The 113,859-nt window shown below is 73.5% G+C and carries 101 protein-coding genes, 2 tRNA genes, 1 pseudogene and 1 riboswitch (2 of these 105 cut by a window edge); of the genes and pseudogenes, 55 read left to right on the top strand and 49 right to left on the bottom strand.

Features of this window, described 5'->3' with window-relative positions; genetic code table 11:
- The 4 genes from RND61_RS01760 to RND61_RS01750 form a co-directional block, all read left to right on the top strand.
- Positions 1-12 carry the 3' end of a spherulation-specific family 4 protein gene (locus RND61_RS01760; protein WP_315875809.1) on the top strand. Its footprint begins 741 nt before the window's first position, so 12 of the gene's 753 nt are visible here — the last part of the coding sequence; its start codon lies off the left edge, out of view; its stop codon occupies positions 10-12.
- An 85-nt stretch (positions 13-97) separates the two neighbouring features.
- A complete protein-coding gene (gene moeZ / locus RND61_RS01755) occupies positions 98-1,276 on the top strand; it encodes an adenylyltransferase/sulfurtransferase MoeZ (protein ID WP_315875808.1) in 1,179 nt (392 codons plus the stop codon).
- Between the two features lie 56 nt (positions 1,277-1,332).
- Positions 1,333-1,656 (top strand): DUF6928 family protein, encoded by a 324-nt coding sequence (locus tag RND61_RS32585; protein WP_391652661.1) that lies wholly within the window; start codon positions 1,333-1,335, stop codon positions 1,654-1,656.
- 295 nt (positions 1,657-1,951) lie between these two features.
- Positions 1,952-2,353, top strand: a complete 402-nt coding sequence (locus tag RND61_RS01750) for an SgcJ/EcaC family oxidoreductase (RefSeq protein WP_315875806.1) — start codon at positions 1,952-1,954, stop codon at positions 2,351-2,353.
- A gap of 521 nt (positions 2,354-2,874) precedes the next feature.
- Here RND61_RS01750 and RND61_RS01745 read toward each other — a convergent pair.
- The 6 genes from RND61_RS01745 to RND61_RS01720 all read right to left on the bottom strand — a co-directional run bounded on the left by RND61_RS01745 (position 2,875) and on the right by RND61_RS01720 (position 12,372).
- Positions 2,875-4,446 (bottom strand): alpha/beta hydrolase, encoded by a 1,572-nt coding sequence (locus tag RND61_RS01745; protein ID WP_315875805.1) that lies wholly within the window; start codon positions 4,444-4,446, stop codon positions 2,875-2,877.
- A gap of 99 nt (positions 4,447-4,545) precedes the next feature.
- Positions 4,546-6,132, bottom strand: a complete 1,587-nt coding sequence (locus RND61_RS01740) for an alpha/beta hydrolase (protein ID WP_315875804.1) — start codon at positions 6,130-6,132, stop codon at positions 4,546-4,548.
- A 177-nt stretch (positions 6,133-6,309) separates the two neighbouring features.
- Positions 6,310-8,265 (bottom strand): ABC transporter permease, encoded by a 1,956-nt coding sequence (locus tag RND61_RS01735; protein ID WP_315875803.1) that lies wholly within the window; start codon positions 8,263-8,265, stop codon positions 6,310-6,312.
- Positions 8,262-9,053 carry a molybdate ABC transporter substrate-binding protein gene (gene modA, locus RND61_RS01730; protein WP_315875802.1) on the bottom strand — a complete coding sequence of 264 codons (792 nt, stop codon included), beginning with the start codon at positions 9,051-9,053 and terminating at the stop codon, positions 8,262-8,264. The genes RND61_RS01735 and modA overlap by 4 nt, the downstream gene beginning before the upstream one ends.
- Before the next feature lie 77 nt (positions 9,054-9,130).
- Positions 9,131-9,526 (bottom strand): TOBE domain-containing protein, encoded by a 396-nt coding sequence (locus RND61_RS01725; protein WP_315875801.1) that lies wholly within the window; start codon positions 9,524-9,526, stop codon positions 9,131-9,133.
- A gap of 134 nt (positions 9,527-9,660) precedes the next feature.
- Positions 9,661-12,372, bottom strand: coding sequence for a lysylphosphatidylglycerol synthase domain-containing protein (locus RND61_RS01720; RefSeq protein ID WP_315875800.1), 2,712 nt, complete (start codon positions 12,370-12,372; stop codon positions 9,661-9,663).
- A gap of 143 nt (positions 12,373-12,515) precedes the next feature.
- On the opposite strand from RND61_RS01720, the gene RND61_RS01715 reads away from it, so the two are divergent.
- The 5 genes from RND61_RS01715 to nudC all read left to right on the top strand — a co-directional run bounded on the left by RND61_RS01715 (position 12,516) and on the right by nudC (position 22,536).
- Positions 12,516-12,917 (top strand): MGMT family protein, encoded by a 402-nt coding sequence (locus RND61_RS01715; protein WP_315875799.1) that lies wholly within the window; start codon positions 12,516-12,518, stop codon positions 12,915-12,917.
- Positions 12,918-12,999: 82 nt separating this feature from the next.
- Positions 13,000-16,491 (top strand): ATP-dependent helicase, encoded by a 3,492-nt coding sequence (locus tag RND61_RS01710; RefSeq protein ID WP_315875798.1) that lies wholly within the window; start codon positions 13,000-13,002, stop codon positions 16,489-16,491.
- An 82-nt stretch (positions 16,492-16,573) separates the two neighbouring features.
- A complete protein-coding gene (locus RND61_RS01705; protein ID WP_315875797.1) occupies positions 16,574-20,122 on the top strand; it encodes a UvrD-helicase domain-containing protein in 3,549 nt (1,182 codons plus the stop codon).
- A 10-nt stretch (positions 20,123-20,132) separates the two neighbouring features.
- On the top strand, positions 20,133-21,539 hold the full coding sequence (locus RND61_RS01700) for a dipeptidase (RefSeq protein WP_315875796.1): 1,407 nt from the start codon (positions 20,133-20,135) through the stop codon (positions 21,537-21,539).
- A gap of 49 nt (positions 21,540-21,588) precedes the next feature.
- On the top strand, positions 21,589-22,536 hold the full coding sequence (gene nudC / locus RND61_RS01695; RefSeq protein WP_315875795.1) for an NAD(+) diphosphatase: 948 nt from the start codon (positions 21,589-21,591) through the stop codon (positions 22,534-22,536).
- 81 nt (positions 22,537-22,617) lie between these two features.
- Here nudC and RND61_RS01690 read toward each other — a convergent pair whose 3' ends face one another.
- Entirely contained in the window at positions 22,618-22,875 is a 258-nt protein-coding gene (locus RND61_RS01690) for a mycoredoxin (protein ID WP_315875794.1), read from the bottom strand.
- Positions 22,876-23,028: 153 nt separating this feature from the next.
- Between RND61_RS01690 and RND61_RS01685 the strand changes: the two genes are divergently transcribed.
- From RND61_RS01685 to RND61_RS01670, 4 genes are all read left to right on the top strand, one after another.
- Positions 23,029-25,209 carry an ATP-dependent DNA helicase UvrD2 gene (locus tag RND61_RS01685; protein ID WP_315875793.1) on the top strand — a complete coding sequence of 727 codons (2,181 nt, stop codon included), beginning with the start codon at positions 23,029-23,031 and terminating at the stop codon, positions 25,207-25,209.
- A gap of 168 nt (positions 25,210-25,377) precedes the next feature.
- A complete protein-coding gene (locus RND61_RS01680) occupies positions 25,378-25,716 on the top strand; it encodes a hypothetical protein (protein WP_315875792.1) in 339 nt (112 codons plus the stop codon).
- Between the two features lie 169 nt (positions 25,717-25,885).
- Complete coding sequence (locus tag RND61_RS01675) at positions 25,886-26,254, top strand: WhiB family transcriptional regulator (RefSeq protein WP_168439505.1); 369 nt, start codon at positions 25,886-25,888, stop codon at positions 26,252-26,254.
- On the top strand, positions 26,251-26,577 hold the full coding sequence (locus RND61_RS01670; RefSeq protein ID WP_315875791.1) for a hypothetical protein: 327 nt from the start codon (positions 26,251-26,253) through the stop codon (positions 26,575-26,577). The genes RND61_RS01675 and RND61_RS01670 overlap by 4 nt, the downstream gene beginning before the upstream one ends.
- Before the next feature lie 436 nt (positions 26,578-27,013).
- Here RND61_RS01670 and RND61_RS01665 read toward each other — a convergent pair whose 3' ends face one another.
- Positions 27,014-28,363 carry an ABC1 kinase family protein gene (locus RND61_RS01665; protein WP_315875790.1) on the bottom strand — a complete coding sequence of 450 codons (1,350 nt, stop codon included), beginning with the start codon at positions 28,361-28,363 and terminating at the stop codon, positions 27,014-27,016.
- Between the two features lie 60 nt (positions 28,364-28,423).
- A complete protein-coding gene (locus RND61_RS01660; protein ID WP_315875789.1) occupies positions 28,424-29,662 on the bottom strand; it encodes a ThiF family adenylyltransferase in 1,239 nt (412 codons plus the stop codon).
- A 185-nt stretch (positions 29,663-29,847) separates the two neighbouring features.
- Here RND61_RS01660 and RND61_RS01655 point away from each other — a divergent pair, with 185 nt between their 5' ends.
- The 4 genes from RND61_RS01655 (at position 29,848) to RND61_RS01640 (ending at position 33,711) form a co-directional block, all read left to right on the top strand.
- Positions 29,848-30,423 (top strand): M48 metallopeptidase family protein, encoded by a 576-nt coding sequence (locus RND61_RS01655; RefSeq protein WP_315875788.1) that lies wholly within the window; start codon positions 29,848-29,850, stop codon positions 30,421-30,423.
- Between the two features lie 119 nt (positions 30,424-30,542).
- Positions 30,543-32,240: a TerD family protein gene (locus tag RND61_RS01650; RefSeq protein ID WP_315875787.1), complete on the top strand. Its 1,698-nt coding sequence runs from the start codon at positions 30,543-30,545 to the stop codon at positions 32,238-32,240.
- Positions 32,241-32,253: 13 nt separating this feature from the next.
- Positions 32,254-32,934, top strand: coding sequence for an AIM24 family protein (locus tag RND61_RS01645; protein ID WP_315875786.1), 681 nt, complete (start codon positions 32,254-32,256; stop codon positions 32,932-32,934).
- A 21-nt stretch (positions 32,935-32,955) separates the two neighbouring features.
- Entirely contained in the window at positions 32,956-33,711 is a 756-nt protein-coding gene (locus RND61_RS01640; RefSeq protein WP_315875785.1) for an AIM24 family protein, read from the top strand.
- 69 nt (positions 33,712-33,780) lie between these two features.
- On the opposite strand, the gene RND61_RS01635 is transcribed toward RND61_RS01640, so the two are convergent.
- Together RND61_RS01635 and RND61_RS01630 are read right to left on the bottom strand one after the other, a co-directional pair.
- Positions 33,781-34,296, bottom strand: a complete 516-nt coding sequence (locus RND61_RS01635; protein WP_315875784.1) for an NUDIX hydrolase — start codon at positions 34,294-34,296, stop codon at positions 33,781-33,783.
- The gene (locus RND61_RS01630) at positions 34,293-35,678 is read right to left on the bottom strand and encodes a zinc-dependent metalloprotease (RefSeq protein WP_315875783.1); all 1,386 of its coding nucleotides are present in this window, start codon (positions 35,676-35,678) and stop codon (positions 34,293-34,295) included. The genes RND61_RS01635 and RND61_RS01630 overlap by 4 nt, the downstream gene beginning before the upstream one ends.
- Positions 35,679-35,869: 191 nt before the next feature.
- On the opposite strand from RND61_RS01630, the gene RND61_RS01625 reads away from it, so the two are divergent.
- The 4 genes from RND61_RS01625 to RND61_RS01610 all read left to right on the top strand — a co-directional run bounded on the left by RND61_RS01625 (position 35,870) and on the right by RND61_RS01610 (position 39,007).
- A complete protein-coding gene (locus tag RND61_RS01625) occupies positions 35,870-36,979 on the top strand; it encodes an SDR family oxidoreductase (protein ID WP_315875781.1) in 1,110 nt (369 codons plus the stop codon).
- Between the two features lie 125 nt (positions 36,980-37,104).
- Positions 37,105-37,566 carry a molybdenum cofactor biosynthesis protein MoaE gene (locus RND61_RS01620; RefSeq protein ID WP_315875780.1) on the top strand — a complete coding sequence of 154 codons (462 nt, stop codon included), beginning with the start codon at positions 37,105-37,107 and terminating at the stop codon, positions 37,564-37,566.
- A 120-nt stretch (positions 37,567-37,686) separates the two neighbouring features.
- Positions 37,687-37,848 (top strand): hypothetical protein, encoded by a 162-nt coding sequence (locus RND61_RS01615; RefSeq protein WP_315875779.1) that lies wholly within the window; start codon positions 37,687-37,689, stop codon positions 37,846-37,848.
- A gap of 70 nt (positions 37,849-37,918) precedes the next feature.
- On the top strand, positions 37,919-39,007 hold the full coding sequence (locus tag RND61_RS01610) for a YlbL family protein (RefSeq protein ID WP_315875778.1): 1,089 nt from the start codon (positions 37,919-37,921) through the stop codon (positions 39,005-39,007).
- Between the two features lie 151 nt (positions 39,008-39,158).
- Here the strand turns inward: RND61_RS01610 and RND61_RS01605 are convergent, their stop codons facing one another.
- Positions 39,159-39,716 carry a PPA1309 family protein gene (locus tag RND61_RS01605; protein WP_315875777.1) on the bottom strand — a complete coding sequence of 186 codons (558 nt, stop codon included), beginning with the start codon at positions 39,714-39,716 and terminating at the stop codon, positions 39,159-39,161.
- Between the two features lie 150 nt (positions 39,717-39,866).
- Here RND61_RS01605 and RND61_RS01600 point away from each other — a divergent pair, with 150 nt between their 5' ends.
- From RND61_RS01600 to RND61_RS01585, 4 genes are all read left to right on the top strand, one after another.
- The gene (locus RND61_RS01600) at positions 39,867-42,836 is read left to right on the top strand and encodes a UPF0182 family membrane protein (RefSeq protein WP_315875883.1); all 2,970 of its coding nucleotides are present in this window, start codon (positions 39,867-39,869) and stop codon (positions 42,834-42,836) included.
- Positions 42,837-42,908: 72 nt separating this feature from the next.
- A tRNA-Met gene (locus tag RND61_RS01595) sits at positions 42,909-42,982 on the top strand.
- Between the two features lie 191 nt (positions 42,983-43,173).
- Complete coding sequence (locus tag RND61_RS01590) at positions 43,174-45,081, top strand: tetratricopeptide repeat protein (RefSeq protein WP_315875776.1); 1,908 nt, start codon at positions 43,174-43,176, stop codon at positions 45,079-45,081.
- 49 nt (positions 45,082-45,130) lie between these two features.
- Positions 45,131-45,204: transfer RNA gene (locus tag RND61_RS01585), tRNA-Met, on the top strand.
- Positions 45,205-45,347: 143 nt separating this feature from the next.
- Here RND61_RS01585 and RND61_RS01580 read toward each other — a convergent pair.
- Entirely contained in the window at positions 45,348-45,764 is a 417-nt protein-coding gene (locus RND61_RS01580; RefSeq protein ID WP_315875775.1) for a Fur family transcriptional regulator, read from the bottom strand.
- Between the two features lie 143 nt (positions 45,765-45,907).
- Between RND61_RS01580 and RND61_RS01575 the strand changes: the two genes are divergently transcribed.
- Positions 45,908-47,359 (top strand): catalase, encoded by a 1,452-nt coding sequence (locus RND61_RS01575; RefSeq protein WP_315875774.1) that lies wholly within the window; start codon positions 45,908-45,910, stop codon positions 47,357-47,359.
- Positions 47,360-47,448: 89 nt separating this feature from the next.
- Here RND61_RS01575 and RND61_RS01570 read toward each other — a convergent pair whose 3' ends face one another.
- The 6 genes from RND61_RS01570 to RND61_RS01545 all read right to left on the bottom strand — a co-directional run bounded on the left by RND61_RS01570 (position 47,449) and on the right by RND61_RS01545 (position 52,403).
- Positions 47,449-47,856, bottom strand: a complete 408-nt coding sequence (locus RND61_RS01570) for a CBS domain-containing protein (protein WP_315875773.1) — start codon at positions 47,854-47,856, stop codon at positions 47,449-47,451.
- Positions 47,857-48,017: 161 nt separating this feature from the next.
- Complete coding sequence (gene hisN, locus RND61_RS01565; RefSeq protein ID WP_315875772.1) at positions 48,018-48,821, bottom strand: histidinol-phosphatase; 804 nt, start codon at positions 48,819-48,821, stop codon at positions 48,018-48,020.
- A 51-nt stretch (positions 48,822-48,872) separates the two neighbouring features.
- Positions 48,873-49,196, bottom strand: coding sequence for a DMT family transporter (locus RND61_RS01560; protein WP_315875771.1), 324 nt, complete (start codon positions 49,194-49,196; stop codon positions 48,873-48,875).
- A gap of 112 nt (positions 49,197-49,308) precedes the next feature.
- Complete coding sequence (gene rsgA / locus RND61_RS01555; RefSeq protein WP_315875770.1) at positions 49,309-50,319, bottom strand: ribosome small subunit-dependent GTPase A; 1,011 nt, start codon at positions 50,317-50,319, stop codon at positions 49,309-49,311.
- Between the two features lie 5 nt (positions 50,320-50,324).
- Positions 50,325-51,671, bottom strand: coding sequence for a 3-phosphoshikimate 1-carboxyvinyltransferase (gene aroA, locus RND61_RS01550; protein WP_315875769.1), 1,347 nt, complete (start codon positions 51,669-51,671; stop codon positions 50,325-50,327).
- Between the two features lie 27 nt (positions 51,672-51,698).
- Entirely contained in the window at positions 51,699-52,403 is a 705-nt protein-coding gene (locus RND61_RS01545; RefSeq protein WP_315875768.1) for a M50 family metallopeptidase, read from the bottom strand.
- A gap of 49 nt (positions 52,404-52,452) precedes the next feature.
- On the opposite strand from RND61_RS01545, the gene RND61_RS01540 reads away from it, so the two are divergent.
- From RND61_RS01540 to RND61_RS01500, 9 genes are all read left to right on the top strand, one after another.
- On the top strand, positions 52,453-53,268 hold the full coding sequence (locus RND61_RS01540) for an SOS response-associated peptidase (protein ID WP_315875767.1): 816 nt from the start codon (positions 52,453-52,455) through the stop codon (positions 53,266-53,268).
- A 33-nt stretch (positions 53,269-53,301) separates the two neighbouring features.
- On the top strand, positions 53,302-53,976 hold the full coding sequence (locus RND61_RS01535; protein WP_315875766.1) for an alpha/beta hydrolase family protein: 675 nt from the start codon (positions 53,302-53,304) through the stop codon (positions 53,974-53,976).
- A gap of 228 nt (positions 53,977-54,204) precedes the next feature.
- Positions 54,205-54,861 carry a sigma-70 family RNA polymerase sigma factor gene (locus RND61_RS01530; RefSeq protein WP_189529910.1) on the top strand — a complete coding sequence of 219 codons (657 nt, stop codon included), beginning with the start codon at positions 54,205-54,207 and terminating at the stop codon, positions 54,859-54,861.
- Entirely contained in the window at positions 54,858-55,157 is a 300-nt protein-coding gene (gene rsrA / locus RND61_RS01525; RefSeq protein WP_315875764.1) for a mycothiol system anti-sigma-R factor, read from the top strand. Before RND61_RS01530 ends, rsrA begins: the two co-directional genes overlap by 4 nt.
- Before the next feature lie 184 nt (positions 55,158-55,341).
- The gene (locus RND61_RS01520; RefSeq protein ID WP_315875763.1) at positions 55,342-56,808 is read left to right on the top strand and encodes an HD-GYP domain-containing protein; all 1,467 of its coding nucleotides are present in this window, start codon (positions 55,342-55,344) and stop codon (positions 56,806-56,808) included.
- Positions 56,805-58,007: an HD-GYP domain-containing protein gene (locus RND61_RS01515; RefSeq protein ID WP_391652648.1), complete on the top strand. Its 1,203-nt coding sequence runs from the start codon at positions 56,805-56,807 to the stop codon at positions 58,005-58,007. The genes RND61_RS01520 and RND61_RS01515 overlap by 4 nt, the downstream gene beginning before the upstream one ends.
- A 97-nt stretch (positions 58,008-58,104) precedes the next feature.
- A complete protein-coding gene (locus RND61_RS01510; RefSeq protein WP_315875881.1) occupies positions 58,105-59,085 on the top strand; it encodes a tetratricopeptide repeat protein in 981 nt (326 codons plus the stop codon).
- A 74-nt stretch (positions 59,086-59,159) separates the two neighbouring features.
- The gene (gene def / locus RND61_RS01505) at positions 59,160-59,810 is read left to right on the top strand and encodes a peptide deformylase (protein WP_315875762.1); all 651 of its coding nucleotides are present in this window, start codon (positions 59,160-59,162) and stop codon (positions 59,808-59,810) included.
- A 236-nt stretch (positions 59,811-60,046) separates the two neighbouring features.
- On the top strand, positions 60,047-60,784 hold the full coding sequence (locus tag RND61_RS01500) for a D-Ala-D-Ala carboxypeptidase family metallohydrolase (protein ID WP_315875761.1): 738 nt from the start codon (positions 60,047-60,049) through the stop codon (positions 60,782-60,784).
- 73 nt (positions 60,785-60,857) lie between these two features.
- Here RND61_RS01500 and RND61_RS01495 read toward each other — a convergent pair whose 3' ends face one another.
- The 7 genes from RND61_RS01495 to RND61_RS01465 form a co-directional block, all read right to left on the bottom strand.
- A complete protein-coding gene (locus RND61_RS01495; RefSeq protein WP_315875760.1) occupies positions 60,858-61,928 on the bottom strand; it encodes a ribonucleotide-diphosphate reductase subunit beta in 1,071 nt (356 codons plus the stop codon).
- Positions 61,928-64,276 carry a ribonucleoside-diphosphate reductase subunit alpha gene (locus RND61_RS01490; RefSeq protein WP_315875759.1) on the bottom strand — a complete coding sequence of 783 codons (2,349 nt, stop codon included), beginning with the start codon at positions 64,274-64,276 and terminating at the stop codon, positions 61,928-61,930. The genes RND61_RS01495 and RND61_RS01490 overlap by 1 nt, the downstream gene beginning before the upstream one ends.
- 145 nt (positions 64,277-64,421) lie before the next feature.
- A riboswitch (cobalamin riboswitch) is annotated at positions 64,422-64,556 on the bottom strand.
- A 32-nt stretch (positions 64,557-64,588) separates the two neighbouring features.
- Entirely contained in the window at positions 64,589-65,131 is a 543-nt protein-coding gene (locus RND61_RS01485) for a GNAT family N-acetyltransferase (protein ID WP_315875758.1), read from the bottom strand.
- A gap of 19 nt (positions 65,132-65,150) precedes the next feature.
- Positions 65,151-65,768 (bottom strand): hypothetical protein, encoded by a 618-nt coding sequence (locus RND61_RS01480; RefSeq protein ID WP_315875757.1) that lies wholly within the window; start codon positions 65,766-65,768, stop codon positions 65,151-65,153.
- Positions 65,769-65,906: 138 nt separating this feature from the next.
- Positions 65,907-67,529 (bottom strand): monocarboxylate uptake permease MctP, encoded by a 1,623-nt coding sequence (mctP, locus tag RND61_RS01475; RefSeq protein ID WP_315875756.1) that lies wholly within the window; start codon positions 67,527-67,529, stop codon positions 65,907-65,909.
- Positions 67,526-67,789: a DUF3311 domain-containing protein gene (locus tag RND61_RS01470; protein WP_315875880.1), complete on the bottom strand. Its 264-nt coding sequence runs from the start codon at positions 67,787-67,789 to the stop codon at positions 67,526-67,528. Before RND61_RS01470 ends, mctP begins: the two co-directional genes overlap by 4 nt.
- A gap of 339 nt (positions 67,790-68,128) precedes the next feature.
- Entirely contained in the window at positions 68,129-68,914 is a 786-nt protein-coding gene (locus RND61_RS01465; protein WP_315875755.1) for a GntR family transcriptional regulator, read from the bottom strand.
- Positions 68,915-69,209: 295 nt separating this feature from the next.
- Here RND61_RS01465 and RND61_RS01460 point away from each other — a divergent pair, with 295 nt between their 5' ends.
- The 4 genes from RND61_RS01460 to RND61_RS01445 all read left to right on the top strand — a co-directional run bounded on the left by RND61_RS01460 (position 69,210) and on the right by RND61_RS01445 (position 74,019).
- The gene (locus RND61_RS01460; protein WP_315875754.1) at positions 69,210-70,490 is read left to right on the top strand and encodes an extracellular solute-binding protein; all 1,281 of its coding nucleotides are present in this window, start codon (positions 69,210-69,212) and stop codon (positions 70,488-70,490) included.
- A 75-nt stretch (positions 70,491-70,565) separates the two neighbouring features.
- Positions 70,566-71,576, top strand: a complete 1,011-nt coding sequence (locus RND61_RS01455) for a carbohydrate ABC transporter permease (RefSeq protein WP_315875753.1) — start codon at positions 70,566-70,568, stop codon at positions 71,574-71,576.
- 119 nt (positions 71,577-71,695) lie between these two features.
- Positions 71,696-72,487 carry a carbohydrate ABC transporter permease gene (locus RND61_RS01450; RefSeq protein ID WP_315875879.1) on the top strand — a complete coding sequence of 264 codons (792 nt, stop codon included), beginning with the start codon at positions 71,696-71,698 and terminating at the stop codon, positions 72,485-72,487.
- 8 nt (positions 72,488-72,495) lie between these two features.
- Positions 72,496-74,019, top strand: a complete 1,524-nt coding sequence (locus RND61_RS01445) for a glycoside hydrolase family 3 protein (protein WP_315875752.1) — start codon at positions 72,496-72,498, stop codon at positions 74,017-74,019.
- Between the two features lie 77 nt (positions 74,020-74,096).
- On the opposite strand, the gene nagB is transcribed toward RND61_RS01445, so the two are convergent.
- Positions 74,097-74,882 carry a glucosamine-6-phosphate deaminase gene (gene nagB, locus RND61_RS01440; protein WP_315875751.1) on the bottom strand — a complete coding sequence of 262 codons (786 nt, stop codon included), beginning with the start codon at positions 74,880-74,882 and terminating at the stop codon, positions 74,097-74,099.
- Between the two features lie 209 nt (positions 74,883-75,091).
- On the opposite strand from nagB, the gene RND61_RS01435 reads away from it, so the two are divergent.
- A complete protein-coding gene (locus tag RND61_RS01435) occupies positions 75,092-76,138 on the top strand; it encodes an SIS domain-containing protein (RefSeq protein ID WP_315875750.1) in 1,047 nt (348 codons plus the stop codon).
- 329 nt (positions 76,139-76,467) lie between these two features.
- Positions 76,468-77,931: a sensor histidine kinase gene (locus tag RND61_RS01430; RefSeq protein WP_315875878.1), complete on the top strand. Its 1,464-nt coding sequence runs from the start codon at positions 76,468-76,470 to the stop codon at positions 77,929-77,931.
- Between the two features lie 135 nt (positions 77,932-78,066).
- Here RND61_RS01430 and RND61_RS01425 read toward each other — a convergent pair whose 3' ends face one another.
- The gene (locus RND61_RS01425; protein WP_003953983.1) at positions 78,067-78,324 is read right to left on the bottom strand and encodes a WhiB family transcriptional regulator; all 258 of its coding nucleotides are present in this window, start codon (positions 78,322-78,324) and stop codon (positions 78,067-78,069) included.
- 317 nt (positions 78,325-78,641) lie between these two features.
- On the bottom strand, positions 78,642-79,610 hold the full coding sequence (locus tag RND61_RS01420; protein WP_315875744.1) for a diacylglycerol/lipid kinase family protein: 969 nt from the start codon (positions 79,608-79,610) through the stop codon (positions 78,642-78,644).
- A gap of 69 nt (positions 79,611-79,679) precedes the next feature.
- Between RND61_RS01420 and RND61_RS01415 the strand changes: the two genes are divergently transcribed.
- On the top strand, positions 79,680-80,102 hold the full coding sequence (locus tag RND61_RS01415; RefSeq protein ID WP_315875743.1) for a hypothetical protein: 423 nt from the start codon (positions 79,680-79,682) through the stop codon (positions 80,100-80,102).
- A 39-nt stretch (positions 80,103-80,141) separates the two neighbouring features.
- Here RND61_RS01415 and RND61_RS01410 read toward each other — a convergent pair whose 3' ends face one another.
- The 3 genes from RND61_RS01410 to RND61_RS01400 form a co-directional block, all read right to left on the bottom strand.
- The gene (locus RND61_RS01410; RefSeq protein ID WP_315875742.1) at positions 80,142-81,086 is read right to left on the bottom strand and encodes an RNA polymerase sigma factor SigF; all 945 of its coding nucleotides are present in this window, start codon (positions 81,084-81,086) and stop codon (positions 80,142-80,144) included.
- A 17-nt stretch (positions 81,087-81,103) separates the two neighbouring features.
- Positions 81,104-81,517: an ATP-binding protein gene (locus RND61_RS01405; RefSeq protein ID WP_028963827.1), complete on the bottom strand. Its 414-nt coding sequence runs from the start codon at positions 81,515-81,517 to the stop codon at positions 81,104-81,106.
- 262 nt (positions 81,518-81,779) lie between these two features.
- A complete protein-coding gene (locus RND61_RS01400; protein ID WP_315875739.1) occupies positions 81,780-82,697 on the bottom strand; it encodes a 1-aminocyclopropane-1-carboxylate deaminase/D-cysteine desulfhydrase in 918 nt (305 codons plus the stop codon).
- Positions 82,698-82,909: 212 nt separating this feature from the next.
- Here RND61_RS01400 and RND61_RS01395 point away from each other — a divergent pair, with 212 nt between their 5' ends.
- A complete protein-coding gene (locus RND61_RS01395; RefSeq protein ID WP_315875738.1) occupies positions 82,910-84,334 on the top strand; it encodes a family 2B encapsulin nanocompartment shell protein in 1,425 nt (474 codons plus the stop codon).
- Between the two features lie 91 nt (positions 84,335-84,425).
- Complete coding sequence (locus RND61_RS01390; protein WP_391652641.1) at positions 84,426-85,490, top strand: family 2 encapsulin nanocompartment cargo protein polyprenyl transferase; 1,065 nt, start codon at positions 84,426-84,428, stop codon at positions 85,488-85,490.
- 196 nt (positions 85,491-85,686) lie between these two features.
- On the opposite strand, the gene RND61_RS01385 is transcribed toward RND61_RS01390, so the two are convergent.
- On the bottom strand, positions 85,687-86,280 hold the full coding sequence (locus RND61_RS01385) for a TetR/AcrR family transcriptional regulator (RefSeq protein ID WP_315875737.1): 594 nt from the start codon (positions 86,278-86,280) through the stop codon (positions 85,687-85,689).
- Positions 86,281-86,427: 147 nt separating this feature from the next.
- Between RND61_RS01385 and RND61_RS01380 the strand changes: the two genes are divergently transcribed.
- The 3 genes from RND61_RS01380 to RND61_RS01370 all read left to right on the top strand — a co-directional run bounded on the left by RND61_RS01380 (position 86,428) and on the right by RND61_RS01370 (position 87,798).
- The gene (locus RND61_RS01380) at positions 86,428-87,015 is read left to right on the top strand and encodes a dihydrofolate reductase family protein (RefSeq protein ID WP_315875736.1); all 588 of its coding nucleotides are present in this window, start codon (positions 86,428-86,430) and stop codon (positions 87,013-87,015) included.
- A gap of 19 nt (positions 87,016-87,034) precedes the next feature.
- Positions 87,035-87,280 carry a hypothetical protein gene (locus RND61_RS01375; RefSeq protein ID WP_315875735.1) on the top strand — a complete coding sequence of 82 codons (246 nt, stop codon included), beginning with the start codon at positions 87,035-87,037 and terminating at the stop codon, positions 87,278-87,280.
- A gap of 62 nt (positions 87,281-87,342) precedes the next feature.
- On the top strand, positions 87,343-87,798 hold the full coding sequence (locus RND61_RS01370; RefSeq protein ID WP_315875734.1) for a DUF6304 family protein: 456 nt from the start codon (positions 87,343-87,345) through the stop codon (positions 87,796-87,798).
- Between the two features lie 251 nt (positions 87,799-88,049).
- Here RND61_RS01370 and snpA read toward each other — a convergent pair whose 3' ends face one another.
- Complete coding sequence (snpA, locus tag RND61_RS01365; protein WP_315875733.1) at positions 88,050-88,703, bottom strand: snapalysin; 654 nt, start codon at positions 88,701-88,703, stop codon at positions 88,050-88,052.
- A 200-nt stretch (positions 88,704-88,903) separates the two neighbouring features.
- Between snpA and RND61_RS01360 the strand changes: the two genes are divergently transcribed.
- Entirely contained in the window at positions 88,904-89,872 is a 969-nt protein-coding gene (locus RND61_RS01360; RefSeq protein ID WP_315875732.1) for a LysR family transcriptional regulator, read from the top strand.
- Positions 89,873-90,114: 242 nt separating this feature from the next.
- Here RND61_RS01360 and RND61_RS01355 read toward each other — a convergent pair whose 3' ends face one another.
- Together RND61_RS01355 and RND61_RS01350 are read right to left on the bottom strand one after the other, a co-directional pair.
- Positions 90,115-90,498, bottom strand: coding sequence for a hypothetical protein (locus tag RND61_RS01355; protein ID WP_315875731.1), 384 nt, complete (start codon positions 90,496-90,498; stop codon positions 90,115-90,117).
- Between the two features lie 48 nt (positions 90,499-90,546).
- Positions 90,547-90,924 (bottom strand): hypothetical protein, encoded by a 378-nt coding sequence (locus tag RND61_RS01350; protein ID WP_315875730.1) that lies wholly within the window; start codon positions 90,922-90,924, stop codon positions 90,547-90,549.
- A gap of 671 nt (positions 90,925-91,595) precedes the next feature.
- On the opposite strand from RND61_RS01350, the gene RND61_RS01345 reads away from it, so the two are divergent.
- Both RND61_RS01345 and RND61_RS01340 read left to right on the top strand, forming a co-directional pair.
- Positions 91,596-93,062 (top strand): sensor histidine kinase, encoded by a 1,467-nt coding sequence (locus RND61_RS01345; RefSeq protein ID WP_315875729.1) that lies wholly within the window; start codon positions 91,596-91,598, stop codon positions 93,060-93,062.
- Positions 93,063-93,075: 13 nt separating this feature from the next.
- On the top strand, positions 93,076-93,753 hold the full coding sequence (locus tag RND61_RS01340) for a response regulator transcription factor (RefSeq protein WP_315875728.1): 678 nt from the start codon (positions 93,076-93,078) through the stop codon (positions 93,751-93,753).
- Here the strand turns inward: RND61_RS01340 and RND61_RS01335 are convergent.
- From RND61_RS01335 to sodN, 3 genes and pseudogenes are all read right to left on the bottom strand, one after another.
- Positions 93,754-94,461: pseudogene (locus RND61_RS01335) on the bottom strand (phosphatase PAP2 family protein); the annotation flags it as partial. It lies immediately after the preceding gene.
- 294 nt (positions 94,462-94,755) lie between these two features.
- Positions 94,756-95,982, bottom strand: a complete 1,227-nt coding sequence (locus RND61_RS01330) for an NAD(P)/FAD-dependent oxidoreductase (protein WP_315875727.1) — start codon at positions 95,980-95,982, stop codon at positions 94,756-94,758.
- A gap of 334 nt (positions 95,983-96,316) precedes the next feature.
- A complete protein-coding gene (gene sodN, locus RND61_RS01325) occupies positions 96,317-96,712 on the bottom strand; it encodes a superoxide dismutase, Ni (protein WP_023586605.1) in 396 nt (131 codons plus the stop codon).
- Positions 96,713-96,871: 159 nt separating this feature from the next.
- On the opposite strand from sodN, the gene sodX reads away from it, so the two are divergent.
- Positions 96,872-97,297 (top strand): nickel-type superoxide dismutase maturation protease, encoded by a 426-nt coding sequence (sodX, locus tag RND61_RS01320; protein ID WP_315875726.1) that lies wholly within the window; start codon positions 96,872-96,874, stop codon positions 97,295-97,297.
- Here sodX and RND61_RS01315 read toward each other — a convergent pair.
- The 4 genes from RND61_RS01315 to RND61_RS01300 form a co-directional block, all read right to left on the bottom strand.
- Entirely contained in the window at positions 97,201-97,830 is a 630-nt protein-coding gene (locus tag RND61_RS01315) for a CGNR zinc finger domain-containing protein (RefSeq protein ID WP_315875724.1), read from the bottom strand. The genes sodX and RND61_RS01315 overlap by 97 nt on opposite strands.
- Positions 97,831-98,276: 446 nt before the next feature.
- The gene (locus tag RND61_RS01310) at positions 98,277-99,044 is read right to left on the bottom strand and encodes an amino acid ABC transporter ATP-binding protein (RefSeq protein WP_315875723.1); all 768 of its coding nucleotides are present in this window, start codon (positions 99,042-99,044) and stop codon (positions 98,277-98,279) included.
- Positions 99,041-99,979, bottom strand: coding sequence for an amino acid ABC transporter permease (locus tag RND61_RS01305; RefSeq protein ID WP_315875722.1), 939 nt, complete (start codon positions 99,977-99,979; stop codon positions 99,041-99,043). Before RND61_RS01305 ends, RND61_RS01310 begins: the two co-directional genes overlap by 4 nt.
- 43 nt (positions 99,980-100,022) lie before the next feature.
- Positions 100,023-101,012: an ABC transporter substrate-binding protein gene (locus RND61_RS01300; RefSeq protein ID WP_315875721.1), complete on the bottom strand. Its 990-nt coding sequence runs from the start codon at positions 101,010-101,012 to the stop codon at positions 100,023-100,025.
- Positions 101,013-101,668: 656 nt separating this feature from the next.
- Here RND61_RS01300 and RND61_RS01295 point away from each other — a divergent pair.
- The 3 genes from RND61_RS01295 (at position 101,669) to RND61_RS01285 (ending at position 105,803) form a co-directional block, all read left to right on the top strand.
- Positions 101,669-102,892, top strand: a complete 1,224-nt coding sequence (locus RND61_RS01295; RefSeq protein ID WP_315875720.1) for an NAD(P)-dependent malic enzyme — start codon at positions 101,669-101,671, stop codon at positions 102,890-102,892.
- Positions 102,893-103,250: 358 nt separating this feature from the next.
- Entirely contained in the window at positions 103,251-104,219 is a 969-nt protein-coding gene (locus RND61_RS01290; protein WP_315875719.1) for a zinc-binding dehydrogenase, read from the top strand.
- 105 nt (positions 104,220-104,324) lie between these two features.
- Positions 104,325-105,803 (top strand): glycoside hydrolase family 5 protein, encoded by a 1,479-nt coding sequence (locus RND61_RS01285; RefSeq protein ID WP_315875718.1) that lies wholly within the window; start codon positions 104,325-104,327, stop codon positions 105,801-105,803.
- Between the two features lie 10 nt (positions 105,804-105,813).
- Here the strand turns inward: RND61_RS01285 and RND61_RS01280 are convergent, their stop codons facing one another.
- Both RND61_RS01280 and RND61_RS01275 read right to left on the bottom strand, forming a co-directional pair.
- Positions 105,814-106,713 (bottom strand): PadR family transcriptional regulator, encoded by a 900-nt coding sequence (locus RND61_RS01280; protein WP_315875717.1) that lies wholly within the window; start codon positions 106,711-106,713, stop codon positions 105,814-105,816.
- A 1-nt stretch (position 106,714) separates the two neighbouring features.
- A complete protein-coding gene (locus RND61_RS01275; protein ID WP_315875716.1) occupies positions 106,715-106,939 on the bottom strand; it encodes a hypothetical protein in 225 nt (74 codons plus the stop codon).
- Positions 106,940-107,084: 145 nt separating this feature from the next.
- Between RND61_RS01275 and RND61_RS01270 the strand changes: the two genes are divergently transcribed.
- Positions 107,085-107,906: a hypothetical protein gene (locus RND61_RS01270; protein ID WP_315875715.1), complete on the top strand. Its 822-nt coding sequence runs from the start codon at positions 107,085-107,087 to the stop codon at positions 107,904-107,906.
- 3 nt (positions 107,907-107,909) lie between these two features.
- On the opposite strand, the gene RND61_RS01265 is transcribed toward RND61_RS01270, so the two are convergent.
- The 4 genes from RND61_RS01265 to RND61_RS01250 form a co-directional block, all read right to left on the bottom strand.
- Positions 107,910-108,089 (bottom strand): DUF6104 family protein, encoded by a 180-nt coding sequence (locus RND61_RS01265; RefSeq protein ID WP_003992906.1) that lies wholly within the window; start codon positions 108,087-108,089, stop codon positions 107,910-107,912.
- Positions 108,090-108,217: 128 nt separating this feature from the next.
- Complete coding sequence (locus RND61_RS01260; RefSeq protein ID WP_315875713.1) at positions 108,218-112,054, bottom strand: multifunctional oxoglutarate decarboxylase/oxoglutarate dehydrogenase thiamine pyrophosphate-binding subunit/dihydrolipoyllysine-residue succinyltransferase subunit; 3,837 nt, start codon at positions 112,052-112,054, stop codon at positions 108,218-108,220.
- Between the two features lie 291 nt (positions 112,055-112,345).
- Entirely contained in the window at positions 112,346-113,419 is a 1,074-nt protein-coding gene (locus RND61_RS01255; RefSeq protein ID WP_315875876.1) for a HAMP domain-containing sensor histidine kinase, read from the bottom strand.
- Between the two features lie 152 nt (positions 113,420-113,571).
- Positions 113,572-113,859, bottom strand: the final stretch of a protein-coding gene (locus tag RND61_RS01250) for a response regulator transcription factor (protein ID WP_315875712.1). Its footprint extends 450 nt past the window's final position; 288 of the gene's 738 nt are visible here — the last part of the coding sequence; its start codon lies off the right edge, out of view; it ends in the stop codon at positions 113,572-113,574.

Raw genomic sequence — 113,859 nt, 5'->3', positions numbered from 1 at the left:
GTCTCGGAATGAGAAGGGCCGTGGCAGTGTTACGGAACATGTAGTCCCCGCCCGCGCGGGGGTAGTCCCGTACTGACATACGACCAACGGAGTCCCCGTGTCGCTGCCACCCCTGGTCGAGCCGGCTGCCGAGCTCACCGTAGACGAGGTCCGCAGGTACTCCCGCCATCTGATCATCCCGGACGTCGGGATGGACGGACAGAAGCGGCTGAAGAACGCCAAGGTGCTGTGCGTGGGCGCCGGCGGACTCGGCTCCCCGGCCCTGATGTACCTGGCCGCCGCGGGCGTGGGCACGCTCGGCATCGTGGAGTTCGACGAGGTCGACGAGTCGAACCTGCAGCGCCAGATCATCCACAGCCAGGCCGACATCGGCCGCTCCAAGGCGGAGTCCGCCCGCGACTCCGTCAAGGGCATCAACCCGTATGTGAACGTGATCCTTCACGAGGAGCGGCTCGAGGCCGACAACGTGATGGACATCTTCAGCCAGTACGACCTGATCGTCGACGGCACGGACAACTTCGCCACGCGCTACCTGGTCAACGACGCGTGCGTGCTGCTGAACAAGCCGTACGTCTGGGGCTCCATCTACCGGTTCGACGGCCAGGCGTCGGTCTTCTGGTCCGAGTACGGGCCCTGCTACCGCTGCCTCTACCCCGAGCCCCCGCCGCCGGGCATGGTCCCGTCCTGCGCCGAGGGCGGCGTCCTGGGCGTGCTCTGCGCGTCCATCGGCTCCATCCAGGTCACCGAGGCGATCAAGGTCCTGGCCGGCGTGGGCGACCCGCTGGTCGGCCGGCTGATGATCTACGACGCCCTGGAGATGCAGTACCGGCAGGTCAAGGTCCGCAAGGACCCGAACTGCGCCGTCTGCGGCGAGAACCCCACCGTCACCGAGCTCATCGACTACGAGGCCTTCTGCGGCGTCGTGTCGGAGGAGGCCCAGGAGGCGGCGGCCGGCTCCACGATCACTCCCAAGCAGCTCAAGGAGTGGATCGACGACGGCGAGAACATCGACATCATCGACGTCCGCGAGGTCAACGAGTACGAGATCGTCTCGATCCCCGGCGCCCGGCTGATCCCCAAGAACGAGTTCCTGATGGGCAACGCCCTCCAGGACCTCCCGCAGGACAAGAAGATCGTCTTGCATTGCAAGACGGGTGTCCGCAGTGCGGAAGTCCTGGCGGTCCTGAAGTCCGCGGGCTTCGCCGACGCCGTCCACGTCGGCGGCGGCGTCATCGGCTGGGTCAACCAGATCGAGCCCCACAAGCCGGTCTACTGACCACCCCTCCCGCCGACCGGCGGGACTGAAGAAGCCCACGGCTCCGACCAGTTCGGATGCCGTGGGCTTCTGCCGTTGTCGGTCGACTTCGGGTGGCCTCGGACGGCCCGGGGACGGCCCGGCTTGGCAGCCGGGCTTGGTCGGACCTGGGTGAGGACGCCTTGCGCGCGCTCTGCGGCTTCATCCAGGAGGGCCGTCCGCAGCCCGATGACGTCGACGCGGAGGCCATCGCCCTGTACGGATTCCACGTGCGAGACCCACACGGGCCTGATCCTGCCGAGCAGGAAGTCGTGCTACGGAGGGCGGCTGAAGCGATGCCGCCGCCGCGCGTTTACACGCTGGGGCCTGATAGCTCGTCGATCGAGCGCGACGGCCTGTAGCCGAGGTCGGCCACAACTGACCACGGGCGGCCGCGTCCTGCGGCCGCCCTATCGATCAGCGTCCTGACCTGCTGCTGAGCTGTCGGCACCTGTCGACATTGGTCACCATTGAGCGCCCTTCCACAGCCCGAGGGCGACCGGGAGGGTGCTCGTGCGTGAGCACCGCTTGAGGAGTTCGATCAGCGGTCAGTAAGCCCGTGGCACCCCCAGGACGGGACGCCCCGCGAGTGGCCGCCCCTCACATCGACGCTCGGCGCTCGAACCCCTTGACCTCAAGCAAAGTTGAGAATCCAGCATGGTTCACATGGACACCAGGAACACGGACATCAAGGCCATCGAAGAGATCGTGGCCACCGTCGAGCGGACGCAGCGCGCCAAAGACGCCGAGGGCTTCCTCGCCCTCTTCCGCTCCGATGCCATCTGGACGACCGCTCATGGCAAGGTCCTCATCGGCCTCGACGCCATCGGTGAGTTCACCCGCGCCGTACTGCCGAACTCCGACTGGGACGGTGATGTCACCTACGAGGTAGTGCACATCCAGTTCCTGCGGCCCGATGTGGCCGCGGTCAAGATCCGGCAGGTCTACCACTCGGCAGACGGCGACACGGAGGGCGCTCCGCTCTACATCGTGACCAAGCAGAGTGACGGCACCTGGCTGCTGCACGTCGGCCAGAACACCGAGGTCCGAGCTGGCTGAGAGCCTGACGGTTGTGCTCCGCAGGGATCGTGGGGGTGTCGTGGCAGTGCCCGTCGCAGTCTCAGTTCCGCAGGGCTGCGCGGCTTCTCCCGTCCGACTGCCTGAAGCCGGATGCCTGCCTCGACCCACCACTGTACGAACGACCTGGTCGCCCTGGGCCGCGCCCGCTCGGCTCTGTACCAGCTCCCGGCGATGTAGGGAGGAGTGGTCGGCTGTGCGGAGCTGGGGCTCCTTCAAGGTGATCAGCTCATCGGAACGCTGCTGTTGGAAGAGGTCGGCATGTTCTGGACGGACCGCCGTTTCGCGCCCGGCCCGGGACGGGCCGCGCTTCGCCCTCCCTTCGACACCTCGTGCGACGCCTGGGAGCGAGGGGACGCGGAAACGGCTCCGGCTGCGGACGGGTCTACTGACCGCGTCGCCCCTCCGGGCTCGGGGGCCGGGCCGTGGGGTCCGGCCCCCTTCCCGCTTCCCGTGGCGGTGGGTCGCGGAGGTGGTGTCCGGGGCGTGCCGGGAGCGGGGCGCTACGAGCAGGTCGTGCCGTCCTTCGGGACCCTGGCCCGCAGCAGGTAGTCGTCGACCGTCCGCGTCACGCACGCCGACGAGCCGTACGCGCCGTGTCCCTCGCCCTTGTTGGTGATCAGCACGCCGACGCCCTCGCCCAGGCCATCCGCCATCTTCCGCGCGCCCTCGTACGGCGTCGCCGGGTCGCCCGTCGTGCCCACCACCAGGATCGGCCCCGCACCCGGCGCGGACACGTCCTGGGTCGTCGACTCGCCCTTCACCGGCCAGTTCGCGCACCAGCCCGCCGTGTCCCACGCGAGGAACTCCCCGAACACGGGGGATATGCGCCGGAACTCGGGCAGCAGCGCCTTCGCCTCGGCGGCCGTGGGCCGCTGGTCGCTGTCGGCGCAGGAGATCGCCCGCTGTGCGTGGCTGTCCGTGCCGTAGTGGCCGCTCGCGTCACGGTCGTTGTACATGTCGGCGAGCCGCAGCAGCGCGTCGCCCCGGCCGTCCTCCGCCTCCCGCAGCGCCTCCGTCAGCAGCGGCCAACTGCTCTTCGAGTACAGCGGGAGCACGATGCCGGTGAGCGCCAGGCCCTCCGTCAGCTTCCGGCCGCCGGTCGCCTCCAGGGGCTGCCCGTCGAGCCGTGCCAGCAGCCGGGCCACCCGGGCCGTGCCCGCCTTCGCGTCCTCGCCCGTGGACGCGAAGTAGTTGTCCAGCGCCCGCTGGAAGCCCGTCGTCTGGTGCCGCGCGTGGCCCTTGCTGTCGGCGGTCGGGTCGACCACCGCGTCCAGCACCGTCCGGCCCGTGCGCCCCGGGAACAGGTGCGCGTACGCCGCGCCCAGCTGCGTGCCGTACGAGATGCCGAAGTAGTTCAGCTCGGCGTCGCCCAGGACGTGGCGGATCACGTCCATGTCGCGGGCCGTGTTGCTGGTGGTGACGTGGGCGATCAGCTTGCCGGAGCGGCGGGCGCAGCCGGCCCCGAAGTCGGAGCCGTCCTTCAGGTAGGCGGCCTCCTCGGCCGGCGTGTCCGGCGTCGGGTCGATCCGTGCCTCGGCACTCGCCTGCTCCTGGTCCGACCGGCACACGACCGCCGAACTGCCGCCCACCCCGCGCGGGTCGAAACCGACCAGGTCGTAGCGGGCGTTCAGCCCGTCGTACTCCGGCGCGAAACCCGGCAGCATCTCCACGCCCGACGCGCCGGGGCCGCCGAAGTTGAACAGCAGGGAGCCGATCCGGCCCTTCCTGTCGCGGGCCTCCTTGCGGATCAGCGCCACCGGCAGCGTCTCGCCGTCCGGCTCCCGGTAGTCCAGCGGCACCCTCACCGTCGCGCACCGCCAGGCCGCCCCCGGCTTCTCGCCGCCCTCGGGCGCCCCGCACGGCTCCCACCGCGGCTTCTGGCCGGTCAGCGCGGCCGGCAGCCCCGGCATGTCCGGCGTGCTCCCCGGCCGGCCCGGCGCGCCGCTCGCCGTGCTCCCCGCCGACGGTCCGCCGCCCCCGCCGGCCGCCCCGCCGTCCTGGCAGCCCGTGACCACCCCGGCCGCCAGGGCCGTCAGGACCGCCACCGCCACGGCCCGCACCCGCTTGGACATGCACTCCCCCAGAACTCCCCCGGACGTACCGGGCATCCCGCCGCTAAACCGTCATCGTAGGCGCCACCGCCCCCGGCACCGGCGGCCCTGTGGACAACCTCACGGGCAGACGGTCCCCGACGCCGGGACCTTCCCGTCGAGCAGGTAGGCGTTCACCACGCGCCGCACGCAGGCGTCGCCGCCGTTGTAGGCGCCGTGCCCCTCGCCCCGGTACGTCACCTCGACGCCGACGCCCTTGCCCAGCGCCGACGCCATGGCCCTGGCGCCCTCGAACGGCGTGGCCGGGTCGCCCGTCGTCCCGATCACGAGGATCGGGGGCGCGCCGGGGGCGCTCACCTCCGGGTGGTCCGCCCGGCCCGCGACGGGCCACTGGCCGCACCACAGCATCCCCCAGCCGAGGAAGTCACCGAACACGGGCGACGCCTCGCGGAACTCGGGCAGTTTCGCCTTCACCTGCTCCACGGTGAACCGCTGCCTGTCGTCGACGCAGTTGATCGCCGCGTTCGCCGCCTGGAGGTTGTTGTAGTTCCCGTTCTCGTCGCGGCCGTTCATCGAGTCGGACAGCGCCAGCAGCAGCGCGCCGCTGCCGCCGTCCGCCTCGTCGAGGCCCTGCTCCAGGTACTGCCAGTACTCCTTGGAGTACAGGGCCTGCGCGATGCCGTTGAGGGCCTGCGTCTGGGTCAGCTCGCGGTCGCCGATGCCCGGGACGGGGCGCTTGTCGAGCCGTGCCAGCAGATCGGTGACGAACCGCTCGATCTCCTCCGGGGTGTTGCCGGGCAGCGCGCACCCGTCGCCCCGCCGCACGCAGTCGGCGGCGAAGTTCCGCAGGGCCAGTTGGAACCCCCTGGCCTGGCCGAGCGCCCCCTGCTCCGCGGTCCCGCCCGGGTCGACGACGGCGTCGAAGACGGCCCGGCCCACCCGGCGGGGGAACAGGTGCGCGTACACCCCGCCGAGCTCCGTGCCGTACGAGATGCCGAAGTAGTGCAGCTTGTCGTCACCGAGGACCTGCCGCATCAGGTCCATGTCGCGGGCCGCGTTCTCCGTGCCGACGTGCGGCAGCACCTTGCCCGAGTTCTCCTCGCACGCCTCCGCGTACTTCTTCAGCTCCCTCTGGTACGCCTTCTCCTCGGCGGCGTCGTCGGGTGTCGCGTCGCGCGCGAAGAGCGCGTCCAGTTCGCGGCGGCCCAGGCACTCCACGCCGTCGCTCAGCCCCACGCCGCGCGGGTCGAAGCCGACCAGGTCGTAGCGGCCGCGCAGGGTCTCGTAGTCGGGGGCGAAGGACGGCAGGGCGGTGATCCCGGAGCCGCCCGGGCCGCCGAAGTTGAAGACCAGGGAGCCGATCCGCTTCGACCGGTCGCGGGCCTTGGCGCGGATCAGGGCCAGCTCGATCGTGTCGCCGCCGGGGTCGGCGTAGTCGAGCGGGGCGTCCATGAACGCGCACTCCCAGCGGGTGCCGTCCGGGAGCGGGCTCGGCGTCGCGCCGGCCTCCGCCGCGGTGGAGGGCGCGCACGGCTTCCACGACGGCTTCTGCGCGGCCAGTTCGCTCATCGCGTCCCGGCCGGTCCCCTCGCCCTTCTCCCCGTCGCCGCCGCACCCCGCGGTGGCGCCGGTGAGCAGGACGGCGGCGGCGAGGACGGCGGTGCGCCGGCGGGCGGCCGGCCGCCGGGAGGGGCGAGTGATCGGCATGCGTCCATCGTCGGCGCGCCTCCCTCCCCCCGCCCGTGACGCGCGCCCATGCGGGTGGCCGGCCGCCCCGCCGCGTACGGCACCGGAGCCTGGGGGATCGGCGCCCCGGGGCGTGCGGGGGCGGGGGCGGCCGGCCGACCGGCCGGCGCTCCGGGGCGTACGGGGTGGCCGCCGCGCCTACAGCGGTACGACGGTGATCTCGGTCGCCTTCACGCTCACCCACACCGCGGAGCCCTCCGCGAGCCCCAGGTCCGCCGCTGCCGCCGGGGTCACCTCCGCGACCACGTCGGACGGGGCGCCCGGGGCACCCGACACGAGGACCCGCAGCCGCGCCCCGTGCGCGGTCAGCTCCCGTACGGTGCCCCGCCACACGTTGCGGGGACTGCCCGAGGGGCGGGCGCCGTGCAGCGACACCGCCTCGGGCGCCACCACCGCGAGGGCAGCCGCGCCGTCGGCGGGCGCCGGGTCGGCGGCCGTGACCAGCCGGGCGCCGCCCGCCGTGTCCAGGCCGCCGTCCCGTACGGTGCCCGGCCAGGCGTTGCGGCCCAGCATGCGCGCGACCCACGGGGAGCGCGGGTGCCGGGCCACCTCGGCGGGCTCCGCGTACTGCACCGGGCGGCCCTCCTCCAGGACGAGGACGCGGTCGGCCAGCGACACGGCCTCCACCGGGTCGTGCGTGACGATCAGGCACACGCCGGGGAACCCGGCCAGGTGCTGCCGCAGCGCGTGCCGCACGCGCGCGCGGGTCGTCTGGTCCAGGGCGGCCAGCGGCTCGTCGAGCAGCAGGAGCCGGGGCCGCGCGGCCAGGGCCCGGGCGAGCGCCACCCGCTGGGCCTGCCCGCCGGACAGCTCTCCCGGCCTGCGGTCCGCCAGATGGCCCACCCCGAGCCCTTCCAGCCGCTTCCGGGCCTCCACGCGCGCGCGGGAGCGCGGCACGCCCTGCGCGCGCAGTCCGTACGCGGTGTTGGCCAGCGCCGACAGGTGCGGGAACAGCGCCCCGTCCTGCGGCACCCACGCGATGCCGCGCCGGTGCGGCGGCAGCCCGGCCAGCTCCCGCCCGTCGAGGCGCAGGGACGCGGCCGTCGCGCGCGGGGTGAGGCCCAGCAGGGCGCGCAGCAGCGTGCTCTTGCCGGCCCCGTTCGGCCCGACGACGGCGACCGTCGTCCCGGCGGGCACGTCCAGGGTGAGGGCGGTGGCCCCGCGCACCTCGGCCGCGAGCGGCCACGCCGCCCCCGCGGCGTACCCGCCGGCCGGCTCGTCCGCGAGCGGACCGGCGCCGTCCCGCCCCTCCTGCGCCCCCTCCGCCTCCTCCGCGACGGCCGCCGGTCGCGGTGCCTCCCGTACCGCCGCGTGCCCCAGCCAGCGACCGCGCAGGGCGACCAGGACCGCCGCGGCCGTGACGAGGAGCAGCAGCGAGACGGCGACGGCGCCGTCCGGGTCGTTCTGGAGCAGCAGGTACACCTGGAGCGGCAGCGTCTGCGTCGTGCCCGGCAGGTTCCCCGCGAAGGTGATCGTCGCACCGAACTCGCCCAGCGCCCGCGCCCAGCACAGCGCCGCCCCCGCGACGAACCCCGGCCCGACCATCGGCACGGTCACCGTGAAGAACGTCCGCAGCGGGGCGGCCCCCAGCGACGCCGCCGTCTCCTCGTAGCGCGGGTGCAGGCCCGCCAGCGCGCCCTCCAGGCTGATCACCAGGAACGGCATGGACACGAACGCCGCCGCCACCACCGCACCCGCCGTCGAGAACGGCAACGACACCCCGAACCGGTCGGCGAGGACCCCGCCCAGCAGCCCCCGCCGCCCGAACCCCTGCAACAGGGCCACACCCGCCACCGTGGGCGGCAGCACCATCGGCAGCATCACCAGCACCCGCACCAGCGCCTTGCCGCGGAAGTCGACCCGGGCCAGCGTCCAGGCCAGCGGCACACCGAGCAGCAACGACAGGGCGAGCGCCCACGCGGACACCGCCAGCGACAGCCCGAGCGCCTCCCGCACGGCGGGCGCGGTCAGCCGCTCCCCGAGCGTCCCCCACGGGGCGTGCGCCAGCACCCCGGCGAGCGGCAGCAGCAGGAAGACGACCGCGGCCAGCGCGGGCACGGCGAGCGGGACGGGGACCCGCCGGGCGCGGATCACGGCGTCTCGAACCCGGCCGCCGACAGTAGCGCACGCGCGCGCGGCGACCGCAGCCACGCCACGAAGTCGCGCGCCGCCCCGGGGTCGCGCGCGGAGCCGAGGGCGGCGGCCGGATAGGAGGCCACGGCGTTTCGCGCGTCCGGCACGGCCACCGTGTCGACCTCCCCGCGGGCGGCGGTCGCGTCGGTGGCGTACACGAGCCCGGCGTCCGCCTCGCCCAGCCGCACCTTGCCGAGGACGGCGCGGACGTTCGGCTCCTGGGAGACGGCCCGCACGTCCACCCCGGCCCTGTCGAGGACCTGCCGGCTGTAGCGCCCGGCCGGCACCTCGGGTGCGGCCAGCACCACCTTCAGGCCCGGCCGGGACAGGTCCTCCAGGCCGGTGATCCGCTGCGGGTTCCCCGCGGCGGTGACGACGGCGAGCCGGTTGCGGGCGATGACGACGGGCTCGCCGGTCGCCTCGCCCAGGCGGTCCATGGTCGGGGCGTCGGCGGTGACGAGGACGTCGGCCGGCACGCCCTGGCGCACCTGGGAGGCCAGCTCCTGCGACCCGGCGAAGGAGAACACGACGTCGGTGCCGGGGTGCTCCCCCTCGTAGGCGGCGCCGACGTCCTCGAAGACGTCCGTGAGGGACGCGGCGGCCAGCACGGTCAGCCTGCCGCCGCCCGGCCGCGCCGACCCGTCCGCCGGGGCACCGGAGCCGCCGCCGGAGCCCCCGCAGGCCGCCAGCGGCAGCAGCAGGGCCGCGGTCAGCAGGGACGCGACGGCGTGGCGCGCGGTACGGCGCACGGGAACCTCCGGACGGTCGGGCGTACGGGCGTTTGGGTGTGCGGGTCGTGCGGGTCACGCGGATCGCGTGCGGACGGTTAGACGCGGTCGATGTGGACGTTGGTCGACTTCACCCGCGCCACCGCCTCGACGCCCACCTCCAGGCCCAGCTCCTCCACGGCCTCGCGGGTCAGCAGCGACACGAGCCGGTGCGGACCGGCCTGGATCTCCACCTGGGCGGCCACGTCCCCGAGCTTCACGGCCGTGACGATGCCCGGGAACGCGTTGCGCGCGCTGGTGTACGGCACGTCGCCGCCCTCGTCGGACTGCGCGGCCAGCTCGACGGCGAACGCCGCCAGGTCGGGGCCGTCGATCAGCCGTCGGCCCGTCCCGTCCCGGCGCGTGGGGAGCCGGCCGGCGTCGGCCCAGCGGCGTACGGTGTCGGCGCTCACGCCGAGGAGACGCGCCGCCTGCTGCGAGGTGTAGGACCGCATGTGCGGCAATGTAGGCACGGAGGGCCCGCAGCTGCAAGCAGGATCGGTGGATCCTCCCAGCAGTTGCGGGACCTTTCGTACGAACCCGCTACGCGTGCGTAGTCCCCCACAGGGCGTTACGCGCGCGCAGTCCCCTACAGGGCGCCCTTCCGCGTCAGGTGGTTGAACGAGACCCAGCCGGGCAGCACCGGCAGCCACAGCGTCAGCAGCCGGTACAGCAGCACCGCCGGCGCCGCGACCTCCTTCGGCACCCCGGCCAGCACCAGACCGGCCAGCAGGGCGCCCTCGACCGCGCCGACACCGCCCGGTGTGGGCGCCGCCGAACCGAGCGCGTTGCCCGCCAGGAACACCACGGCGAGACTCGCGTACGTCAGCGGCTGGTGGCCGCCGTTGAACGCCCGGATCGACGCGTCGAGGCACAGCACGAACGTCGCCGTCAGCAGCAGCATGCCGCCGATCCCGGTCAGCAGCTTCCCGGGCCGCTGGAGCACGTCCAGCATGCGCGGCACCACCCCCGCGAACAGCGACCGCAGCCGTGTCGAGACGAACTTCCGCAGCGCCGGGACCGCCGTCACCACCAGCAGCAGCACCGCGATCGTCAGCAGTCCCGCGATGACCGTCCTGGACGGGGTGAAGTCGTCCTGCGACCGCTCCGTACCGGTCAGGTAGCCGAACGCCAGCAGCAGCAGGACGTGCGCCCCCAGCCCGAACAGCTGCGACGCCCCGACGCTCGCCACCGCCAGGCCGGGACGCACCCCGGACCGCTGGAGGAACCGCGTGTTCAGCGCGACCCCGCCGACCGCAGCGGGCGCGACGATCTTGACGAAGGACCCGGCGACCTGCGCCACCACGGTCCGCAGGAACGACACCCGCTCCGGTACGAAGCCGAGCAGGCTCATCGCCGCCGCCACGTAGCTCAGCGCCGAGCACGCGACGGCCACCGTGACCCAGCCCCAGGCCGCCTCACTGATCGTCGACAGCGGGATGCTGGCGATCTGCGACAGCAGGAAGTACGCGGCGATGGCGCCCGCGATGAGGCTGATCAGCGTGCGCGGCCTGATCCGCTCCAGCCGCACCGGCTCCACCGGCGCCTGCGGCCTGATCCGCAGCACCTGGCGGCGGATCTGCGCCAGCAGGTCCTCCTCGCGCGCCCCGTGCAGCGCGTCCTCCAGGGCCCGCTTCTCGGCCTGCTTCTCCGCCCGGACCGTCCTGCGCTCCGTCTTCGAGCCCGCCTCGCCGGCCTCCCTGGACGCCTCCAGCCGGGCCTGCTTCGCGGCCTCCGACGCCTTCAGCACCGCCTCCCGCTCCCGCTGCGACCGCTCGCGGGCCAGCTTGCGCAGCGTCGCCCGGCTGGACCGGCTCAGCGCGATCGGCTGGAGCAGCGGCAGGCAGCCCGCGACCTTGTCGGGTCCGAGGACCGCCACGGCCGCCGCGACCGCCCGCTCCGCGCCGACCCGCAGACCGAGCGTGGTGAGAAGCTGCGCGACGTCCATCCGCAGCACCAGGTCGCCCGCGGCGATCTCACCGCCGCGCAGGTCCGTGATCACCACATTGCCGGAACGATCCACCAGCAGGGCGTCGCCCGTCAGCCGGCGGTGCGCGATGCGCCGCGACTGCAGCGCCCGCACCTGCTCCCAGCAGCCGCGCACCACGTCGTCGGTGATCTCCTCGTCGGCCAGCGAGTCGAGGGAGCGCCCGCCCCGGTGCTCGTAGACGAGCATCACGGCGTCCGGGCCGAGCTCGGAGGTGGCGATCAGCTTCGGCGCGTTCGCCCCGGCGGCGATGGCCGCGTACGCGAGGAGCGCCTCCTGCTCCAGGGCCTGCCGCAGCGACTGGATGGAGCGGCGCGTGGTGATCCCGCGCAGCGTCAGCCGGCGCCACACCCGGTAGAAGAACCCCTGCGCCTGCTGTTCCCGGTCGACCACCGTCACGTCGAGGGGCGGGCCCTCCTCCAGGGTGACCAGGTAGCGGCGGCCCCGGTCGCCCTGCTCGGCGGTCTCCGGCAGGCCCTCCGCGCGCATGGCCGACACCGGGCGGAACCCGACGTGGCGCAGGCCCGCCAGGAGCGTCTGGCCCGTGGGGCGGACGTTCGGGGAGCCGACCGTGTAGAGGGTCCCGTACGCGACGGTCCAGCCGATCAGGATCGTCAGCATGATCGAAAGCGGTGTCGTGTAGCCCGCGACCAGCATGGTGAACGCGTCGAGCAGCAGCACCACCCACAGCACGACCCGCCAGCGGGGTCGCCGGGCCATGCCGACCGCCGACATGTACGCGATGACCGGCGCCAGGTAGCCGTGGACCGGGTCCGTGAGCCCGCCGCCGCTCTGCGGCTGCGTGAGCGCGTCCTGGATCGTCGTGGGCGCCGCCCGCGCCACCCACAGGTCCGTCGCGAGGGTCACCCCGTGCGCGAGCACGGCGGCGAGGACCCCGTCCGCGATGCGCAGGCCGTCCCGCTTGATCAGCCGCTCGATCGCGAACGCGACGGGCACGAGCAGCACGGCGATGCTGGAGACGAGCCCGGCCATCTTGACGAACACGTCCGGGGCCTGGCCGGTGCCCTTGTTGATGTCCTGTTCGAGCCCCGAGGTGGTGCCGCTGGCGAAGGCCGCGATGCCGATGACGACGACGATCGCGAGAACGCCGACGAGCAGGCGCAGCAGGTCGGAAGGGCGGTGCACGCGCGCGGCGAGCAGCGGTTCGTCACCGGAGAGGTCGCTGTGCTGCTCGGCGGGGGCGTCGGTCGGCGCGGGCCCGTCCGCCGCTTCGGGGTCCGGCCCGCCGCTCCGCGAGGCGGTGTTCGGGCGCGGCTCGGCGCCAGGAGCGCTCGCCGCGTCGGGAGGCCGCACGTCCTGTTCCTTCGCCTTCTCTGTGTCTTCTTGATCTCGTATCACCAGTCACCGCCCGGAAGATGGTGGCACGACCGGGAGGCGGGGGAGGGCATCAGGGTGTGGTGCCCGCGTTGTCGTACCCGTGGTGCAGGATGGTGCGGATGACTGTTGAGGAGCACCCCGACCGGCTTCCGGAGTACGCGGAGCGCGTGCTGGAGGTCGTCGAGCTCATCCCGCCCGGCCGGGTGCTGACCTACGGGGACGTCGCCGAATGGCTCGGCGAGGGAGGCCCCCGCCAGGTCGGCAGGGTCATGGCGCTGTACGGCGGTGCCGTGCCGTGGTGGCGCGTGGTGCGCGCCGACGGCCGGCTGCTGCCCGGGCACGAGCGGCGCGCCCTGGGGCACTACCGTGAGGAGGCCACCCCGCTGCGGGAGGCCGCGCCGGCGCACGGCGCCGCGACCCCCCTGCCGCGCCTCGACATGAGGCGGGCCCGCTGGGACGGGATCGGCGGTGCCGGCAGCGCTGGCGCGGACGACACCGGGCGTGCGATGGCTCACAATTGACAGCTTCCGCCATACGGCGGGGCCGCGCCCCTTCTCCACCGCACCCTCACCCTCAGCACACCTCCCAGGACCGGCGATCCACGTGAGTTCCTCCTTCACCACCCGGCGCGCGCCGCACCAGGACCCGGTACGGCCGGGGAGCCCCGGCGCGTACCGGCTGGTGCGCACCCCGCCGGACCCGGTGGCCCCTCCTCTCCTGGACGCAGCGCAGCGGGCGGTGGTTGACCACGCGGACGGGCCGCTCCTCGTCCTCGCCGGACCCGGTACCGGCAAGACGACGACGTTGGTCGAGGCGGTGGCGGCGCGCGTCGAGCGGGGTGCCGACCCCGAGAGGATCCTCGTCCTCACCTTCAGCCGCAAGGCCGCCGTCGAGCTGCGCGACCGCATGGCCGCCCGGCTGCCCGGCGCGCGCGCCCCGCAGGCGACGACGTTCCACTCGTACTGCTACGCCCTCGTCCGCGCCCACCAGGACGCCGACCTGTTCGCCGAGCCGCTGCGCCTGCTGTCCGGCCCCGAGCAGGACGTCGCCGTACGCGAGCTGCTCGCCGGCCAGCTGGTCCTGGAGCGCGACGGCCTCGCCCGCGTCCACTGGCCCGACGAGCTGCGCGCCTGCCTCACCACGCGCGGCTTCGCCGACGAGGTGCGCGCCGTGCTGGCCCGCTCCCGCGAGCTGGGCCTCGGCCCGCGCGCCCTCGCCTCGTTCGCCGCGCGCACGGGGCGGCGCGACTGGTCGGCGGCGGCCGAGTTCCTCGCCGAGTACCTGGACGTCCTCGACATGCAGGGCGTCCTCGACTACGCCGAGCTGGTCCACCGCGCGGTGCTCCTCGCCGAGCGCGTGGCGCTCCCCGCGTACGACGCGGTGTTCGTCGACGAGTACCAGGACACCGACCCGGCGCAGGTACGGCTGCTCCAGGCGCTCGCGGGGCGGGGGAGGACCCTGTACGCGTTCGGGGACCCCGACCAGTCGATCTACGCGTTCCGGGGCGCGGACGTCAACGGCGTCCTCGACTTCCCGCACGTGTTCCGGCGCGCGGACGGCGCCCCCGCGCCGGTCGCCGTGCTCCGGACGGCGCGCCGCTCCGCCCCGGCGATCCTGGCCGCGACCCGGCTGCTCACCGCGCGGATGCCGCTGCCGCGCCTGCCCGCCGACACGGTGCGGGCCCACCGCGACCTGACGCCGGTCCGCGAGGGCGGGCGGGTCGAGACGTACACCTTCCCGACCGCGTCCACGGAGCTGGACAACATCGCGGACATCCTGCGCCGCGCGCACCTGGAGGACGGGGTGCCGTGGAGCGACATGGCCGTCCTGGTGCGCGCCGGCGCACGCTCCCTGCCGTCGCTGCGCCGCGCCCTGACCTCGGCGGGCGTGCCGCTGGAGATGGACGGCGCGGACGTCGCGCTGCGCCACGAACCGGCGGTGGCCCCCCTCCTCACGGCCCTGCGCGCCACGGCGACGGCGGCCCTGCGGGGCGCGACGGACGTGGTGGGCGCGTCGGACGTGGCGGACGTGGGGGGCGCGGTGGAGCGGCCCGCCGAGGAGGGCGCCACCGACGCGGGAGCCACCGGCGGAGCCCCCGCCGACGGACCGGCCACCGGCAGGGCCCCGGACGACGGCGCCTCGGGCGACGGCACCCCCGGTGCGGAGGACTCCGGTGCGGAGGACTCCGGTGCGGAGGACCCCAGTGCGGAGGACTCCGTCCCCTGGCTGGACACGGAGACCGCGCTCACCCTGCTCACCTCGCCGCTCGGCGGCATGGACGCCGCCGACCTCCGCCGCCTCGGACGCGCCCTGCGCGACGAGGAGCGCGCGGCGGGCAACAAGGTCCCCCCGCCCTCCGACGCGCTGCTCGCCCGCGCCCTCGCCGAACCCGAACGGCTCGTCGCCCACGACCCCGCCTACGCGCGCGGAGCGCAGCACCTGGGCAGGCTGCTCCGCGAGACGCGCCAGCTCCTCGCCGCCGGCGGAACCGCCGAAGAGGCCCTCTGGCACCTGTGGAACGGCACCGGCTGGCCCCACCGCCTCCACCGGTCCGCCCTGCGCGGCGGGCCCGCCGGCCGCAACGCCGACCGGGACCTCGACGCCGTGTGCGCCCTGTTCGACACCGCGGCCCGCGCCGAGGAGCGCACCGGCGGGCGCGGCGCCCTGAACTTCCTCGCCGAGCTCGAAGCGCAGGACATCGCCGCCGACACCCTCTCCAAGCGGCAGGCGCGCCCCGACGCCGTACGCCTGATGACGGCGCACCGCTCCAAGGGGCTCGAATGGAGCCTGGTCGTCGTCGCCGGCGTACAGGAGGGGCTCTGGCCCGACCTGCGGCGGCGCGGCTCCCTCCTGGAGGCCGACCGGATCGGCCGCGACGGCCTCGCCGAACCGCTCACCCCCGGCGCCCTCCTCGCGGAGGAGCGCCGCCTCTTCTACGTGGCCGCCACGCGCGCGCGCGACCGGCTGGTCGTCACCGCCGTCAAGGCGCCCGCCGAGGACGGTGACCAGCCCTCCCGGTTCCTCGCCGAGCTCGGCGTCGAACCGAGGGACGTCACCGCCCGCCCGCGCCGCCCCCTCGCCGTCGCCGCGCTCGTCGCGGAGCTCCGCGCCACCACCGTCGACCCGGACGCCTCACCCGCCCTGCGCGACGCCGCCGCCCGCCGGCTGGCCCGGCTCGCCGCGCTCACCGACGACGAGGGCCAGCCCCTGGTCCCCGCCGCCCACCCGTACCGCTGGTGGGGCCTGTACGACCCGACGCACGCGCCCGCCCCGCTCCGGGACCGCGACCGGCCCGTCACGCTCTCCGGCAGCGCCCTGGAGCAACTGGTCGACACGTGCGCCCTCCAGTGGTTCCTGGGCCGCGAGGTGAAGGCGGACGCCCCCGCGACCGCCGCGCAGGGCTTCGGCAACGTCGTCCACGTCCTCGCCGACGAGGTCGCCTCCGGCCGCACCCCCGCCGACCTGGCGGTCCTCATGGAACGCCTCGACTCGGTGTGGGACGCGCTGGCGTTCGACGCGCCGTGGAAGTCGGCCCAGGAGAAGGAGCACGCGCGCGTGGCGCTGGAGCGCTTCCTGCGCTGGCACGTGATGGACCGGGGCGGCCGGACCCCCGCCGCCACCGAGCACGGCTTCGACGTGACGCTGGAGGCGGGGGAGTACCAGGTGCGGATCCGGGGCTCCATGGACCGGGTCGAGCGGGACGAGCAGGGCCGCGCCTACGTCGTCGATTTCAAGACCGGCAAACAGGCCCCCACGAAGGACGAGGTCGCCCGCCACGCCCAGCTCGCCGTCTACCAGCTCGCCGTCCGCGAGGGCGCCCTCGACGAGGTCTTCGACGGCCGCCGCCCCGAACCGGGCGGCGCCGAACTGGTCCACCTCCGCCAGCCGGCCCCCCGCAAGGAGGGCGGCGACGCCCTGCCGCGCGTCCAGTCCCAGGAGCCGCCCCCGCGGGAGTGGGTCACCGGCCTGCTCGCCACCGCCGCGGGCCGCGTCCTCGACGAGCGCTTCACGCCCACCACCGGGCAGCACTGCGCCACCTGCGCCTTCCGCGCCTCCTGCAGCGCCCGCCCCGAGGGCCGCCACATCGTGGAGTGAGACGGGGGCGGGCCCCTACCGCCCAGCGGGAGACGCCCCACCGCCCGGCGGGGCTGTCGGCACCCCCGGCTAGCCTTCTCCGGTGACCGCACGCATCACCGACCCCGAGCAGCTCAAGGAGCTGCTCGGCATCCCCTTCACCCCGGAGCAGACGGCCTGCATCACCGCGCCGCCCGCCCCGCAGGCCATCGTGGCCGGAGCCGGTTCCGGGAAGACGACGGTGATGGCCGCCCGCGTGGTGTGGCTGGTCGGCACGGGGCAGGTCGCCCCCGAACAGGTCCTCGGCCTGACCTTCACCAACAAGGCCGCCGGCGAGCTGGCCGAGCGGGTCCGCGCCGCCCTGGTCCGCGCCGGCGTCACCGATCCCGACGTGATCGACCCCGACAACCCGCCGGGCGAGCCCCGCATCTCCACGTACCACGCGTTCGCCGGCCGCCTCCTCACCGACCACGGCCTGCGCATCGGTCTGGAGCCCACGGCCCGCCTCCTCGCGGACGCCACGCGCTACCAGCTCGCCGCCCGCGTCCTGCGCGAGGCCCCCGGCCCGTACCCGGCGCTCACCCGGTCGTTCCCCACGCTCGTCAGCGACCTCCTCGCCCTCGACGCCGAGCTGGCCGAGCACCTCGTCCGCCCCGAGGACCTCCGGGCGTACGACTCCGCGCTGCTCACCGCCCTCGCCCCGGTCCGCCTCGGCAACGCCGACCTCCGCAAGGTCCCCGAAGCCGCCGCCGCCCGCCGCGAACTGCTGGACCTGGTCGTCCGCTACCGCGCCGCCAAGCGCGAGCGGGACCTGCTCGACTTCGGGGACCAGATCGCCCTCTCCGCCGAACTGGCCCTCACCCGCCCCGAGGTCGGCGCGCAGCTGCGCGACGAGTTCCGGGTCGTCCTCCTCGACGAGTACCAGGACACGTCCGTCGCGCAGCGGCGGCTCCTGGCCGGCCTCTTCGGCGGGGACACGGGCCACCCGGTCACCGCCGTGGGCGACCCCTGCCAGGCCATCTACGGCTGGCGCGGCGCGTCCGTCGCCAACCTCGACGACTTCCCCGAGCACTTCCCGCACGCGGACGGCCGCCCCGCCTCCCGGTACGCGCTCAGCGAGAACCGCCGCAGCGGCGGGCGGCTCCTCCAGCTCGCCAACGGCCTCGCGGAGCCCCTGCGCGCCATGCACGCGGGCGTGGAGGCGCTGCGCCCCGCTCCCGGCGCCGAGCGCGACGGCGTCGTACGGATCGCGCTGTTGCCGACGCAGGCCGAGGAGATCGCCTGGCTCGCGGACTCCGTCGCCCACCTGGTCCGCACGGGCGTGGAGCCCGGCCGGATCGCCGTCCTGTGCCGCACGGCGACCGACTTCCCGGAGATCCAGGCGGCCCTCGTCGCGCGCGACGTGCCCGTCGAGGTCGTCGGCCTGTCCGGCCTGCTGCACCTCCCGGAGGTCGCCGACCTGGTCGCCGTGTGCGAGGTCCTCCAGGACCCCGGCGCCAACGCGTCGCTGGTAAGGCTCCTCACCGGGCCGCGCTGGCGGATCGGCGCCCGCGACCTCGCCCTGCTGGGCCGCCGCGCCCGCCTGCTGGTGCACCGCGCCGGCGACGGGGCCGCCGACGCGGACGAGCGCCTGGCGGCCGCCGTGGAGGGGGTGGACCCCGCCGAGGTGATCTCCCTGGCGGACGCGCTGGACACGTTCCTGGAGACGGGCGGGCACGACGACGGGCTGCCCTTCTCGGCGGAGGCCCGCGTCCGGTTCGCGCGCCTCGCCGCCGAGCTGCGCGACCTGCGGCGCTCGCTGGCCGACCCGCTGATGGACGTCCTGCACCGGATCCTGGCCACCACCGGCCTGGAGGTCGAGCTCTCCGCGTCCCCGCACGCCCTGGCCGCCCGCCGCCGCGAGACCCTGTCGAACTTCCTGGACATCGCCGCCCGGTTCGCGTCCCTCGACGGCGAGGCGACGCTCCTGGCGTTCCTCGGGTTCCTGCGCACGGCCGCCCAGTACGAGAAGGGCCTCGACAACGCCCTCCCCGGCGGGGAGAACACCGTGAAGGTCCTCACGGCGCACAAGTCGAAGGGCCTGGAGTGGGACGTGGTCGCCGTCCCCGGGCTCGTGACCGGACAGTTCCCCAGCAGCAGGTCCCGCGAGGCGTGGACGGCCCAGCCGCAGGTCCTGCCGCACGCCCTGCGCGGCGACGCCGAGACCCTGCCCGGGATCGACGCGTGGGACGCGAAGTCGCTGAAGGCGTTCAAGGACGCCCTGCGGGACCACCAGCACACCGAGGAGCTGCGCCTGGGGTACGTGACGTTCACCCGCCCCCGCTCGGTGCTGCTCGGCTCCGGCCACTGGTGGGGGCCCTCCCAGAAGCGCCGCCGCGGCCCCTCCGACTTCCTGCACGCCCTGTACGACCACTGCGCGGCCGGGTACGGGGAGATCGAGGCGTGGGCGGACGAGCCGGAGGAGGACGCCGAGAACCCGGCGCTCCGGGCGTCCGCCGAGGAGCGGGCGTGGCCGCTGCCCCTGGACCCCGACTCCCTGGCCCGCCGCCGCGCCGCCGCCGACACGGTCCTGGCGTACCTGGAGAGCCCGCCCGCCGAGCCCGAGGCCGCCCCGGAAGCCCCCGAAGCCGCCGAGGTCCCGGAGGCCGCCGAGGTCCCGGAAGCCCCCGGCGACCTCCTGTGGCCGGACGACCTGGACGCCCCCTGGCCGGACGACGCCCCGCCCGAGGACGCCTTCGACGACCACGACGCGCCCCCGCCCGACGAGGCCCCCGACCACGGCCCGCACGAGCCCCACGCCACCGCCACCGTCCCCGGCGACGGCACCGACCCGGCCCCGGGGGACCCGCACGCCCCGCCCCCGCGCGCCATCCCCCGCCAGCGCGCCGCCGCCGACGACGGCGACGGCACGGCCCCCGCCGGCCCGCTCGCGCCCGAGGAGGCCCGTACCGTCGCCTCCTGGGACCGCGACCTCGACGCGCTCACCGGCGAGCTGCTGCGCGCCCGCGCCACCACGCGCGAGGTGCCCCTGCCCGCCTCCCTCTCCGCGTCGCAGCTGCTGCGCCTCGCCGCCGACCCGGACGCCTTCGCGGCGGAGCTGGCCCGCCCCATGCCGCGCCCCCCGCAGCCCGCCGCCCGGCGGGGCACGCGGTTCCACGCGTGGGTGGAGTCCCGCTTCGAGGAACTGCCGCTGCCCCTGCTCGGCCCCGACGAGCTGCCCGGCGGCGAGGTGTACGCCGACGAGCCGGAGATCGCCGACGAGCGGGACCTGGCCGTCCTCAAGGAGGCGTTCGAGCACACCCCGTACGCCCACCGCACCCCGTACCGGGTGGAGGCCCCCTTCCAGCTCGTGCTCGCCGGCAGGGTCGTGCGCGGCCGGATCGACGCCGTCTACCACGACCCCGGCTCCGGCACGTACGAGATCGTCGACTGGAAGACCAGCCGCCACCGCACCGGCGACCCTCTCCAGCTGGCGGTCTACCGGCTCGCCTGGGCGGAGTCGCACGGTCTGCCCCTCGACGCGGTCACCGCCGCGTTCGTCTACGTGCGCACCGGCGAGGTCGCCCGCCCGGACGGGCTGCCCGGCCGGGCGGAACTGGAGCGGATCCTGCTCGGTGGGACGGCCGACGGGACACCCGCCGACGCCGGATAGGCTCAGGAGCATGAGCGACACCCCGGACAGCGCCGTCCAGACCGTACGGAAATACGTGGAGCAGCACCGCGCGGCCTTCCTCGACGACCTCGTCGAGTGGCTGCGCATCCCCTCCGTCTCGGCCCGGCCCGAGCACGCCCCCGACGTGCGGCGCAGTGCCGAGTGGCTCGCCGCGAAGCTCGCGCGGACCGGCTTCCCGGTCGCGGAGGTCTGGGAGACGGACGGCGCCCCCGCCGTGTACGCGGAGTGGCCCTCCGCCGACCCCGGCGCCCCCACCGTCCTCGTCTACGGCCACCACGACGTGCAGCCCGCCGCCCGCGAGGACGGCTGGCACACCGACCCGTTCGAGCCCGTCGTCCGCGGCAACCGGCTCTACGCGCGCGGGGCGGCCGACGACAAGGGCCAGGTGTTCTTCCACACCCTCGGCGTCCGCGCCCACCTGGACCTCACCGGTCGCGACACCCCGGCCGTCAACCTGAAGCTGCTCGTGGAGGGCGAGGAGGAGTCCGGCTCCGCCCACTTCCGCGCGCTGGTCGAGGAGCGCGCGGACCGCCTCGCCGCCGACGCCGTGATCGTCTCCGACACCGGCATGTGGTCCGAGACGACCCCCACGGTCTGCACCGGCATGCGCGGCCTCGCGGACTGCGAGATCGAGCTGTACGGCCCCGACCAGGACATCCACTCCGGATCCTTCGGCGGCGCCGTCCCCAACCCGGCCACGGTCGCCGCCCGCCTGGTCGCCGCGCTCCACGACGAGGACGAGCGCGTCACCGTCCCCGGCTTCTACGACGGCGTCGCGGAGCTCACGGACGCGGAGCGGGCGCTCATCGCGGAGCTGCCGTTCGACGAGGCCGCCTGGCTCGCCGCGGCCCGGTCGCACGCCACGCTCGGCGAGGCCGGGTACTCCACCCTGGAGCGCGTCTGGGCCCGGCCGACCGCCGAGGTCAACGGCATCGGCGGCGGCTACCAGGGCCCCGGCGGCAAGACGATCGTCCCGTCGTCCGCGCGGCTGAAGCTCTCCTTCCGGCTCGTCGCGGGCCAGGACCCGGACCGGATCGAGCAGTCCGTACGCGACTGGGTCGCCGCCCGCGTCCCCGACGGCATCCGTCACGAGATCACGTTCGGGGCGGCCACCCGGCCCTGCCTGACGCCGCTCGACCACCCGGCGCTGCGGGCCGTCGCCCGGTCCATGAGCCGCGCCTTCGACGGCGCGAAGATCCGCTACACGCGCGAGGGCGGCTCCGGACCCGCCGCCGACCTCCAGGACGTCCTGGCCGCTCCGGTGCTGTTCCTCGGCATCTCCGTACCGTCCGACGGCTGGCACGCGCCGAACGAGAAGGTCGAGCTCGACCTGCTGCTGAAAGGCGTGGAGGCGACCGCCCACCTGTGGGGCGAACTGGCCGACGCGCTCCGCTGAACACGACGCTGAACAGACACCCAGACACCCGGGGGAGTTGGAAGCACCAGTGAGCACCATCAGCAACGAGGCCGGTCCCCGCCCGATCGGCTTCACCGCCCCGAGCGGCATCGACCGCGCCGCCCACCACCGTCTCGACGAGGCGTGGCTCGCGGCGGCGTGGAGCCACCCCACCACGCGCGTCTTCGTCGTGTCCGGTGGCCAGGTGCTGGTCGACGACACCCCGGACGGGCGCACCGAGCTGGTCATGACGCCGACCTTCGAGGCGCCCGTGACCGAAACGCACCGCTACTTCCTCGGCACGGACGCGGACGGCGTCAGCTACTTCGCGCTCCAGAAGGACGCGCTGCCCGGCCGGATGGACCAGTCGGCGCGCCCCGCCGGGCTGCGCGAGGCCGGTCTGCTGCTGGACGCCCGCGACGCCGCCCTGATGGTCCACGCGGTCGCCCTGGAGAACTGGCAGCGCCTCCACCGCTTCTGCTCCCGCTGCGGGGAGCGCACGGTCATCGCGGCGGCGGGCCACATCCGCCGCTGCCCGGCCTGCGGCGCGGAGCACTACCCGCGCACCGACCCGGCAGTGATCATGCTGGTGACGGACGAGCGCGACCGGGTGCTGCTCGGCCGGCAGGTGCACTGGCCGGAGGGCCGCTTCTCGACCCTCGCCGGGTTCGTCGAGCCGGGCGAGTCCATCGAGCAGTCCGTGGTCCGCGAGGTGTACGAGGAGGCCGGGATCACGATCGGCGAGGTGCGGTACGTCGCCAGCCAGCCGTGGCCGTTTCCGTCCAGCCTGATGCTGGGCTTCATGGCCCGCGCCACGTCGTCCGAGATCGACGTCGACGGGGACGAGATCGAGGAGGCCCGCTGGTTCTCCCGCGAGGAGCTGGCAGCCGCCTTCGAGTCCGGCGAGGTGCTCCCGCCGTACGGCATCTCGATCGCGACGCACCTGATCGAGACGTGGTACGGCAGGCCGCTCCCCAGGCCGGGCACCGCCGCCTGACCCCGCCCGCGCGGAAACACGGGGACGCCCCCGCCGGTGATCCACCGGCGGGGGCGTCCCCGCGAGGCGCCGGCCCGGGTGTCAGCCGGCCAGGGCCTGCTGGACCTGCATCAGGCTCGGGTTGGTCATCACGACGTCCTCGCCGCCGCCGCGCGGCGTGACGAGCACGGTCGGAACGGTCTGGTTGCCGTTGTTGACCTTCTCCACGAAAGCGGCGGACTCCGGGTCCTGCTCGATGTTGATCTCGGTGTACGCGATGCCCTCGCGGTCCAGCTGGCTCTTGAGCCGCCGGCAGTACCCGCACCAGGTCGTGCTGTACATCGTCACAGTTCCCTGCATCGTCTCTTCCGCTCCTCGGATGACTGGAGTGCCTGATCGCACCCGGGAGAACGTACGCGCCCCGTCCCCACATTCCCGGCGGCGGTACGACCGGTCTCCCGCCCCTGTGGACGACCGGCCCGGCCCGCTCCGGGGACCTGGCAGCATGGCAGGGTGACACCAGCGACGCACTCCACCCTCTTCCCGCAGGTCCCCGAATCGGCGGACGCGGTGCTCGACGGGCTCGACCCGGAGCAGCGCGAGGTGGCGACTGCCCTGCACGGCCCGGTGTGCGTCCTGGCGGGCGCGGGCACGGGCAAGACCAGGGCGATCACCCACCGCATCGCCTACGGAGTGCGCGCCGGGATCCTCCAGCCCGCGAGCGTGCTGGCCGTCACGTTCACCCACCGCGCCGCCGGCGAGATGCGCGGCCGGCTACGGCAGCTCGGCGCGGGCGGCGTCCAGGCCCGTACGTTCCACTCCGCGGCGCTCCGGCAGCTCCAGTACTTCTGGCCGAAAGCCGTCGGTGGCGACCTGCCCCGGCTGATCGACCGCAAGGCCCAGCTCGTCGCCGACGCCGCCGCCCGCTGCCGGATCCGGCTCGACCGCACCGAGCTGCGGGACGTCACGTCGGAGATCGAGTGGGCGAAGGTCACGCAGACCGTCCCCGCCGACTACCCGGCCGCCGTCGCCAAGGCCCAGCGCGACGCCCCGCGCGCCCCGGCCGAAACTGGCCAGATCTATGCCATGTACGAGCAGCTGAAGCGGGAGCGCGACGTCCTCGACTTCGAGGACGTGCTGCTACTCACGGTCGGCATCCTCCAGGACCGGCACGACATCGCGGAACAGGTCCGCCGCCAGTACCAGCACTTCGTGGTGGACGAGTACCAGGACGTGTCCCCGCTCCAGCAGCGCCTCCTCGACCTGTGGCTCGGCGACCGCGACAGCCTGTGCGTCGTCGGGGACGCCAGCCAGACGATCTACTCCTTCACCGGAGCCACCCCCGACTACCTGCTGGACTTCCGCACGCGCCACCCGCACGCGACCGTCGTCAGACTGGTCCGCGACTACCGCTCCACGCCGCAGGTCGTCCACCTGGCCAACGGCCTCCTCGCCCAGGCCCGGGGCCGCGCCGCCGACCACCGGCTGGAGCTGGTCTCCCAGCGCGACCCCGGCCCCGAACCCGTCTACACCGAGTACGGCGACGAGCCGACCGAGGCCGAGGGGACGGCCCGCCGCATCCGCGACCTGATCGCCTCCGGCGTCCCGGCCGGCGAGATCGCCGTGCTGTACCGCGTCAACGCCCAGTCCGAGATCTACGAACAGGCCCTCGCGGACGCCGGTGTCCCGTACCAGCTGCGCGGCGCCGAGCGGTTCTTCGAACGCCAGGAGGTGCGCGAGGCGGGCGCCGCCCTGCGCAGTGCCGCCCGCTTCGGCGCGAACGACCCGCTGCTCGACGACGTCGTCGACCTGCCGTCGCAGGTCCGCGCCGTGCTGTCCACCAAGGGCTGGACGACCGAGCCCCCCGCCGGCTCCGGCGCCGTGCGGGACCGCTGGGAGTCCCTGGCCGCGCTGGTCCGCCTCGCCGAGGACCTCGCCCGCGCCCGCCCGGAGGCCGTCCTCGCGGACCTGGTCGCGGAGCTGGACGAGCGGGCCGCCGCCCAGCACGCCCCCACGGTCCAGGGCGTGACGCTGGCCTCCCTCCACGCGGCGAAGGGCCTCGAATGGGACGCCGTGTTCCTCGTCGGCCTCACCGAGGGCACCCTGCCCATCACGTACGCCAGGACCGACAAGCAGATCGAGGAGGAGCGGCGGCTGCTCTACGTCGGCGTCACCCGCGCCCGCCGGCACCTGAACCTGTCGTGGGCGCTGTCCCGCTCGCCCGGCGGTCGCGCCCACCGCGAGCCGTCCCGCTTCCTGAGCGGTCTGCGCCCCGGCAGCGGGAGCCCCGCCGTCCGCGCCGTTCGCACGACCGGCGGTGTCGAGCGCGGCGCGGGGGCGGCCCGTTCCCGGCGCGCCCGGGGCCCGGTGCGCTGCCGGGTGTGCGGCACGACGCTCACGGTCGCCGGCGAGATGAAGCTGATGCGCTGTGAGGACTGCCCCTCGGAGATGGACGAGGGCCTGTACGAGCGGCTCCTCGAATGGCGCGCCGGCCAGGCCCGCCGGCTGGGCCAGCCCGACTACTGCGTCTTCACCGAGAAGACCCTCATCGCCATCGCGGAGACCGTCCCGTCGACCGACGCCGAGCTGGCCGCGATCCCCGGGGTCGGCATCCGCAAGCTCAACCGCTTCGGAGCCGACATCCTCGCCATCTGCGCAGGTGAGGAACGCGGGGACGGCGGCGGCGAAGACTGATCCCAACTCGTCGAAAAAATAGTTTGCGCCCGCCCTACGAAGCGCCATAGGTTCTTAACCACGCGAACAGCGGCTTCCTCGAAGCCCTGCCGTCGTGCTGTACTTATCCGAATACCGCAGGACCAGCCCCGGCCGGTCCTCCCGAGACGCCGAGAGGAGGCGATTCCAGTGATCAGCATCAACACCAGCTTCGTCAGCACCGCCAAAATGACCGATCGCTCGGTCGTCTCCGCCTGCACGCTCGGCCTCTCCGGTTCGGCGTTCCTTGGCAGCGGTCTGTTCGGCTTCCGGGCCGTCCGTCCGTCGTCCTCCCTGTCGGCCCTCCCCGTCGTCGAGGGCTTCGAGGCCAACGAGCGACCGACCGAGGCACTGGAAGCAGGAGTAGCAGCGGCGCAGGCTCCGGCCTATGCCTTTGCGGCGACCGGTGCCGACCACACGAAGCAGACGCAGCAGCACCACACGATGTGGGCCTTCCGTGGGCTCGAACCCTGGAGCGATCCAGCCTGATCCAGGATCAGGCCGGCGCCTTCAGGGCCGCGGAACCCCACCCGGGATCCGCGGCCCTTCTGTTTTGCCCGAACGGGCGGAGCAGAGCGAAGGGGCCCCGGGACCAGCAGAACCCGGTACCAGCCCACCGGCCGACCAGCCGGACCGACCAGACGAGGAAAACACCACCGTGCATCTCGAAGCGCACGCCCCGTCCGTACCGCCTTCCCAGACGCTCCCCCCGCCCGGTCTCACGGAGGACCACGACGTGACCGCCCTCACTGCGCTCACCGCGCTCGACGACGCCATCGAGAACCTCGGCGTACCCGTCCCCTGCCGCTCCTACGACCCGGAGGTCTTCTTCGCCGAGTCGCCGGCGGACGTCGAGTACGCCAAGTCCCTCTGCCGCACCTGTCCCCTCATGGCCGCCTGCCTGGCCGGTGCCAAGGAGCGGCGTGAGCCGTGGGGCGTCTGGGGCGGTGAGCTCTTCGTCCAGGGCGTGGTCGTCGCCCGCAAGCGGCCGCGTGGCCGCCCGCGCAAGAACCCGGTCACGGCATGAACACCATCGCCGGAACCATCGACCGCCCCCTCACGCACGACCCCCAGAAGCAGGCCCCGATGACCTCTTCCGCGAGCGAGCCCATGGGCTCCGCGACCCCTGACGTCACCACCCTCGGCGCGCACGCCTCGCGCCAGAACAGGACCCGAGAAATGCAACTCATCCCAGAAGCCCTGGCCCGTGCCCATATGCACGAGCGCCTCAGGCAAGCCGACGAGCAACGCACGGGCGCGCGTCTGATCGCCGCCCGCCGGATGCAGCGTCGCGCCGAACGCGCCTCGCTGCGTGCCCGCCGCGCGCTGGCCATGGCGGTCATGCAGTAACCAGCCGCGACGCACGGCGATCCCATGCTCTCCCCGCGGGGGCCGGTCCACCCGGACCGGCCCCCGCGGCGCGCTGCCCGGCATCCGCCCCACGGGGAAGCGGCCGTCCGGCGGCAGCCCGGCGCGTTTCCAGCGCTCGCGGGGTCGCGCGCGGAGCGCGGTGTGCTCACGCTGCGGCGCGACCGCCGACAGCCTCCCCGGCCCGGATCTGCCCCGTCGAGAACATCTGACACATCGGACAAGACGGATACGCCAGGCGCATCGGGTGCGTCGGGAACTGCGCCAAGCTCCCCCTGTTCCGTGTGCCCCGTGCCCGCGGCCACCTCCGGACCGTCGAGAGCGGACCCGCCTCCGTCCGGTGGCGACGCCCCGCCCCGTCAGCCGGGCCCCATCGGCCAGGTCCTGCCCGGACAGGTCCCGTCGGGCCGCCCGCCCGTCAGGCCGGCTCCTCCAGCGGCTCTTCCGGCAGGAACCCCGGCAGCCACTCCTCCAGCTCGTCCCGCAGCCGCACCGACGCGTTCAGCTGGCACAGCACCCCGATCGTGCTCAGCGTCACCCGGTGGATCAGCAGATACGCGGGCGGGAGGTTCAGCTGCTTCCCCAACTGGTGGGCGGGGGACCGGGGATCGGCTATTCGCGCCGCCTGCGTACGGATCCACTCCCGCGTGAACAGGAACTCGTCGGCGTCGGCGGGCTCGATGATCGGCAGCAGGTAGTCCAGCACCGCGTCCGGGTCGAGCTCGATCGACTCCTTCACGAACCCCGCGTCGCACAGCAGCTCGTAGACCGTCTCCGCCTCACCCTCCAGGGCCATCCGCAGACAGAGGCCGATCGTCTCCGGCAGCCCGCCGGGCAGCCGGTCCACCGTGCCGAAGTCCAGCACGCCGAGCCGAGGCTCACCGCCGTCCTCACCCGGCAGCAGACGGAAGTTGCCCGGGTGCGGATCGGCGTGCAGCAGCCCCGTCCGCGCCGGCCCCGAGAACAGGAACCGCGCCAGCAACTGGCCCGCCCGGTCCCGCTCCTCCGGCGTGCCGTCCGCTATGACCTCCGACAGCGGCACCCCGTCGATCCACTCCGTCACCAGCACCTGGTCGGACTGGTGCACCACGTCGGGGACCACCACGTCGGGGTCGTCGGCGAACTCGGCGGCGTGCTCCTGCTGCGCCCGCGCCTCCAGCTCGTAGTCCAGCTCCTCCGACACCCGGTCGCGCATCTCGGCGATCAGCGGCTTGATGTCCATCCCCGGTACCAGCGGCCCCAGCAGCCGGGCGAACCGGCTCAGCTGTGTCAGGTCCGACAGCAGCGCCTCACCCGCCCCCGGGTACTGCACCTTCACCGCGACCCGGCGTCCGTCGTGCCACACCGCCCGGTGCACCTGCCCGATCGACGCCGCCGCGGCCGGCTTGTCGTCGAACTCCAGGAACAGCTCCCGCCACTCGGCCCCCAGGCGCTCGGCGAGCACCCCGTGCACCGTGCGCGTCGGCATCGGCGGCGCCGCCTCCTGAAGCTTCGTCAACGCCGCTCGGTACGGCCCGGCGACCTCCTCCGGCAGCGCCGACTCGAAGACGGACAGCGCCTGGCCGAGCTTCATGGCACCGCCCTTCAGCTCGCCCAGCACCTTGAACAACTGGTCCGCCGTGCGCTGTTGCAGCTCGCGTGCCACGATCTCGGCGGACTTTCCCCCGATCCGCTTGCCGAGCCCCCACGTGGCCCGTCCCGCGAAGCCCAGTGGCAGCGCGGCCAACTTGGCGGTACGGGTGACCGCCTTCCGGGGAAGATCAGACATACGCCCCTCCAAAACCCAGATTGCCGTGCCGCGTTGCCTGACACGCGCCGCCGACGGCGGTTACCCCGCCATTGTGTCCTGCCCGGCCCGGACTCCCGAGGCCCGCTCCCGATCCGCCTGATCCTCCTCCCACCCGGCCTGATCCTCCTCCCACCCGGTCCGCTCCTCCGCCCCGCACGGGCACTCCCCGTGCGGCCGCACCCGCAGCGCACGCCACTCCAGCAGCGGTGACGACACCTCCCACCGGACGCCCGCGCTCGCCGGCACGCCCCCGTCGAGGAACGCCAGCGCGTGCGCCGCGGTCAGCCCGGCCACCGCAGCCGTCAGCCCCACGTCACCGGTCGGCACGGCGCCGCTCCGGCGGCCCGACCGCCACTGCGCCATCAACCGGGGCCACGCGGGATCGGCGTCCACCCGACCCAGTTCCACGCACCGCGCGCACGCCGACTCCCCGGGCAGCACCAGCGGGCCCACCACACCCGTGGCCTCCAGCACCCCCGCGAACAGGTGCGGCGTCCCCGTGCCCACCCACGCGTCGGCCGTCACCGGATCCGGGGCGTACGCCGCGAGACCGTCCCGCGGCGCGACGACCACCAGAGACAACGCGGGCTCCGGCCCGCCACCCCCACCGGTCCCGGCAACGCCACCGGCCGCACCGCCCCCACCGACTGCACCGCCCCCACCGGCCGCACGGGCCGGACGGCCGCCCGGTGCCGACCGCGCCACCAGCCGCCGGGCCGCCACGTCTCGCCGCTCCCCGACCGACTCGGGCGGCAGCCCGCCCGGCGCTACGTCCCACGGCTCCACCCGCCCCCCGTCCAGCACGTCCACCCGGCCCACGCCCGCCGCCGACAGCAGCGCCGCGATCGTCGACCCGACCCGGCCCGCGCCCCGGACCTGCACCCGCGTACCGCTGCGCGCCGCCAGCCGCCGCAAGGGCTCGCCCGGTCCCCGGTGCACCACCGACAGCGACCCGAGATCGGCGCGCAGCCGGTCCAGCACCTCCGCCTCCCGTCGCACCGCGTCCGCCGCCCGGCCGCCCGCCGCCGTGTCCTCCAGCAACCCGGCCCGCGCCAGCCGGTTCAGCAGCGCCTCCAGCCAGCCGTCCGGCACCCCGAGCCCGCGGGCCTCCTCCCGCAGCCGCGCGACACCGCGCGTCCCGTCCAGCAGCTCCAGCAGGCTCCCGGTCGTCGTGTCCACCGGGCCCACCACGACCGCGTGCGCGGGCGCCACCCCGAACTGCACGTACTGAAGATCACGCCAGGCGCGCCGCAGCGCCGGCCTCACCATCGGATACACGTCCGCCCCCCATCACCGGTCACGGGGACAGCATCCCGCCGACGCCGCCGCCCTGCGGAGCGCCGTCCACAGGGTCGGGTATCTCGTCATACAAATGGCGCGGCCTGTGGAGGGACGGGAGGGACGGGAGGCACACGAAGCCTTCCGGTGCAGACTTCCCCCGGGCGGGCGGGTACGGTCGGTGCGTGCCCGCCGACCCGCAGCCCAGTCCGACCAGCGAACCGCTCCGCGCCGAGCGGGCGCCCGCCGTCGAGGTGCGCAGGAGCTCCCGGCGCCGCCGAACCGTCTCCGCCCACCGGGAGGGCGACCGGGTCGTCGTGCTGATCCCCGCCCGGATGTCGCAGGCGGAGGAGCGGCGCTGGGTCGACACGATGCTGGACAAGCTCGCCGCCCAGGAGAGCCGGCGCCGCCCCGGCGACTCCGAGCTGGCCGAGCGCGCCGAGCGGCTGTCCGCCCAGTACCTCGGAGGCCGTGCGCGGCCGGCGTCCGTGCGCTGGGTCACCAACCAGAACACCCGCTGGGGCTCCTGCACCCCCGCCGAGGGCAGCATCCGCCTGTCGCACCGGCTCCAGGGCATGCCCGAGTACGTCGTCGACTACGTCCTCCTGCACGAGCTGGCGCATCTGCTCGTCCCCGGGCACGGGCCCCGGTTCTGGCGACTCCTGGAGCCGTACCCCCGCACGGAACGCGCGCGCGGGTACCTGGAGGGCGTGGTCGCCGCCGGCCGGCTGCCCCACCCGCCCCGCCCGTCCGGCGACTGACGTTCACCGATCCTGTACCGAGTCCGTACCGAGCCGGTCGCCGTCGTGGTCCCCTGTCGTACCCAGCCGTTAGCCTGGCGCGACGCACACCAATCCGGGATGGGGGACGGTCGTCACGCATGGCCAGGGAATTCCAACGGGGCCACAAGGCCCGGATCAGCGATCTTACCGCCGGGACCGATCTGTACGTCGGCGTGCAGATCGCGGGCCCCGGACTGACCTTCGACATCAGTTGCTTCGGCCTCGACACCGACGAGCGGCTCTCCGACGACCGGTACTTCGTCTTCTTCAACCAGCCGAAGTCCCCCGAGGAGTCCATCCAGCTGCTCGGCGCGCAGGCCGGTGACACCGAGTCCTTCCGTGTCACGCTCGACCGCGTCCCCGAAGCGATCCACAAGCTGTCCTTCACGGCGACGATCGACGGCGCGGGCCAGATGTCGCAGATCGGTCCCGGGTACATCCGGATCGTCGCGGGCGGCGAGGAGGTCGCGCGCTACGCGTTCGGCGGCGCCGAGTTCAGCACCGAGCGCGCGGTCATGCTGGGGGACTTCTACCGCAAGGACGGCTGGCGCTTCGCCGCGGTCGGCCAGGGCTTCGACGGGGGCCTGGAAGCGCTGCTGAGGAACTTCGGCGGTGAGGTGCTGGAGGAGGAGCAGCCGCAGCAGGCGCCCCAGCCCCAGCAGCAGGCGGTCCCGGGCTTCGCGCCCCCGGTCGCCGGCCCTGCCCCGGCCCGGCCCGCGCCCGCCTTCGCCGCCCCGCCCGCTCCGGCTCCGACCTCGCCGGCCCCGGCACCCGCCTCCACGCAGCAGCAGCCACAGCAGCCGCTGCACGCCGCGCCCACCATGGCGGCTCCCCTGGCCCCGCCGGCCGCCCCCGCCCCGCAGGCTCCTGTCCCGCACGAGCCCGCCCCGCAAGCACCCACGTCGCCCCCGACCCCGTACGGCCACCCGCAGCACCCGCAGCCCCCGGCGCCCTACGGCCACGTACCGGGCCAGACCCCGCCGCACGGCGCACCCGCCCCGTACAGCCAGCCCGCGCCCGCCCCGTACGGCCAGCAGCCACCCGCGGGCACGCCCCCCACGGGCATGCCGCACGGTGTCCCGCAGGGTCCCCCGCACGGTGTCCCGCAGGGTCCCCCGCCCGGCATCCCGCAGGGCGCCGGACTCGCCGCCGCGCTCCAGAAGTACCGCGAGACGCCCACGGGGCAGCGCTGGGCTTCGCAGAACGCGCAGCTCATACGGGTCGACCTGGCCATGGACCAGACCCCGGTGCTCGCCCGCCAGGGCAGCATGGTCATGTACCAGGGCAAGGTCGACTTCAGCTACAAGGGCGCCGGTTTCGCCGGCCGCATCGTCGGCAACGCCACCGGTCAGGAGATGCAGCTGATGCGCTGCACCGGCCGCGGCCAGGTCTTCCTCGCCGAGAACAGCGCCCAGCTGCACCCCATCGAGCTCCAGGGCGACGGGATCTGCGTCTCCGCCGAGCACGTCCTCGCGTTCGACGAGTCGCTGCACCACGAGGTCCGCCGCATCGAGGGCCACGGCATCCCCGGCGGCGCGCTGTTCACGATGCTGTTCCACGGCACCGGCACGGTCGTCGTGAAGACGCGGGGCATCCCGGTCGTCCTGCCGGTCACGCCGACCACGTTCGCCGACTGCAACGCCGTCGTGGCCTGGTCGGCCGCCTCCCAGGTGGTCCTCTCCAGCCAGGTCCGGCTGCGCCGCAACGCCTACCCGGGACACAGCGGCGAGACCGTGAACCTCCAGTTCCGGGGCGCCCCCGGCAACTTCGTCGTCGTCCAGCCCTACGAGGTCTGAGGGAGCCCGAAGAATGAACCAGCAGCTCGCGGGCTACGCCCCGACCGCGACCGCGGCCCGCATGGAGAACCACGGCAACGCCATGCTGAAGGTCGCCATGGCCACCGGCCAGGACCTGTTCGCCCGCACCGGATCCGTCGTCGCGTACGAGGGCTTCATCCAGTACGAGCCGAACCCGCCCGCCGTGCGTCAGATCGCCTCCTCCTGGGTCACCGGCGAGGGCGCGCCCCTGATGAAGTGCTCCGGCGACGGCCTGCTGTACCTTGCCGACTACGGCGCCGACGTGGTCGTCGTCCACCTCGACAACGACGCCCTGTCCGTCAACGGCACCAACGTGCTGGCCTTCGACGCGCACCTCCAGTGGGGCGTCGAGCGGGTCAAGGGCATGGCGAAGTTCGCCGGCCAGGGGCTGTGGAACGTGCGGATCGCCGGCACCGGCTGGGTCGCGCTCACCTCGCGCGGCACGCCGGTCGTCGTCGACTGCGGTCGCGGCGACGACGAGACGTACGTCGACCCGGACGCGCTCGTCGCCTGGTCGCCGGCCCTGAAGGTGAAGGGGAAGCGCAGCTTCAAGGCGTCCTCCCTGATCGGGCGGGGCAGCGGCGAGGCGTACCAGATGGCCTTCTCGGGCCAGGGCATCGTCGTCGTACAGCCGAGCGAGGACAGTACCGACCGCCTGCGGATCCGGAACTGAGCCGGGGGAGCGAAACAGATCATGCATAGCCCGCTTTTCAGCTACGCGGAACAGCAGAGCCAGGACCGGTACACCGTGCAGAACCCGCAGCTCCTGCGGGTCGCCCTCACCGGTCACGACGACGTCCTCGCCCGCAAGGGCGCCATGGTGGCGTACCAGGGGCTGATGGACTTCGACGGGGAGTACCAGAACCAGAACCAGCGCACGGCCCGCGCCAACACCGGCGAGGGGCTCGACCTGATGCGCTGTTCCGGCCAGGGCACCGTCTACCTCGCCAACCTGGCGCAGCACATCCACGTCGTGGAGGTCGACCAGGACGGGCTGACGGTGGACAGCGCCTACGTGCTGGCCCTCGACTCGTCGCTGCACACCGAGGTCATCGCCGTGGACAGCCAGTACGGCATCTCCGGCTCCGGCAAGTACCAGCTGAACGTCTCCGGTCGCGGCCAGGTCGCCCTCATGACCTCCGGCCAGCCGCTGATGCTCCGGGTCACCCCGGACACGTACGTCAACGTCGACGCGGACGCGATCGTCGCCTGGTCGTCGTCGCTGCGCGTGCAGATGCAGGCGCAGACCCACTCGTCGAACATCCGCCGGCGCCGCGGCGACACGGGGGAGGGCTGGGAGCTGAACTTCCTCGGCCAGGGCTTCGCCCTCGTCCAGCCCAGCGAGGTCATGCCGCCGCAGGGCGCCCGGATCGGGCAGGGCGTCGCCGCCCAGTTCGGCGTCGGTCAGCACGGCGCGCACGGGCAGAACCAGAACAACGCCTGGAACTGAACGCGTGGGGGCGGCCCGCCGCGACGGGCCGCCCCCACACCTCCTCCCGCGACGGCGGGCCGCCTCCGGCTACAGGCGCGCCAGGGTCTGCTCCACCAGCCCGGCCACCGACCCGTCGGCCACGCCCGCCACGTCGTCGTACGCGAACCAGCGCAGGTCCAGCGACTCGTCGCTGATCGCCTCCACCGCGCCCGGCGGCGCCACCGCCGCGTACTGCACGTCCAGGTGCCAGGCACAGGGCGTGGAGTGCCGGTCCAGCCGCACCGGGCCGCCCGGCAGCAGCGTCAGGCCCGGGATGCCGGACTCCTCGGTCGCCTCGCGGAGCGCGGCCTCGGCCATCGTGCGGTCGCCGGGCTCGCAGTGGCCGCCCATCTGGAGCCACATGCGCAGCTTCCTGTGCAGGGTCAGCAGCACCCGGCCGCGCTCCGGGTCCACCACCAGCGCGCTGGCCGTGAGGTGCCCGGCCGCGCAGGACCTCCACATCGCGTCCTCGTACGCCGAGAGGTGGTCCAGATACGTGCGGCGCAGTTCTTCCTGGTCCCCGTACTCCTTCAGTACGAGGACGGCGTCAGCGTGCAGGCTCACTTGTCGGTGTCGTCCTTGCCGTCCTCGTCGGAACGGTCGGCGGCCTCACCGAGCATCTTGTCCCAGTCGGAGAAGTCCATCTGCTCGCGGTGGACGAAACCGTCCGGGTCGTCCAGGTCCGTGGCCGTGGGCAGCATGTCCGGGTGCGCCCACAGGGCGTCCCGGCCGTCGACGCCGCGCGCGTCGGTGAGCGAGGCCCACAGCCGCGAGGCGTCCCGCAGGCGGCGGGGCCGCAGCTGCAGACCGATCAGCGTCGCGAAGGTCTGCTCGGCGGGGCCGCCCGAGGCGCGGCGCCGGCGCAGCGTCTCCCGCAGCGCGCCGGCCGAGGTCAGCCGGGAGCCGGCCGCCGCGTGCACCACCGCGTCCACCCAGCCCTCGACCAGCGCGAGCGCCGTCTCCAGCCGGGCCAGGGCCGCCTTCTGCTCGGCCGTCTCCTCCGGCTGGAACATGCCCTGCTGCAGCGCCTCCTGGAGCTGCTCGGGGTTGGCCGGGTCGAGCTGCGCGACCGCGTCCTCCAGCTTGGACGTGTCGACCTTGATCCCGCGCGCGTAGCCCTCGACCGCGCCGAACAGGTGCGAGCGCAGCCACGGCACGTGGGCGAAGAGACGCTGGTGGGCCGCCTCGCGCAGCGCCAGGTACAGCCGCACCTCGTCCAGCGGGACGCTCAGGTCACGGCCGAACGCCGTCACGTTCAGCGGCAGCAGCGCGGCCTTCCCCGAAGGACCGAGCGGCAGCCCGATGTCCGTCGAACCGACCACCTCTCCGGCCAGCGTGCCCACGGCGTGGCCGATCTGCTGGCCGAACATGGCGCCGCCCATGGAGCGCATCATGCCGATCAGCGGGCCCGCCATGGCCTGCATCTCCTGCGGCAGCACGTCGCCCATGGCCGTGCCGACGCGCTCCGCGACCGGGTCGACGAGCTGCTGCCACGCGGGCAGCGTCGCCTCGACCCACTCCGCGCGCGACCAGGCGACCGCGGTGGTCGACCCGGACGGCAGGGACGTCACGTCGTCCAGCCACAGGTCGGCGAGGCGCACGGCGTCCTCGACGGCCTTCCGCTCGGCGGGGCCCACGCTGGCGTCCTTCGTGCCGTCCGGGGTGCCCTGGGAGACGGTCTGGCGGGCGATCTGCTTGGCCATGTCCCAGTTCACGGGACCGCCCTCGTAGCTCAGCATCTGGCCGAGCTGCTGGAAGGCCGCGCCCAGGTCGGCCGGGTTGAAGGACCCGAACATCGCGGCGAACGGGTTGTCCGCGCCGCCCTGGCCGCCGGGCAGCCCGCCGAACCCGAACGGGTTGGCACCACCCTCGGGCTTCTTCTTGCCCTCGTCGCCGTCGTCCGGCTCCTCCGGCGGAAGGCCGAATCCGAATGGGGTGTCGCTCACGGGTTTCCTCGGCTCGTTGGGCCGCCGGCCTCGCGCCGACGGCGGTTGCCCGACATCACACCCAGCGTAGACATCCCGGCCGGGTACGGGGCTCGGTGCTCCGCCCGCGCACCGGCTGCGGCAGGATGGACGCCACCTGGTGCGCACGCCTTGTCCGCGTACGTACTGAAGACAACCGCTGGAGACGCCTGGTGAGTTCCCCAGATCCGCAGGTTCGCGCAGCGCGAAACCGTTCAACCCCCTCCGCCGCCCGGGGCCCCGTCGTCGCGGTCACCGGCGCCGCGTCCGGTGTCGGGGCCCTGCTGACCCGGCGCCTCGCCGCGTCCGAGGAGATCAAGCAGGTCGTCGCGATCGACGAGCGCCGCGGCGAGGTGTCCGAGGCGCTGTGGCACGTCCTGGACGTACGGGACCCGGCCATCGCCGAGAAGCTGCGCGGCGCGGACGTCGTGGTGCACCTGGCGCTCGACCTCGACCTGGAGACCGACCCCGCCGCCCGAACGGCGTACAACGTACGCGGTACGCAGACGGTGCTCACGGCCGCCGCGGCGGCGGGGGTCCGCCGCGTCGTCCTGTGCACTTCCGCCATGGTGTACGGCGCCCTGCCCGACAACGACATCCCGCTCTCCGAGGACGCCGAGCTGCGGGCCACCGCGGAGGCGACCGGGGTGGGCGACCTGCTGGAGATCGAGCGCCTCGCGCGCCGGGCGCCCCGCGCCCACCCGGGGCTCAACGTCACCGTCGTACGCCCCGCCACCCTCGTCGGGGGCACCGACACCGCCCTGACGCGCTACTTCGAGTCGCCGCGGCTGCTGGTCGTCGCCGGGTCGCGGCCGGCCTGGCAGTTCTGCCACGTCGAGGACCTGGTGAGCGCGCTGGAGTACGCGGCGCTGGAGAAGGCCGACGGGGAGTTCGCGGTCGGCTGCGACGGGTGGCTGGAGCAGGAGGAGGTCGAGGAGCTCAGCGGCATCCGGCGGATGGAGCTGCCGTCCGCCGTCGCGCTGGGTGCGGCGGCCCGGCTGCACCGCATCGGCCTCACCCCGTCACCGGCCGGCGACCTGGCGTACACGATGCACCCGTGGGTGGTGAGCGTCGGCCGGCTCCACGACGCCGGCTGGCGGCCCGCCTGGACCAACGAGGAGGTGCTGGCCGCGCTCCTGGAGGAGGTCGCCGGCCGCCGCACCGTCGCCGGCCGCCGCCTCGGCCGCAAGGACGCCACGGCCGCGGGTGCGGCGGGCGCCACGGTGGCCCTCCTCGGCACGGCCGCCCTCGTCCGCCGGGCCCGCCGCCGCCGGGGCCTGTGACCCCGGGCCCGCCGCCGGGGCCCGTGACCCCGGGCAGGGGCCTGTAGGAGGCTCCAAAGCGGCGGGGGTGTCCGCCGGGCGAACGGGCAATTCCGCGGAGCGGGGGCGTGCGGCACGATGGGGGCATGGCTTCCCTCCACGACCACCCCGGTGAGCGCGCCGCCGAAGAACCGATCCGGCTGCTGGCGATCCGTGACACGCCGCTCTCCCTCGACGAGGTGTTCCGGGCCGTCGGCGACGACGCCGCCGGCGGCACCGCCCTCTTCGTCGGGACCGTGCGCGACCACGACGGCGGCGCCGACGTGGACGCGCTCGGCTACTCCAGCCACCCCACGGCCGAGGCCGAGCTGCGGCGGGTGGCGGAGAAGGTGGTCGCGGACTTCCCCGTACGCGCCCTCGCCGCCGTCCACCGGGTGGGTGACCTGGTGGTCGGCGACCTCGCGGTGGTCGTCGCCGTGGCGTGCCCGCACCGCGCGGAGGCGTTCGCGGCGTGCCGGAAGCTGATCGACGACCTCAAGCACGAGGTCCCGATCTGGAAGCACCAGCGCTTCTCCGACGGCACCGAGGAGTGGGTCGGCTCCTGCTGACCGGCCCCCCGACGCCGCCCCACCGCCCGATTTGCGTAACCCCCTCCCCGGCAGCAGCGTTGAAAGGAAAGCTGGTTAATCTGCTGATCATCCAGTCGCTTTCACTTTGGGGAGGTCGCGATGGCAGCACTCGCCTGGTTGCTGATTCCGCTGTCGGCTGCCGTCGGCGCCGCGATATGGGGAGGCTGGGCCGCGCGGAGCCGTACCACCGAGGACATAGCCGAGCTGGACGGCTACGCGCGTTTCCGCGACGCGATGGACAGGGCCCGCTCCCGCGGCTGATCCATCCGACGATCACCCCGGACGGCGGCCCCGAGGGTGCACGGGCGGACGGGTCCCGTACTGTCGTTCCATGCCACGCCGCACCGTGACGATGCTCGCCGCCACCCTCGCCCTCATCGCGCTGCTCTGCGCGGGAGTGCTCATCCCGGTGCCCTACTCCGAAATGAGCCCGGGGCCGACGGTCAACACCCTGGGCGACTCCGGCGGCGAACCGGTGCTCCAGGTCTCCGGCCACGAGACGTACCCCACTTCCGGCCACCTCAACATGACGACCGTCAGGGTCACCGGAGCGGAGTACCGGATGAACCTCGTGGAGGCCGTCGCCGGGTGGCTCGCCCACGACAGCGTCGTCGTCCCGCACGACACGCTCTACCCGGACGGCAAGACCGAGGAGCAGTCGACGCAGGAGAACGCCGAGGAGTTCAGCCAGTCCCAGGAGAGCGCCCGTGTCGCCGCGCTCCGGCAACTGGGCCTCCCCGTGGCGTCCCGCGTGGTCGTCTCGTCCGTCCAGAAGGACAGCCCCGCCGAGGGCAGGCTGCACGCCGGCGACGTGATCAAGGAGGTCGACGGCACGCCCGTACGGGAGCCCAAGGACGTGGCGGCGATCGTCACCAAGCGGCGGCCCGGCAAGCCGGTCGACTTCACCATCGTCCCGGCCAAGGACGCCGCCGCGGCGGAGAAGGCCCGCCGCGAGCCGACCACCACCGAGGAGATCACCGTCACCACCAGGCGGGCGGACGACGCGGACCGGGCCGTCGTCGGCATCCAGGCCGGCACGGACCACACGTTCCCGTTCCAGATCGACATCAAGCTCGAGGACGTGGGCGGGCCGAGCGCCGGCCTGATGTTCGCCCTCGGCATCGTCGACAAGCTGACCCCCGGCGCCCTGACGGGCGGCCGCTTCGTCGCCGGGACGGGAACCATCGACGAGACCGGCAAGGTCGGCCCGATCGGCGGCATCCAGATGAAGCTGGTGGGCGCGCGCGACGCCGGGGCGACGTACTTCCTGACCCCCGCCGCCAACTGCCCGGCCGCCGCGTCGGACGTCCCGGACGGGCTGACGCTGATCAAGGTCGACACGATCGCGGACGCGGTGAAGTCGCTGGAGAAGGTGCGCGAGGGCGACACCGCGGGCCTCCCCGGCTGCTCACGGAGCTGACCGACCGGGGGAAGCCTCCCGCGGCCCCCTTTCCCGGCCCGCGGCCGTACCCCGGCCACCGCTCCCGGCCCGCGCCGGAAGCGGGCCTGACCGGCCCACGCCGGAAGCGGGCCGGGAGCGGTCCGCACCGGAAGCGGGCCGGGCCGGGCGGTCAGCCCTCGAACGTGGCGGACAGCGCCTCCGCCAGCCCCGGCACCAGGTCCGAGCCGGTCAGGACCTCCGTGGGGGAGTCCTTCTCGCGGAGCCGGATCGCCGACTCGCGCGCGCCGCTGCGCAGGACGGCCACGGTCATCCGCACCTCCTGCCGGTCCGGGTGGGCCGCGACCCACTTCGCCAGCGCCGCCTCGTCGAGCCCGTCCGGCACGGACCCCTCGGCGGACGGCGGGAGCATCAGCCGCTCCACGGTCAGCGCGCACCCGGCGACCGCATCGGGCCAGGCGACCGTCGCGAGGAACTCGTCGAGCGGGGCCCCGGTCGGCAGCTCGTCCTGCTCGATCGGGGTGAGCGGCGCGGCGGCCTCGTCGGCGTCGAGCCCCAGCTGGGCGGCCAGCTCCGGCTCGTCGGCGCGCAGCCGCGCCGTGTCGACGAGGGCGAACAGGCGGGCCGGCTGGTCCCAGCCGAGCCCCGAGGCGTACTCGTCGATTTCGAGGACCGCGCGTGTGAGCGGACCGGCGGCCATCGGAGGGCCGGAGGGAGAAACATTGGACATGGTCAATATCCTGCCTCTTCTCGACCCGAAGACGGGAACCAGGTAAAGCTTCAGTAAGTTGCATCAGTGGGGCCCGCGGAAAACCGGGGCCACAGCACCACACAGGCAACACACGACCGCGAACTCGAGGGGCGCACGTTGGCTTTCCAGATGCCGGACCGCGGCGGAGGCCCGACCGGGCCACGGATCAGAGTCGGCCGGCCGTCCCGGCGGGCCCGCACCCTGCTCATGACGCTGGGGGTGCTGGCCGTCCTGGCCATGCTCTTCGTCATGTTCGCCGGGTTCTGGACGGACTGGCTCTGGTACAGGTCCGTCGCGTACTCGTCCGTCTTCACCACCACGCTGTGGACCAAGGTCGGCATGTTCGCCGTCTTCGGTCTGCTGATGGCCCTCGCCGTCGGGCTGAACGTCTGGCTCGCGCACCGGCTGCGGCCGCCGCTGAGCGCGATGTCGCTGGAGCAGCAGAGCCTCGACCGGTACCGCATGGGCGTGGCCCCCTACAAGAAGTGGGTGCTCCTCGGGATCACGGCGCTCGTCGGCCTGATCGCCGGCGCGTCCGCCTCCGGCCAGTGGCGCACCTGGCTCATGTGGGTGAACGGCGTGCGCTTCGGCGAGAAGGACCCGCAGTTCGGCATGGACGTCGCGTTCTACGCGTTCGACCTGCCCTGGTACCGGTTCCTGCTCGGCTTCGGCTTCGCGGCCACGGTGCTGTCCCTGATCGCCGCCACCCTCACGCACTACCTGTACGGCGGGCTGCGCGTCACCAGCCCGGGCGCGCGCGCCACGGCCGCGGCCACGGGCCACCTGTCGGTGCTGCTCGGCGTCTTCGTGTCGCTGAAGGCCGTCGCGTACTGGCTCGACCGGTACGGCCTGGCGGTGAAGTCCAGCGACTTCAAGGCGGCGGGCAACTGGACGGGCCTGCGGTACGTCGACGCCAACGCCTACCTGCCGGCGAAGACGATCCTCTTCTGCATCGCGGTCATCTGCGCCCTGCTCTTCTTCGCGACGCTGTGGCGCCGCACGTGGCAGTTGCCGGTCATCGGCTTCGGCCTGATGGTCCTGTCGGCGATCCTGATCGGCGGCCTCTACCCGGCGATCGTGCAGAAGTTCCAGGTCCAGCCGAACGAGCAGGCCAAGGAAGCGCCGTACATCAAGAAGAACATCGAGGCGACGCGCAAGGCGTACGCGATCGACACGACGGTCCCCGAGAACTACACGGGCAAGGCGACCGTCAAGTCGAAGGAGCAACTGCGCAAGGACTCGGACGCCGCGGCCAGCTATCGGCTCGTCGACCCGAACATCGTCTCGCCGACGTTCCAGCAACTGGAGCAGAAGCGGAAGTACTACCAGTTCCCCGTCACGCTCGACGTCGACCGGTACGAGGGCAAGGACACCGTCGTCGGTCTGCGCGAGCTCAACATCAAGGGCATCCCGAAGCGGAACTGGATCAACGACCACTTCACCTACACCCACGGCTACGGCGCGATCATGGCCACGGGCACGTCGGTGGACACCACGGGCTCCCCGATCTTCACCGAGAGCGGCCTGCCGACCTCCGGCCAGATGCCCAAGTACGAGCAGCGGATCTACTACGGCGAGAAGACCGAGCAGTACTCGATCGTCGGCGGCCCGCAGAAGGAGCTCGACTACGAGGCGAACGGCGAGCGGACCACCAGCTACCGCGGCGACAGCGGCGTCAGCCTGTCCAACGCCTTCAACCGCGCCGCGTACGCCGTGGCCTTCAGCGAGCCGCAGATCCTGTACTCGGGCGCCATCGGCGAGGGCTCGCACATCCTGTACAACCGCACGCCCAAGCAGCGCGTGGAGGCGGTCGCCCCGTGGCTGACCATCGACGGCGACGCCTACCCGGCGGTCGTCGACGGCCGCATCCAGTGGATCGTCGACGCCTACACGACGACCAACGGCTACCCGTACGCGTCGCGCACGACCCTCGGTGACACCACCGCGGACTCGCTGACCGCCGGGAACCAGACCCGCACGGTCGTCGCCCAGCAGAACCAGGTCAACTACATCCGCAACTCGGTGAAGGCCACCGTCGACGCGTACGACGGCTCGGTGAAGCTGTACCAGTGGGACACCAAGGACCCGGTCCTGAAGACCTGGATGAAGGCGTTCCCCGGCACGGTGCTGCCCAAGAGCGCCATCAAGGACGACCTGAAGTCCCACCTGCGGTACCCGCAGGACATGTTCAAGGTCCAGCGCGAACTGCTGACCCGGTACCACGTGCGCGACGCCGCCCAGTTCTACAGCGGCTCCGACGCCTGGCAGGTGCCGGCCGACCCGACGAAGAAGGACGGCAACGCGGTCCCGCCGTACTACCTGAGCCTGAAGATGCCCGGGGACACGCAGCAGCGGTTCTCGCTGACGACGACGTTCACGCCGAACGGGCGACCCAACCTGGGCGCGTTCATGGCCGTCGACGCCGATGCGAACAGCAAGGACTACGGCCGCATAAGGCTGCTGAGGGTCACGTCCGAAGTGCCGGGCCCCGCCCAGGTGCAGAGCAAGCTCAACAGCCTCCCCGACGTGGCGACGTTCGTCCGCGACATGAAGGGCGCCGACTCGGAGATCGAGTACGGCAACCTGCTCACCGTGCCGCTGGACGGCGGGTTCCTGTACGTCGAGCCGGTCTACGCCCAGGGCCGCAGCGCGCTCTACCCGCTGCTGAAGAAGGTGGCGGTGTCGTACATCGACGCGAGCAAGCCGGAGGGCGACGCCACGAAGGACACCACGAGGTTCGAGGACAGCCTCGGGGCCGCGCTCAACGCGGTGTTCGGCGTGGAGGGCGAGACGCCCACCACACCGCCGCCGTCGACGAACCCGCAGCAGCCGCGCCCGCCGGCCACCGGCGAGGCCGCGCTCAAGCAGGCCATCGAGGACGCCCAGAAGGCGTTCACGGACGGCGAGGCGGCGCTCAAGAGGGGCGACTGGGAGGCGTACGGCAAGGCCCAGCAGGAGCTCGCGGAGGCGCTTCGGCGCGCCGCCGACGCCGACGCCCAGCGCAAGGGCACCGACCAGAAGCCGTCCCAGGGCTCGACCGCCCGCGGCGGCACCGCCCAGGGCGCCGCCCGGAGCGGCAGTACCGGCAGTACCGGCTGACCGGCCGCGGCCCCCGCCGAGGGGGCCGCGCAACGCCCCTCCCGCGCCGTGATACGGTGGAACACACAACGGCGCGGGGTGGAGCAGCTCGGTAGCTCGCTGGGCTCATAACCCAGAGGTCGCAGGTTCAAATCCTGTCCCCGCTACTGAAAGCCAGGGCCCGGATCCTTCGAGGATCCGGGCCCTGGTCATGTGTGCGGCCCGAAAGTCGTGTCCGGCGGGGGAGTTGGCGTGTGACGTGTTTGACTTATCTCTCTGTGGGCATGTCGACAAAACGCTGAAGTGACCTCACTGGGTGCGATATACCAGGTGTAGGCGGGTTGCGGGTGGTGCGACGATGGTACGTATGGGGGACAGGGCGGCGCTATTGGAGACTGGGCGGTTCGAGCGACGGCACGCCGGAGGGACCGGGGAGGCGATCGACCACGCCGACGCCGCACCGGAGGCCGCGGGGGGATGGAGCGCCGCCGCGATGGACGCCGCGATGGACTTCGCGGAGGCCACCGCCGACACCGTCGAGTCCGAGGCGCGGCACCGCCGTGCCGCCGACGGCGGGGACACCGCGTCGATGAGCGTCCTCGGTGCCATGCTGCTGCGCCGCGGCGACCTGGACGGCGCCGAGCCCTACCTGCGCGCCGCCACCGCGGCCGGCGACCGCGCCGCCGCCAACAACCTGGGTGTCCTCCTCCACCAGCGCGGCTACCCCGACGAGGCCGCCGGCTGGTGGCGCGTCGCCGCCGTCGCCGGTTCCGCCGCCGCGGCCCACGCCCTCGGCCGCCACCACCGGGAGCGCGGCGACGAGCCCGCCGCCGAGTACTGGCTGCGCCAGTCCGCCGAGCAGGGCCACGCCCTCGGCGCGTACGCCCTGGCCGACCTCATGGAGCACCGCGGCGACGCCGGCTCCGAGCGCTGGCTGCGCGTCGCCGCCGAGCAGGGCCACCGCGAGGCCGCGTACCGGCTCGCCCGCGCCCTGGAGCGGCAGGCCGACCGGCGCGGGACCGACCCCCGTACGGGTGAGGCCGGGGCGGCCGGCGACACCGCCGACAGCGTCGAGCAGTGGTACCGGCAGGCCGCCGCGCGCGGCCACCGCAGGGCCGCGCTGCACCTCGGCGCGATCCTGGAGAAGCGCGGCGAGGTGAAGGAGGCCGGCCGCTGGTACCTGACGGCCGCGAAGGACGGCGAGCCGCGCGCCGCCTGCGCCCTCGGGTTCCTGCTGCGCGACGCGGGCGACGAGGAGAGCGCCGCCGTGTGGTGGCTGCGCGCCGCCCAGGACGGCGACGGCAACGCCGCCAACGCGCTGGGCGCCCTGCACGCCGCCCGCGGCGAGTACCAGACCGCCGAGCGCTGGTACCGCGCCGCCACGGACGCGGGAGACGTGAACGGCGCCTACAACCTCGGGCTGCTGTTCGCCGCCCAGGGCCGCACCGCCCAGGCCGAGCAGTGGTACCGGCGCGCCGCGTACGCCGGCCACCGCGAGGCGGCGAACGCCCTGGCGATCCTCCTGCTCCAGGCGGGCGACCCGCACGGGGCGGAGCCGTGGTTCTCCAAGGCCGCCGAGGCGGGCAGCGTCGACGCCGCGTTCAACCTCGGCATCCTCTACGCCGGCCGCGACGACGACCGTACGGCGCTGAGCTGGTACGAGCGGGCCGCGGCGGCCGGGCACACGGAGGCCGCCCTCCAGGTCGGCATGGCCCGGCTCCGCGACGGCGACGAGCGGGAGGCCGAGCGGCACCTGCGGTGCGCCGCCGGCGGCGGCAGCGCCGAGGCGGCGTTCCGGCTGGCCACCGTCCTCGACGCGCGGCAGCCGCCGCCCGAGCCGCACACGCTCGGCCAGCCCCGGGCGCCGAAGACCGAGTGCGAGGAGTGGTACGAGCGGGCCGCCGAGCAGGGCCACCGCCGCGCCCAGGTGCGGGTCGGGATGCTCGCCGCCGCGCGCGGCGACGTGGTGGAGGCGGCCCGCTGGTACCGGGAGGCCGCCGAGGCCGGCAGCCGCAACGGCGCGTTCAACCTGGGGCTGCTGCTCGCCCGCGACGGCAACGAGCGGGAGGCCGCCCTGTGGTGGAGCCGCGCCGCCCGGGCCGGCCACGGGCGGGCCGCGCTGCGCCTGGCGCTGCTCGCCGCCCGGCGCGGCGAGCTGGCCGAGGGGCGGCGGTGGTGCGCCCGCGCCGTGGACCTCGGACCCGCCGAGGTCGCCGAGCGGGCGGCCCGGCTGAGCGAGGCCCTGCACCAGGAGCTGACGGCGTAGTGATGGATTTGCGCTGGTCCACGGCGTCCCGTAAGGTGGTGTTCACCGACGCGGGGTGGAGCAGCTCGGTAGCTCGCTGGGCTCATAACCCAGAGGTCGCAGGTTCAAATCCTGTCCCCGCTACTGAAACCGAAGGCCGGATCTCTCAGATCCGGCCTTCGGTGTTTTCGCGTTCCCGTACGTGAGGAGGGGGCCCGTGGGGTCCCGGGACGGCAAAGGGCCCCCGGCGCGGCGCGCGCCGGGGGCCCTCGGGCCGTCTTCGCTGGTCAGGCGCCCGCGCAGGGCGGGCACAGGCCGCGGTAGGTGACCTCCACGTCGGAGATCGTGAAGCCGAAGCGCTCCGAGTCCGGGAGGTCCGACAGGGGGTTGCCCGTCGGGTGGACGTCGCGGATGGCGCCGCAGCGCGCGCAGACCAGGTGGTGGTGGGGGCGGTGCGCGTTCGGGTCGTACCGCTTGGCGCGGCGGTCCGTGGACACCTCGAGGATCTCGCCCAGGCTGACCAGCTCGCCCAACGTGTTGTACACGGTCGCGCGGGAGATCTCGGGCAGTCGCTCGGCCGCGCGGGCGTGGACCTCGTCGGCGGTCAGGTGGACGTGATCTCCGTCGAGGACCTCGGCCACGACGCGGCGCTGCGCGGTCATCCGCCAGCCGCGGCCGCGCAGGCGTTCCAACAGGTCACTCATGCAGTTCAGCCTAACAGGCGGGGGACTCAGTCCCGAACGGGTGTTGGTTTGGAAGCGGGCTTGACTTAGACAATGTCCATTGTAGGATCGGGAACGGCTTTGGCCAAGGGACAGGATTTGTTGCTGACACGCAGGAGGCGCACGTGACGCAGGGACCGCTCACCACGGAGGCCGGCGCGCCGGTCGCCGACAACCAGAACAGCGAGACCGCGGGCATCGGCGGCCCGGTTCTGGTCCAGGACCAGCTCCTGCTGGAGAAGCTCGCGCACTTCAACCGCGAGCGCATCCCGGAGCGCGTGGTCCACGCGCGCGGTGCGGGCGCCTACGGCACGTTCACCGTGACCGCCGACGTGACGCCCTACACCCGGGCGAAGTTCCTCTCCGAGATAGGCAAGGAGACCGAGGTCTTCCTGCGCTTCTCGACCGTCGCGGGCAACCTCGGCGCGGCGGACGCGGTGCGCGACCCGCGCGGCTTCGCGCTGAAGTTCTACACCGAGGAGGGCAACTACGACCTCGTCGGCAACAACACCCCGGTGTTCTTCATCAAGGACGCCATCAAGTTCCCCGACTTCATCCACACCCAGAAGCGCGACCCGTACACGGGCTCGCAGGAGGCGGACAACGTCTGGGACTTCTGGAGCCTGTCGCCCGAGTCCACGCACCAGGTGACGTGGCTGTTCGGCGACCGCGGCATCCCGGCCAGCTACCGCCACATGGACGGCTTCGGCTCGCACACGTACCAGTGGAACAACGAGGCCGGCGAGGTCTTCTGGGTCAAGTACCACTTCAAGACCGACCAGGGCATCAAGAACCTCACGCAGGCCGAGGCCAACAAGCTCGCCGGTGAGGACCCCGACTCCCACCAGCGCGACCTGCGCCAGGCGATCGAGCGCGGCGAGTACCCGACGTGGACCGTGGGCGTGCAGATCATGCCGGCCGCCGACGCCGCGACGTACCGCTTCAACCCGTTCGACCTGACCAAGGTGTGGCCGCACGCCGACTACCCGGTCATCGAGTTCGGCAAGCTGGAGCTGAACCGCAACCCGGAGAACATCTTCGCCGAGGTCGAGCAGTCGATCTTCTCCCCGGCGCACTTCGTGCCCGGCATCGGCCCGTCGCCCGACAAGATGCTCCAGGGCCGCCTCTTCGCGTACGGCGACGCCCACCGCTACCGCGTCGGCATCAACGCCGACCACCTGCCGGTGAACCGCCCGCACGCCACCGAGGCGCGCACCAACAGCCGGGACGGCTACCTGTACGACGGCCGCCACAAGGGCGCCAAGAACTACGAGCCGAACAGCTTCGGCGGCCCGCACCAGATCGACCGCCCGCTGTGGCAGCCGGTCCCGGTGACCGGTGTGACCGGCGACCACCCGGCGCCCGTCCACGCCGAGGACAACGACTTCGTCCAGGCCGGCAACCTCTACCGGCTGATGACGGAGGAGGAGAAGAGCCGTCTGATCGAGAACCTGGCCGGCTCGATCTCCCAGGTGTCGCGCGAGGACATCGTCGACCGCGCCATCAACAACTTCCGTCAGGCCGACGGAGACTTCGGCAAGCGGCTGGAGGCCGCGGTCCAGGCCCTGCGCGGCTGACAGCACTGGACCGCTTGTCGTGGGCGGAGGGCCGGTTCCCCGTGGGGGAGCCGGCCCTCCCGCGTGTCCGGCCGCGTGCGGGTCCGCGGTCAGCCCGCCGCCGGCAGCACCGTCGCGCCCCGGCGCCCCGAGGTCCAGCAGCGGAGGACGTCACGGACGGAGACGACCCCGACCGGGCCGTGCCCGTCGAGGACGACCAGGTGCCGGAAGCCGCCGTGGGCCATCGCCTCGGCCGCCTCCTCCAGCGCCCAGCCCGGCGCCGCGAACACGACGTCGGCGGCGGTGTGCGCCCCGGCGGTCTCCAGGTCGGGGTCCTGCCCGGCGCCCAGGGAGTCGAGGATGTCGCGCTCGGTGAGGATGCCGGGGCGGTGGGTGTCGTGGTCGAGGACGACGGCCGAGCCGACGCGGCGCAACGACATCAACGTCGCCGCCTGGCGCAGGGTGTGGTTGGGGCCGATGGTGAGGACCAGGGAGCTCATGGCGTCGCGGACGAGCATGGGGGAGCCACCTCCTTGGGGAACCCCTCCGCGAGAAGGGGTTCACAAGCGCACAAGATGGGCGGCTCTCAGCGTGGCAGCGCGGCACGGGCACGACAAGGCCACTGGCGAGACCTCGACAAGGGCCCGCCGGGAGCCGGTGGCGCCCCGCCCGGGCCCGCTCAGCCCCGCGGGCCCAGGTACCCCAGCAGCTCGCCGTGGAGCAGGCCGTTGGAGGCCGCCGCGTTGCCGCTGTACGGGCCCTCCCGGCCGTCCAGCCCGGTGAACGTGCCGCCGGCCTCCTGGACCACGATCGCGTTCGCCGCCATGTCCCACAGCGACAGCTCCGGCTCGGCGCAGAGGTCCACCGCGCCCTCCGCGACCATCATGTACGGCCAGAAGTCGCCGTACGCGCGCGTGCGCCAGCACGCCCGCGACAGGTCCAGGAAGCCTTCCAGACGGCCCAGTTCCTCCCAGCCGGTCAGCGACGAGTACGCGAACGAGGCGTCCGCCAGCTTTGCCACCCCCGACACCCGGATGCGCGTCGCCGACTCCAGGTCGCGGCCCGTGTACGCGCCCCGGCCCTTCGCCGCCCACCAGCGGCGCCCCAGCGCCGGGGCCGACACGACGCCGACCACCGGCCGGTGGCCTCCGTCGCCGTCGTCCTCCATCAGCGCGATCAGCGTGGCCCAGACGGGCACTCCGCGCACGTAGTTCTTGGTGCCGTCGATCGGGTCGACGACCCAGCGGCGCGGACCGGTGCCCTCCACGCCGTACTCCTCGCCGAGGATCGCGTCGTGCGGACGCTCCCGCTGGAGGAGGCCGCGGATCAGCTCCTCGGCGGCCCGGTCCGCCTCGCTGACCGGCGTCATGTCCGGCTTCGTCTCCACCTTGAGGTCCAGGGCCTTGAACCGGTCCATCGTGGCGGCGTCCGCGGCGTCCGCCAGTACGTGGGCGAGGCGCAGGTCATCGTGGTAGTCGGCCATGCGCCCGACTCTATCCCGCGCCCCCGGGGGCGGTGCGCGACGGCGGCGGGCTCAGTGCGACGACCCCGACAACTGGAGTCCGATGACGCCGACGATCACCAGCGTGATCGAGACGATCTTCAGCGTCGACACGAGGTCCCCGAGGAACACCATCCCGTAGACCGCCGTGCCCGCCGCGCCGATCCCCGTCCACACCGCGTACGCCGGCCCGATGTCCAGCTTCCGCAGCGACAGGGTCAGCAGCCCGAAGCTGCCCAGCGCGAACGCCGCGAACGCGACCGTCGGCCACAGCCGCGTGAAGCCGTGCGACAGTTTCAGGCAGACCGCGAAGCCCGTCTCCAGAAGGCCGGCGACCACCACCAGCAGCCACGCCATCGTCCGTGCCTCCCACGCCCTCGCCGCCGGGAGGTGAGGGTGCCGTCCCGTTCGCGCCGTGCTCGGTACGATTATGCCTTTGTCCACCTCAAAGCTGGCGAAAACGGGCGAATCAGTCGCCCTCGCGTCGCTCCCGCGTCGACAGCAGGCGCCGCAGCGAGTAGAGCCGCGCCTTGTCCGCGTGCCCCTCCTCGACCCACGCGTCCAGCGCGCAGTCCGGCTCGTCGTGGCTGCACGCGCGCGGGCAGCCCGCCGTGCCCGGCTCCAGGTCCGGGAACGCGTGGATCACGCGCGACGGGTCGACGTGGTTCAGCCCGAACGACCGCACCCCCGGCGTGTCGATCACCCAGCCCCCGGCGCCCGCCAGCGGCAGCGCCAGCGCCGACGTCGTCGTGTGCCGACCGCGCCCCGTCACCGCGTTGACGTGGCCCGTCGACCGCCGCCGGTCCTCCGGCACCAGCGCGTTCACCAGCGTCGTCTTGCCCACGCCCGAGTGCCCCACGAACGCCGTGGTGCGGCCCGCCAGCTGCTCCCGCACCCGGTCGGCGGCGCCCCCGTCGGACAGCTCCTCGCGGTTCGTCACGACGTACGGGATGTCCAGCGCGCCGTACAGCTCCAGCAGCTTCTCGGGCGGGGCCAGGTCCGACTTGGTCAGCACCAGCAGCGGCTCCAGGCCGCCGTCGAACGCCGCGACCAGGCACCGGTCGATCAGCCGCGGCCGGGGCTCCGGGTCCGCGAGGGCCGTCACGATGGCCAACTGGTCGGCGTTGGCCACCACCACCCGCTCGTACGGGTCGTCGTCGTCCGCCGTGCGGCGCAGCACCGACGCGCGCTCCCCGATCCGTACGATCCGGGCCAGCGTGTCCTTGTTCCCCGACAGGTCGCCGACGATCGAGACCCGGTCGCCGACCACCGCCGCCTTGCGGCCCAGCTCCCGCGCCTTCATGGCCGTGATCGTGCGGTCCTCCACGAGGCAGGTGATCCGGCCGCGGTCCACGGTGAGGACCATGCCCTCCGCGGCGTCCTCGTGCTTGGGGCGGATGCTGGTGCGGGGGCGGTTCCCCTTGCGGTTGGGACGGACGCGGACGTCGTCCTCGTCGGCGTTCTTGCCGTAGCGGCGCATGTCGTTCAGGCCTCGATCGCGAGCATTTCGGTCCACATCCGGGGAAAGTCGGGCAGGGTCTTGGCGGTCGTCGCCACGTTCTCCACGCGTACCCCCTCGACCGCGAGGCCGATCAGCGCGCCGGCCGTCGCCATCCGGTGGTCGTCGTACGTGTGGAACACGCCGCCGCGCAGCGGGCGGGGCCGGATGCGCAGACCGTCCTCGGTCTCCGTGACGTCGCCGCCCAGCGCGTTGATCTCCCGGGTGAGCGCCGCCAGCCGGTCCGTCTCGTGGAGCCGCAGGTGCGCCACGCCGCGCAGCGTCGACGGGGAGTCCGCCAGCGCCGCGACGGCCGCGATGCCGGGGGTCAGCTCGCCCACCTCGCCGAGGTCCACGTCGATGCCGTGGATCCGACCCGAACCGGTGAAGGTGAGACCGGCGTCCGTCAGCTCGCAGGAACCACCCATCTCGGTGAAGATCTCCCGCAGCGCGTCGCCGGGCTGCGTCGTCCGCGCGGGCCAGTCGGGGATCGTGACCCGGCCGCCCGTCACCAGCGCGGCCGCCAGGAACGGCTGCGCGTTCGACAGGTCCGGCTCGATCACCAGATCGCGGCCGAGGAGCGCCGACGGGGAGACCCGCCACACGTTCGGCTCGCCGCCCGTCTCCGGCTCGTCGACCTGCGCGCCCACCGCGCGCAGCATGTCGACGGTCATCCGGATGTGCGGCATCGACGGCAGCCGCGGCCCCGTGTGCCGCACCTCCACGCCCTGGTTGAAGCGGGGCCCCGACAGCAGCAGCGCGCTGACGAACTGCGACGACGACGAGGCGTCGATGTCGACCTTCCCGCCGTCCAGGGCGCCCCCGCCGTGCACCGTCATCGGCAGCGCGCCCCGCCCGCCGTCGTCGATCCGGGCGCCCAGCGCGCGCAGGGCGTCGATCACGCCGTGCAGCGGGCGCTCGTACGAACGGGCGTCGCCGTCGAAGCGGACCGGGCCGTCCGCCAGCGCCGCCACCGGGGGCAGGAACCGCATGACCGTGCCCGCGTTGCCCACGTCGACCGCGGCCGGGCCGTGCAGCCCCGCCGGGATGACGCGCCACGCCTCCCCGCGGTCGTCCGGGCCGCCCGCGGCGGTCGAGCTGGACGACACCGTCTCCTCGATGCCGACGCCCATCGCGCGAAGCGCCTCCGCCATCAGCAGCGTGTCCCGCGACCGCAGCGGGCGGCGCAGCCAGCCCGGCTCGGAGGCGAGGGCGGCCAGCACCAGGGCGCGGTTCGTGACCGACTTGGAGCCGGGCACGGAGACGGTCGCGTCGACCGCGCCGCTCGCGTGCGGGGCGGGCCAGAGGTCAAGGGGCGCGGAGGCATCGGTCATGCCCCTCACTTTAGTGGGCCGGGCAGATCACAGACCCAGCAGCCAGCGGCCCCCGCCGATCAGCGAGGACAGCGACACGGTGTGGAAGAGGAACATCCACACCGCCGCCGGGGCGTGCGTGAGCCGGGCGAGCTGGTCGGCGTCGGAGTCCCGCGCCTCCCCCCGCCGCCGCTTCGCCTGGAGCTCGAACACCGGCCGCACCCCGCCCAGCAGCAGGAACCACACCACGCCGTACGCGAACGCCGCCTGCACCCGCGGCTCCGTCAGCCACGACACGAGCAGGAACGTCCCGCCCGTCACCACGACGGACAGCACCCCGTACGCGTTGCGGACCATCACCAGCAACGCGATCAGCAGCGCCGTCGCCACCCACAGCAGCAGCGTGATCCGGTGCGCCGCCAGCAGCCACGCCCCGCCCAGCCCCAGCAGCGACGGCGCCGTGTACCCGGCGGCCGCCGTCAGGATCATGCCGAGACCGGTCGGCCTGCCCCGGCTCACGGTCAGCCCGCTGGTGTCCGAGTGCAGCCGGACCGCCTCCAGCCGCCGCCCCGTGAGCAGCGCCACCAGGCCGTGGCCGCCCTCGTGGGCGATCGTCACCGCGCCCCGCGCCAGCCGCCACGGCGCTCTGACCGTCGTCACCAGCAGCGCGGCCGCGGCGGTCGCGACCACCAGCCACAGGCCGGGGGCGGGCTGGGGGCCCAGGACGACGTCGAGGATCTTCGTGGTGGGCATGGGGCGGACGACTCCTCGGGGGACGCGGGGACATGGCAGGCTTGGCGGTATGTGCGGACGTTACGCGGCCAGCCGAAGGCCCGAGGACCTCGCCGGGATCTTCGGAGTGGAGAAGTGGGAGCCCGAGGAGGCCCTGGCACCGGACTGGAACGTCGCCCCGACCAAAGAGGTGTACGCGGTCCTCGACCGCCCCCTGAAGGACGCCGCCACGCCCCGTCCGGTTCGCCAGCTCCGCCCCCTGCGGTGGGGACTCGTGCCGTCCTGGGCGAAGACCCCCGAGGGCGCGGCCCGGATGATCAACGCCCGGGCCGAGACCGTCCACGAGAAGCCCGCCTACCGCCGCGCCTTCGCCGCGCGCCGCTGCATCCTCCCCGCCGACGGCTACTACGAGTGGGTCACCGGCACCGACGAGCGGCGGCTGGAGGTCGAGGGCAAGAAGAAGCGGCCCCGCAAGCAGCCCTACTTCGTCACGCCCGTCGACGGCTCCGTCTTCGCGATGGCCGGGCTGTACGAGTTCTGGCGCGACCCCACGCTGCCCCCCGACCACCCGGGCGCCTGGCGGGCGACCTGCTCGGTGATCACCACCGAGGCCGAGAAGGGCCCCCTCGGCGTCGCCCCCGCCGAAGGCCCCCGCTCCCTCGCCGACATCCACCCGCGGATGCCGCTCATGCTCACCGAGGACCGCTGGGACGCCTGGCTCGACCCGGCCCGCACCGACGTCGAGGAGCTGCGAGCCCTCCTCGCCCCGCCGCCCGAGGGACTGATGCGGGCGTACCCGGTCACCACCGCCGTCAGCAACGTCCGCAACAACGGGCCCGAGCTCCTGACGGAACTCGACGCACCCGAGGAGAGCACCCTCTTCTGACCGGCGCCGGTCCCCGCGCGCGAGGATGGCCCCGTGACACAGACCGAGACCATCCCCACGGGCGCCGGCGACGCCCGGATCACCTGGTACGCGGCCGGGCCCGGCGCCCGGTTCGTCGTCGCCCTCGGCCACGGCGCCGGGGGCGGGATCGAGGCCCGCGACCTCCAGGCCCTCGCCGCGCACCTGCCGCGCGCCGCCGCGGCCACCGTCGCCCTCGTCGAACAGCCCTGGCGGGTCGCCGGCAGGAAGCTCGCGCCCGCCCCGAAGACCCTGGACGCCGCCTGGCGCGACCTGTGGCCCGCCCTGCGCGCCCCCGGCCTGCCCGTCGTCGCCGGAGGGCGCAGCGCCGGGGCCCGCGTCGCCTGCCGCACCGCCCGCGACCTGGGCGCCCACGCCGTCCTCGCCCTGGCGTTCCCGCTGCACCCGCCGGGCAGGCCCGAGCGGTCCCGCGCCGACGAGCTGCCGGGCGACCTGCCCACGCTCGTCGTCCAGGGCGGCAACGACTCCTTCGGGAAGCCCGCCGAGTTCCCCCGCGGCGGCCACCGGATCGTGGAGGTGCCGTGGGCCGACCACTCCTTCGCCGTGCCGAAGCGGGCCGCCACCACCCAGGAGGACGCGCTCGGGACGGTCGTGGACGGGGTCGCGCAGTGGCTCCGGGGCCTTTCGGGGCAGTCGGGAATGGCGGGCGGGCCCCCGCTGTTGTCCTGACCGTCGGTGAACGACATCAGGCCAGGAGAGGGAGTCCGTCGCATGGGTTCGACCATCTGCCCGAACCGGTCGCGCGCCACTGAGCTGGACTGGACGGTGCTGTCCGGGCCGACGACCGGCTCTGTGCGGGTGACGGGCGAGAAGAATCGACAGGGAAGGTCGGCGGCCGGTCGACTATTCTCCGATTCGAGCGGGTCCGCACTCGGTCTCGCCGCGGCGCTGGAGGAGGTGGGTCCGGTCACTGGGACCGACAGGGGGTCCGTCGAGGGCCCCGAGGAGACGGACGGCGAGCGCAACGCGCGCTTCGAGCGGGACGCCCTCGGCTACCTCGACCAGATGTACTCGGCCGCCCTGCGGATGACGCGGAACCCGGCGGACGCCGAGGACCTGGTGCAGGAGACGTTCGCCAAGGCGTACGGCTCGTTCCACCAGTTCCGCGAGGGCACCAACCTGAAGGCGTGGCTGTACCGCATCCTCACCAACACCTTCATCAACTCGTACCGCAAGAAGCAGCGCGAGCCCCAGCGCAGCGCGGCCGAGGAGATCGAGGACTGGCAGCTCGCCCGCGCCGAGTCGCACATGTCGACCGGCCTGCGCTCGGCCGAGTCCCAGGCGCTGGACCACCTTCCGGACTCCGACGTGAAGGCGGCCCTCCAGGCGATCCCGGAGGAGTTCCGCATCGCCGTGTACCTGGCCGATGTCGAGGGGTTTGCCTACAAGGAGATCGCGGACATCATGGGTACACCCATCGGCACGGTGATGTCCCGACTCCACCGTGGGCGCCGCCAGCTGCGCGGCATGCTCGAGGACTACGCCCGTGAACGCGGGCTGGTTCCCGCGGGCGCAGGAGAGTCCACGAACGACCGGAAAGGCTCGGGCTCATGAGCTGCGGAGAGCCGCACGAGACGGACTGCTCGGAGGTCCTGGACCACCTCTACGAGTTCCTCGACCGCGAAATGCCCGACAGCGACTGCACCAAGTTCGAGACGCACTTCGAGGAGTGCTCCCCGTGCCTGGAGAAGTACGGGCTCGAACAGGCCGTGAAGAAGCTCGTCAAGCGGTGCTGCGGGCACGACGACGTACCGAGCGACCTGCGCGCGAAGGTCATGGGGCGGATCGAGATGATCCGGGCCGGGGAGGCCGTCCCCGACCAGGACGTCTCCGCCGCCGTCCAGGAGTAGCGGCACGGCACGGAAGGACGGGGCGCCGTCGCGGGACACACCGCGGCGGCGCCCCGTTCCGTGTGCTTTTCACCCGAAGGTGCTAATCGGTTCCGTCCCGCCGCCCTCGGCGCACCCGCTCGTTAGCCTGCCAGCCAGGCGCCCGGTCCGAGCGGACCGGGCGGCGAACGGAAGCGGAGGGGTCGTGGCGGGCATTCCGGGAGCCGCGCGCGCGTACATCGCCGGTGCGGCGCTGGCCGCCGCCGCGTGCGCGCTCCCCGCGCTCGCCCCCGCCTCCGCGACCCCGTGGGGCTCCGTGGCGCTCCTGGCGGGGCTGTACGCGTTCTGCGAGTCCCCGGCCCGCTCCCGGCTCCTGGCCGGTACGGCGAACCGCGTGACCGGCCGCCCCGCCGGGGCCCGGGCCGCCGGCGGCGCCCCGCCCGCCCCCGCCGGGTGCTACTTCCCCGTCCTCCTCGCCGCCGCGCTCCTGCTGCCGCCCGCCGCCGCCGCGCTCGTCGCCGTGCCCGGGGCGCTGTTCTCCCCCGTCGGGGACCGGCGCCCCGCCCGGCCCCGACGCGTCTGGCGGGCCGCGCGGCTCGCCCTCGCCGTCTGGGCCGCCGCCCGGACCGCCGCCCTCCTCGGCGGGCCCGCCGCCGTCGACCGGACTCCCGACCTGCCGTACGCGCTCCTCCCGGCGGGCGCGGCCGTCCTCGTGTTCTGCGTGGTCCTGACCGCCCTCGACGGCGGCATCCTCGCCACCGCCGAGCGCGTGCCGCCGCGCGCCGCCTGGCGGGGCATCCTCGGCCGGTCCCTCGCCGCGCACGCCGCGCACGGGCTGGTCGGGCTGATGACGGCCGTGCTGTGGCGCAGCCCGTACGGCTGGCCCGCCGCGCTGTTCACCCTGCTGCCGATGTACGTCACGTGCTGGGCGTACACCCAGTACCACCGAGAACGCGCCGCGCACCAGGCGACGATCCGGGCCCTCGTCCAGGCCGTCGACCTCAAGGACACGTACACGCGCGGGCACAGCGAACGCGTCGGCCGCGCCTCCGTCATGATCGGCCGCGAGCTCGGCATGGACGAGGACCGGCTGGAGGTCCTCCGCTTCGCCGGCACGCTCCACGACGTGGGCAAGATCGGCGTCCCCACGCGCGTGCTGCGCAAGGACGGCCCGCTGACCCGGGAGGAGCGGCGGATCATCGAGCTGCACCCGGAGTACGGGCACGAGGTGGTGCGCGGCATCGGCTTCCTCGGCGAGGCGCGCTCCGCGATCCTCCACCACCACGAGCGCCTCGACGGCAAGGGCTACCCGTACGGGCTCCGGGGCGCCGAGATCCCGGAGCCGGCGCGGGTGGTCGCGGTCGCCGACGCGTTCGACGCGATGACCTCCACCCGCTCCTACAGCCGCGCCCGCCCCGTCCCCGCGGCCCTGGCCGAACTGGCCCGCTGCGCCGGCACCCAGTTCGACCCGGCCATGGTCGACGCCCTGACCAGGGCCCTCGCCCGGCACGGCTGGGAGGCGACGGTGACCTCCGACGAACCCCTGCCGTCCCCGGCGGGGCCCCCCGTCCTCCGGGCCCTTCGCGAAGGGCCGACGGACCCCGGCGCCACCGGGGGCGGGGCGGTGGGGCACGGGCCGGCGCGGGGGGCGTCCCGACGGGGGGAGCCTTGAGCGTGCCGGGCGTGGTGGCGGGGGTGCGCGGGTGCGCCGTCGGGACGGTGGCCGGGGGAGTGGCGTGGACCCTCTGGGCCGGCGTCCACCAGCCCGGGGCCGCCCTCGCCTTCGGCGTGCTGATCGCCGTCGGGGGGCTCGCCCGGTGGTACGCCGGGCCCGACGAGCGGGAACCCGCGCCGCTCGGCGCCGCCGGGGCGCTCGCCTACGCCCTCGTGCCCGCCGGGCACGGCGTACCGCAGACCGTCGCCGTCGCCGTGGTGGGCGCGCTGGCCGGGGTCTTCCCGCACATCGCGCGCGGGCGGGGCCCCCACCCGGACTACCTGGCCCGCAGGGTGCTCACCCTCGTCTTCGCCGCCGTCTGCGCCGGGCCCCTGCACACCGCCCCGGACCCGCGCCACGTGCCGGCCCTGGTGCTCGTCCTCGTCCTGACCGCGCTGTGCGACGCCGTACTGGCGGCCCTCCTCCTGCACGCCCGCACCCGCTACCCGTACGCGCCCCTCCTCCGCGACGAGCTGCGGGCCCTGCCGGGCGTCGGGTCCGCCATCTGCGCGACCGGCGCCGTGATGGCCCTCGCGGTGGCCGTCGTCGGGCTGTGGGCGCTCCCCGTGCTGTGCGTGCCGCTGCTCCTCACCCAGCTCGCCTTCCGCCGCTACGCCGCCGTCCGCCGCACGTACCGGCAGACCATCGCCTCCCTGGCCCGGGCCACCGAGGTCGCCGGTTACACGCCGACCGGCCACGCCCACCGGGTCGCCGCGCTCAGCCGGGCCGTCGGGCGGGAACTGGGCCTGTCGGGGGAGGACCTGACCGTCCTGGAGTACGCGGCGCTCATGCACGACATCGGCCAGCTCTCCCTCGTCGACCCGGTCCCCGAGGGCGCCACCGCCCTGCTGCCCCCCGCCGAGCAGCGCCGCATCGCCCTCCTCGGCGGCGCCGTGGTCCGCCAGACCGGCGTCCCCGCGGCCGTCGCCGCCGTCGTGGAGCGGCAGGCCGACCCGTACCGGGAGCAGCCCGTCGCCGCGCGGATCGTCCGCGCCGTCAACGCGTACGACGACCTGTCCGGGGAAACCGCCCAGGGGGCGCTCCGGGCGCTGGAGCACCTCCGCCTGGGGACCGCGCGGGACTACCACCCCGCCGTGGTGGAATCCCTCGTCAGGGTCGTCGCCCGCGGCGGCGTCGAGGGGCCGGCACCGGGGTAACCCATGGGTAATGAGCGGGCGTGCGACCGGGCATGGTTGGATGCCAACGAGAGGGTGTCCGGGGGCAGTGACCTTCAGCGACCGGCAGGCGGGAATCGTGAGGATCTTCGGGAAGGTACGGCATCGGCCCTCCGCCTCGTGGCGGCAGGCCACCGACCGCGCGTTCACGCTGATCGGGGACGGGCGGTACGAGGACGCGGGCGCGCTGCTGACGCGCGCCGCCGATCTGGAGCCCTGGCTCTCCGAGTCCTGGTTCAACCTGGCGCTGCTGCACAAGTTCCGCCACGACTGGGAACAGGCCCGCGCCGCCGGGCTCCGGGCGGTCGCCCTGCTCGACAAGGAGACCGGGGCGCCCGACTGGTGGAACGTCGGCATCGCCGCCACGGCCCTCCAGGACTGGCCGCTCGCCCGGCGGGCCTGGCAGGCGTACGGCCTGAAGGTGCCCGCGGGTGACGCGCCCGGCGGGGAGCCGACCGGCATGGAGCTGGGCAGCGCCGCCGTACGGCTGTCGCCGGAGGGCGAGGCCGAGGTGGTGTGGGGCCGCAGGCTCGACCCGGCCCGGATCGAGGTGCTGTCGATCCCGCTGCCGTCGTCCGGGCGCCGCTGGGGCGAGGTCGTCCTCCACGACGGGGTGCCCAACGGCGAGCGGACCACCGCGTCCGGGCACAGCTTCCCCGTGTTCGACGAGATCGAGCTGTGGGCGCCGTCGCCCGTGCCGACCTGGGTGGTGCTGCTGGAGGCCGCGACCGAGGCCGACAGGGACGCCCTGGAGCGCCTCGCCGCCGACGCCGGGTTCGCCGCCGAGGACTGGTCGTCGTCCGTGCGGCTGCTGTGCCGCACCTGCTCCGAGTCGCGGATGCCGAGCGCCGAGGGCGACGGCGAGCACCTCGACCCGCACGACCACAGCGAGCCCGGCCACCCGGGCCCCCTCGGCCACCGCACCGCCGGCGACCTGTGGGTGCCGGAGCGGGAGTGCGGCATCGCCGCGCCGGCCGGGCTGGTGCGGGGGCTGCTGGACGGCTGGGTCGCGGACAGCCCGGACAGCCGGGAGTGGCGGGATCTGGAGGAAGTCTGCTGATGCCCGTCCCCCCGGGCCCGTAGGCTGTACGGGCACATCGCAACGGGTATTTAAGGGAAGGCGCGAAACCGGTCATGGCGCAGCAGGAGACGGACCAGCAGGGCTTCGAAGCCCTCCCCGTGGACGACGAGGGCTTCGTCGTCGACACGGAGAACTGCGAGGAGCGCGAGCAGGCGTACCGCGCGCGCGGCACGTCGCGTCCGATCACGGTCGTCGGCAACCCGGTGCTGCACAAGGAGTGCAAGGACGTCACCGCGTTCGACGACGAACTGGCCCGGCTGGTCGACGACATGTTCGCCAGCCAGCGCACCGCCGAGGGCGTGGGCCTCGCCGCCAACCAGATCGGCGTCGACCTGAAGGTCTTCGTCTACGACTGCCCCGACGACGAGGGCGTGCGCCACGTCGGCGTCGTCTGCAACCCGGTCCTGGAGGAACTGCCGCCCGAACGGCGCGTCCTGGACGACTCCAACGAGGGCTGCCTGTCCGTCCCCACCGCGTACGCCTCGCTGGCCCGCCCCGACTACGCGGTCGTGCGCGGCCAGGACGTGAAGGGCAACCCCATCAAGGTCCGCGGCACGGGCTACTTCGCCCGCTGCCTCCAGCACGAGACGGACCACCTGTACGGCTACCTGTACATCGACCGCCTGTCGAAGCGGGACCGCAAGGACGCCCTGCGCCAGATGGCCGAGGGCACGCCGCGCTACCCCGTGGTCCCCAACGACTGAGCCCCCGGGCCCCCACCTGCTCCGGGACGCGACAAGCCCGTGCCGGCGAACGGCCGCGTCCGGCACGGGCGTGTCCCGTCGCCCCCTCCGTCCCCGTCGCCCCTGCCGTCCCCGTCGCCCCGCGCTTCACCGTTCCGTCACCGGGCGGACGGACAGCGGTGGCGCGGGGGCTGTTGACGCGCGTTGACCGTCACGCCAGTCTCTCCCGTACACCGTCCTCACAACAGGGAGACGCAATGCTGAGACGTACGGCACGCCTTCTGTTGTCCCTGGTCATGGCCGCCGTCGCCGGCCTCGCCGGAGTCGTGGCCACCGCCGGTCCCGCCCAGGCCGACGACTGCTACACCTGGTCCCGCACCCTGTCGCAGGGCGCGACCGGATCCGACGTCACCCAGCTCCAGATCCGGGTCTCCGGATACCCCGGCTACGGCGCGGTCCTCGCCGTCGACGGCTCGTACGGCCCGGCGACCACCGCCGCCGTCAAGCGCTTCCAGGCCGCCTACGGGCTCACCGCCGACGGGGTCGCCGGCCCCGCGACCTTCAGCAAGATCTACGCCCTCCAGGACAGCGACTGCACCCCGGTCCACTTCAGCTACGCCGAACTCAACCGCTGCAACTCCACCTGGTCCGGCGGCGCCGTGAGCGCGGCCACCGCCAAGGCCAACGCGCTGCGCACCATGTGGAAGCTGGAGGCCCTGCGGCACGCCCTGGGCGACCAGCCGATCACGGTGACCAGCGGCTTCCGCTCGGTGAGCTGCAACAACGCGGTCGGCGGGGCGTCCGACAGCCGCCACCTGTACGGTGACGCCGCCGACCTCGGCGCCGGCCCGCACTCGCTGTGCAAGCTGGCGCAGCAGGCCCGCAACCACGGCTTCAACGGGATCCTCGGCCCCGGCTACCCGGGCCACAACGACCACACGCACCTCGACCACCGGCCCAGCCGGTACTGGTCGGCGCCCAGCTGCGGCATCTGACCGACGGCGCGGCGGCCCGCGCCCCTTCCCGCGGGGGAGGGGCGCGGGCCGCCGTACGCCGGGGGCGGACCGGTCAGAAGTCCTCGTCCAGGTCCACCGAACCCTCGACGGCGACCTGGTACGCGGAGGGGCGCCGCTCGAAGAAGTTCGTCAGCTCCTGGACGCCCTGCAGCTCCATGAACGCGAACGGGTTCTCCGAGCCGTACACGGGGGCGAAGCCCAGCCGGGTCAGGCGCTGGTCGGCGACGCACTCCAGGTAGGCGCGCATCGACTCGGTGTTCATGCCCGGCAGGCCGTCGCCGCACAGGTCGCGGGCGAACTGCAGCTCGGCCTCCACGGCCTCCTTCAGCATGTCTACGACCTGCTGCTCCAGCCGGTCGTCGAACAGGTCCGGATCCTCCTTGCGGACCGTGTCCACGACGTCGAAGGCGAAGCTCATGTGCATCGTCTCGTCGCGGAACACCCAGTTGGTGCCGGTCGCCAGGCCGTGCAGCAGACCGCGCGAGCGGAACCAGTAGACGTACGCGAAGGCGCCGTAGAAGAACAGGCCCTCGATGCACGCGGCGAAGCAGATCAGGTTCAGCAGGAAGCGGCGCCGGTCGGCCTTGGTCTCCAGCCGGTCCAGCTTCTCCACCGAGTCCATCCACCGGAAGCAGAACGCGGCCTTCTCGCGGATGGACGGGATGTTCTCGACGGCGTCGAACGCGGCGGCGCGGTCGTCCGGGTCGGGGAGGTACGTGTCGAGCAGCGTCAGGTAGAACTGGACGTGCACGGCCTCCTCGAACAACTGGCGGGAGAGGTAGAGTCGGGCCTCGGGCGAGTTGATGTGCTTGTAGAGCGTCAGGACCAGGTTGTTCGCGACGATCGAGTCGCCCGTCGCGAAGAACGCCACGAGCCGGCCGATCAGGTGCTGCTCGCCGGGGGTCAGCTTCGCCAGGTCCGCGACGTCCGAGTGGAGGTCGACCTCCTCGACGGTCCAGGTGTTCTTGATGGCGTCCCGGTAGCGCTCGTAGAAGTCCGGGTAGCGCATCGGACGCAGCGTCAGCTCGAAGCCCGGGTCGAGCAGTCTGGGGGTGCCGGTGCGAGGCGCCGCCGATGAGGGGCGGTGGCCGGGTGACGGGTGGGTGTCGCGGGTGGAGCTCATCACTGACAGGCCTCGCAGGACTCGGGGTTCTCAAGGGAGCAGGCGACGGCGTCGGGCTCGGACGCCTGCTGGACGGGCACGGGGGTCGCGGACGCGGCGCGGGCGATCCGCGTCGCCGGGCGGGAGCGCAGGTAGTACGTGGTCTTCAGGCCCTGCTTCCAGGCGTACGCGTACATCGACGACAGCTTGCCGATGGTCGGCGTCTCCAGGAACAGGTTCAGCGACTGCGACTGGTCCAGGAACGGCGTCCGGGCGGCGGCCATGTCGATCAGGCCGCGCTGCGGGATCTCCCACGCCGTCCGGTACAGCTCGCGCACCTCGGCCGGCACCCAGGTGAAGCCCTGCACCGAGCCGTTCGACTCGCGCAGCGCCTCGCGGGTCTGCGCGTCCCACACGCCGAGCTTCTTCAGGTCGTCCACCAGGTACGAGTTGACCTGGAGGAACTCGCCGGACAGCGTCTCGCGCTTGAACAGGTTGGAGACCTGCGGCTCGATGCACTCGTAGACCCCCGCGATGGACGCGATCGTCGCGGTCGGCGCGATCGCGAGGAGCAGCGAGTTGCGCAGGCCGACGGAGGCGACGCGCTCGCGCAGCGCCGCCCACCGCTCCGGCCAGGTCAGCTCCACGTCGTAGTGGTCGGGGTGCAGCACGCCGCGCGCCGTGCGGGTCTTGTCCCAGGCGGGCAGCGGGCCGCTGCGCTCGGCCAGGTCGGCGGACGCCTCGTACGCGGCGAGCATGATCCGCTCGGCGATCCGCGTGGACAGGGCGCGCGCCTCGGGCGAGTCGAACGGCAACCGCAGCTTGAAGAAGACGTCCTGGAGGCCCATCGCGCCCAGGCCCACCGGGCGCCAGCGGGCGTTGGACCGGCCGGCCTGCTCGGTCGGGTAGAAGTTGATGTCGACGACCCGGTCGAGGAACGTCACCGCGGTGCGGACCGTCTCGTCCAGCCGCTCCCAGTCGATGCCGTCGCCGGCGACGAACGCGCCCAGGTTCACCGAGCCCAGGTTGCAGACCGCGGTCTCCCCGTCGTCCGTGACCTCCAGGATCTCGGTGCACAGGTTCGAGGAGTGGACCGTGTGGCCCGGCTCGGCGGTCTGGTTGGCGGTGCGGTTCGCGGCGTCCTTGAACGTCATCCAGCCGTTGCCGGTCTGCGCGAGGGTCCGCATCATCCGGCCGTACAGGTCGCGGGCCGGCATCGTCTTGCGGGCCAGGCCCTTCGCCTCGGCGGCCCGGTACGCGGCGTCGAACTCCTCGCCCCACAGGTCGACCAACTCGGGCACGTCCGACGGGGAGAACAGCGACCACGGGGCGTCGGCGTTGACGCGGCGCATGAACTCGTCCGGGATCCAGTGCGCCAGGTTCAGGTTGTGGGTGCGGCGGGCGTCCTCGCCGGTGTTGTCGCGGAGCTCCAGGAACTCCTCGATGTCGGCGTGCCAGGTCTCCAGGTAGACCGCGGCGGCGCCCTTGCGGCGACCACCCTGGTTGACGGCGGCGACCGACGCGTCGAGCGTCTTCAGGAACGGGACGATGCCGTTGGAGTGGCCGTTGGTGCCGCGGATCAGCGAACCGCGGGCGCGGATGCGGGAGTACGACAGGCCGATGCCGCCCGCGTGCTTCGACAGCCGCGCCACCTGGTGGTAGCGGTCGTAGATGGAGTCCAGCTCGTCCTGGGGGGAGTCCAGCAGGTAGCAGGAGGACATCTGGGGGTGGCGGGTGCCCGAGTTGAACAGGGTGGGGGAGGAGGGCAGGTAGTCGAGCCGGCTCATCAGCCCGTACAGCGCCTCGACCTCGCCGAGGGCGCGCGCGGTGCCGTCCTCCGCCAGTCCGCAGGCGACGCGGAGCAGGAACTGCTGCGGGGTCTCGACGACCTTGCGGGTGATCGGGTGGCGCAGCAGGTAGCGGGAGTACAGGGTGCGCAGCCCGAAGTAGCCGAAGCGGTCGTCGGCCGCCGGGTCGATCACCGCGTCGAGCCGGTCGGCGTGGCGGGCGACGAAGTCGGCGGTCCGGTCGGCGATGAGCCCTTCGCGGTGGCCGACGGCGACCGACGCGGAGAACGCCACCGCTCCCTGGCCGGCGGCCTCGTCGGTGATCGCGCGGGCCAGCAGCCGGGCGGCGAGCCTGGAGTACGCCGGGTCCTCGGCGATCAGGCCGGCCGCCGCCTCGGTGGCGAGCTCCCGGAGTTCGGCCTCGTCCGACCCGGCGTGCCGGCCGCGCAGGGCGGCGGCGGCGACCCGGCCGGGGTCGGTGTCGGGAAGGTCCGCGGTGAGGTCGGTCAGGGTCCGCAGCAACGCGGTCCCGGGAGCGTCGGCTTCGGTGGCTGAGGCCGGATCCGCTGGCGCGATGGTCACGTGGGGGCTCTCCCTCGCTCGGCTCGGGGCCGCACGGCGGGGAGGCGGGAAGCGGGCGCACCCCGCCCTTGGGCACGGGGGCGTGCGTGACCGCGTCCGCCGGCCCACTCCGCGAGGCCCGGACGTCTGGGCACCCGGGCCGGACGGTCCGGGTGCGCTGTCGGCAGGTCGTCGGACTTGTGGGGTACGCGAAGGGCACACCGGTACACCGTTGCGGGACAGTTCCGGACTCGCACCGGATTCCCCTGCTACGACAGCGAGCACGAGCATACATGTGGGGGGCGCGGGATACGGCACCCCCCACATGTTGTGTCAGAGTGTCAGCTCGTACGCGAGGAGGGGCAGACCGGGCAGGGGCTCCCAGTCCCGCTGCGGGGCCCTGGCGAAGCCCATCCGGTCGTACAGCCGCCGGGCGCCGCGGGCCTGCGGGACGACCGACAGGACGAGCCGCGCGCAGCCGTCGACGGCGCGTGCCCGGTCGGCGCACGCCCGTACGAGCGCCTCGCCCACGCCCCGTCCGCGCGCCGCGCCGGACACGGCGAGCACCCGGAACTCGGCCTCGTCCGGTCCCGCGATGTCCGCCCACGGGCTGCCGTCGGACGGGACGAACGTCACGCCGCCCAGGAGCGTGCCGTCCGGGTCGACGGCGACGAGCACCTCGGCCTCGGCGGCCCGGCGCGGCACGTCGCGCAGCAGGTCGAGGTAGGGGTCGTCGGCCCCGTACTGGAGCAGCCCGCCGTCGAGGTAGGCGCGGGCGCTGATCTCGCCCAGGGCGCGGTGCTCGGCGGGGCGTACGGGGCGGATGGCGAAGTCGGTGGTGCTCGGTGCGGCGGGTGGGGTCCAAGTGGCGTCCATGGGCCCCAGTGTGGCGGGATCAGCCGCTCGCGCCCACGTCGTTTCGGGGCGCCCCGTCGCCCACGGGCGGCAGGTCGCCGCGTTCGACGGGCTCCCCGGCGCCGGGCCGGAGCTCGGGCAGGACCGCGTCCAGCTCCTCGTCGGAGGCGCGGTGCGCCCGCTCGGCGGCGCCGCGCAACGTGTCGCGGTCGACGGAGCGGTCGGCGCTGACCCGGACGCGCAGCCCGTTCTCGGCGCGCACGTACGCGTGGGCGCCGTCCGAGGCGCGGTACCAGCCCGCGCCGTCCTTCTCGCAGGGGGTGCCGGCGGGGCCGGTGGCCGAAACCGCGGGGAGCTCCGCGCAGCTCGCCGCGTCGACCCCGCCGCGCTCGACGGCGAGGGTGATCGCGCCGCCGCCCGGGGAGACGTACGTGGCGGAGAAGCCGTCGTCGCCGAGGACGCCCACGGACTGCTCGGCCAGGTCGAAGCCGTCCGCCTCCGTCACGTACACGTGCTCGGGCCGGGTCTGCAGGGCGGCGGCGCGGGCCTCCAGTCCGGCCCGGTCGGGCACGTCCGCACCGGCCGTCCGCGTGCCGCAGGCGGCGAGGAGGAGCAGCAGGGCCAGGGCGGCCGGAGGGGGCGCGGGGCGGCGTCTCATGCGCCCATCCTCGCCCACCCCGCCCCGCGGAACGTGAGGGGCCCCGCACCACCCCGGCGGGGCGGTGCGGGGCCCTTGGGGGCCGCCGGGCCGCGCGGGTGGGGAGGGCGGGGCCTCCGGGCGCGGCGGGCCGGGGGGTCAGTGGCCGGTTCCCACCTTGGGCAGTTCGGGGCTGACCCCGGGGTCGCCGGAGTCGGCGGTGTAGTCGGACGCCGTCGTCTCGTCGACGCCCTCCGGGGCCTTCACCGCCCGCAGCACGAACGTGAGGACGACCGTGACCAGCAGGTTCAGCACGAACGCGGTGAGGCCGATGTAGCCGATCTCGCCGATGCCGGGGATCTCCGCCGACGAGCCGCCGAAGTGCTTCTGCGTGGGGCTCGCCACGTTGTACGCGGTCCACGTGCCGTACACCATGCCGACCGCCCAGCCGCCCAGCAGCGCCCAGCGGTGGAACCAGCGGGTGAACAGGCCGATGACCAGCGCGGGGAAGGTCTGGAGGATCCAGATGCCGCCCAGGAGCTGGAAGTTGATGGCGACCGTCTTGTCCATCGTCAGGACGAAGGCGAGGGCGCCCACCTTCACCAGCAGCGACACCAGCTTGGACACCTTGGTCTCCTGCTCCGGGGTGGCGTCCGGCTTCAGGAAGTCCTTGTAGATGTTGCGGGTGAAGAGGTTCGCCGCGGCGATGGACATGATGGCGGCCGGGACGAGCGCGCCGATGCCGATCGCGGCGAAGGCCACGCCCGTGAACCAGTCCGGGAACATGTCCTCGAACAACTGGGGGATGGCCAACTGGCCGTTCTGCACCTTGATGCCGGCGGCGATCGCCATGAACCCGAGGAGCGCGAGCAGGCCGAGCATCAGCGAGTACAGCGGCAGGATCGTCGTGTTGCGGCGGATCACGTCACGGCTGCCGGACGACAGGGTGGCCGTGATCGAGTGCGGGTACATGAACAGCGCCAGCGCCGAGCCGAGCGCCAGCGTGGCGTACGTCCACTGGGCCCCCTCGCCCGGCACGAGCGCGCCGCGCGGCTTGTCGGTCGCCGGGTTGACCTGCGCGAAGGCGTCGCCGGCGGCGCCGAAGATCGCGTCGAACCCGCCCAGCTTGATGGGGATGTAGATGATGGCGACCGCGATGACCAGGTAGATCAGCGTGTCCTTGACGAACGCGATCAGCGCGGGGGCGCGCAGCCCGGAGGAGTACGTGTACGCCGCGAGCACGCCGAAGGCGAGGAGCAGCGGCAGGTCCTTGATGAACCAGTGCGTCGACTCGCCGCCGCCGAGGCCCATGACGTCCAGCACGGCCTGGATGCCGACGAGCTGGAGCGCGATATACGGCATCGTGGCGAGGATGCCGGTGAGGGCGACCGCCAGCGACAGGCCCTTGGAGCCGAAGCGCCCGCGCACGAAGTCGGAGGTGGTGACGTACCCGTGCTTGTGCGACACCGACCACAGGCGGGGCAGGAAGGTGAAGATCAGCGGGTAGACGAGGATCGTGTACGGCACGGCGAAGAAGCCGGCCGCGCCCGCCGCGTAGATCGCGGCCGGGACGGCGACGAAGGTGTACGCCGTGTACAGGTCGCCGCCGAGCAGGAACCAGGTGACCCACGTGCCGAACGAGCGACCGCCCAGGCCCCACTCGTCCAGGCTGTTCTCGTTCTCCGCCCTGCGCCAGCGGGCGGCCATGAAGCCGAGGACCGTGACGAGCAGGAAGAAGAAGACGAAGACGGCGAGCGCGACGCCGTTGACACCGTCCTTCATCGCTCCCCACCCCCGTTCCGGGAGGCGCGGGCGCGCTGCTCGCGGTGCCACAACTGGTACGCGACCATCGTCAGCGCGGTCGACAGCACGACCCACAGCATCTGGTACCAGTAGAAGAACGGGATGCCGATGAGCGTGGGCTCCGTCCGGGAGTAGGAACCCACCCAGAGCATCGCGACGAACGGAGCGATCAGACAGAGCGCGATCACCACCCGGACGGGAGTGACCACCGGTTGTTTCTCTTGTGTCACCTCGGACATGGCGAACGGTCCCCTCATGATCAGCCGAATATGCGGTGAATCTAGGGGACGGCCAGGCCGCAGGGAACCCGTCACTCGATAACGGTGTGACTGCGGTGACCCGGCGGGTCCGGCGAGGGCCGGGGGAGGGCGGCGGGCGCGGCGCGGGCGGCGGGAGACGGGAGGCGGGCGTGCGCGGTGGGGGGGTGTCAGCCCGGCGTGCCGCCCGCCCGGCCGCCGGGGTTCCGGAGGACGGGGTCCCGGAGGACGGGGTCCCGGAGGACGGGGCGACCGCGCCGGGGTGCCGGGCCCGGCCGCCGTACGTCCGCGCGGTCCTCCGGCCCCGGGGGGGCCGGGCCGCTACTCGGAGGTGGGCCGCTTGAGGCGCGCCACGAACTTGTAGCGGTCGCCCCGGTACACCGAACGGACCCACTCCACGGGGGCGCCGTTCTCGTCGACGGAGTGGCGGGACAGCATCAGCATCGGCAGGCCCACGTCCGTACCGAGCAGCCCCGCCTCGCGCGGGGTGGCCAGGGAGGTCTCGATGGTCTCCTCGGCCTCGGCCAGCCGCACGTCGTACACCTCGGAGAGCGCCGTGTAGAGGGACGTGTACTTCGCCAGGGAGCGGCGCAGCGCCGGGAAGCGCTTGGCCGACAGGTGCGTCGTCTCGATGGCCATCGGCTCCCCGCTGGCGAGGCGGAGCCGCTCGATGCGCAGGACGCGCCCGCCGGCCTCTATGTCGAGCAGCCCCGCGAGGGTGTCGTCGGCGGTGACGTACCCGATGTCCAACAGCTGGGAGGTGGGCTCCAGGCCCTGGGCGCGCATGTCCTCGGTGTATGAGGTGAGTTGGAGCGCCTGGGAGACCTTGGGCTTCGCCACGAACGTGCCCTTGCCCTGGATCCGCTCCAGGCGGCCCTCGACCACCAGTTCCTGGAGGGCCTGGCGTACGGTGGTGCGGGAGGTGTCGAACTCGGCGGCGAGGGTGCGCTCCGGCGGCACGGGTGTGCCGGGGGGCATCGTCTCGGTCATCTCCAGCAAGTGGCGCTTGAGCCGGTAGTACTTCGGTACGCGAGCCGTGCGGGTCGCCGTCCCGTTCTCGGACGGGAGCCCGACCGCGGTCTCCGTACCGCCACTGTCCGTGGCCATGGCCTGCCTTTCCGACTCCTGTACTGCTGCCGTCACCGGCTCCTCCGTCTGTCGCGGCTCACATGGTGGCACGGACCGGTCACGGGTCTTCGCCCCTCCTCAGGTGTCGGTCCGATAACGGACGCAACAGCCCCTCTTATACACCCTTGACACCCCCAAAGGTCTAGGCCAAGCTCCGGGTTACTGGTCTAAACCATTAAAGACCAGGTCCCAGCCCCACGAGCAGTACTCGTCGTTCGTCGTACGTAATGTCTTCGCGGTGGGCGGGGTTGCAGGCATCCCTGAGGAGGGTGGCGTGAAGCGCAAGCTCATCGCGGCGATCGGTGTCGCGGGCATGATGGTCGGCCTCACCGCGTGCGGCGGTTCCGACAGCGGCGGGAACGACAAGGCGGGCGGGGCCAAGGAGCTTACCGTCTGGCTGACCGTCGACGCGCAGAACAACTGGCCCGAGCTGGTCAAGGCCGCCGACGACGCGATCGTCAAGAAGTACCCCGGCATCAAGATCAAGCACGAGTACTACGGCTGGCCCGACAAGAACACCAAGCTCGACGCGGTCCTGGCCACGGACAAGGCCCCCGACGTGGTCGAGATGGGCAACACCGAGATGATCGGCTACATGGCGAAGGGCGCCTTCGCCGAGGTCGACCCGAAGAAGTTCGACAACTCGGACAAGTGGCTGGACGCCCTCAAGGCCTCCGTCACCTACAACGGCAAGACCTACGGCGTCCCCTACTACGCCGGTGGCCGCGTGGGTACCTGGCGCAAGGACATCGCCGCCGAGGCGGGCGTCAAGGACGCCCCGAAGACCTGGGCGGAGCTGACCGCGGCCCTGGACAAGATCCAGGCCAAGAAGGGCGACAAGTTCAGCGCCTGGTACCAGCCCGCGCCCGACTGGTACGCCGCGATGTCCTTCGTCTACGAGGCCGGCGGCTCCATCGCCAAGCAGGACGGCGACACCTGGAAGGCGAACCTCTCCTCGCCGGAGTCGGTCAAGGGCCTCACCGCGTACAAGAACGTCCTCGACAAGTACATGCACGGCGACAAGACGAAGGACGAGTCCGACCGTCCCGTCGTCTTCGGCCAGGGCAACGCCGCCACCATCTTCGGTGCCGGCTGGGAGGGCGCCACCGCCGCCGACCCGAAGAACGACAAGGTCGGGGGGTTGAAGGACAAGCTCCAGGACTTCGTCATGCCCGGCCCGTCCGGCAAGAACCTCCCCGTCTTCCTCGGCGGCTCCGACCTGGCCATCCCGGTCAAGTCCAAGTCCCAGGACGTCGCGGCGGAGTGGATCGCCGTCTTCACCGGCGCCGAGGGCCAGAAGGGCCTCGCCGCCAAGGGCAACCTGCCCAACAACAAGGCGGACCTCGCCCCGCTGAAGGACGACCCGGCGACCGCCGTCCCGGCCACCGCCGCCGAGTACAGCTGGTTCGTCCCGACCGCGCCCGGCTGGGGCCAGGTCGAGAAGGGCCAGATCCTCAAGACGATGCTCGTCGAGATCGCCAACGGCAAGAAGTCGGTCGAGGCCGCCGCGAAGGACGCGGACGCCGCGATCGACAAGGTCATCAACACCAAGTGACCTGAGGGCGGGGCCCCGCCGCACGGCGGGGCCCCGCCGCCCGTACGCACGAGAGGGATCGCTGAGGAGCACGGGATGAGTGCCGCTGAGACAACCACCGCGAAGGCGCCGGCGGTGCGCCACGCGCCACCGCCCGGCCCGGGTGCCGGACCTACCGCCGGGAAGCCGGACGACAAGCGGACCAGGGGCGGTACGGGCCCCGGGGCGGGAGTGCCGTGGCTGCTCCTCGCGCCCTGCCTCACCATTCTGGTGCTGGTGCTCGGCTACCCGCTGGTGCGCCTGGTCACCCTCTCCTTCCAGAAGTTCGGCCAGCCCCAGCTGTGGGGCTTCCAGGAGGCCGAGAGCGCCGGCCTGGAGAACTTCGCCAAGATCCTCGGTGACGGCGAGTTCTGGGCCGTCGTCGTGCGCACGGTGATCTTCGCCGGCGGCGCCGTCATCCTGACCATGGTCCTCGGCATGCTGATCGCGCTGCTGCTCCAGCGGGTCTCGCCCTGGGTGAAGGCGCTCGTCAGCATCGTCCTGGTGGCCAGCTGGGGCATGCCCATCATCGTCGCCACCGCCATCTTCAAGTGGCTGTTCGACGCGGACTACGGCGTGCTCAACTGGCTCATCGACAAGCTGCCCGGCGTCGAGATGATCGGCCACAACTGGTTCGCCAGCGGCCCCCAGGGCCTCGCCGTGATCATGCTGCTGGTCGTGTGGGGCGCCGTGCCCTTCGTCGTGATCACGCTCAGCGCGGGCCTCACCCAGGTCCCCAAGGAACTGGAGGAGGCCGCCCGCCTCGACGGCGCCGGCTCCTGGGGCGTCTTCCGCTACGTCACCCTGCCGATCCTCAAGCCCATCATCGTCATGCTGACGACTCTCTCCGTCATCTGGGACATGGGCGTCTTCCCGCAGGTCTACGTGATGCGCAACGGTCACCCCGAGCCCGAGTTCCAGGTGCTCACCACCTACTCGTTCGACAAGGCGTTCGTCGTCAACGACTACGGCACCGGCTCGGCCATCGCCCTCGTCACGGTCTTCCTCCTGCTCGGCGCGGTCGCCGTCTACATGCGTCAGATGCTCAAGATCGGAGAGGTGGAGTGAGCGCCAACGCCACGGTCGCCACGGCCGACCCCGCGACCCCGGCCGCCCCGACGGCCCCGGCCGCCAAGGTCCCCCGGACCGCCCCCGGCCGCCCGCGCGCCGGGAAGCTCGGCTGGAACCTGCTGGGCCTCCTCGTCTTCGCCATCCTCGGCTTCCCCGTCTACTGGATGGTGAACACGGCCTTCAAGCCGGCCAAGGACGCGATCGACCCGAACCCGCACTTCTTCCCCTCCACCTTCACGCTGGAGAACTTCGAACGCGCCCTGCAGATCGCCGACTTCTGGGGCCCGGTCGGTCGCAGCCTCGTCGTCTCCCTGGTCGTCGTGGTCATCGGCATCGGGGTCGGCATGCTCGCGGCGCTCGCCATCTCGCGGTTCGCCTTCCGCGGACGCAAGGTCGTCATCGTCGGCATCCTCGCCGTCCAGATGGTCCCGCTCGTCGCCATGATCATCCCGGTCTTCCTGCTCCTCAACGACCTGGGTCAGTACGACAAGATCACCGGTCTGATCATCACGTACCTGACCTTCATCCTCCCGTTCACGGTCTGGACCCTGCGCGGCTTCATCGTGAACATCCCCAAGGAGCTGGAGGAGGCGGCCATGGTCGACGGCTGCACCCGCACCGGCGCCTTCGTCCGCGTCGTCTTCCCGCTGCTCGCCCCGGGCATGGTCGCGACGTCCGTCTACGGCTTCATCCAGGCCTGGAACGAGTACCTGTACGCGCTGATGCTGATGAGCCAGCAGAACCAGACGGCCACCGTCTGGCTCGGCAACTTCATCACGAAGAACGGCACCGAGTACGCCCCGATGATGGCGGGCTCCACCATGATGGCCGTCCCGATCGTGATCCTCTTCCTCCTCGTCCAGCGCAAGATGGCCGCGGGTCTCACGGCCGGCGCAGTGAAGGGATGACCGGTCCCATGACCACACTCGTACGCGGCACCTCCGACACGCTCACCCGCGACGCCCTCACCGTCCTCCAGCCCGGCTTCGTGGGCACCACCCCGCCGGAGTGGCTGCTGCGCCGGATCGGCGAGGGGCTCTCCTCGGTCGGCCTGTTCGGCCGCAACATCGCCACTCCCGAGCAGCTGGCCTCCCTCACCGCGCGGCTGCGCGCCGAGCGCGACGACATCCTCGTCGCCATCGACGAGGAGGGCGGCGACGTCACGCGCCTGGAGGTCCGCACCGGCTCCTCCTTCCCCGGGAACTTCGCGCTCGGCGTCGTCGACGACACCGACCTGACCCGTGCCGTCGCCCACGAACTGGGCCGCCGCCTGGCCGCCTGCGGCGTGGACTTCAACTGGGCGCCGTCCGCCGACGTCAACTCGGACCCGAACAACCCGGTCATCGGCGTGCGGTCCTTCGGCGCCGACCCGCGGCTCGTCTCCCGGCACACCGTGGCGTACATCGAGGGCATGCAGTCCGCCGGCGTCGCCGCCTGCACCAAGCACTTCCCCGGACACGGCGACACGAATGTGGACTCACACCTCGCGACGCCCCGCATCGATGTGGATCTGGACACACTGCACGCCCGTGAGCTGGCGCCTTTCCGCGCGGCCATCGCCGCGGGTTCCAAATCGGTGATGAGCGCGCATATCCTGCTGCCCGCGCTCGACCCCGACCGCCCCGCCACCCTGAGCCCGCGGATCCTCACCGGACTGCTGCGCCAGGAGCTGGGCTACGAGGGGCTGATCGTCACCGACGGCATGGAGATGCAGGCCATCGCGTCGGTGTACGGCATCGAGCGCGGTTCCGTCCTCGCGATCGCGGCGGGCGCCGACGCCATCTGCGTCGGCGGCGGCCTGGCGGACGAGGAGACCGTACTGAGCCTGCGCGACGCGCTGGTGGAGGCGGTACGGACCGGTGAACTGTCCGAGGAGCGGCTGGCCGACGCGGCGGCGCGGGTACGCGCCCTCGCGTCCTGGACCCAGGCGCACCGGGCCAGGGGGGCCGGATCGGAGCCGGGCGCGGCGGTGCAGGAGGGGACCGCGCCCGGCACCGGCATCGGTCTGGTGGCGGCGCGCCGCGCGCTGCGCGTGACACCGGGTCAGGCGCCGTACGCGCCGCCGCGGTCGGCGCCGTACGTGGCGTCCTTCGCGCCGGTCGCCAACATCGCCGTGGGCGACGAGACCCCGTGGGGCGTCGGCGCCGAGCTGGAACGGCTGCTGCCGGGAACCCGGACGGGGGCGTACGGCCCGGACGCGGTCGCCGAGGACGTGCTGCGGGCGGCGGGGGAGCGCCGGATCGTGGCCGTCGTGCGCGACGCGCACCGCCACGCCTGGATGAGGGAGGCGCTGGACGGGCTGCTCGCCGCCCGCCCCGACACGGTCGTGGTGGAGATGGGCCTGAACCAGGCTCCGCCGCGCGGGGCCCTGCACATCGCGACGCACGGCGCGGCGCGGGTCTGCGGGATCGCGGCGGCGGAAGTCGTCGCCGGCGCGTAGCGCACACGGCGAAGGGGCCGGGCACCCGAGGAGGGTGCCCGGCCCCTTCCGCGTGCTCCGCGGGGCTCGGCGCCGCTCTACAGGCCCTGCCAGGAGGGCTTGTTGGCGTAGGTGTGGCGGAAGTAGTCGGCGAGCTTCAGCCGGGAGGCGGCGGCCTCGTCGACGACGACCGTCGCGTGCGGGTGCAGCTGGAGCGCGGACGCCGGGACGAGCGCGGCGACCGGGCCCTCGACGGTCTGCGCGACCGCCTCGGCCTTCCCCTCGCCGGTGGCGAGGAGGACCAGGTGGCGGGCCTCCAGGATGGTGCCGATGCCCTGGGTGATGACGTGGTGCGGCACCTGGTCGATGTCGCCGTCGAAGAACCGGGCGTTGTCGATCCGGGTCTGCTCGGTGAGCGTCTTGATGCGGGTGCGGGAGGCGAGCGACGAGCAGGGCTCGTTGAAGCCGATGTGCCCGTCCGTGCCGATGCCGAGTATCTGGAGGTCCACGCCGCCCGCCTCGGCGAGCGCCCGGTCGTACGCCTCGCACGCCGCCTGCACGTCGTCGGCGGTGCCGTCCGGGCCCAGGAACGACTCCGGGCCCAGGCCCAGCGGCTCCACGACCTGGCGCAGCACCGTGGAGCGGTACGACTCGGGGTGCCCGGCGGGCAGCCCGACGTACTCGTCGAGCTGGGCGATCCGGGCGCGCGAGACGTCCACCGCGCCCGAGCGGACCTTGGCGGTCAGGGCGTCGTAGATGGGCAGCGGCGTCGAGCCGGTGGCCACGCCGAGCAGAGCGTCGGGCTTGCGGCGCAGGAGGGCCGCGATCGCCTCCGCGATGAGCTCGCCGCCTGCCTTGGCGTCCTGGACGATGACAACTTCCACGCTGGGCCTGCCGATCTGGGAGGAGGGGAAAGGGAGTCACACGGAAGGTGGTATAGACCAATCTAGCAGAACGGCGCCCGCCGCCCCACGCCTCCGCGCCCCGCGCGCGGCCCGGCTCGCGGCCCGCCGGCGGGGCCCGCCGGCCGGGTGCCCGCCGGACGGGCGGGCACCGCTGGCGGACCGCCGGGATCCCTGGTCGACTGGGACCCATGAGCGACGAGCCCGGACGGATCATGGCGGGGGAGATGGCGGAGCAGCCCGCCGTGCTGCGCCGCATCCTGGAGCGGGGCGCCCCCGGCATCCGCGCGGTCGCGCAGGCCGTCGCCGCGCGCGAGCCGCGCTTCGTCCTGCTGACCGCGCGCGGCACCTCCGACAACGCCGCGCTGTACGCCAAGTACCTCCTGGAGGTCCGCCTCGGCCTGCCCTGCGGCCTCACCTCCATGTCGACGACCACGGCGTACGGGGCGCGGCCCAGGCTGGCCGACGTCCTGGTGATCACCGTCAGCCAGTCCGGCGGCTCGCCCGACCTGGTGGCCTCCACGCAGGCGGCCCGGGAGGCGGGGGCGATCACGCTGGCGGTGACGAACAACCCGGACTCCCCGCTCGCGGCCGTGTCCGAGTACCACATCGACATCCTCGCCGGCCCCGAGAAGGCGCTCCCCGCCACGAAGACGTACACGGCGTCGCTGCTCGCCCTCTACCTCTTCGTGGAGGGCCTGGGCGGTGGCGACGGCTCGGCGGCGCGGGCCCTGCCCGACCTGGCGGAGCGGATCCTGGCCCGCCAGGACGAGGTGCGCGCCCTGGCCGCCCGCTACCGGTTCGCCGAGCGGATGGTGATCACCTCCCGCGGCTACGGCTACCCGACGGCCAAGGAAGCCGCCCTGAAGCTGATGGAGACCAGCTACATCCCGGCGCTCTCCTACTCCGGCGCCGACCTGCTGCACGGCCCGCTCGCCATGGTCGACAACGTCTCGCCCGTCATCGCCGTGGTGACCGACGGGCGCGGCGGGGAGGCGCTCCAGCCGGTCCTGGACCGGCTGCGCGGCCGGGGCGCGGACCTGTTCGTCGTGGGGCCGCAGGCCCAGGTGGAGGCGGCGTCGGCCGGGTTCGTCCTGCCGGTGGACGGCGTTCCGGAGGAGCTCCAGCCGATCCTGGAGATCCTGCCGCTCCAGCTCCTCGCGTACGAGGTGACGATCGCCCGCGGGCAGGACCCGGACGCGCCGAGGGCCCTGGCGAAGGTGACGGAGACCCGCTGAGGGCCGCGCGCGGGCCCCGGAGGCACCCGCGGGCCGCGGCGCCGCGACGGGACCCTCAACCCGTCCGGCACCGCAGCCCGGAGTTGCAACGGCCGGGGGTGTGCGGTCCCGCGGCCGTGGGTGAGGCCTCGACGCAGTCAGGGCAGAGAGCGCCGGAGCCCCGGTCCGCCCTCCTGTGCGGGGAGGACGGAAGCCTTACCACCCATTGTGGACTAGACCAATTCTTCCTGTCCATCCGCTGACGGGAGGCGGTTGCCGGTACATCCTCCACCACGGACCGGCAAAGCACCAGGTTCAACCGCACAGGTACGCTCGCGGATGTGCCGTCCATGAACGACCTCGTCCGCCAGCACACCGCCCTCGGCGACTCCGACCTCGAGTGGCTCCACCTGCTGGTCTCGGAGTGGCAGCTGCTCTCCGACCTCTCCTTCGCCGACCTCGTGCTGTGGGTCCCCACCCGCGACGGCACCCGGTACGTCTCCGTCGCGCAGATGCGCCCCAACACCGGGCCCACCTCCTACCAGGACGACATGGTGGGCCACCTCGTCCCCCGCGGTCGCCGCCCGCTGCTCGACGCCGCCCTCGACGAGGGCCGCATCGTGCGCGAGGGCGACCCGGAGTGGCGCGAGGAGGTCCCCGTACGGGTCGAGTCGATCCCCGTACGGCGCGAGGGCCGCGTCCTCGGCGTGATCGCCCGCAACACCAACCTGCTCACGGTGCGCACGCCCTCCCGGCTGGAGCTCACCTACCTCCAGTCCGCCTCCGACCTCGCCCAGATGATCGCCGCGGGGACCTTCCCCTTCCCCGAGCAGCAGGTCGACATGGACGCCTCGCCGCGCGCCGGCGACGGGCTGATCCGGCTCGACGCGGACGGCGTCGTCCAGTACGCCTCGCCGAACGCGCTCTCCGCGTACCACCGCCTCGGCCTCGCCGCCGACCTGGTCGGCCAGCACCTCGGCCAGATCACCGCCGAGCTGGCGCCCTCCCGCGGCCCGGTCGACGAGGCGCTCGTCAAACTGGCCAGCGGCTACGCCCCGCGCGAGACGGAGATCGAGGGCAACAGCGGCGTCATCCAGCTCCGCGCCATCCCCCTCAAGCCGAAGGGCACCCGGATCGGTTCGCTCGTCCTGCTCCGCGACGTGACGGAACTGCGCCGCCGCGAACGCGAGCTGATCACCAAGGACGCCACCATCCGGGAGATCCACCACCGGGTGAAGAACAACCTCCAGACGGTCGCCGCGCTGCTGCGCCTCCAGGCCCGCCGGATGGACTCCGACCGGGGTCGGGAGGCGCTGAACGAGGCGGTGCGCCGGGTCGGCTCGATCGCCATCGTCCACGAGACCCTGTCGCAGAACCTGGACGAGCGCGTCGAGTTCGACGACATCGCGGACCGGGTGATCTCGATGGTGGCGGAGATCTCCCCGGGCAAGGTGACCTGCCGGCGCAACGGGCGCTTCGGCATCCTCGACGCCGAGGTCGCCACGCCCCTGTCGATGGTGCTCACCGAGGTCCTGCAGAACGCCCTGGAGCACGCCTTCGCCCCGGCCGAGCAGGGGACGGTGGAGGTCACGGCGGTCCGCGGCGAGGGGCGCGACCCGCGGCTGCTGATCACCGTTCAGGACGACGGCCGCGGCCTGCCGGAGGGCTTCGACCCGCAGCGCGCCGGCAACCTGGGGCTCCAGATCGTACGGACGCTGGTGGAGGGGGAGTTGGGCGGCACGTTCGACATGCGCCCGGCGCCCGACCGGGGGACGCGCGTGGTGCTGGACGTGCCGGTCCGCGCGCAGAAGTAGCCGCCGCCCCGGTCGCGTCCCCGGCGCGCCCGGGGCGCGAACGCCAGCGAGCCCCGGACCGATTCGTACGGTCCGGGGCTCGAACGCTGTGGGTTACTGCTGCGCGCTGCTACTCGGGAGGCGCGGTGGCGGTGCTCAGGCGCTGGCGTTCCGCGCCCGGTTACGGGCGGCGCGGCGCTTCATCGCGCGGCGCTCGTCCTCGCTGAGGCCACCCCAGACGCCGGAGTCCTGGCCGGACTCGAGCGCCCACTGCAGGCACTGCTCCATCACGGGGCAGCGACGGCAGACGGCCTTGGCTTCCTCGATCTGCAGCAGCGCAGGACCGGTGTTGCCGATGGGGAAGAACAGCTCGGGGTCTTCCTCACGACAAACGGCGTTGTGACGCCAGTCCATGGCTGCTACCTCTCCTTGGTGTTGCATGCAAGTTGCTTGTGAATGTGAACGCTTTCACGAATCCCTCCGCAAGGGAAGGGCCGACGGCCAGATGAACTGGTGTGGACCTGGTTTGAGGAGGGGTTCTGGCTCTCACTGGAGGCCGGTGCTGCGGGCCGTCCCGATCGCCACGTAGAGACTCGCAAACCTCGGCGGCGGATACAACCCCTTCCGGAAAGTTTTTTTTGATTCCTCGGTGTCGGCTAGGTCACAGCCGTACTTCCATGGGGTGGACCCCAGCCCATACGTTCGAGATAAAGGGCCAAGGGCCCTTCTACTCACACAATCACACCCAGTGCACGGCGAACGCCTGTGAACGTCACGCTCGTGCGGAGGCCCAGGTGGTCTCCGTCCATCTGGAACGGCAGCGGGACCTTCGAATGCAAGGCGAAGTCCGTCAGGTCGTGGAGCGAGACCGCGTGCTTGCCGCGCGGCCCGCGCTCCGGACTGGACGTCAGCAACTGCGTCCCGTACCGGGCGACGGCGGGCCCCGAGAGCCGGTTCAGCCCCAGCACGTCGAGGGCCTTGTCGAAGGACGCCTCCGGCGACGCGTACACGGGCTTGTTCCCCAGGTACGTCCAGGGAGCCGTGTTGCAGACTATCGACAGCACCAGGTCCTCGACCGGACCGTGGCCCGGCCGCTCCAGCGTGATCGTGCCGTGCCGCCGGTGCGGGTCCACCAGCAGCTGGCGGACGACCTGCCGCAGGTACAGGGCGTGCGTCGACCGCTTGCCCCGCTCCCGCTGCTGCTCGACGCGGCCGATCACGCCCGCGTCGAAGCCGAGGCCCGCGCAGAACGTGAACCAGCGGGCCGGCACCGCCTCGTCCTCCGTGCCGGGCGTACCGGCCGCAAGGCCGAGACCGACCGTCCGGCTCCGCTGCTCGCGCAGGGCGTCGAGGATCGCGCCGGTCGCCTCGACGGCGTCGTTCGGCAGGCCGAGCGCGCGGGCGAACACGTTCGTGGACCCGCCGGGCACCACCGCCAGCCGCGGCAGCCGGTCCGGGTCGGGGCCGCGGTGCAGCAGACCGTTGACGACCTCGTTGACCGTGCCGTCCCCGCCGAGCGCGACGACCAGGTCGACGTCCTCCATGTCGGCGGCCCGCCGGGCGAGGTCCCGGGCGTGGCCCCGGTACTCCGTCGTCACGGCGTCCAGCTTCATCTCGCTGGCGAGCGCGTGGATCAGCACGTCACGGGTGCGGGCACTCGTGGTGGTGGCTGCCGGGTTGACCACGAGAAGTGCGCGCATGCCCGCCAGGTTACCTACCGCGCGGTACCGCGCCCAGGGGGGCCGGGAGCGGGCGGCTACCCTGCTGGGGTGAGCAGCACCGAACAGAACCCCGCCCCCACGACGCGTCCTCCCCGCGTGACGGCCGCCGCGGCGGTGGCCGGACTGGAGGCGCTCGCCCTCTTCGCCGGAGGCGTCTACGTCCTCGTGAACACCCTGACCGGCACCCCCGACGACGTCACCCAGGCCCTCACCGGCGCTGCGACGCTCATCGCGCTCGGCCTCATCCCGCTGCTGGCGGCGCGGGGCCTGCTGCTGTGCCGCAGCTGGAGCCGGGGACCGGCGATCATCACGCAGATCCTGGCGCTGCCGGTGGCGTACACGCTCCTGACGAGCGCGGGCGCGGCGATCCCGGCGGGGATCGCGCTGGCGGTGGCCGCAGTGGCCGCGCTGGTGCTCCTGGTCCACCCCGCCACCACCCGGGCCCTGGGCATCACCCGGCACACCCCCTGACGGGCCGCCGGGTCCACCCTGGCCCGCCCGCCGGTGGTGTCACTCCTCCACCAGGAGCTTCTCCCGGAGCTGGGCCAGCGTGCGGGCCAGCAGCCGGGAGACGTGCATCTGGGAGATGCCCACCTCCTGCGCGATCTGCGACTGCGTCATGTTCCCGAAGAACCGCAGCAGCAGGATCCGCTTCTCCCGCGGCGGCAGGCCCTCCAGCAGCGGCTTGAGCGACTCCCGGTACTCGACGCCCTCCAGCGCCTCGTCCTCGGCGCCCAGCGTGTCCGCGACCGCGGGCGACTCGTCGTCCGTGTCGGGCACGTCCAGCGACAGCGTCGAGTACGCGTTCGCGGACTCCAGGCCCTCCAGGACCTCCTCCTCGGAGATCCCCAGCTTCTCCGCCAGCTCGTGCACGGTCGGCGACCGTCCGTGCCGCTGGGACAGCTCCGCCGTCGCCGTCGTGAGCGACAGCCGCAGCTCCTGGAGGCGCCGCGGCACCCGGACGGCCCAGCCCTTGTCGCGGAAGTGCCGCTTGATCTCGCCCACGACCGTCGGCGTCGCGTACGTCGAGAACTCGACGCCCCGCTCCGGGTCGAACCGGTCCACGGACTTGATCAGGCCGATCGTCGCGACCTGCGTCAGGTCGTCCAGCGGCTCGCCCCGGTTCCGGAACCGGCGCGCGAGGTGCTCGACGAGCGGCAGGTGCATCCGCACCAGCTGGTTGCGCAGCTCGGCCCGCTCCGGCGAGCCGTCCGGCAGGCCGCGCAGCTCGACGAACATCGCCCGTGCGCCGCTCCGGTCCTGCGGATCGTGCTGCTGGCCCCTGTTCCGCTGCTCGTGCTCGCTCTCGCCCATCCGTGCCGCCCGTTCCGCCCGCGCCCGCTCCGGCGCCTCCGCCAGGCCGTCCACCGGGTGCGGCCGCGCCTGCTGCTCCGGGATGCCCGCGATGCCCTCCGCCGCGTCCACGGCCCGCGGGCCGCGCTCCTCGTTCCGCACCGGACCGCCCCCGTCCCTCACGCCGGCCCGGGACCCGCGCCGCGCTGTTTGTACAGGCTGATCGAGACCGTACGGTCGTCCGCGACCGACGAGTCCACCTTGCCCGCCAGGGCGGACAGCACCGTCCAGGCGAACGTGTCCCGCTCGGGGGCGCGGCCGTCGGTCGTGGGCGCCGACACCGTGACCTCCAGCGAATCGTCGATCAGCCGGAACACGCAGCTGAGGACCGAGCCGGCCACGGCCTGCTGGAGCAGGATCGCGCACGCCTCGTCGACCGCGATGCGCAGGTCCTCGATCTCGTCGAGGGTGAAGTCCAAGCGCGCTGCCAAGCCGGCCGTGGCCGTACGCAGCACGGACAGGTAGGCACCCGCAGCGGGCAGCCGGACTTCCACGAAGTCCTGGGTCCCGGGCTCGCCTGCGATCTGGGACACCCTCACCTCCAAGGTGGCACAAACTCGTTCGGGGACCGGGAGGAGCGAGATCCCCCCGGAACCGTGCGGTACGCAGGAATGCGTAGTCGCCGTGACGCTATCGCGATCCGTGCCGCCGTGTCGCCGGGGTCCCGGACCGACACCCGTCACTCATGGTAAGCATATGGGTACGTACAGTGGCTAGGGGCCTGCGGCATCCAATCCTGAAGAATTGGCGGAGGGTTGACGTACCCATGCGCCGCGCGATCGAACCGTCCGCGTCTCAGGTCCGCCACCCCCTGTCCGGATCCGGCCGCCCGGTCACCACCGCGGCGACCGTCGTACCAGGTGCGAAGGCGCCCTCCTCCGCCAGCGCGACCAGCGCGTACAGCATCTTGGCGACATAGAGCCGCTCCACCGCGAGCCCGTGGCGCGCCGCGAAGTCCTCCGCGAACGCCTCCAGCGCGGGGCCCGTCCGCCCGTACCCGCCGAAGTGGAACCGGTCGTCCAGGCTCCACTCGCCGACCGGCCCGCCGAACGCCGCGGTCTGCAGCGCCCGCACCTCCCCGCCCAGGAAGCCGCCCTTCAGGACCGGTACGCCCAGCGCCCGCTGCCCCGGCGCCAGGCCCGCCGCCAGCCCGGCCAGCGTCCCGCCCGTGCCGCACGCCACCGCCACCACGTCCGCCCGGCCCCGCAGCTCCCGGCCCAGCTCCGCGCAGCCGCGCACCGCCGCCGCGTTGCTGCCGCCCTCCGGGACGACCACCGTGCCCCGCGGCGCGTCCCGCAGCAGCCGCGCCACCACCTCCGGGTCGCCCTTCGCGCGGTACGTCGCCCGGTCGACGAACAGCAGGCGCATCCCGTCCGCCGCGCACCGCTCCAGCGACGGGTTCAGCGGCCGCCCGGCCAGCTCGTCGCCGCGGACCACTCCGATGGTCGGGAAGCCCAGCAGCCGCCCCGCCGCCGCGGTCGCCCGCAGGTGGTTCGAGTACGCCCCGCCGAAGGTCAGCACCGGCCGCCCGGCCGCCGCGGCCAGGTTCGGCGCCAGCTTCCGCCACTTGTTGCCCACCAGGTCCGGGTGGACCAGGTCGTCCCGCTTCAGCAGCAGCCGCAGGCCGCGCCGGGCGAACCGGTCGTCGTCGGCCGGCCGCAGCGGCGAGGGCAGCCGCGGCTCCAGGGCGGCGGCGGGGTCGAGGGAGGTCACCCGCCCATTGTGCGGCTTCGCGCGGCGTGCGAACCGATTCGCACCCATGATCGACTTTTCGCCGGACGGAAGCGCTGCGGAAATCGAAAACCACGTCTCTCTGCCCTCTTCTCCACTCTCCAATCCCACCCATTCGTGTAATGGCATCCTCACAGTGTGTGCTGAAAGGCTTCGCCGGCAGGACGGATTCAGATCATCGAGGGGGACCTCTCATGTCGGTTGGTTCGGTTGGTTCGGTCGGCGACGGCGCCCGGGTGGAGCAGGACCCCCCGCAGCAGAGCCTCGGCACCGCCGCCGCGCGGAACCTGGCGACCACCACCAAGTCGGCGCCCCAGATGCAGGAGATCACCTCCCGGTGGCTCCTGCGGATGCTGCCGTGGGTACAGGTCCAGGGCGGCACGTACCGGGTGAACCGGCGGTTCACGTACGCCGTGGGCGACGGCCGCGTCACGTTCGTGCAGACCGGCGAGCGGGTCGAGGTGATCCCCGCCGAACTGGGCGAACTGCCCGCCCTGCGCGGATACGGCGACGAGGCGGCGCTCGCCGAGCTGGCCCGGCGGTGCTCCCAGCGCGCGTTCGCGCCCGGTGACGTGATCGCCGAGGCCGGGGCCCCCGCGGACCGGGTCTTCCTGCTGGCGCACGGCAAGGTCGAGAAGGTCGGCGCCGGCCCGTACGGCGACGAGGCCGTCGTCGACGTCCTCGCGGACGGCGGGTACTTCGGCGACGCGTCCCTCCTCGACGGCGGGGCCACCTGGGAGTACACCCACCGCGCCGCCACCGCCTGCGTGACGCTGGAGCTGACCCGCGCCGACGTCCTCAACCTCGCCGAGCGCGCCGGGACCCTCGCCGAGCACCTGGCCGGCATGGCCGCGATCCCGCGGCAGCGGACCAACAAGTACGGCGAGAAGGCGATCGACCTCTCCGCCGGGCACCAGGGCGAGCCGGTCATCCCGCACACCTACGTCGACTACGACCCGTCCCCGCGCGAGTACGAGCTGAGCGTCGCCCAGACCGTGCTGAAGGTCCACACGCGCGTGGCGGACCTCTACAACCAGCCGATGAACCAGACCGAGCAGCAGCTGCGGCTCACGGTCGAGGCGCTGCGCGAGCGCCAGGAGCACGAGCTGGTCAACAACCACGAGTTCGGCCTCCTCGCCAACTGCGACTACGGCCAGCGGCTCCAGCCCCACGACGGCGCGCCCACCCCGGACGACATGGACGAGCTGCTGTCCCGCCGCCGGGGCAGCAAGATGTTCCTCGCCCACCCGAAGGCCATCGCCGCCTTCGGCCGCGAGTGCAACAGGCGCGGCCTGGTCCCCGAGAGCATCGACGTCGGCGGGCACCGCATCCCCACCTGGCGCGGCGTGCCGATCTTCCCCTGCAACAAGATCCCGATCAGCGAGGCCCGCACCACGTCCATCCTCTGCATGCGCACCGGGGAGTCCGAGCAGGGCGTCGTCGGCCTCCACCAGACCGGGATCCCCGACGAGATCGAGCCGAGCATGTCGGTGCGCTTCATGGGGATCGACGAGCAGGCCATCATCTCGTACCTGGTCACGGCCTACTACTCTGCGGCGATCCTGGTGCCGGACGCCCTGGGGATCCTGGAGAACGTCGAGATCGGCCGCTGGAGGTGAGGACCGGGTACGGGCGGGGCGCGCCCTGCACCGGCGCGCCCCGCCCATACCCCCGCCCCGGGACGTACGCGCACGAGCGGAGGAGGAGAGGGTGACGCTGACCGGCACGGACAGGACCGGCACGTGGTACGAGGACGGCGACCGGGACGCGGCGGCGCTCCTCGACCGCGCGCACGCCGTCGTCGCCCCCCGGCTGCGCGCCGACCTCGCCGCCCTGCCCGCCCCGCTGCGGCGCGTGGCCATGTACCACTTCGGGTGGGAGCACGCCGACGGCACACAAGCCGCCGGCCGGGCCGGGAAGGCGGTCCGCCCCGCCCTCGTCCTCGCCTCGGCCCGCGCCCTGGGCGGCGACCCGGACACCGCCGTGCGGGCCGCCGCCGCCGTGGAGCTGGTGCACAACTTCACCCTCCTCCACGACGACATCGTCGACGAGGACCGCACTCGCCGGGACCGGCCCACCGCGTGGGCGGTCTTCGGCGTGCCCGACGCGCTCGTCACCGGCGACGCCCTGCAGGCCCTCGCCCTGACCGCCCTCGCCGCGGAGCGGCACCCGGCGTCGGCGCCGGCCGCGGCCCGGCTCGGCGCGTGCGTGGTCGAGCTGTGCGCGGGACAGCAGGCCGACTGCGCCTTCGAGGAGCGCCGTCCCGGCGACGTGACCCTCGACGAGTGCCTCGCCATGGCCGAGGCCAAGACGGGCGCGCTGCTCGGCTGCGCCTGCGCCCTGGGCGCGCTGTACGCGGGCGCGGGGGAGGCCGAGGTCGCCGCGATGGACGCGTTCGGCCGGCAGGCCGGGCTGGCGTTCCAGTTGATCGACGACCTCATCGGCATCTGGGGCGACCCGCGGCGCACCGGCAAGCCGGCAGGGGCGGACCTGGCCGCCCGCAAGAAGTCGCTGCCCGTCGTCGCCGCGCTCACGTCCGGGACGGCCGAGGGCGCGGAGCTGGCCGAGCTGTACGGGCGGCCGGCCCTGGACGAGGAGGACGTGGCACGCGCCGCCGGGATCGTCGAGCGGGCCGGCGGCCGGGACTGGGCGCAGGCGGAGGCCGCGGACCGGATGGCGCGGGCGGTGCACGAGCTGTCGTGCGCGGTGCCGGACCTCGATGCAGCGGGGGAGCTGCTGGCGCTGGCCGAGTTCGTGACGCGGCGGAGCCACTGACCCCGGCCCGTACGGGCCGACGGTCAGGGTCCGTGCGGCTCATGGTCCGGGTTTCGTACGGGTCGGCGGTCCGGGATCGTACGGGCTCATGGTCCGGGCCCGTACGGGCCGACGGTCCGGGTCCGTAAGGCGGCGGTCCGGGGCCGTACGGTAACGATCCGGATCCGTACGGGTCCGTGGTTCGGGTCCGTACGGGCTAACGGTCCGGGTCCGTACGGGTCTCGGGCACGATGCGTTCGACGAGGGCGTCGACCGTCCGGTCCAGCTCCGCCGCGGGGAGCACGCCCGGCAGGGTGAGGTGCTCCAGCAGCAGGCCGTTCATGGCGAGGTACAGGGCGAGGACGGTGCCGGCGTCGCCGGGCAGCCCCGCGTCCAGGTGGAAGCGGATGTTGCGGTCGAGCTCCTCGCGCACGGCCCTGTTCAGTTCGGCCTGGAGCGCCGGGCGGCGGGTGGCCTCCAGTCGTAGCTCCAGCAGCGCCAGGTAGCCGGTGCGCTCCTCCGCCATGCGCCGGACCAGCCACTTCATCAGCTCGGCGACCAGTTCGCGGCGGGGCTCCGGGCGCATCGCCGTGTCGACCTGCTCGGGCGGCGGGGTCATGCGGACGTGGATGCGGGAGCCCGCCTGGGTGAGCAGGTCGTCCCGGCTGGAGAAGTAGTTGGACGCCGTACCGGCGGGGACGCCCGCCCGCGCGTCCACCGCCCGGAACGTCAGTCCCCGGGCGCCCTCGTGGGCCAGTACGTCGATGGCGGCGTCGAGCAGCGCGCGCCTGCGTTCCGGATTGCCGGCCACGGGCCTTCCTCCCTCTTCCGTCCCGTCCGTGCGACAGGTGTCCGAAAATCGTCCTTGCTGCAACCACTACGGACGTAGCACTATAGCCGTAGTGGTTGCGACCGCTCGCGGTCGGCCCCGCCACTTCCCGGATCCGAAGGACATGGTTTGCGCACTCTGACGTATTTCGTCGCCTGCTCGCTCGACGGTTTCATCGGCGACCCGAAGGGTGACGCCTCCTCCATGTTCCAGTTCCTGGACGAGGAGTACGTCGGCTACCTCGCCGCCGAGTACCCGGAGACCCTCAACACCGAGGGACGCCGCATGTTCGGCATCGCCGACGCCCCGAACAAGCACTTCGACACGGTCATCCAGGGCCGCGGCAGCTACCGGCTCGGCCTGGACGCCGGCCTGGCCAGCCCGTACGGCCACCTCCGGGAGATCGTCGCCTCCCGCACCCTCAAGACCTCCCCGCACCCGAACGTGGAGATCGTCTCCGACGACCTGGTCACCCGCGTCCGAGCCCTGAAGGCGGAGGAGGGCCCGCTCGGCATCTGGCTGTGCGGCGGCGCCACCGTCGCCGGGGAGCTGATCGACGAGGTCGACGAACTCGTGATCAAGTCATACCCGCAGGTCTACGGCTCGGGGATGCCGATGTTCGGCGGCGCCGCCTTCGCCGTCACCGACTTCGCCCTGCGGGACGCCCGGACCTTCGGCAACGGCGTCGTCATCCGCTGGTACGGCCGAAACCGCTGAACCGCAATACCCTGGAGACATGGGCAGCGAAGGACGCCGAACCGTCCGCCGCCCGCGGGAGGACCCGACCGCCGAGCCGGTGTGCCCCTCCTGCGGACAGCCTGTCGGCAAGGCCATACATCGACGCAAGGTGCTCGGCGCGTGGGTCCCCGCCTGGGAGCCCCGGCCGTGCCACAACCCGCGGTGCGACCGCTTCGGCAGGGCGCCGCATAAGGACGGGGGCCGGCTGGGGAACGAGACGGGCAACAGCGCCGAGATCGGCTGAAGTCAGGCTCCGGGGGTGTCCGGCGTCACGCCGGAGGCGGGCGTACCGCTACAGTCCGCGCCATGTCATCGGAGTCATCGGAGTCGACCGAAGTCTGGACCGGCTGGTACCGGGACCGCCGCGGGGCGGAAGCCGTCCTCATCACGTCGGACGGGCGGGGCGTCAGCACCCGCGTCAGGGGCGTGCACTACGCGGGCGGCGGCTTCGCCGACCTGCGGGCGGCCGAGGAGAGCGGCGGGCTGCCGCTGGCGGGCTGCGTGCTCGAATGGGACCTGCCGCTGCCGGTGGTCGCCGACGGCACGTCCCAGCAGGCGACGCTCTGCTGCCTGCTGACGATCGGCGAAGCGCTGTCCGACGGGTCGCCGGAGCGGGTGGACCTGCAACTCACCCTGCACTACGGGGGAACGGCGTACGAGTCGGGGGTCACGGGCGGCGACTTCGACCGGGCCCTCGGCCGGATCCTGCGCCAGTTGCCGCCCGGCGCGCGGTTCGCCCGCGACCTGATCCAGGCGGCGTAGGGACGGCGGGGCGGCGACGGCGCCACCGCTCTCCGCGCCGCCGTCTCCTGGCTCCCCGCGCCCTCCTCCCCGCGCCGGGGTCCCGACCCGTGGCCCCGGGGCGTGGCGGTGGTTCGGGCGGTGGCCTGTGGCCCGGCTCCCCGGGGCGGTTCACGGTGGCGGCCTGTGGCCCGGCTCGTGAGGGCGGTTCGCGGTGGCGGCGCCCCGGGGGACGTCCCGGGGCGCCGCCGTGCGCGCGGGGCCGGAGGCCGTCAGGAGGCCGGGGCGAGTCCCGCCAGGCCGTACCGCCACAGGGAGTCGACGCGGGCGCGCTCCTGTGCGTTCGGCGTCGCGTTGGTGCAGGACGGGCCGGGCCCGCCACCGGACATCAGCTCGCTGCACGGGCCCGAGTAGTTGTCCGGCAGGCCCAGGACGTGCCCGGTCTCGTGGGCGGTGACCCGGGTGGAGTTGTAGATCTGGTTCTGCCGGTAGTCGAGGAAGATGTAGCCGCGGCCGTGCCCGTCGGTGCTGGCGTACGAGCCGCGCGAGTCGTTCCCCTCGTAGTACCGGAAGTCCGGGGTGCTGCCCTCCTGGAGCTTCACGTTGGCGACCGAGCTGTTCCAGATCTGCGTCGAGCGGGCTATCTGGGTGCGGAAGGAGGGGGCGTTGGCCGTCGAGTACACGACCGTGACGGCCTGGGTGCCGGGGACGGCGGCGCGCTTCTTCGCCACCGACTCCATGACCGCCTCGAAGAAGGCCCTGTTGGCCCGGGCCTCCTCCGCCGAACCGGCGTACGCCGCGTACCCGGCGGTGGCGGTCGCCGGCGTGAGGGGCGCCGGGGCGGCGGTGGCGGTGGTCGCGGGCACGGCCGCGAGGGCGGCGGCGACGCCCAGTGCGGCGGCCAGTACGGCTCTGGGGTACTTCATGGGGGGCTCCTATTCGTCCTGAACGGCGGGGTGGACGCGTTCGGTTGGGACAGAGTGTCGGGGAGCCCCGAGGCCGTACGGATGATGGCAGCCGGCGATAGCACCAGCGCATCACCTCCGGCAACGCCCTTCGATCTGAAGGGAATTCACGCGTTCACGGCGTCTGGTGTGGTGCGAGGCACCCGCCCTACGCTCGGGGCATGGAGCTGGAGGTGAGGCATCTGCGGGCGCTGTGCGCCATCGCCGACGCGGGCAGCCTGCACAAGGCCGCCCGGGTCCTCGGGACGAGCCAGCCCTCGCTCACGACCCAGCTGCGGCGCATCGAGACCGCCCTCGGCGCCGAGCTGTTCACCCGGGGACGCACCGGCTGCCGGCCCACCCCACTCGGCCGGGACGTCCTCAGCCGCGCCCGTCCCCTCGTCGCCCAGCTCACGCTCCTCGTCAGCGAGACCCGCGCCGCCGCGGCCCGCACGGACGGCGCCCGGTTGAGGGTCGGCTCCACCGCCAGCCGCGCCCTCGCCGGCTGGCTGCGCCGGTTGCGGCAGCGGCTGCCCGGCACGGACATCACCCTGCACATGGACGTGTCCGCCAACGCCCTGCTGCGCGCGGTCGCCGCCGGGCAGCTCGACGTGGCGTTCGTCCACGAGGTGGAGGGCTGCCCGCTGCGCGTCCCCGAGGGACTGGAACGGCGGGTCCTGGTCGACCGGGAGCCGCAGTTCGTCTCCATGGCCCGCGACCACCCGGCCGCCGTCCTGCCCGTCGTCGACCTGGCCGACCTGGCGGAGGACCGGTGGATGGTCGACCCGACCGTCGACGGCGAGTGGGACGGGCTGCGGCGGGTCCTCGGCGCCGCCGGGATCGATCCGCCGGTGCTCCACGCCGACTACCACACGGCCGCGTCCCTCGTCGTCGCCGGCGAGGCCGTCGCCCCCTGCCAGCCCACCTCGGGCCCGCGCGACGACATGGCGATCCGCCCGCTGCGCGACGACCCGCTGGCCGTACGGCTCCTGCTCTGCCACCGGCCCGCGGAGGCAGGCGCGCCCGCGGCGCCCCTGTACGAGGCCGCCCACACCGAACTGGCCGCGGCCTACCGCGAGGTCGCCCTGCGCACCTCCGCCTACCGTCAGTGGCTGCTGCGCCACGGCAGCCCCCTCCTCCGCGCCGTCTGACCGCCCGTCCGGCCGTCACGCCCCGCCGCCCCGCTCCACCGCTCACTGGACCGCCGTGTGCCCGGCGGCCCCGCCGACGGCCCGGAGGCGTCGCCCGGGCGGGCTCCTCGTCTCCGGCCGTGCGGCGCGTGGCCGCAGGATCCGGCGCGTGGCCGCAGGATCCGGTGCGTGGGGGGGGCCGGCGGGGTGGTGCGGGGTGTGTGGGGGCCGGCGGGGCGGTGGCGGTGGGGGGCGCGGGTAGGTCAGCAGCGGGGGATGCCGGGGGCCGGGTCGGCGCCCACGTTCACGTTGCCGCCCCACATCCACACGTTGGAGTAGATGTGGCCGATGTCGTAGTCGATGACGGTGCCGTAGTACCAGACGCTGGTGCCGTAGGTGCCGACCTTCACGTACTGGCCGAGGGTGTAGCACTCGACGCCGGCCTCGGTCACCTTCGTCGTGGTGCCCCAGATGCGGCTGCTGGTGTTGGGCTGTTCGCGCAGGTTGCTGTGCGCCTGCACGGTCGTCGCATAGCCGGTGGTGCCGGTGGGCGCGGCCTCGGCGGTCCCGGCGGCGCCGAGCAGGGAGAGGGCCGCGCCGAGCACGAGCCCGGCGGCCGCGGTCGACCTGCTTCGCTTGGTCGTCATGGAGGTGCTCCTCGGTTCGTTCCGGTTGGGTTCGGTTCGTTTCGGGGTTCAGCAGCGGGGCACGTCGGGGTGGGGGTCCGCGCCGACGTTGACGTTGCCGCCCCAGACCCACACGCCGATGTACCCGTGCGGGGAACCGGGGGTGTCGTCGAAGACGTTGCCGAAGTACCAGACTTCGGTGCCGTAGGCGCCGACCTTCACGTACTGGCCGCGGGTGTGGCACTGGATCGCCGCCGTGCTCACGGACCGCGTGGTGCCGAGGTGTCTGCTGTTCGTGGTGGCCGCCGCCCGGATGTTGCTGCCGGCCTGCACGGTGGTGTTCACGCCCTGCGCGGCGGCGTGCGCGCCGCCCGCCGTCGCGAGGGGGGAGAGGGCCGCGCCGAGCGTCAGGCCCACGGCCGCCAGCCCGGCGGATCGTCTCACCATCGGTGTCCCCTTCCCGCGGGGGTGTTCCCCGTCCGGCCGTACGACGGGAGGGGAGGGGCGCCCGTATGACCGGGTCGCCGGGGAACCTCCGCGAGGCGCGCCCGCGAGGCGCACCGAGGGCGTCCACTCGCGGGCCGCCCGCCGGACGGTTCGCACAGACGCCCCGACCCGCGGGGACGGGCGGGGAGCGGCGCGAGCGGCGGCCCGGCGGCTTGGTGGCCCGGCGTACCGGCGGTCCGGCGGCCGGGTGGTCCGGCGGTCGGGTGGCCCGGCGTACCGACGGTCTGGTGGCGGGGTGGCCCGGCGTACCGGTGGTCCGGCGGGCACGCCCGGGTCGGGGCCGCCGCGCGACGCCTTCGACCAACACCGGCGCCGCCCGGCCTCGCACCGGCCCCGCCCGGCCTGCCCGATCCCGTACGGGTCCCGCCCGGTCCTGTACCGGCGCCGCCCGGTCCCGTACCGGCCTTGCACTGGTCCCGCCCGGCCTGCCCGGTCCCGTACGGGCCCCGCTCGGTCCCGTACCGGCGTCGCCCGGTCCCGTACCGGTCTTGCACCGGCCCTGCCCGGCCCCGCCCGGTGTCGGCTGGGGTACGGCGCGAGCCGCCACCGGCTGCCGGAAGGTGGACTTTCGGCAGTGTCCTGACGGCCCGGGCCCTGCGTACGGTCGCCCCATGGAGAGCACAGCGGGAAGGGGCGCCGCGGCCTGGACGACGGGCGCGCTGCTGGTGGCGGCGACCGTCGGGGCGGGGCTGAGCGTACGAAGCGACTGGTGGGCGCTGCCGACCGCGGCGGCCGCCTTCCTGGCCGGCTGCCGACCGGGCAGGGCGTGGCCGAGCGCCCTCGCGCTGGGTGGCGTCCTCGCGGCGGGCGTGCTGGCGGTCCTGGCGGTGCCGTCCTGGTTCGTGCACGCCACCGTCTTCGTGGGCGTGGTGGTGGCCGGCGCCATGCTGCCGTGGTGCGCGGGCCGGTTCTGGTGGCAGTACCGGGAGCTGGTCCGGGCCGGCTGGGAGCGCGCCGCGCACCTGGAGCGCGAGCAGCGGCTCGTCGCCGAGCAGGCCCGGCTGCGCGAACGGGCCCGCATCGCCCAGGACATGCACGACCTGCTCGGCCACGACCTGAGCCTGATCGCCCTGTCCGCCGGGGCGCTCCAACTCGCCCCCGGCCTCGCCGGCGAGCACCGCGCCACCGCACGGGACATCCGCGCCCGGGCGGGCGCCGCCGTGGAGCGGCTCGGGGAGGTCGTCGGCCTGTTGCGGGAGGAGGGCGCGCCGCCGGAGTCGACGCCGGGCAGCTCCCCGGACGCGGGGCTGGCCCGGCTGGTCGCCTCGGCGACCGCCTCGGGGCTCGCGGTGGAGCTGGGCGTCGAGGGCGCGGCACCGGCGGGGGAGGGCCTGCCGCCGGCCGTGGCGCGGGCGGCCCACCGCGTCGTCCAGGAGGCGCTCACCAATGTCGCCAAGCACGCCCCGGGCGCCACCGCCGTGGTCCGCCTGGTCCACGGCGACGGCCGGACGGAGGTGCGGGTGGAGAACGGTCCGGCGCCCCGCCCCCGGCCCGGCGCCCCCTCCGGCGGGGGGCGGGGCCTCATCGGCCTGGACGAGCGCGTACGGCTCGCGGGCGGCACCCTCCGGTACGGCCCGGAGGGCGGCGGCTTCGCGGTCACCGCCGTCCTCCCGCACACCGCCCCCGTACGCCCGTCGGAGCCCGCCGGCCACGCGGCGTCCGACCGCGTGGCGCCGGACCGCACGGCGTCCGATCGCGTCCCGCTCCCGCAGGAGCACCGGCGCGCCCGCCGCCGCGCCGGGCGGGCGCTCGCGGCCCTCGCGGTGGTCCCGGTGGCGACCGGCGCGGTCCTCACCGCCGCCCTCGTCGGCTGGGAGGCGGCCACGGCGACCCAGGCCGTCCTCGAACCCGGCGCCTACGCCCGACTGCGGATCGGGCAGGATCGGACGGAGGTGGCGCGGCTGCTGCCGGAACGTCAACTGGTCAGCCGGCCGGCGGTACCGGAACCGGAGGGAGAGGGCATCGCATGCGAGTACTACGCCATCACGGCCGACCACTTCGACGACCGGTCGGGCGACGCGTACCGCCTCTGCTTCCGCGGCGGCGCCCTGTGGTCCCGCGACGTGGTCACTCCGTGAACGGCGGCGCGCGATGATCCGGACACTGATCGCCGACGACGAGCCGATGGTCCGCGCGGGCGTCCGCGCCGTCCTCGCCACCGACCCCGGCATCGAGGTCGTCGCGGAGGCGGGCGACGGCCACGACGCCGTCGAGCTGACCCTCCGCCACCGGCCCGACGTCGCCGTCCTCGACATCCGCATGCCCGGCCTGGACGGCATCCGCGCGGCGGCCGAGATCCGCCGCGCGGCACCCGCCACGGGGGTGGTCGTCCTGACGACCTTCGGGGAGGACGACTACATCCTCCAGGCCCTCGGCAACGGCGCCGCCGGCTTCCTGATCAAGTCGGGCGAGCCCGAGGAGCTGATCGCGGGCGTCCGCGCGGTGGCGGACGGCGCCGCCTACCTGTCACCGAAGGTCGCCGCGCGCGTGGTCGCGCACCTCGCCGCTACCGGCGCCGGCGACCGGGCCGCCCGGCGCGACACCGCCCGCGAACGGGTCGCGTCGCTCACCCCACGCGAGCGGGACGTCCTGTCCCTGCTCGGCACGGGCCTGTCCAACGCCCAGATCGCCCGCCGGCTCCACGTCGTGGAGGGCACCGTGAAGGCCCACGTCAGCTCGATCCTGTCCCGCCTGGGCGTCGACAACCGGGCCGCGGCCGCCGTCGTCGCCCACGAGGCGGGCATCGTCCCGCCGCCGGACCGCCCGTGACCCGGCGCGCGTCGCCAGGGTCCGCGCGGTGAGCCGCCGCGCGGGCGGACCCCCGACCAGCGCGGCGGCCACCGCGAAGGCCCCGCCGAGTACGGCGCCCGCGGCCACGTCGTGCGGGTAGTGCACGCCCACCAGCACCCGCAGCAGCGCGGCGGCCACCGCGAGCGGCAGCGTCAGCAGGGCCAGCCCGGGCCGTACGAGGGCCAGGCCGACGGCCAGCGCGGCGGCGAGGGTCGCGTGGTTGCTGGGGAACGACCAGTCGCCCGGCTCGGGGCACTCCGCCACCACCCGCGCGACCGCCCCGAGCACCCGGCAGGGCCGCTCCTCGTCGACGATCAGCTTGACGGCCTCGCTCACCCCGTACGCCACGACGGTCCCCACCCCGGCCAGCACCGTCCCGGCGACCCGGCGCGCGTCCCCAGCGCGCAACCCCGCCCACCACACGGCGAGGAGCAGCACCCCGAGCACCACGAGCGTCCCCTCGGTGGCCACCTCCAACAGCCCGCCCAGCCACCCGGGCCCGTCCACCGCGGCCCCGCTCAGCGCCCGGTACGCGTCCGCGGAGGCCCCGGTGGTCACGGCCGTCGCACCGGGATTCCCCAGCCCCCCGGGCGCGAGCCACACGACGACGCCCCCGCCGATCCCGAGGGCACCCCCACCCCCTGCCAACCGAGCCGCCCGCGTGCCACGCCGAAGTCCCTTGTCCATGCCGCCGAAGCTAGAGGCCGACCCGCCCCGGAACCCCTGCCGAACAGCGGCTGCACCCCCCGACGAAAGTCAGGGCCGACCCCGATCCCGACCCCGACCGCCGAGGCCCCGCTCTCCGGGCGGCTGTCGGAGCGCGGCCTTGCCGCATGGCGCGAGGGGCGATGTGGCCTGACCCCGGACGGCCCCCGGCCCCGGATGGCCCCCGCCCCCGGACGGCCCCCGCCCCCGGACGGCCGTCGGAGCGCGGCGCGGACCCCCGGCCCGCACCGACGGGTCCGCGCCGACGGAACCGCGTCAGTGCGCGTCGTAGATGCCCCGGTAGTGGCCCAGGGCCGTCTCGCGGATCTTCTCGTCGCTCCACGAGGCGAAACGGCCGGGGGCCAGCCGCTCGGGGTCGACGAGCAGGTCGCCGGTGTCCAGGAGCATGTTCGCCAGCTGGCGGCCGACACCGCCCGCGTGCGTGACCCAGGACGCCTCCGCGCACCACAGGCCGGCCACCCCGGCGGGTCCGACCAGCGGGAGCTCGTCGGGGGTCAGGGCGAACACGCCGTTGAGGCGTCGCCCCCTCGGCGCCGTGCGGAAGACCGGCACGAGCTCGGTCGCCTCGGCGAGGGCGGGACCGAAGGCGCTTTCGCTGAAGGGGAGTTCCGCGGAGGCGAGCGAGGCCGACGGAGTCAGCGGGAGCGGGGCGTGGGCGTAACTCCCCAGTCCGTAGCGGCGGCCGTGGCGGCGGGCGTAGACGGTGTGGTCGGGGTAGCGGACGATCGGCGCGTCGATGGGGGTGTCGTCGAGTCCGGGCAACTCGGCGGTGAACAGGTAGGGGTGCTGGACGTCCACCATGGGCAGCCGCACCCCGACCTCCGCCGCCAGCACGGGCCCCCAGATCCCGGTGGCCAGCACGACCCGGCCGGCGCGCAGCAGCGTGCCGTCCGCGCCCGCGCGCACGCCCACCACCCGGCCGCCCTCGGTCTCCAGCGCCCGCACCGGCGTGCCGAAGCGGAAACGCGCCCCGCCCTCCTCCGCGGCCTCGACGAGGGCGAGGGTGAGCGCGACCGGGTCGGCCGCGCCGTCGGACGGCAGGTACAGCCCGCCCAGGGCGCGGTCGGCGTCGACCAGCGCGGGCGCCAGGGCGACGGCCTCGGCGGCGTCGACCACACGCGCCTCCAGCCCGACCCGCCGGCCCTGCTCGGCATCCCGGTGGGCCTGCTCCAGGCGGGCGGGGGTGGTGGCGACCTCCAGGCAGCCGACCTGCCGGAAGACCGGTGCGGGCACGGCCTCCGAGAGCGCGCGGTAGAGGGCGACGCTCTGCCGGGCCAGCGCCGTCAACTCCGGGCTGGCGCTGAGCTGTCCCACGAAACCGGGCGCCAGGCCGGTCGACCCGGGCAGCACGGCACGGTCACGGGCATCGAGCACGGTCACCCGGTCGTGCCCCAGCCGCGTGAGGTGGTACGCGACCGAGGCCCCCACCACACCGGCCCCGACGATCAGGATCTCCTCCGCGGACCGCTTCCCCGCACTCATTCCCACACCCGTCTCCTCTGGTTCGGCAGCGCCGTCTCCCCGCACGCCCGGACAGGAAGGATCCTCGGCCACGGGCGATGGACGTCCAAGAGGCAGGTGGATCCGGCGACGAATGGCCCTACGGGCCCGGCGAGTCCGGCAGGACGTCCTTTGGCGTGCCGCCCATGCCGCAACATCAGGACGAATGGCTGCGCCCCCTCCCGCGTCTCAATGTACGAGACATCCTGTTCCGAGGTACGGGAAGGGCCCGATGAAGGGCCCGGCCGCACTGAGCGGCCGGGCCCCGTTCGCGCGTTCCAGCCCGCGGCTCCCCTGTGGGGCCGCGGGACGGGGATCAGGCCTTCTTGGTCTCCCAGAAGATGCGGTCGATCTCGGCGATGAGCTCCAGGGCCTTCTCGCCGGTCTTCGGGTCCGTCGACGCCTTGGCGGCCGACAGGGCCTTCAGGGTGTCGTTGACCAGCTGGTGCAGCTCCGGGTACTTCTCGAAGTGCGGGGCCTTGAAGTAGTCGCTCCACAGCACGGAGACGTGGTGCTTCGCCAGCTCGGCGCGCTGCTCCTTGATCACCGTGGCGCGGGCCTGGAAGTGCGGGTCGTCGTTCGCGGCCATCTTCTCCTGGACGGCCTTGACCGACTCGGCCTCGATGCGGGCCTGAGCAGGGTCGTAGACACCGCAAGGCAGGTCGCAGTGGGCGCTGACCTTGACCTTCGGGGCAAACAGGCGGGAAAGCATGCAGCTGTCCTTCCTCGTGATCGTCTTCTCAGGTGGGACATTACTCGGTGAGGGACCGGTTTTCGCGAGCGCCCCCTGAGGCTTAGGACAAAAGTCCGGGGTGATCATGGGACCGGTGGAGGAACCGCACGTGGGAACCCCGGCAGGTGGTGGACGCTGATGACGGAACGAGGGCGCGGGCCCTTGCTGCCCTTCGGGATCGCGGAGGTGACGGGGCCCTCCATGGTGCCCACGCTGCACCACGGGGACCGGCTGCTGGTGCACTACGGGGCGCCGTTGCGCCCCGGCGCGGTGGTCGTGCTGCGCCATCCGCTCCAGCAGGACCTGCTGATCGTCAAGCGGCTGGTGGAGCGGCGCGACGGCGGCTGGTGGGTGCTGGGGGACAACCGGGCCGCCGAGGCGGTGGACAGCAGGGCCTTCGGGACGGTCCCCTCCGAGCTGGTGCTGGGCCGGGTCCGGGCGCGGTACCGGGGCGTCCGGCCCGGGCGTCAGCGGTCCGTCGGCGTCGTGCTGGCCTGGCTGCTCTCGGCCGTGCGGCCGGTGCTCGCGGACCGCTCGGTCTCCAAGCGCTTGCGGGCCCGGTAGGCGGCCACGTTGGCGCGGGTGGCGCAGCGGTCGGAGCAGTAGCGGCGGGAGCGGTTGGTGGAGGTGTCCAGGTACGCGTTGCGGCACGGGGCCGCCTGGCACAGGCCCAGCCGGTCCGCGCCGAACTCCGTGAGGTGGAACGCCAGGCCCATGGCGGCGACGGCGGCGTACCCGGCGGTCGCGTTCGACGGGTGTTCCGCCAGGTGCATGTGCCAGCGGGGGTGGCCCTCGTCGTCGAGCAGGTCGTGGCCGGAGATCTGGGGGCTGACCGGGAACTCCAGCAGCAGCGAGTTCAGCAGGTCCACCGCCCGCGCCGGGTCGCCCTCGTCGGCCGCCGTGAAGACCGCCCGCAGCCGCGCCCGCACCGCGCGGAACCGGGTCACGTCGCCGTCCGTCACCCGGCGGGACATCTGGGACATCTCGATGAACAGGTCCCGCACCGCCTCGACGGAGGTGAGGGAGTCCTTGTTGCGCGCCGGCTCCTCGGTGTTCACCAGACGCACGGCGTAATCCGAGTAATAGGCCAGTTCCACGAGAAATCCTTACCGGAGCGGTCTTGGGTTCGACGGTTCAAGGGTAAGAGACGAATGTGGAATTCGGGTGTTACTGGATGGATTGTGTCCAGTCCGCCCCCGGGCCGGGAGGCGCCTTCGGGCCGGGAGGCGCCTTCGGGCCGGGGGGCGCTTCCGGCTCGACCCGGCCGGTCCAGCCCCCGGCTCCGCCGGCCCACCCCCGGCCCGGCCACCCCCGGCCCGGCCACCCCCGGCCCGGCCACTCCCGGTCCGGCCGCCTCCGGCTCGCAGCCCCCGGTTCGGCCCGGCCGCCTCCGGCCAGGTTCGGCCGGTCCAGCCCCAGGCCCACCCGCCACGGCCGGCGCCGCACGGCCGCGCCGCGCGCGGAAGAAGGGGCCGCGCGGAGAAGGGGCGGTACGGGCGCCGGTGCCCGTACCGCCCCCTCGCCGCGCGGCTCGCCGAGCCGGTCAGAGGACCTTCGACAGGAACGCCTTCGTCCGGTCGTGCTGCGGGTTGGTCAGGACGTCCCGCGGGCGGCCCGACTCGACCACCACGCCGCCGTCCATGAAGACCAACGAGTCGCCGACCTCGCGCGCGAAGCCCATCTCGTGCGTGACGACGACCATCGTCATGCCCGACTCGGCCAGGTCCCGCATGACGTCCAGCACGTCGCCCACGAGCTCCGGGTCGAGCGCCGACGTCGGCTCGTCGAACAGCATCAGCTTCGGCTCCATGGCCAGCGCGCGGGCGATCGCCACCCGCTGCTGCTGGCCGCCGGAGAGCTGCGACGGGTAGTGGTCGGCGCGGTCCGCGAGGCCGACCCGGTCCAGCAGCTTCAGCGCCCGCTCCCGGGCCACGGCCTTGGTCTCCCGCTTGACCTGGACCGGCGCCTCCATGACGTTCTCCAGGGCCGTCATGTGCGGGAACAGGTTGAAGCGCTGGAACACCATGCCGATGTCCCGCCGCTTCAGCGCGACCTCGCTGTCCTTGAGCTCGTACAGCTTGTCGCCCTTCTGGCGGTAGCCGACCAGCTCGCCGTCGACGTACAGCCGGCCGGCGTTGATCTTCTCCAGGTGGTTGATGCAGCGCAGGAACGTCGACTTGCCGGAGCCGGACGGGCCGATGAGGCAGAACACCTCGCCCGGCGCGACCTCCAGGTCGATGCCCTTGAGGATGTGCGCGGCGCCGTAGGACTTGTGGACGCCCTCGGCCTTCACCATGGCGGTCGCGGTCATGCCGTGCCTCCCTGCCGGCTGGAGAACGACAGCAGGTGCGTCTTCACCTTCTGCCAGGGGGTGGCCGGAAGCGAGCGCGAGCTGCCGCGCGCGTAGTACCGCTCCAGGTAGTACTGCCCGACGCTGAGGATCGAGGTCATGATCAGGTACCAGGTGGCGGCCAGGAAGAACATCTCCACCGGGGCACCGGACGACTGCCCGATGTCCTGTGCGTGCTTGAACAGTTCGGCGTACTGCACCGCCGCCACCAGCGAGGTCGTCTTCAGCATGTTGATGACCTCGTTGCCCGTCGGGGGCACGATGACGCGCATCGCCTGCGGGACCACGATGCGGCGCAGCGTCTTGCTGTGGCTCATGCCCAGCGCGTGGGCGGCCTCGGTCTGGCCCTCGTCGACCGCGAGGAGGCCCGCGCGGCAGATCTCGGCCATGTACGCGGCCTCGTTCAGGCCCAGGCCCAGGAGCGCCGTCAGGAACGGCGTCATGAAGTCGGACCACTCGTCCTTGTAGACCGGCCCGAGGTCGATGTAGGTGAAGACCAGGCCCAGGTTGAACCAGACGAAGAGCTGGACCAGGACCGGGGTGCCCCGGAAGAACCAGATGTAGAACCAGGCGATCGACGACGTCACCGGGTTCTTCGACAGCCGCATGACGGCGAGGAGGATGCCGCCGACGATGCCGATGGTCATCGACAGGACCGTCAGGAGCAGCGTCTGGCCGACGCCCTCGATGATCCGGTCGTCGAAGAAGTAGTCGGGGATGGCGCCCCAGTTGATCTTGCCTTGAGCGAACGCGTACACGATCGCGGCGAGGGCCGCGATGGCGACGGCGGCGCTGACGTACCGGCCGTAGTGGCGGACCGGAATCGCCTTGATCGCCTCGGGGCCGGAGGGCGGGACGGTGTCCTCCGGGCCCTTCTTCTCGATGTCAGTTGTCACAGTGGTGGTGCCTCTCAGTGGCCTGCTGGTGCCCGGCCGGGGGTCAGGAACCGCCGTTGATCTTGGCCTCGGTCACGGCGCCCTGGGAGACGCCCCACTTGTCGAGGATCTTCTTGTACTCGCCGTTGGCGATGATCGCGTCCATGGCGGCCTTGATCGCGTCGCGCAGCTGCGTGTTGCCCTTGGCGACCGCGATGCCGTACGGGGCGGCCTCGACCTGCTCGCCGACCATCTGGAAGTCCTTGCCGCCGCCGGAGGTCTTCACGGTGTACGCGGCGACCGGGAAGTCCGAGGAACCGGCGTCCGCGCCGCCCGCGCGCAGGCGGGTCTGGGCCAGCTGGTCGTTGTCGAAGGACTCGATCGTGATCGCGGGCTTCTTGCCGTCCGCGCACTTCTTCGACTCGGCCTTGGCCAGGTCCTCCGAGACCGTGCCGCGCTGGACGACGATCTTCTTGCCGCAGAGGTCCGACCAGGTCTTGATGCCCTTGTCGTCGCCCTTCCTGGTGTAGATGGAGACGCCGGCGTTGAAGTAGTCGACGAAGTCGACGCCCTCGCCGACCTTCTTCCCCGTCTCCGGGTCGATGCCCTCCTGGCGCTCCTTCGTGTCCGTCATGGCGGACATCGCGATGTCGTACCGCTTGGCGCGCAGACCGGTGACCAGGGTGTCGAAGGTGGCGCCCTCGAACTCGAACGTCACGCCGAGCTGCTTGCTCATCGCCTCGGCGAGGTCGGGGTCGATGCCGACCGTCTTGCCGTCCTTGTCCTTGAACTCGACGGGTGCGTACGCGATGTCCGAACCGACCTTGATGGAGCCCTTGTCCCGGATGGCCTGCGGCAGCCTGTCGGCGAGCGGGGCGGAGGTGACCGCCGCGCCCTTGGTCTCCTTGTCGGAGGCGCCGTTCTGCGTCTGGTCGCCGCACGCGGTGAGCAGCAGGGCGCCGGCGACCGCGGTCGCAGCGACCGCGGCGGTCCGGGACGACCGCGGCGTCCAGGTCTTCGCGGCGGTCGAGCGGCGGGTGGTGCTTGCGGTCATGGTCGGGTTCCTCCGGCGGGTGAAGGGAATGCCAAGGGGTCGGGCACGCGCCTTCGAGTGTCGCGACCTCGTGTGATTACGGCATCTTGCCATTCGGACCACCCCCCACAAGGGGCTCCGCATGTCAAAATCGGATAACGGGTGACCCCTGAACCTCAACGCCCCGGCCCATCACGGCCGGACCTTCTGCGGACCTCTCGGTACCGCGCCGGAAAATCTCCTGCCGATCTCGGTATCCGGACGGGATTGCGGTTGCAATCCGGAGCCGGAGAGGACGTGTCCAGACATTCGCCTATGAGTCATGTCACCGAGGCGCGGAGCACTCCGGGGCGAATGGCCGGATGTGCCGCCCCGGCGGTCCGGCGCGGCGGACCGCCCGGCGGGGCGGCCCGACCGTTCCGGCCGGGGCGCCGCGGGGCCCGGTGGCCGGCCCGCGGGAATCGGACTCGTCCGGCGGGGCCTCCGTCAGGTAAGAAGGATCCTTACACCCCTCATCCGGGGCTCAGGGCGCGTTGTGCGGCGCGCCCGCGCGTCCGTACCAGTCCCCGCGGGGGCGGGCCAACCGCCTGACGCGAGGCACGGACGCGGTGCCCGCCCACCCCTCCTCAACCAGGAGTGGCAACCCTCGAACATGAAGAATTAAGGGGTAAACCCACATGGCAGCGGAGATCGTCAACCCTCGTAGCGACAGCGACACCGCAGGCGGTGCGCAGAGCGCTTCGGACGAACCCTTCGATCCGGCATTCGCCCTCCACCGGGGCGGAAAGATGGCCGTGCAGGCCACCGTCCCGATCCGCGACAAGGACGACCTGTCCCTCGCGTACACGCCCGGCGTGGCGAAGGTGTGCAGCGCCATCGCCGAGCGTCCCGAACTCGTCCACGACTACACCTGGAAGTCCCAGGTCGTCGCCGTCGTCACGGACGGTACGGCCGTCCTGGGCCTCGGCGACATCGGGCCCGAGGCCTCGCTCCCCGTGATGGAGGGCAAGGCCATCCTGTTCAAGCAGTTCGGCGGCGTGGACGCGGTGCCCGTCGCGCTCGCCACGACCGACGCCGACGAGATCGTCGAGACCGTCGTCCGGCTCGCCCCCTCCTTCGGCGGGGTGAACCTGGAGGACATCTCGGCGCCCCGGTGCTTCGAGATCGAGCGGAAGCTCCAGGAGCGCCTCGACATCCCGGTCTTCCACGACGACCAGCACGGCACGGCCGTCGTCACCCTCGCGGCCCTGCGCAACGCGGCCAAGCTCACCGGGCGCGGTCTCGGCGACCTGCGCGCCGTGATCTCCGGCGCGGGTGCGGCCGGTGTGGCGATCGCGAAGTTCCTGCTGGAGGCCGGCCTCGGCGATGTCGCGGTCACCGACCGCAAGGGCGTCGTCAGCCGGGACCGGGACGACCTGACGCCGGTCAAGCGGGAGATCGCCGAGCTCACCAACAAGGCGGGCCTGTCCGGCTCGCTGGAGTCGGCCCTCGCCGGCGCGGACGTCTTCATCGGCGTCTCCGGCGGTACGGTGCCGGAGCCCGCGGTCGCGTCGATGGCGCCGAACTCGTTCGTGTTCGCCATGGCCAACCCGAACCCGGAGGTCCACCCCGACGTCGCGCACAAGTACGCGGCGGTCGTGGCCACCGGCCGGTCGGACTTCCCGAACCAGATCAACAACGTGCTGGCCTTCCCCGGGATCTTCGCGGGCGCGCTCCAGGTGCGGGCCTCCCGCATCACGGAGGGCATGAAGATCGCGGCGGCCAACGCGCTGGCGGACGTCGTCGGCGACGAGCTCGCCGCCGACTACGTGATCCCGTCGCCGTTCGACGAGCGCGTCGCCCCGGCGGTCACCGCGGCCGTCGCGGCGGCCGCCCGCGCGGAGGGCGTCGCCCGCCGCTGATCCACCCGGAGGGCCGTGCGGCCACCCCGTGCGGGGGTGGGCCGTGCGGCCCTTCGGCGTGCCGGGGTGGGTTCCCCCGGGCCCTGTGTCTTGGGCTCCCTGTGCCTGCGGCCCCTGTGTCTTGGGCTCTCTGAGCCTGGGGGCTCTGTGTCTCGGGTTCCTCGTGCCCTGAGCCACCCGCGCTTCGGGCTCCTCAGCCCCCGGGCCCCGAGTCCCCGCGCCTTGGGCCCCCGTGCCCCGCGCCACCCGGAGCGGGATCCGCCGGACGGGCCGGTGCCGGGGCGGAAGCGGGTGGAGGGACGCGTGTCACACGGGGGCGTGGTTCCGTCGCGTACCGTGCGCCCCTAGTCTCAGGGCCATGTTCGCTGCCTATGCCGCACGTATCGACCGCGATCAGCCCCTCAACGGCCTTGAGCTGGGCGACCGCCCTGAGCCCGAGGCACGGCCGGGCTGGACCACCGTCACCGTCAAGGCCGCCTCCCTCAACCACCACGACCTGTGGTCCCTGCGCGGGGTCGGCCTGCCCGAGGACAAGCTGCCGATGATCCTCGGCTGCGACGCCGCCGGTGTCGACGAGGACGGCAACGAGGTCGTCATCCACTCCGTCATCGGCCAGACCGGACACGGGGTCGGCCCCCGTGAGCCCCGCTCCATCCTGACCGAGCGCTACCAGGGCACGTTCGCCGAGCGGGTCGCCGTGCCCGTGTGGAACGTGCTGCCCAAGCCCCGGGAGCTGAGCTTCGAGGAGGCCGCCTGCCTCCCCACCGCCTGGCTCACCGCGTACCGGATGCTGTTCACCAACGCCGGGGTCCGCCCCGGCGACTCCGTGCTCGTCCAGGGCGCGGGCGGCGGCGTCGCGACCGCCGCGATCGTGCTGGGGAAGGCCGCCGGGCTGCGGGTCTTCGCCACCAGCCGCGACGAGGCCAAGCGCAAGCGCGCCGTCGACCTGGGCGCCGTCGACGCGTTCGAGTCGGGCGCGCGGCTGCCGCAGCGGGTGGACGCCGTCATCGAGACGGTCGGCGCCGCCACCTGGTCCCACTCGGTCAAGTCCCTGAAGCCGGGCGGCACCCTGGTCATCTCCGGCGCGACGAGCGGCGACCGGCCCTCGCACGCCGAGCTGACCCGGATCTTCTTCCTGGAGCTGAAGGTGGTCGGCTCGACGATGGGCTCCAAGGAGGAGCTGGAGGACCTGCTGTCCTTCTGCGCCGCGACCGGGGTCCGGCCGGTGATCGACGAGGTGCTGCCGCTGGACCGGGCGCGGGAGGGCTTCGCCAAGATGGAGTCCGGCGACCTGTTCGGGAAGGTCGTGCTGACGCCGGCTTCCTGACGCCCTTGTCCTGACGCGCCCTTGAGGGTCCGTCAGGTCTGCTGGTGGGATCTCCGGCATCGCGTCGCGTACGAGCGTCACGTCACGCCATGCCGGAGGTTCACCATGCGTACCACCGTCAGCGCCGTCGCCCTCGCCGTCCTGCTCGCCGGGGCCTGCCCCGCGGCCGGGGCGGCCCCCGCACCCCCCGGAGCGCCCGCCGGATCGCCCGGAGCCCCCGCCGGGGCCCTCCCCGCGTCCGCCGGGCCTGCCGCGTCCCCGGCCGCGCCCGCCGGAGCCCCCGCCGCGTCCGGCGTCCCCGCCCTCACCGACGACCGCGGCCGCGTCCTCACCCTGCGCGGCTGGAACGTCGAGGACAAGGCCCACCGCGGCGACGCCGCCCTGTCCGCCATCACCGAGCGCCACTTCCGCGACCTCGCCGCGCACGGTTTCGACTTCGCCCGCCTCCTGGTCTTCTGGGACGACCTGGAGCCGGTCCGCGGCCGGTACAGCGAGGCGTACCTGCGGAAGATCGAGCGCGTCCTGGACTGGGCCCGCGCGTACCGCGTCCACGTCGTCATCGACGCCCACCAGGACGTCTTCGGCCCGGCCTTCGGCCACCGCGGCGTACCGGAGTGGGCGACCCGCACCGACGGGCTGCCGTTCACGCCGCACCCCGACGACTGGTTCGCCGAGTACTTCGAACCGGCCGTGCAGCGGGCGTTCACCCACCTCTACGAGGACGAGGACCTGCGCGCGGCACAGGCCGCGATGTGGCGGGTCCTCGCCGACCGGTTCGGGGACCACCCGGCGGTCCTCGGGTACGACCTGATCAACGAGCCGATGGGGGAGCGGCGCGACGGCGAGGACCTCGCCGCGGCGGCCCGCCGCATCGAGGCCGAGCAGCTGACGCCGATGTACCGGCGGCTCGCGGCGGCCGTGCGCTCCGCGGACCGGGACGGCTGGCTGTTCGTCGAACCGACGCCGATCGTCGGCGAGGGCGTGCCGACCGGGCTCGGCCGGATCGACGACCCGAAGGTCGTGTACGCCCCGCACTTCTACAACACGGCGATGGAGGCGGGCGCCGACTACGATCCGGCGGCCGGCTGGATCGAGGCGTACGAGGCGGCGGTCGTGGAGTACGCCCGGACGCACCGGGTGCCGGTCGTCGTGGGGGAGTGGGGCCCGCTCGACAACTCCCTGCCGAACACGGGGCGCTTCTACCGCGACGCGCTCGCCTCGCTGAACCGCTACGCCTCCGGCTGGGCGGGCTACGTGTGGTGCTACGGCGGCGGATACTGCGCCCTGGACGCGGAGGGCCGCTTCCGCCCCCACAAGGGCCTGACGGCCGCGCCGTACGCCACGGCGGTGGCGGGAGCGGTGCGCGGGGAGGCCCACGCCCCGGACGCGTACCGCGTCACGTACACCGCCCGTCCCGGCACCACGGAGCTGTCCCTCCCGCCCTCCCCGCGCGGCTGGCGCGTCGAGGCCGAGGGCCGCGCCCGGCCCCGCCCGGCGCGGGTGCCGGCGAGCGGGCGGGCGGCGCGGGTGGAGGTACGGGCGGTCCCGGGCGCGACGGTCACCCTCCACGTCACCCGGCGCTGAGGCACGGGCCTCAACCGCCCCGCCGGTCCCCGTCCGGGCGGAGCAGGGAAGTGATGCGGGACGACGCCGCCGCCAGGTGGCGGCGGGCCTCCGATACCTGCTCGGACGTGACGCCGTGGTCGCGGGCGGCGTCCCGGACCTCGTCGCGGAAGCGGTCGAGCAGCCGCTCCAGGTCCCGGGCCGGATCGCCGGAGGTCCCGGTCTCCGCGCCCCGGTCCGGGGCGGGTCCGGGGCCGGTCTGTGCGTACGGGGGGCAGGAGCCGCCCGCAGGGCCGCCGAAGAGGCCGCCCAGGCGGCCCGTCAGGTCCGCCAGCCCCTCCCGCACCCCGGGGGGCCAGTCGCCCTGCGCCAGGTGCTCCTGGGCCTGCCGGACGACCTTCCGCACCTCCTGGCCGGCCAGGTCCCGGGCCTCCTCGGCCTGGCGGCGCGCCTTCCGCGCCTCCTCGCGGGCGCGGCGCGCCTCGTCCTTGGCCCGCCGGGCCTGCTCGCGCCACTCCTGCCCGGCCCGCCGCAACTCCTCCTTCGCGGCGCGCCACGCCTCCCAGTCCGGCCCGCCGCCCGGCCGGCCCGCCGCGCCCCGCGCTTCGTCGAGGGCCTCGGCGGCCAGCTCGGACACCGACTCGCGGATCTCCTGCTCCAGGTCGGCCAGCTCGCCCCTGCGCGCCGCCAGCTCCGCACGGCCGGCGTCGGTGATCGCGTAGACCTTGCGACCGCCCTCCGTCGTGTGCCGGACCAGCCCCTCGGCCTCCAGCTTGGCGAGCCTCGGGTAGACGGTGCCCGCGGAGGGCGCGTACCGGCCCTGGAAGCGCTCCTCCAGGAGCCGGATCACCTCGTAGCCGTGGCGGGGGGCCTCGTCGAGCAGCTTCAGCAGGTACAGCCGCAGACGGCCGTGGGCGAACACGGGGGGCATGTCACCGCGCCCTTCCGCAGGAGCCGTCCCCGGCCGCGCCGGCCCCGGGGACGCCCACGGCACTCGCCCCGGCCGCGCCGGCCCGGCCGTCCCGGTACGCGGCGGCCGGCGTCCCGCCGTGCCGGCCGGCGGCCGGGCGCGGGCCGTCCGCCCCGCGCCCGCCGAGCGCGGTCGCGGGGGCGTCGGGGGCGCGCCCCGCCGACCCGGTGACGGACCACTCCGGCATGGTGCTGCCCTCCTCGGCTCCCCGGCCCGGCGCTCCCGCCCCGCCAGGACACGGCATATCGCGTCTGCGTTTCCCTGCACGATATATCGCGGATGAGGCAAGTCAAGACCGTCATCAACGGACAAATTGCCCTAGCGTATGGCTCATGGACGCGACATCGAGCGGCGCGCTGCTGCTCTGCCGGGCCGCACCCGACGCGGTCGCCGCCCCGGCCCGCCTGCTGCGCGAGCACGTGGTCCTGGCCCCGGCGGGCGCGGGCTGGAGCACCCTCGTCCCCGAGGGCCGCCCCTGGCTCGACGGCTCCGAACCGGTCGAACGGATCGCCACCGGCTGGGCCACCGCCCTCGCCGTCGGCGCGCCCTGGCCGGTCGTCGCCCTGTGGTGGGACGGCGAACGGGCCGGCCACACCCTCGCGTACGGGTTCCGCAGGCCCGTCGACTACACCTGGCTCGCGGACGGCACCCCCGTCGGCGAGGACGAGGCCATGATCACTTTCGCCGAGCGCCTCGGCCTCGACCCGGTCCTCGACGTGCAGGACCTCCAGGCCCTCACCCGCCCCGACCCGGACGCCGACGCCCGCGCCCGCCTCCTCGGCCTCGTCGCCGTGCTCGCCCGCCTCGGACTGGAGCCGCCGCCCGGCGTGCAGCCCGGCGAAACCACCCCGCGCCTGCGCGCCGCCGCCCGGGCCCGCCCCGGCGCGCGCGACATCGAGGGCCACGGCTGGCGCGACGCCGTGCGCGCCGAACTGAGCGCCGCCGACCAGGGCGGGCTCGGCCCCCTGGCCCGCGTGCCGCGTGCCGTCGCCGGCGTCCAGCTCGCCGTCGGCCTGCCGCTCCTCGCCTGGGCCCTCGCCCGGCGCACCCCCAGCCCCGGCTGGGCGGCCACCGGGGCGCTGCTCGCCCTCCAGGGCGCGCTGGGCCTCGCCTGCGGCCGGACGCGCGCCCGGGAGCGGTGCCCCGCGCCGTAGCGGCTACTCGTCGTCCTCGTCGTCCAGCCGCGCCAGCCACGTCGCCAGCCGCTCGACCGGCACCTCGAAGTCCGGGTTCAGGTCCACGAACGTCCGCAGCTGCTCGGCGAGCCACTCGAAGGTGACCTCCTCCTCGCCACGCCGCTTCTCCAGCTCCTCGATGCCGCGATCGGTGAAGTACAAGACACGTCTCCTGAATCCTGCCGGGGCGCTCCCCGGGTAGTCCCTCCCAGGGTAGGGCGGCCGGCGCGCCGGAGGGCCCGGCACCCCCTCGGGTGCCGGGCCCTCCCACTCGCGCGTACGGTCGCCGGTCAGGCCTCGAAGACCTCGTTGACCAGCTGCGCCTGCTCGGCCTGGTGGCGCTTGGCCGAACCGACCGCCGGGGACGAGCTGTGCGGCCGCGAGATGCGGCGCAGGCGCTCGCCCTGCGGGATGTCCGCGCCGACCGCCAGGTCCAGGTGGTCGATCAGGTTCAGCGCGATGAACGGCCACGCGCCCTGGTTCGCCGGCTCCTCCTGCGCCCAGATGTACTTCTCGGCGTTCGGGTACTTGGCGATCTCGGCCTGGAGCTGGGCGCCCGGCAGCGGGTACAGCCGCTCCAGGCGGATGATCGCCGTGTCCGTGACCCCGCGCTTCTGCCGCTCGGCCTCCAGGTCGTAGTAGACCTTGCCGGAGCAGAAGACGACCTTGCGGACGGCGGACGGCTCCGCCGACGCGTCGCCGATGACCGGGCGGAACGCGCCGGTCGTGAACTCCTCCACCTTCGACGCGGCGGCCTTCAGGCGCAGCATCGACTTCGGCGTGAAGACGACCAGCGGCTTGTGGTGCGGGTTGTGCACCTGCCACCGCAGGAGGTGGAAGTAGTTCGACGGGAGCGTCGGCATGGCGACCGTCATGTTGTTCTGCGCGCACAGCTGGAGGAAGCGCTCCGGGCGGGCGGACGAGTGGTCCGGGCCCTGGCCCTCGTAGCCGTGGGGCAGCAGCAGCGTGACGCCGGAGGTCTGGCCCCACTTCTGCTCGGCGGAGGAGATGAACTCGTCGACGACGGTCTGCGCGCCGTTGACGAAGTCGCCGAACTGGGCCTCCCACATGACCAGCGCGTCCGGGCGGGCCAGCGAGTAGCCGTACTCGAAGCCCATCGCCGCGTACTCGCTGAGCAGCGAGTCGTAGATGTTGTACCGGGCCTGGTCCTCGGACAGGTAGAGCAGCGGGGTGTAGTCCTCGTTGGTCTCCTGGTCCACCAGCACCGCGTGGCGCTGGCCGAACGTGCCGCGGCGGGAGTCCTGGCCGGCGAGCCGGACCGGGACGCCCTCCATCAGCAGCGAGCCGATGGCGAGGGTCTCGCCCATGCCCCAGTCGATCGTGCCGTCCTCGATGGACGCCGCGCGGCGCTGGAGCTGCGGCATCAGACGCGGGTGCACCGTGATGTGGTCGGGGATGTTGACCTGCGACTCGGCGATCCGCTTGATGACCTCCTGCGGGACGGCCGTGTTCACGTCCTCCGCCGGGAAGCCCGCCTGCGGGTCGACGCCGGGCACCGGGCTGGGCTGAGCCGTGGCCTCGCGGACCTCGGTGAAGACCTTCTCCAGCTGGCCCTGGAAGTCCTGGAGCGCCTGCTCCGCCTCCTCCAGGGTGATGTCGCCGCGGCCGATCAGCGACTCGGTGTACAGCTTGCGCACCGAGCGCTTCTTGTCGATCAGCGAGACCATCGCCGGGTTGGTGAACTGCGGGTTGTCGCCCTCGTTGTGACCGCGGCGGCGGTAGCAGATGAGGTCGATCACGACGTCCTTGTTGAACGTCTGGCGGAACTCGAAGGCGAGCCGCGCCACGCGGACGCACGCCTCCGGGTCGTCGCCGTTCACGTGGAAGATCGGCGCCTCGATCATGCGGGCCACGTCCGTGGCGTACATCGAGGAGCGCGAGGACTCCGGGGCGGCGGTGAAGCCGACCTGGTTGTTGATGACGATGTGGACCGTGCCGCCCGTGCGGTAGCCGCGCAGCTGCGACATGTTCAGCGTCTCGGCGACGACGCCCTGGCCGGCGAAGGCCGCGTCGCCGTGCAGGGCGACGGGCAGGACGGTGAAGTCCGTGCCGGCCTTGCCGATGATGTCCTGCTTGGCGCGGACGACACCCTCCAGGACCGGGTCGACGGCCTCCAGGTGGGACGGGTTCGCGACCAGGCTGACCTTGATCTGCTCGCCGTCGAGGCCGGTGAAGGTCCCCTCGGCGCCCAGGTGGTACTTGACGTCGCCGGAGCCGTGCATCGACTTCGGGTCGAGGTTGCCCTCGAACTCGCGGAAGATCTGCGCGTACGACTTGCCGACAATGTTCGCCAGGACGTTCAGGCGGCCGCGGTGGGCCATGCCGATGACGACCTCGTCGAGGCGGGACTCGGCGGCCGAGTCGATCACCGCGTCGAGCAGCGGGATGACGGACTCGCCGCCCTCCAGGCTGAACCGCTTCTGACCGACGTACTTCGTCTGCAGGAAGGTCTCGAACGCCTCCGCCGCGTTCAGCCGGCGCAGGATGCGCAGCTGCTCCTCGCGCTCCGGCTTGGAGTGCGGGCGCTCGACGCGGTCCTGGATCCACTTGCGCTGCTTCGGGTCCTGGATGTGCATGAACTCGATGCCGGTGGTGCGGCAGTACGAGTCGCGCAGGACGCCGAGGATGTCGCGCAGCTTCATCATCGACTTGCCGCCGAAGCCGCCGACCGCGAACTCGCGCTCCAGGTCCCACAGGGTGAGGCCGTGCTCGGTGATGTCCAGGTCGGGGTGCTTGCGCTGGCGGTACTCCAGCGGGTCGGTGTCGGCCATGACGTGGCCGCGGACCCGGTAGGAGTGGATCAGCTCGAAGACGCGCGCGGCCTTGGTGACGTCGTCGTCGTGCGACGCGTCGATGTCCTTGAGCCAGCGGACCGGCTCGTAGGGGATGCGCAGCGACTTGAAGACGTCGTCGTAGAAGCCGTCCTCGCCGAGGAGGAGGTTCGCGACGATCCGCAGGAACTCGCCGGACGCGGCGCCCTGGATGACGCGGTGGTCGTACGTCGAGGTGAGGGTCATCACCTTGGAGATGCCCAGCTTGTTCAGGGTGTCCTGCGACGTGCCCTGGAACTCGGCCGGGTAGTCCATCGAGCCGACACCCATGATCACCGACTGGCCGGGCATGAGGCGCGGCACGGAGTGGACCGTGCCGAGGCCGCCCGGGTTGGTCAGGGAGACCGTGACGCCGGTGAAGTCGTCCATCGTGAGCTTGTTCGCGCGGGCGCGGCGGACGATGTCCTCGTACGCCTGCCAGAACTCGAAGAAGCCCAGCGTCTCGGCCTTCTTGATGGCGGCGACGACGAGCTGGCGGTCGCCGTTCGGCTTCACCAGGTCGATGGCGAGGCCGAGGTTGACGTGCTCCGGCTTCACCAGGGTCGGCTTGCCGTCCTTGATCTGGTACGACCAGTTCATGGAGGGCATCGCCTTGATGGCCTGCACCATCGCGTAGCCGATGATGTGCGTGAAGGAGATCTTCCCGCCGCGGGCCCGCTTCAGGTGGTTGTTGATGACGATGCGGTTGTCGAACAGCAGCTTCACCGGGACGGCGCGGACCGAGGTGGCGGTCGGCATCTCCAGCGAGGCGTCCATGTTCTTCGCGACGGCGCCGGCCGGGCCGCGCAGCGTCACGAACTCCGGACCGGCCGGGGCCTCGGCCGCCGGGGCGGACTTGGCGGCGGGCTTCGCGGCGGCCGGCTTGGCGGCGGGGGCCGCCTTCGCCGGGGCGGCGGGGGCCTGCGCGGGAGCGGCGGCGGGCTGCGCGGGGGCGGCGGGCGCGGCGGCCTGCTGGGCGGGCGCGGTCTGGGCCGGGGCGGCGGGGGCCTGTGCGGTGGGCGCCTCCGCGGCCGGGGCCGGCTGCGTCACGGTGCCCGCGGCCCCCGAGGCCGCGGGAGCCTCGCCTGCGGGCTTGTCCGCCGAGCCGGAGGCACCCGGCTTGTAGTCGGCGAAGAAGTCCCACCAGGCGCGGTCGACCGAGTTGGGGTCCTGGAGGTACTGCTGGTAGATCTCGTCGACGAGCCACTCATTGGCGCCGAAGGCGGCCGCGGGGCTCTGGCCCCGGCCGTCTTGGTCGGACGAGATGCTCGAGTTACTGGGGGACTGAGACGACACGGCGGCAACCGCCCTCTTCCGCTTCACAAGGTGATGGACAGCGGAAATAAAGGCTACGCCTCTACGAGCGGAAGGTGCAGGCCGGGCGTGCCATCGTCGCGTACATCACATCGAACGGTGGGTTTCACGGCGAGAAACGACGGGAAACAAGCGTGGTTCGGCGGTGAACGGGTAGCCGTGGGCTGAGCTGCGGCTTCCGCACTCCGCACCCCTGAGCGGCTCCGCCCCACGTCCGGACGGGTACGCCGTACACATACACGGACCCCGGGCGGTTCCGGTTCGAACCCTATGTCAACCGCGCTGCTGCGGAATCCCCGGAAGGGTGACGAGGATGCGGCAGCCCCGCGCGGATTCGGCCACGCCTATCCGGCCGCCGTGGAGGTCCACGGCCCAGCGGGCGATGGCCAGGCCCAGCCCCGTGCCGCCGTCGCTGCCCGGTCCGTGCGGCGCGGGGACGCGGCCCCGGTTGAACCGCTCGAAGACCTTGTGCCGCTCCGACTCGGGGATGCCGGGGCCCTCGTCCACGACCTCCAGGACCAGCGACTCCGGGAACGGGCCGCGCCGGGCCCGTACCGTGACGCGGCCGTGCGGCGGCGAGTGCTTCACGGCGTTGTCGACGAGGTTCGCCACCACCTGGTGGAGCCGCTCCACGTCCGCGTGCGCGGTCAGTTCGGGCGGCGACACGTCCAGGTGCAGGTGCACGTCCGTACGCGTGTGGGGGCCCGACCCGGAGCCGACGGGGCGCCGGGAGGCGGCCAGGCCGGCCTCCTTCAGGACGCCCGACAGGTACGGCCACACCTCGAAGCGGCGCGACCGCAGCGGTACGACGCCGTTGTCCAGCCGCGACAGGTCGAGCAGCGTCTCCACCAGGCGGCCCAGCCGCTCGGTCTGGGCCAGCGCCGTGCGCATCGTCTCCGGGTCGGCGGCCGAGACGCCGTCCACGACGTTCTCCAGGACGGCCCGGAGCGCCGCGATCGGGGTGCGCAGCTCGTGGGAGACGTTGGCGACCAGCTCCTTGCGGTTCCGGTCGACGGCCTCCAGGTCGTCCGCCATGCGGTTGATCGTGGAGGCGAGATCGCCGAGCTCGTCGCGGCGGTCGGCGCCGCGGACGCGGCGGGTGTAGTCGCCGTGCGAGATGCCCTTCGCGACCTTGTTCATCTCGTCGAGCGGGGCGGTGAGGCCGTGCGCGACGAACTGGGTGAGCAGCAGGGTCGCGATCACGGAGAAGACCGTGATGAACCGGAGTTCGGTCTCCGTCCGCAGGGCGACCAGGAGCAGTCCGGTGGTGATGAAGACGGAGACGACGACGAGGGTGCCGAGCTTCGTCTTGATCGAGATGGTGACGGAGCGGAGCCTTCCGCGCAGGCCGCGTCTCCGGCGGCCCGCGCCGTCCCCCGCGGCCCGGCGCCCGTGGCCCGCCGCCGGGCACGGGCGGTCGGGCCGCCCGCCGCCCGCCGCCTCGGCGTCGCCGTGGCCCGCCCCGCGGGTGCCGTCGCGGGTCCCGGAGCGCCCGCGGCTCACGGCGCCGGGGTCTCCAGGGCGTACCCCACACCGTGCACGGTACGGATCCGCTCGGCGCCGATCTTCCGGCGCAGCGCCTTGATGTGGCTGTCCACGGTCCGCGTGCCCGAGGCGTCGGCCCAGTCCCACACCTCGGCGAGCAACTGTTCGCGGGAGAGCACCGCGCGCGGCGTGTTGGCCAGGCAGACGAGCAGGTCGAACTCGGTCGGCGTCAGGTGCACGTCGTCGTTCCGGACGCGGACGCGGCGCTGCGCGTGGTCGATCTCCAGTTCGCCGAGGCGCAG

Source organism: Streptomyces tamarix (genome assembly GCF_032423885.1).
GTDB lineage: Bacteria > Actinomycetota > Actinomycetes > Streptomycetales > Streptomycetaceae > Streptomyces > Streptomyces tamarix.
The sequence above is the reverse complement of the archived record's forward strand: the minus strand, read 5'-3'. Positions and strand labels throughout refer to the sequence as shown.

Coding starts and splice junctions, on each gene's coding strand:
- RND61_RS01355 (WP_315875731.1), bottom strand. CDS start 90,498: ATGACGACCAAGCGAAGCAGGTCGACCGCGGCCGCCGGGCTCGTGCTC.
- aroA (WP_315875769.1), bottom strand. CDS start 51,671: ATGACCGATGCCTCCGCGCCCCTTGACCTCTGGCCCGCCCCGCACGCG.
- RND61_RS01290 (WP_315875719.1), top strand. CDS start 103,251: ATGTTCGCTGCCTATGCCGCACGTATCGACCGCGATCAGCCCCTCAAC.
- RND61_RS01495 (WP_315875760.1), bottom strand. CDS start 61,928: ATGAGCTCCACCCGCGACACCCACCCGTCACCCGGCCACCGCCCCTCA.
- RND61_RS01725 (WP_315875801.1), bottom strand. CDS start 9,526: ATGCGGTCCTACACCTCGCAGCAGGCGGCGCGTCTCCTCGGCGTGAGC.
- def (WP_315875762.1), top strand. CDS start 59,160: ATGGCGCAGCAGGAGACGGACCAGCAGGGCTTCGAAGCCCTCCCCGTG.
- RND61_RS01455 (WP_315875753.1), top strand. CDS start 70,566: ATGAGTGCCGCTGAGACAACCACCGCGAAGGCGCCGGCGGTGCGCCAC.
- RND61_RS01610 (WP_315875778.1), top strand. CDS start 37,919: ATGCCACGCCGCACCGTGACGATGCTCGCCGCCACCCTCGCCCTCATC.
- RND61_RS01605 (WP_315875777.1), bottom strand. CDS start 39,716: ATGTCCAATGTTTCTCCCTCCGGCCCTCCGATGGCCGCCGGTCCGCTC.
- RND61_RS01700 (WP_315875796.1), top strand. CDS start 20,133: ATGAGCGACACCCCGGACAGCGCCGTCCAGACCGTACGGAAATACGTG.
- RND61_RS01345 (WP_315875729.1), top strand. CDS start 91,596: ATGGAGAGCACAGCGGGAAGGGGCGCCGCGGCCTGGACGACGGGCGCG.
- RND61_RS01445 (WP_315875752.1), top strand. CDS start 72,496: ATGACCACACTCGTACGCGGCACCTCCGACACGCTCACCCGCGACGCC.
- RND61_RS01270 (WP_315875715.1), top strand. CDS start 107,085: ATGGACGCGACATCGAGCGGCGCGCTGCTGCTCTGCCGGGCCGCACCC.
- RND61_RS01435 (WP_315875750.1), top strand. CDS start 75,092: ATGAGCGACGAGCCCGGACGGATCATGGCGGGGGAGATGGCGGAGCAG.
- RND61_RS01590 (WP_315875776.1), top strand. CDS start 43,174: ATGGTACGTATGGGGGACAGGGCGGCGCTATTGGAGACTGGGCGGTTC.
- RND61_RS01350 (WP_315875730.1), bottom strand. CDS start 90,924: ATGGTGAGACGATCCGCCGGGCTGGCGGCCGTGGGCCTGACGCTCGGC.
- sodN (WP_023586605.1), bottom strand. CDS start 96,712: ATGCTTTCCCGCCTGTTTGCCCCGAAGGTCAAGGTCAGCGCCCACTGC.
- RND61_RS01485 (WP_315875758.1), bottom strand. CDS start 65,131: ATGGACGCCACTTGGACCCCACCCGCCGCACCGAGCACCACCGACTTC.
- RND61_RS01480 (WP_315875757.1), bottom strand. CDS start 65,768: ATGAGACGCCGCCCCGCGCCCCCTCCGGCCGCCCTGGCCCTGCTGCTC.
- RND61_RS01670 (WP_315875791.1), top strand. CDS start 26,251: ATGAACACCATCGCCGGAACCATCGACCGCCCCCTCACGCACGACCCC.
- hisN (WP_315875772.1), bottom strand. CDS start 48,821: ATGGCCGACTACCACGATGACCTGCGCCTCGCCCACGTACTGGCGGAC.
- RND61_RS01340 (WP_315875728.1), top strand. CDS start 93,076: ATGATCCGGACACTGATCGCCGACGACGAGCCGATGGTCCGCGCGGGC.
- RND61_RS01330 (WP_315875727.1), bottom strand. CDS start 95,982: ATGAGTGCGGGGAAGCGGTCCGCGGAGGAGATCCTGATCGTCGGGGCC.
- mctP (WP_315875756.1), bottom strand. CDS start 67,529: ATGAAGGACGGTGTCAACGGCGTCGCGCTCGCCGTCTTCGTCTTCTTC.
- RND61_RS01570 (WP_315875773.1), bottom strand. CDS start 47,856: ATGCTCGTCCGCGACGCCATGAGCTCCCTGGTCCTCACCATCGGCCCC.
- RND61_RS01500 (WP_315875761.1), top strand. CDS start 60,047: ATGCTGAGACGTACGGCACGCCTTCTGTTGTCCCTGGTCATGGCCGCC.
- RND61_RS01545 (WP_315875768.1), bottom strand. CDS start 52,403: ATGCCCACCACGAAGATCCTCGACGTCGTCCTGGGCCCCCAGCCCGCC.
- RND61_RS01615 (WP_315875779.1), top strand. CDS start 37,687: ATGGCAGCACTCGCCTGGTTGCTGATTCCGCTGTCGGCTGCCGTCGGC.
- RND61_RS01715 (WP_315875799.1), top strand. CDS start 12,516: ATGACTGTTGAGGAGCACCCCGACCGGCTTCCGGAGTACGCGGAGCGC.
- snpA (WP_315875733.1), bottom strand. CDS start 88,703: ATGAAGTACCCCAGAGCCGTACTGGCCGCCGCACTGGGCGTCGCCGCC.
- rsrA (WP_315875764.1), top strand. CDS start 54,858: ATGAGCTGCGGAGAGCCGCACGAGACGGACTGCTCGGAGGTCCTGGAC.
- RND61_RS01640 (WP_315875785.1), top strand. CDS start 32,956: ATGCATAGCCCGCTTTTCAGCTACGCGGAACAGCAGAGCCAGGACCGG.
- RND61_RS01745 (WP_315875805.1), bottom strand. CDS start 4,446: ATGTCCAAGCGGGTGCGGGCCGTGGCGGTGGCGGTCCTGACGGCCCTG.
- RND61_RS01375 (WP_315875735.1), top strand. CDS start 87,035: ATGGGCAGCGAAGGACGCCGAACCGTCCGCCGCCCGCGGGAGGACCCG.
- RND61_RS01430 (WP_315875878.1), top strand. CDS start 76,468: ATGAACGACCTCGTCCGCCAGCACACCGCCCTCGGCGACTCCGACCTC.
- RND61_RS01420 (WP_315875744.1), bottom strand. CDS start 79,610: ATGCGCGCACTTCTCGTGGTCAACCCGGCAGCCACCACCACGAGTGCC.
- RND61_RS01465 (WP_315875755.1), bottom strand. CDS start 68,914: ATGGCCACGGACAGTGGCGGTACGGAGACCGCGGTCGGGCTCCCGTCC.
- RND61_RS01370 (WP_315875734.1), top strand. CDS start 87,343: ATGTCATCGGAGTCATCGGAGTCGACCGAAGTCTGGACCGGCTGGTAC.
- RND61_RS01295 (WP_315875720.1), top strand. CDS start 101,669: ATGGCAGCGGAGATCGTCAACCCTCGTAGCGACAGCGACACCGCAGGC.
- RND61_RS01275 (WP_315875716.1), bottom strand. CDS start 106,939: ATGCCGGAGTGGTCCGTCACCGGGTCGGCGGGGCGCGCCCCCGACGCC.
- RND61_RS01740 (WP_315875804.1), bottom strand. CDS start 6,132: ATGCCGATCACTCGCCCCTCCCGGCGGCCGGCCGCCCGCCGGCGCACC.
- RND61_RS01665 (WP_315875790.1), bottom strand. CDS start 28,363: ATGTCTGATCTTCCCCGGAAGGCGGTCACCCGTACCGCCAAGTTGGCC.
- RND61_RS01580 (WP_315875775.1), bottom strand. CDS start 45,764: ATGAGTGACCTGTTGGAACGCCTGCGCGGCCGCGGCTGGCGGATGACC.
- sodX (WP_315875726.1), top strand. CDS start 96,872: ATGACGGAACGAGGGCGCGGGCCCTTGCTGCCCTTCGGGATCGCGGAG.
- RND61_RS01310 (WP_315875723.1), bottom strand. CDS start 99,044: ATGACCGCGACCGCCATGGTGAAGGCCGAGGGCGTCCACAAGTCCTAC.
- RND61_RS01285 (WP_315875718.1), top strand. CDS start 104,325: ATGCGTACCACCGTCAGCGCCGTCGCCCTCGCCGTCCTGCTCGCCGGG.
- RND61_RS01470 (WP_315875880.1), bottom strand. CDS start 67,789: ATGTCCGAGGTGACACAAGAGAAACAACCGGTGGTCACTCCCGTCCGG.
- RND61_RS01540 (WP_315875767.1), top strand. CDS start 52,453: ATGTGCGGACGTTACGCGGCCAGCCGAAGGCCCGAGGACCTCGCCGGG.
- rsgA (WP_315875770.1), bottom strand. CDS start 50,319: ATGCGCCGCTACGGCAAGAACGCCGACGAGGACGACGTCCGCGTCCGT.
- RND61_RS01690 (WP_315875794.1), bottom strand. CDS start 22,875: ATGCAGGGAACTGTGACGATGTACAGCACGACCTGGTGCGGGTACTGC.
- RND61_RS01600 (WP_315875883.1), top strand. CDS start 39,867: ATGCCGGACCGCGGCGGAGGCCCGACCGGGCCACGGATCAGAGTCGGC.
- RND61_RS01560 (WP_315875771.1), bottom strand. CDS start 49,196: ATGGCGTGGCTGCTGGTGGTGGTCGCCGGCCTTCTGGAGACGGGCTTC.
- RND61_RS01650 (WP_315875787.1), top strand. CDS start 30,543: ATGGCCAGGGAATTCCAACGGGGCCACAAGGCCCGGATCAGCGATCTT.
- RND61_RS01300 (WP_315875721.1), bottom strand. CDS start 101,012: ATGACCGCAAGCACCACCCGCCGCTCGACCGCCGCGAAGACCTGGACG.
- RND61_RS01395 (WP_315875738.1), top strand. CDS start 82,910: ATGTCGGTTGGTTCGGTTGGTTCGGTCGGCGACGGCGCCCGGGTGGAG.
- RND61_RS01425 (WP_003953983.1), bottom strand. CDS start 78,324: ATGGACTGGCGTCACAACGCCGTTTGTCGTGAGGAAGACCCCGAGCTG.
- RND61_RS01750 (WP_315875806.1), top strand. CDS start 1,952: ATGGTTCACATGGACACCAGGAACACGGACATCAAGGCCATCGAAGAG.
- RND61_RS32585 (WP_391652661.1), top strand. CDS start 1,333: ATGCCGTGGGCTTCTGCCGTTGTCGGTCGACTTCGGGTGGCCTCGGAC.
- RND61_RS01620 (WP_315875780.1), top strand. CDS start 37,105: ATGGCTTCCCTCCACGACCACCCCGGTGAGCGCGCCGCCGAAGAACCG.
- RND61_RS01360 (WP_315875732.1), top strand. CDS start 88,904: ATGGAGCTGGAGGTGAGGCATCTGCGGGCGCTGTGCGCCATCGCCGAC.
- RND61_RS01645 (WP_315875786.1), top strand. CDS start 32,254: ATGAACCAGCAGCTCGCGGGCTACGCCCCGACCGCGACCGCGGCCCGC.
- RND61_RS01280 (WP_315875717.1), bottom strand. CDS start 106,713: ATGCCCCCCGTGTTCGCCCACGGCCGTCTGCGGCTGTACCTGCTGAAG.